At 70.2% G+C, this 114,337-nt stretch carries 108 protein-coding genes and 1 tRNA gene (1 of these 109 cut by a window edge); 61 read left to right on the forward strand and 48 right to left on the reverse strand.

Translation table 11 applies throughout. The features are described from left to right. The 4 genes from RBJ77_RS44185 to RBJ77_RS44200 all read right to left on the reverse strand — a co-directional run. A partial coding sequence (locus RBJ77_RS44185; RefSeq protein WP_372350153.1) for a hypothetical protein occupies positions 1-257 on the reverse strand: 257 nt, incomplete at its 3' end. 240 nt (positions 258-497) lie between these two features. Next, complete coding sequence (locus RBJ77_RS44190; RefSeq protein WP_255971756.1) at positions 498-1,646, reverse strand: cell wall metabolism sensor histidine kinase WalK; 1,149 nt, start codon at positions 1,644-1,646, stop codon at positions 498-500. Beyond that, a complete protein-coding gene (locus RBJ77_RS44195) occupies positions 1,643-2,380 on the reverse strand; it encodes a response regulator transcription factor (RefSeq protein WP_372350154.1) in 738 nt (245 codons plus the stop codon). The genes RBJ77_RS44190 and RBJ77_RS44195 overlap by 4 nt, the downstream gene beginning before the upstream one ends. 94 nt (positions 2,381-2,474) lie before the next feature. Continuing rightward, positions 2,475-3,167 (reverse strand): spermidine synthase, encoded by a 693-nt coding sequence (locus RBJ77_RS44200; RefSeq protein WP_372350155.1) that lies wholly within the window; start codon positions 3,165-3,167, stop codon positions 2,475-2,477. A 198-nt stretch (positions 3,168-3,365) separates the two neighbouring features. Between RBJ77_RS44200 and RBJ77_RS44205 the strand changes: the two genes are divergently transcribed. Then, entirely contained in the window at positions 3,366-4,166 is an 801-nt protein-coding gene (locus RBJ77_RS44205; protein WP_372350238.1) for a rhomboid-like protein, read from the forward strand. Here RBJ77_RS44205 and RBJ77_RS44210 read toward each other — a convergent pair. Then, a complete protein-coding gene (locus RBJ77_RS44210; RefSeq protein ID WP_372350156.1) occupies positions 4,120-5,184 on the reverse strand; it encodes a DUF3626 domain-containing protein in 1,065 nt (354 codons plus the stop codon). The two genes, RBJ77_RS44205 and RBJ77_RS44210, sit on opposite strands and share 47 nt — an antisense overlap. A gap of 57 nt (positions 5,185-5,241) precedes the next feature. Continuing rightward, positions 5,242-5,901 carry a GNAT family N-acetyltransferase gene (locus RBJ77_RS44215; protein WP_372350157.1) on the reverse strand — a complete coding sequence of 220 codons (660 nt, stop codon included), beginning with the start codon at positions 5,899-5,901 and terminating at the stop codon, positions 5,242-5,244. A 167-nt stretch (positions 5,902-6,068) separates the two neighbouring features. On the opposite strand from RBJ77_RS44215, the gene lon reads away from it, so the two are divergent. Beyond that, positions 6,069-8,477 carry an endopeptidase La gene (lon, locus tag RBJ77_RS44220; protein WP_372350158.1) on the forward strand — a complete coding sequence of 803 codons (2,409 nt, stop codon included), beginning with the start codon at positions 6,069-6,071 and terminating at the stop codon, positions 8,475-8,477. Positions 8,478-8,552: 75 nt separating this feature from the next. Here the strand turns inward: lon and RBJ77_RS44225 are convergent, their stop codons facing one another. Further along, entirely contained in the window at positions 8,553-9,563 is a 1,011-nt protein-coding gene (locus RBJ77_RS44225; RefSeq protein ID WP_372350159.1) for a LuxR C-terminal-related transcriptional regulator, read from the reverse strand. 213 nt (positions 9,564-9,776) lie between these two features. Here RBJ77_RS44225 and RBJ77_RS44230 point away from each other — a divergent pair, with 213 nt between their 5' ends. Then, positions 9,777-12,557 carry a M4 family metallopeptidase gene (locus RBJ77_RS44230; protein WP_372350160.1) on the forward strand — a complete coding sequence of 927 codons (2,781 nt, stop codon included), beginning with the start codon at positions 9,777-9,779 and terminating at the stop codon, positions 12,555-12,557. An 86-nt stretch (positions 12,558-12,643) separates the two neighbouring features. Here the strand turns inward: RBJ77_RS44230 and RBJ77_RS44235 are convergent, their stop codons facing one another. Next, a complete protein-coding gene (locus RBJ77_RS44235) occupies positions 12,644-13,468 on the reverse strand; it encodes a lysozyme (protein ID WP_372350161.1) in 825 nt (274 codons plus the stop codon). A 287-nt stretch (positions 13,469-13,755) separates the two neighbouring features. Here RBJ77_RS44235 and RBJ77_RS44240 point away from each other — a divergent pair, with 287 nt between their 5' ends. Then, positions 13,756-14,268: a MarR family winged helix-turn-helix transcriptional regulator gene (locus RBJ77_RS44240; RefSeq protein ID WP_372350162.1), complete on the forward strand. Its 513-nt coding sequence runs from the start codon at positions 13,756-13,758 to the stop codon at positions 14,266-14,268. A gap of 22 nt (positions 14,269-14,290) precedes the next feature. Here RBJ77_RS44240 and RBJ77_RS44245 read toward each other — a convergent pair whose 3' ends face one another. Further along, positions 14,291-15,079, reverse strand: coding sequence for a protein phosphatase 2C domain-containing protein (locus tag RBJ77_RS44245; RefSeq protein WP_372350163.1), 789 nt, complete (start codon positions 15,077-15,079; stop codon positions 14,291-14,293). 536 nt (positions 15,080-15,615) lie between these two features. Between RBJ77_RS44245 and RBJ77_RS44250 the strand changes: the two genes are divergently transcribed. From RBJ77_RS44250 to RBJ77_RS44270, 5 genes are read left to right on the forward strand one after another with little or no spacing between them, the layout of a single operon-like run. Next, entirely contained in the window at positions 15,616-18,441 is a 2,826-nt protein-coding gene (locus RBJ77_RS44250) for a nitrate- and nitrite sensing domain-containing protein (RefSeq protein ID WP_372350164.1), read from the forward strand. After that, positions 18,438-18,932: a roadblock/LC7 domain-containing protein gene (locus RBJ77_RS44255; RefSeq protein WP_255971782.1), complete on the forward strand. Its 495-nt coding sequence runs from the start codon at positions 18,438-18,440 to the stop codon at positions 18,930-18,932. The genes RBJ77_RS44250 and RBJ77_RS44255 overlap by 4 nt, the downstream gene beginning before the upstream one ends. Further along, complete coding sequence (locus RBJ77_RS44260) at positions 18,929-19,324, forward strand: DUF742 domain-containing protein (protein ID WP_255971784.1); 396 nt, start codon at positions 18,929-18,931, stop codon at positions 19,322-19,324. The genes RBJ77_RS44255 and RBJ77_RS44260 overlap by 4 nt, the downstream gene beginning before the upstream one ends. Beyond that, positions 19,305-19,922: an ATP/GTP-binding protein gene (locus RBJ77_RS44265; RefSeq protein WP_255971786.1), complete on the forward strand. Its 618-nt coding sequence runs from the start codon at positions 19,305-19,307 to the stop codon at positions 19,920-19,922. Before RBJ77_RS44260 ends, RBJ77_RS44265 begins: the two co-directional genes overlap by 20 nt. A 57-nt stretch (positions 19,923-19,979) precedes the next feature. After that, positions 19,980-21,236 (forward strand): styrene monooxygenase/indole monooxygenase family protein, encoded by a 1,257-nt coding sequence (locus tag RBJ77_RS44270; protein ID WP_372350165.1) that lies wholly within the window; start codon positions 19,980-19,982, stop codon positions 21,234-21,236. A 163-nt stretch (positions 21,237-21,399) separates the two neighbouring features. Here the strand turns inward: RBJ77_RS44270 and RBJ77_RS44275 are convergent, their stop codons facing one another. The 7 genes from RBJ77_RS44275 to RBJ77_RS44305 all read right to left on the reverse strand — a co-directional run bounded on the left by RBJ77_RS44275 (position 21,400) and on the right by RBJ77_RS44305 (position 31,208). Continuing rightward, positions 21,400-22,539 (reverse strand): NlpC/P60 family protein, encoded by a 1,140-nt coding sequence (locus tag RBJ77_RS44275; RefSeq protein ID WP_372350166.1) that lies wholly within the window; start codon positions 22,537-22,539, stop codon positions 21,400-21,402. A gap of 136 nt (positions 22,540-22,675) precedes the next feature. After that, positions 22,676-22,945, reverse strand: a complete 270-nt coding sequence (locus RBJ77_RS44280) for a hypothetical protein (RefSeq protein WP_372350167.1) — start codon at positions 22,943-22,945, stop codon at positions 22,676-22,678. A 10-nt stretch (positions 22,946-22,955) separates the two neighbouring features. Continuing rightward, a complete protein-coding gene (locus tag RBJ77_RS44285; RefSeq protein WP_372350168.1) occupies positions 22,956-25,175 on the reverse strand; it encodes a PQQ-binding-like beta-propeller repeat protein in 2,220 nt (739 codons plus the stop codon). Continuing rightward, positions 25,172-27,334 (reverse strand): PQQ-binding-like beta-propeller repeat protein, encoded by a 2,163-nt coding sequence (locus RBJ77_RS44290; protein ID WP_372350169.1) that lies wholly within the window; start codon positions 27,332-27,334, stop codon positions 25,172-25,174. The genes RBJ77_RS44285 and RBJ77_RS44290 overlap by 4 nt, the downstream gene beginning before the upstream one ends. Before the next feature lie 148 nt (positions 27,335-27,482). After that, complete coding sequence (locus RBJ77_RS44295) at positions 27,483-29,486, reverse strand: protein kinase (protein ID WP_372350170.1); 2,004 nt, start codon at positions 29,484-29,486, stop codon at positions 27,483-27,485. Further along, entirely contained in the window at positions 29,483-30,235 is a 753-nt protein-coding gene (locus tag RBJ77_RS44300; protein WP_372350171.1) for a TetR/AcrR family transcriptional regulator, read from the reverse strand. Before RBJ77_RS44300 ends, RBJ77_RS44295 begins: the two co-directional genes overlap by 4 nt. A 34-nt stretch (positions 30,236-30,269) precedes the next feature. Beyond that, positions 30,270-31,208: a diiron oxygenase gene (locus RBJ77_RS44305; protein WP_372350172.1), complete on the reverse strand. Its 939-nt coding sequence runs from the start codon at positions 31,206-31,208 to the stop codon at positions 30,270-30,272. A gap of 125 nt (positions 31,209-31,333) precedes the next feature. On the opposite strand from RBJ77_RS44305, the gene RBJ77_RS44310 reads away from it, so the two are divergent. Then, positions 31,334-32,443 carry a ferritin-like domain-containing protein gene (locus RBJ77_RS44310; RefSeq protein ID WP_255971805.1) on the forward strand — a complete coding sequence of 370 codons (1,110 nt, stop codon included), beginning with the start codon at positions 31,334-31,336 and terminating at the stop codon, positions 32,441-32,443. Positions 32,444-32,453: 10 nt separating this feature from the next. Beyond that, positions 32,454-33,299 carry a hypothetical protein gene (locus RBJ77_RS44315; RefSeq protein ID WP_372350173.1) on the forward strand — a complete coding sequence of 282 codons (846 nt, stop codon included), beginning with the start codon at positions 32,454-32,456 and terminating at the stop codon, positions 33,297-33,299. On the opposite strand, the gene RBJ77_RS44320 is transcribed toward RBJ77_RS44315, so the two are convergent. The 8 genes from RBJ77_RS44320 to RBJ77_RS44355 form a co-directional block, all read right to left on the reverse strand. Beyond that, complete coding sequence (locus tag RBJ77_RS44320) at positions 33,280-33,732, reverse strand: DUF3291 domain-containing protein (protein ID WP_372350174.1); 453 nt, start codon at positions 33,730-33,732, stop codon at positions 33,280-33,282. The two genes, RBJ77_RS44315 and RBJ77_RS44320, sit on opposite strands and share 20 nt — an antisense overlap. A gap of 67 nt (positions 33,733-33,799) precedes the next feature. Continuing rightward, positions 33,800-35,272, reverse strand: a complete 1,473-nt coding sequence (locus tag RBJ77_RS44325; protein WP_372350175.1) for a penicillin-binding transpeptidase domain-containing protein — start codon at positions 35,270-35,272, stop codon at positions 33,800-33,802. Next, a complete protein-coding gene (locus RBJ77_RS44330) occupies positions 35,269-36,645 on the reverse strand; it encodes an FtsW/RodA/SpoVE family cell cycle protein (RefSeq protein WP_372350176.1) in 1,377 nt (458 codons plus the stop codon). The genes RBJ77_RS44325 and RBJ77_RS44330 overlap by 4 nt, the downstream gene beginning before the upstream one ends. A gap of 40 nt (positions 36,646-36,685) precedes the next feature. After that, positions 36,686-37,078 (reverse strand): SH3 domain-containing protein, encoded by a 393-nt coding sequence (locus tag RBJ77_RS44335; RefSeq protein ID WP_372350177.1) that lies wholly within the window; start codon positions 37,076-37,078, stop codon positions 36,686-36,688. A gap of 127 nt (positions 37,079-37,205) precedes the next feature. Beyond that, positions 37,206-38,483, reverse strand: coding sequence for an ATP-binding protein (locus tag RBJ77_RS44340; RefSeq protein ID WP_372350239.1), 1,278 nt, complete (start codon positions 38,481-38,483; stop codon positions 37,206-37,208). Positions 38,484-38,491: 8 nt separating this feature from the next. Further along, complete coding sequence (locus RBJ77_RS44345; protein WP_372350178.1) at positions 38,492-39,265, reverse strand: hypothetical protein; 774 nt, start codon at positions 39,263-39,265, stop codon at positions 38,492-38,494. Positions 39,266-39,302: 37 nt separating this feature from the next. Then, positions 39,303-39,923 carry a class F sortase gene (locus tag RBJ77_RS44350; RefSeq protein WP_372350179.1) on the reverse strand — a complete coding sequence of 207 codons (621 nt, stop codon included), beginning with the start codon at positions 39,921-39,923 and terminating at the stop codon, positions 39,303-39,305. A 151-nt stretch (positions 39,924-40,074) separates the two neighbouring features. Further along, positions 40,075-40,356: a hypothetical protein gene (locus tag RBJ77_RS44355; protein ID WP_372350180.1), complete on the reverse strand. Its 282-nt coding sequence runs from the start codon at positions 40,354-40,356 to the stop codon at positions 40,075-40,077. Between the two features lie 230 nt (positions 40,357-40,586). Between RBJ77_RS44355 and RBJ77_RS44360 the strand changes: the two genes are divergently transcribed. Beyond that, positions 40,587-41,390, forward strand: a complete 804-nt coding sequence (locus RBJ77_RS44360) for a nuclease-related domain-containing protein (RefSeq protein WP_372350181.1) — start codon at positions 40,587-40,589, stop codon at positions 41,388-41,390. A gap of 117 nt (positions 41,391-41,507) precedes the next feature. Here RBJ77_RS44360 and RBJ77_RS44365 read toward each other — a convergent pair whose 3' ends face one another. After that, positions 41,508-42,419 carry an ATP-dependent DNA ligase gene (locus RBJ77_RS44365; protein WP_372350182.1) on the reverse strand — a complete coding sequence of 304 codons (912 nt, stop codon included), beginning with the start codon at positions 42,417-42,419 and terminating at the stop codon, positions 41,508-41,510. Next, the gene (gene ligD, locus RBJ77_RS44370) at positions 42,416-43,300 is read right to left on the reverse strand and encodes a non-homologous end-joining DNA ligase (RefSeq protein WP_372350183.1); all 885 of its coding nucleotides are present in this window, start codon (positions 43,298-43,300) and stop codon (positions 42,416-42,418) included. The genes RBJ77_RS44365 and ligD overlap by 4 nt, the downstream gene beginning before the upstream one ends. 63 nt (positions 43,301-43,363) lie before the next feature. Between ligD and RBJ77_RS44375 the strand changes: the two genes are divergently transcribed. Continuing rightward, on the forward strand, positions 43,364-44,377 hold the full coding sequence (locus RBJ77_RS44375) for a Ku protein (protein WP_372350184.1): 1,014 nt from the start codon (positions 43,364-43,366) through the stop codon (positions 44,375-44,377). Positions 44,378-44,886: 509 nt separating this feature from the next. Here RBJ77_RS44375 and RBJ77_RS44380 read toward each other — a convergent pair. Beyond that, entirely contained in the window at positions 44,887-46,041 is a 1,155-nt protein-coding gene (locus RBJ77_RS44380; RefSeq protein ID WP_372350185.1) for an acyltransferase family protein, read from the reverse strand. Between the two features lie 164 nt (positions 46,042-46,205). Continuing rightward, positions 46,206-46,781, reverse strand: a complete 576-nt coding sequence (locus RBJ77_RS44385) for a TerD family protein (RefSeq protein ID WP_372350186.1) — start codon at positions 46,779-46,781, stop codon at positions 46,206-46,208. 132 nt (positions 46,782-46,913) lie between these two features. Here RBJ77_RS44385 and RBJ77_RS44390 point away from each other — a divergent pair, with 132 nt between their 5' ends. Together RBJ77_RS44390 and RBJ77_RS44395 are read left to right on the forward strand one after the other, a co-directional pair. Then, a complete protein-coding gene (locus RBJ77_RS44390; RefSeq protein WP_372350187.1) occupies positions 46,914-47,369 on the forward strand; it encodes a BlaI/MecI/CopY family transcriptional regulator in 456 nt (151 codons plus the stop codon). 2 nt (positions 47,370-47,371) lie between these two features. After that, positions 47,372-48,298, forward strand: coding sequence for a M56 family metallopeptidase (locus RBJ77_RS44395; protein WP_372350188.1), 927 nt, complete (start codon positions 47,372-47,374; stop codon positions 48,296-48,298). Positions 48,299-49,750: 1,452 nt separating this feature from the next. Here RBJ77_RS44395 and RBJ77_RS44400 read toward each other — a convergent pair. The 3 genes from RBJ77_RS44400 to RBJ77_RS44410 all read right to left on the reverse strand — a co-directional run bounded on the left by RBJ77_RS44400 (position 49,751) and on the right by RBJ77_RS44410 (position 55,350). Beyond that, a complete protein-coding gene (locus RBJ77_RS44400; protein WP_372350189.1) occupies positions 49,751-51,307 on the reverse strand; it encodes an AAA family ATPase in 1,557 nt (518 codons plus the stop codon). Positions 51,308-51,393: 86 nt separating this feature from the next. Continuing rightward, entirely contained in the window at positions 51,394-54,489 is a 3,096-nt protein-coding gene (locus tag RBJ77_RS44405) for an N-6 DNA methylase (protein WP_372350190.1), read from the reverse strand. Positions 54,490-54,927: 438 nt separating this feature from the next. Next, positions 54,928-55,350 carry a hypothetical protein gene (locus RBJ77_RS44410; protein ID WP_372350191.1) on the reverse strand — a complete coding sequence of 141 codons (423 nt, stop codon included), beginning with the start codon at positions 55,348-55,350 and terminating at the stop codon, positions 54,928-54,930. Positions 55,351-56,288: 938 nt separating this feature from the next. Between RBJ77_RS44410 and RBJ77_RS44415 the strand changes: the two genes are divergently transcribed. Beyond that, positions 56,289-57,200, forward strand: a complete 912-nt coding sequence (locus tag RBJ77_RS44415) for a nuclease-related domain-containing protein (RefSeq protein ID WP_372350192.1) — start codon at positions 56,289-56,291, stop codon at positions 57,198-57,200. A 12-nt stretch (positions 57,201-57,212) separates the two neighbouring features. On the opposite strand, the gene RBJ77_RS44420 is transcribed toward RBJ77_RS44415, so the two are convergent. From RBJ77_RS44420 to RBJ77_RS44430, 3 genes are all read right to left on the reverse strand, one after another. Beyond that, complete coding sequence (locus tag RBJ77_RS44420; protein WP_372350193.1) at positions 57,213-57,698, reverse strand: NUDIX domain-containing protein; 486 nt, start codon at positions 57,696-57,698, stop codon at positions 57,213-57,215. Positions 57,699-57,717: 19 nt separating this feature from the next. Next, positions 57,718-58,935 carry a helix-turn-helix domain-containing protein gene (locus RBJ77_RS44425; RefSeq protein ID WP_372350194.1) on the reverse strand — a complete coding sequence of 406 codons (1,218 nt, stop codon included), beginning with the start codon at positions 58,933-58,935 and terminating at the stop codon, positions 57,718-57,720. Positions 58,936-59,169: 234 nt separating this feature from the next. Beyond that, positions 59,170-59,541, reverse strand: coding sequence for a winged helix-turn-helix domain-containing protein (locus tag RBJ77_RS44430; RefSeq protein WP_372350195.1), 372 nt, complete (start codon positions 59,539-59,541; stop codon positions 59,170-59,172). 151 nt (positions 59,542-59,692) lie between these two features. On the opposite strand from RBJ77_RS44430, the gene RBJ77_RS44435 reads away from it, so the two are divergent. The 13 genes from RBJ77_RS44435 to RBJ77_RS44495 all read left to right on the forward strand — a co-directional run bounded on the left by RBJ77_RS44435 (position 59,693) and on the right by RBJ77_RS44495 (position 67,115). Further along, complete coding sequence (locus tag RBJ77_RS44435; protein ID WP_372350196.1) at positions 59,693-60,040, forward strand: hypothetical protein; 348 nt, start codon at positions 59,693-59,695, stop codon at positions 60,038-60,040. Between the two features lie 6 nt (positions 60,041-60,046). Next, complete coding sequence (locus RBJ77_RS44440; RefSeq protein WP_372350197.1) at positions 60,047-61,384, forward strand: FtsK/SpoIIIE domain-containing protein; 1,338 nt, start codon at positions 60,047-60,049, stop codon at positions 61,382-61,384. Between the two features lie 82 nt (positions 61,385-61,466). Next, positions 61,467-61,661: a hypothetical protein gene (locus RBJ77_RS44445; RefSeq protein ID WP_372350198.1), complete on the forward strand. Its 195-nt coding sequence runs from the start codon at positions 61,467-61,469 to the stop codon at positions 61,659-61,661. Positions 61,662-61,663: 2 nt separating this feature from the next. After that, a complete protein-coding gene (locus tag RBJ77_RS44450; protein ID WP_372350199.1) occupies positions 61,664-61,843 on the forward strand; it encodes a hypothetical protein in 180 nt (59 codons plus the stop codon). Between the two features lie 79 nt (positions 61,844-61,922). Beyond that, entirely contained in the window at positions 61,923-62,564 is a 642-nt protein-coding gene (locus tag RBJ77_RS44455) for a DUF2637 domain-containing protein (protein WP_372350200.1), read from the forward strand. Positions 62,565-62,576: 12 nt separating this feature from the next. After that, complete coding sequence (locus tag RBJ77_RS44460) at positions 62,577-62,771, forward strand: hypothetical protein (RefSeq protein WP_372350201.1); 195 nt, start codon at positions 62,577-62,579, stop codon at positions 62,769-62,771. Positions 62,772-62,795: 24 nt separating this feature from the next. Beyond that, a complete protein-coding gene (locus RBJ77_RS44465; protein ID WP_372350202.1) occupies positions 62,796-63,137 on the forward strand; it encodes a SpdD-like protein in 342 nt (113 codons plus the stop codon). Positions 63,138-63,227: 90 nt separating this feature from the next. Then, a complete protein-coding gene (locus RBJ77_RS44470; protein WP_372350203.1) occupies positions 63,228-63,416 on the forward strand; it encodes a hypothetical protein in 189 nt (62 codons plus the stop codon). Further along, a complete protein-coding gene (locus tag RBJ77_RS44475; RefSeq protein WP_372350204.1) occupies positions 63,413-63,817 on the forward strand; it encodes an ASCH domain-containing protein in 405 nt (134 codons plus the stop codon). The genes RBJ77_RS44470 and RBJ77_RS44475 overlap by 4 nt, the downstream gene beginning before the upstream one ends. Then, entirely contained in the window at positions 63,810-65,186 is a 1,377-nt protein-coding gene (repSA, locus tag RBJ77_RS44480) for a replication initiator protein RepSA (RefSeq protein WP_372350205.1), read from the forward strand. The genes RBJ77_RS44475 and repSA overlap by 8 nt, the downstream gene beginning before the upstream one ends. 11 nt (positions 65,187-65,197) lie before the next feature. Further along, positions 65,198-65,368 (forward strand): helix-turn-helix transcriptional regulator, encoded by a 171-nt coding sequence (locus tag RBJ77_RS44485; RefSeq protein WP_372350240.1) that lies wholly within the window; start codon positions 65,198-65,200, stop codon positions 65,366-65,368. Continuing rightward, the gene (locus RBJ77_RS44490; RefSeq protein WP_372350206.1) at positions 65,365-66,738 is read left to right on the forward strand and encodes a tyrosine-type recombinase/integrase; all 1,374 of its coding nucleotides are present in this window, start codon (positions 65,365-65,367) and stop codon (positions 66,736-66,738) included. The genes RBJ77_RS44485 and RBJ77_RS44490 overlap by 4 nt, the downstream gene beginning before the upstream one ends. Positions 66,739-66,770: 32 nt before the next feature. After that, complete coding sequence (locus tag RBJ77_RS44495; RefSeq protein ID WP_372350207.1) at positions 66,771-67,115, forward strand: hypothetical protein; 345 nt, start codon at positions 66,771-66,773, stop codon at positions 67,113-67,115. 221 nt (positions 67,116-67,336) lie between these two features. Here the strand turns inward: RBJ77_RS44495 and RBJ77_RS44500 are convergent. Further along, positions 67,337-67,408, reverse strand: a tRNA-Arg gene (locus RBJ77_RS44500). 112 nt (positions 67,409-67,520) lie between these two features. On the opposite strand from RBJ77_RS44500, the gene RBJ77_RS44505 reads away from it, so the two are divergent. The 25 genes from RBJ77_RS44505 to RBJ77_RS44625 all read left to right on the forward strand — a co-directional run bounded on the left by RBJ77_RS44505 (position 67,521) and on the right by RBJ77_RS44625 (position 93,798). Then, positions 67,521-68,030, forward strand: a complete 510-nt coding sequence (locus RBJ77_RS44505) for a response regulator (protein ID WP_255983086.1) — start codon at positions 67,521-67,523, stop codon at positions 68,028-68,030. 462 nt (positions 68,031-68,492) lie between these two features. Beyond that, positions 68,493-69,551 (forward strand): ArgS-related anticodon-binding protein NrtL, encoded by a 1,059-nt coding sequence (gene nrtL, locus RBJ77_RS44510; RefSeq protein WP_372350208.1) that lies wholly within the window; start codon positions 68,493-68,495, stop codon positions 69,549-69,551. 21 nt (positions 69,552-69,572) lie between these two features. Continuing rightward, the gene (gene lysA, locus RBJ77_RS44515; protein WP_372350209.1) at positions 69,573-70,964 is read left to right on the forward strand and encodes a diaminopimelate decarboxylase; all 1,392 of its coding nucleotides are present in this window, start codon (positions 69,573-69,575) and stop codon (positions 70,962-70,964) included. Between the two features lie 137 nt (positions 70,965-71,101). Next, entirely contained in the window at positions 71,102-72,394 is a 1,293-nt protein-coding gene (locus tag RBJ77_RS44520; protein ID WP_255975795.1) for a homoserine dehydrogenase, read from the forward strand. Between the two features lie 14 nt (positions 72,395-72,408). Continuing rightward, positions 72,409-73,467, forward strand: coding sequence for a threonine synthase (thrC, locus tag RBJ77_RS44525; protein ID WP_372350241.1), 1,059 nt, complete (start codon positions 72,409-72,411; stop codon positions 73,465-73,467). A gap of 273 nt (positions 73,468-73,740) precedes the next feature. Next, positions 73,741-74,667: a homoserine kinase gene (gene thrB / locus RBJ77_RS44530; RefSeq protein ID WP_372350210.1), complete on the forward strand. Its 927-nt coding sequence runs from the start codon at positions 73,741-73,743 to the stop codon at positions 74,665-74,667. A gap of 403 nt (positions 74,668-75,070) precedes the next feature. Further along, positions 75,071-77,113, forward strand: a complete 2,043-nt coding sequence (rho, locus tag RBJ77_RS44535; protein ID WP_372350211.1) for a transcription termination factor Rho — start codon at positions 75,071-75,073, stop codon at positions 77,111-77,113. Between the two features lie 318 nt (positions 77,114-77,431). Further along, entirely contained in the window at positions 77,432-78,532 is a 1,101-nt protein-coding gene (locus tag RBJ77_RS44540; protein WP_372350212.1) for an LCP family protein, read from the forward strand. 132 nt (positions 78,533-78,664) lie between these two features. Continuing rightward, complete coding sequence (gene rpmE, locus RBJ77_RS44545) at positions 78,665-78,886, forward strand: 50S ribosomal protein L31 (protein WP_010984345.1); 222 nt, start codon at positions 78,665-78,667, stop codon at positions 78,884-78,886. 104 nt (positions 78,887-78,990) lie between these two features. After that, positions 78,991-80,067 (forward strand): peptide chain release factor 1, encoded by a 1,077-nt coding sequence (gene prfA, locus RBJ77_RS44550; RefSeq protein WP_255975787.1) that lies wholly within the window; start codon positions 78,991-78,993, stop codon positions 80,065-80,067. Positions 80,068-80,108: 41 nt separating this feature from the next. After that, the gene (prmC, locus tag RBJ77_RS44555; protein ID WP_255975785.1) at positions 80,109-80,954 is read left to right on the forward strand and encodes a peptide chain release factor N(5)-glutamine methyltransferase; all 846 of its coding nucleotides are present in this window, start codon (positions 80,109-80,111) and stop codon (positions 80,952-80,954) included. A 47-nt stretch (positions 80,955-81,001) separates the two neighbouring features. Next, the gene (locus tag RBJ77_RS44560; protein ID WP_372350213.1) at positions 81,002-81,649 is read left to right on the forward strand and encodes an L-threonylcarbamoyladenylate synthase; all 648 of its coding nucleotides are present in this window, start codon (positions 81,002-81,004) and stop codon (positions 81,647-81,649) included. Next, on the forward strand, positions 81,646-82,317 hold the full coding sequence (locus RBJ77_RS44565; RefSeq protein ID WP_372350214.1) for a protein-tyrosine-phosphatase: 672 nt from the start codon (positions 81,646-81,648) through the stop codon (positions 82,315-82,317). Before RBJ77_RS44560 ends, RBJ77_RS44565 begins: the two co-directional genes overlap by 4 nt. 87 nt (positions 82,318-82,404) lie before the next feature. Next, positions 82,405-83,649, forward strand: a complete 1,245-nt coding sequence (glyA, locus tag RBJ77_RS44570; RefSeq protein ID WP_372350215.1) for a serine hydroxymethyltransferase — start codon at positions 82,405-82,407, stop codon at positions 83,647-83,649. 146 nt (positions 83,650-83,795) lie between these two features. Next, complete coding sequence (locus RBJ77_RS44575) at positions 83,796-85,121, forward strand: MraY family glycosyltransferase (RefSeq protein WP_372350216.1); 1,326 nt, start codon at positions 83,796-83,798, stop codon at positions 85,119-85,121. A gap of 261 nt (positions 85,122-85,382) precedes the next feature. Continuing rightward, positions 85,383-85,832: a hypothetical protein gene (locus RBJ77_RS44580; protein WP_255975778.1), complete on the forward strand. Its 450-nt coding sequence runs from the start codon at positions 85,383-85,385 to the stop codon at positions 85,830-85,832. Positions 85,833-86,105: 273 nt separating this feature from the next. Continuing rightward, positions 86,106-86,876, forward strand: a complete 771-nt coding sequence (gene atpB, locus RBJ77_RS44585; RefSeq protein ID WP_255975776.1) for a F0F1 ATP synthase subunit A — start codon at positions 86,106-86,108, stop codon at positions 86,874-86,876. Positions 86,877-86,954: 78 nt separating this feature from the next. Further along, positions 86,955-87,197, forward strand: a complete 243-nt coding sequence (gene atpE / locus RBJ77_RS44590) for an ATP synthase F0 subunit C (RefSeq protein WP_255975775.1) — start codon at positions 86,955-86,957, stop codon at positions 87,195-87,197. Positions 87,198-87,235: 38 nt separating this feature from the next. Beyond that, positions 87,236-87,784, forward strand: a complete 549-nt coding sequence (locus RBJ77_RS44595; protein ID WP_255975773.1) for a F0F1 ATP synthase subunit B — start codon at positions 87,236-87,238, stop codon at positions 87,782-87,784. Beyond that, positions 87,781-88,602, forward strand: coding sequence for a F0F1 ATP synthase subunit delta (locus RBJ77_RS44600; RefSeq protein WP_255975771.1), 822 nt, complete (start codon positions 87,781-87,783; stop codon positions 88,600-88,602). The genes RBJ77_RS44595 and RBJ77_RS44600 overlap by 4 nt, the downstream gene beginning before the upstream one ends. A gap of 112 nt (positions 88,603-88,714) precedes the next feature. Further along, a complete protein-coding gene (gene atpA / locus RBJ77_RS44605; RefSeq protein ID WP_255975769.1) occupies positions 88,715-90,307 on the forward strand; it encodes a F0F1 ATP synthase subunit alpha in 1,593 nt (530 codons plus the stop codon). A 20-nt stretch (positions 90,308-90,327) separates the two neighbouring features. Continuing rightward, the gene (locus RBJ77_RS44610) at positions 90,328-91,245 is read left to right on the forward strand and encodes a F0F1 ATP synthase subunit gamma (protein ID WP_255975767.1); all 918 of its coding nucleotides are present in this window, start codon (positions 90,328-90,330) and stop codon (positions 91,243-91,245) included. After that, complete coding sequence (gene atpD, locus RBJ77_RS44615; RefSeq protein ID WP_255975766.1) at positions 91,245-92,681, forward strand: F0F1 ATP synthase subunit beta; 1,437 nt, start codon at positions 91,245-91,247, stop codon at positions 92,679-92,681. Before RBJ77_RS44610 ends, atpD begins: the two co-directional genes overlap by 1 nt. A gap of 139 nt (positions 92,682-92,820) precedes the next feature. Continuing rightward, entirely contained in the window at positions 92,821-93,195 is a 375-nt protein-coding gene (locus RBJ77_RS44620) for a F0F1 ATP synthase subunit epsilon (RefSeq protein ID WP_255975764.1), read from the forward strand. Between the two features lie 147 nt (positions 93,196-93,342). Continuing rightward, positions 93,343-93,798, forward strand: coding sequence for a DUF2550 domain-containing protein (locus tag RBJ77_RS44625; protein ID WP_372350217.1), 456 nt, complete (start codon positions 93,343-93,345; stop codon positions 93,796-93,798). A gap of 204 nt (positions 93,799-94,002) precedes the next feature. Here the strand turns inward: RBJ77_RS44625 and RBJ77_RS44630 are convergent, their stop codons facing one another. The 3 genes from RBJ77_RS44630 to RBJ77_RS44640 all read right to left on the reverse strand — a co-directional run bounded on the left by RBJ77_RS44630 (position 94,003) and on the right by RBJ77_RS44640 (position 97,881). After that, on the reverse strand, positions 94,003-95,865 hold the full coding sequence (locus tag RBJ77_RS44630; RefSeq protein WP_372350218.1) for a glycosyl hydrolase family 18 protein: 1,863 nt from the start codon (positions 95,863-95,865) through the stop codon (positions 94,003-94,005). A gap of 169 nt (positions 95,866-96,034) precedes the next feature. Beyond that, positions 96,035-96,679: a response regulator gene (locus RBJ77_RS44635; protein ID WP_372350219.1), complete on the reverse strand. Its 645-nt coding sequence runs from the start codon at positions 96,677-96,679 to the stop codon at positions 96,035-96,037. Continuing rightward, positions 96,676-97,881, reverse strand: a complete 1,206-nt coding sequence (locus RBJ77_RS44640; RefSeq protein ID WP_372350220.1) for a sensor histidine kinase — start codon at positions 97,879-97,881, stop codon at positions 96,676-96,678. The genes RBJ77_RS44635 and RBJ77_RS44640 overlap by 4 nt, the downstream gene beginning before the upstream one ends. 162 nt (positions 97,882-98,043) lie before the next feature. On the opposite strand from RBJ77_RS44640, the gene RBJ77_RS44645 reads away from it, so the two are divergent. After that, entirely contained in the window at positions 98,044-98,598 is a 555-nt protein-coding gene (locus tag RBJ77_RS44645; RefSeq protein WP_372350221.1) for a hypothetical protein, read from the forward strand. A 6-nt stretch (positions 98,599-98,604) separates the two neighbouring features. Here the strand turns inward: RBJ77_RS44645 and RBJ77_RS44650 are convergent, their stop codons facing one another. The 3 genes from RBJ77_RS44650 to RBJ77_RS44660 are packed head-to-tail and all read right to left on the reverse strand — an operon-like array spanning position 98,605 to position 100,734. Further along, a complete protein-coding gene (locus RBJ77_RS44650; RefSeq protein WP_255975753.1) occupies positions 98,605-99,177 on the reverse strand; it encodes a cob(I)yrinic acid a,c-diamide adenosyltransferase in 573 nt (190 codons plus the stop codon). Positions 99,178-99,190: 13 nt separating this feature from the next. Beyond that, positions 99,191-99,946 (reverse strand): ABC transporter permease, encoded by a 756-nt coding sequence (locus RBJ77_RS44655; RefSeq protein ID WP_372350222.1) that lies wholly within the window; start codon positions 99,944-99,946, stop codon positions 99,191-99,193. 5 nt (positions 99,947-99,951) lie between these two features. Next, positions 99,952-100,734 carry an ABC transporter ATP-binding protein gene (locus RBJ77_RS44660; RefSeq protein WP_372350223.1) on the reverse strand — a complete coding sequence of 261 codons (783 nt, stop codon included), beginning with the start codon at positions 100,732-100,734 and terminating at the stop codon, positions 99,952-99,954. A gap of 83 nt (positions 100,735-100,817) precedes the next feature. Between RBJ77_RS44660 and RBJ77_RS44665 the strand changes: the two genes are divergently transcribed. The 4 genes from RBJ77_RS44665 (at position 100,818) to RBJ77_RS44680 (ending at position 105,737) form a co-directional block, all read left to right on the forward strand. Beyond that, entirely contained in the window at positions 100,818-101,456 is a 639-nt protein-coding gene (locus RBJ77_RS44665) for a TetR/AcrR family transcriptional regulator (RefSeq protein WP_372350224.1), read from the forward strand. 134 nt (positions 101,457-101,590) lie between these two features. After that, positions 101,591-102,442 (forward strand): 3-hydroxyacyl-CoA dehydrogenase family protein, encoded by an 852-nt coding sequence (locus RBJ77_RS44670; RefSeq protein WP_372350225.1) that lies wholly within the window; start codon positions 101,591-101,593, stop codon positions 102,440-102,442. A gap of 157 nt (positions 102,443-102,599) precedes the next feature. Then, positions 102,600-102,923 carry an STAS domain-containing protein gene (locus tag RBJ77_RS44675; protein ID WP_164305133.1) on the forward strand — a complete coding sequence of 108 codons (324 nt, stop codon included), beginning with the start codon at positions 102,600-102,602 and terminating at the stop codon, positions 102,921-102,923. A 303-nt stretch (positions 102,924-103,226) separates the two neighbouring features. Further along, a complete protein-coding gene (locus RBJ77_RS44680) occupies positions 103,227-105,737 on the forward strand; it encodes an ATP-binding protein (protein ID WP_372350226.1) in 2,511 nt (836 codons plus the stop codon). Positions 105,738-105,930: 193 nt separating this feature from the next. Here the strand turns inward: RBJ77_RS44680 and nucS are convergent, their stop codons facing one another. Then, entirely contained in the window at positions 105,931-106,602 is a 672-nt protein-coding gene (gene nucS, locus RBJ77_RS44685) for an endonuclease NucS (protein WP_372350227.1), read from the reverse strand. 245 nt (positions 106,603-106,847) lie between these two features. Here nucS and RBJ77_RS44690 point away from each other — a divergent pair, with 245 nt between their 5' ends. Further along, a complete protein-coding gene (locus RBJ77_RS44690; RefSeq protein WP_255983070.1) occupies positions 106,848-107,240 on the forward strand; it encodes an SCO5389 family protein in 393 nt (130 codons plus the stop codon). A 105-nt stretch (positions 107,241-107,345) separates the two neighbouring features. On the opposite strand, the gene RBJ77_RS44695 is transcribed toward RBJ77_RS44690, so the two are convergent. After that, positions 107,346-108,380 carry an LLM class flavin-dependent oxidoreductase gene (locus RBJ77_RS44695; protein ID WP_372350228.1) on the reverse strand — a complete coding sequence of 345 codons (1,035 nt, stop codon included), beginning with the start codon at positions 108,378-108,380 and terminating at the stop codon, positions 107,346-107,348. A gap of 212 nt (positions 108,381-108,592) precedes the next feature. Here RBJ77_RS44695 and RBJ77_RS44700 point away from each other — a divergent pair, with 212 nt between their 5' ends. Next, the gene (locus RBJ77_RS44700) at positions 108,593-108,922 is read left to right on the forward strand and encodes an ATP/GTP-binding protein (RefSeq protein ID WP_255983066.1); all 330 of its coding nucleotides are present in this window, start codon (positions 108,593-108,595) and stop codon (positions 108,920-108,922) included. Between the two features lie 13 nt (positions 108,923-108,935). Here the strand turns inward: RBJ77_RS44700 and RBJ77_RS44705 are convergent, their stop codons facing one another. From RBJ77_RS44705 to RBJ77_RS44725, 5 genes are all read right to left on the reverse strand, one after another. After that, on the reverse strand, positions 108,936-109,808 hold the full coding sequence (locus RBJ77_RS44705; protein WP_372350229.1) for an ABC transporter permease: 873 nt from the start codon (positions 109,806-109,808) through the stop codon (positions 108,936-108,938). Then, positions 109,805-110,959: an ABC transporter ATP-binding protein gene (locus RBJ77_RS44710; RefSeq protein ID WP_372350230.1), complete on the reverse strand. Its 1,155-nt coding sequence runs from the start codon at positions 110,957-110,959 to the stop codon at positions 109,805-109,807. The genes RBJ77_RS44705 and RBJ77_RS44710 overlap by 4 nt, the downstream gene beginning before the upstream one ends. Before the next feature lie 142 nt (positions 110,960-111,101). Continuing rightward, positions 111,102-111,989: a hypothetical protein gene (locus tag RBJ77_RS44715; protein ID WP_372350231.1), complete on the reverse strand. Its 888-nt coding sequence runs from the start codon at positions 111,987-111,989 to the stop codon at positions 111,102-111,104. A 1,127-nt stretch (positions 111,990-113,116) separates the two neighbouring features. Further along, a complete protein-coding gene (locus tag RBJ77_RS44720) occupies positions 113,117-113,887 on the reverse strand; it encodes an ABC transporter permease subunit (RefSeq protein WP_255973627.1) in 771 nt (256 codons plus the stop codon). 1 nt (position 113,888) lies between these two features. Beyond that, positions 113,889-114,337 carry the end of an ABC transporter ATP-binding protein gene (locus RBJ77_RS44725; RefSeq protein WP_372350232.1) on the reverse strand. The gene runs 574 nt beyond the window's last position, so 449 of the gene's 1,023 nt are visible here — the last part of the coding sequence; its start codon lies beyond the right edge, outside the window — the gene reads right to left on this strand; it ends in the stop codon at positions 113,889-113,891.

Below are 114,337 nucleotides of genomic sequence, written 5' to 3' on the forward strand. Positions count from 1 at the left end.
TGGGCCGGGGCGGCCGGCTGCGGGGCCGGCTTCACGGGCTCAGTCGGCGCAGCCCCCGCGGCTGCGGCACCGGGCTTGTAGTCGGCGAAGAAGTCCCACCAGGCTCGGTCAACCGAATTCGGGTCCTGGAGGTACTGCTGATAGATCTCGTCGACGAGCCACTCGTTGGGACCGAAGGCGGCAGCAGGGTTTTTGCCCTGCCCGGCTTGGTCGGTCTCGGTGGAGATGCTCGAGTTACTGGGGGACTGTGGCGACACGGCGTGAACCGCCCTCTTCCGCTTCTCACAAGGTGATGGACAGCGGGAATAAAGGCTACGCCTCCATCGGCGGGGAGTGCAGACCGGGCCGGTGATCCGTCGCGTAAGTCACACTGGAAGCCGTGTTTCGGGCCGGGAAATGGCGGGAAACAACCGAGGTTTCGGTACGACCGGATGCACGCCCGGCGCGTTCGGGTACGCCTCGGCGCGGCTTGACCTCCGCCTGACCGAAACCCTACGTCAACTTTGCGGTCTCGGCTCTCCCGGAAGAGTGACCTTGATCCGGCAGCCGCGCGTCGATTCAGCCACTCCGATGCGGCCGCCGTGCAGGTCCACGGCCCAGCGGGCGATGGCGAGACCGAGGCCGGTGCCCCCGTCGCCCTTGCCCTTGGCCGTGTTCCCCGAGTCCCCGCGGTTGAAGCGCTCGAAGACCCGGTGCCATTCGGACTGCGGGATGCCGGGCCCCTCGTCGAGCACTTCCAGGTCGAGCGACTCCGGAAGGGGACCGCGCCGGGCACGCACGGTGACGCGGCCGTGCGGCGGGGAGTGCTTCACCGCGTTGTCGATGAGATTCGCCACTACCTGGTGGATGCGCTCCGGGTCGGCGTGCGCCGTCAGCTCGGGCGGCGAGACGTCGAGGTGGAGATGGACGTCCGTGCGCGTGTGGGTGCCCGATCCCGAGGCGATGCCCGCGCGCTGCGAGACGGCCATGTTGGCCTCCTTCAGCACGCCCGACAGGTACGGCCAGACCTCGAAACGGCGGGCCTTGAGCGGCACGACACCGTTGTCCAGACGGGAGAGGTCGAGCAGGGTCTCCACGAGTCGGCCCAGCCGCTCCGTCTGCTTGAGCGCGGTGCGCATCGTCTCGGGGTCGGCGGACATGACGCCGTCCACCACGTTCTCCAGCACCGCCCGCAGGCCCGCGATCGGGGTGCGCAGCTCGTGCGAGACGTTCGCCACGAGTTCCTTGCGCTGCTGGTCCTGCGCGGCCAGCTCGTCGGCCATGCGGTTGATCGTGACGGCCAGGTCGCCCAGCTCGTCACGGCGGTCGGCGCCGCGCACCCGCCGCGTGTAGTCGCCGTTGGAGATCGACCGGGCCACCGTGTTCATCTCGTCCAGCGGCGCGGTCAGCGAATGGGCCACGAACTGGGTGATCAACAGCGTCGCGATGATCGAGAACACCGTGATGAAGCGCAGCTCCGTCGCCGTGTACATCGCCACCATGAGCAGGCCCGTGGTGATGAAGACCGACACGACGACGAGCGTGCCGAGCTTCGCCTTGATCGAGAAGGGGCGCAGCCCGCCCGACGCCCAGTGCGGGTTGAGGGGCGGCCGCTGGGGTCGCCCGTACAAGGCCCTCTCGTGGGGGGCCCGGTCCCCGGCGCTCATGGGGTCGGCGTCTCCAGCGCGTAGCCCACACCGTGCACGGTGCGGATGCGCTCCGCGCCGATCTTCCGGCGCAGCGCCTTGATGTGGCTGTCGACCGTCCGCGTGCCCGACGCGTCCGCCCAGTCCCACACCTCGGCGAGCAGCTGCTCGCGGGAGAGGACCGCGCGCGGCGTGTTCGCCAGGCACACGAGGAGGTCGAACTCGGTGGGAGTGAGGTGCACGTCCTCGCTCCTGACCCGGACGCGGCGCTGCGCGTGGTCGATCTCCAGCTCGCCGAGCCGGAGGATGCCGCTGCGCGGCGTCGCGGCGGCCAGCGCCGCGCGCTCCACCCGCCGCAGCAGCACGTGCACCCGTGCCGCCAGTTCCCGCATGGAGAACGGCTTGGTCATGTAGTCGTCGGCACCCACGCCGAGGCCCACCAGCATGTCCGTCTCGTCGTCGCGCGCCGTGAGCATCAGCACCGGAACCGGTCGCTGAGCCTGCACGCGGCGGCATACCTCGAGTCCGTCGAACCCGGGCAGCATGATGTCGAGGATCAGCAGGTCGGGCTGCCATGCCTCGGCCGTGTCGACCGCCGCCGGACCGTCCTGTGCGGTTTGCACGAGGAATCCCTCGGCCCGCAGCCGGGCGGCGATGGCGTCCACGATCGTGGGATCGTCCTCGACGACCAGGATCCGTCGCTGGGCACCCGGGGTCGCCGTGTTGCCGTTGTGGGAGGTGTGTGTCTGCTCCATCGCCCCGCCCCTGAATGCGCGCCCTCGTGACGCGCTTGACGCTTGAATGATCTGGGTTTCGGACGTCAGCGTACGGGGAGTTACCGCCGGTCGGCTACGCGGCCCGTACTGCGACGTGCACCACGTCCGGTACGCCCCGGACAACCGGGATCTCTTCGGTGCGGACCGCCTGGAATCCGGCATTCCACAAGGTTCCTTCGAAAATTTCGGAGGGCCGTGCCGACCAGACCGCCAGCACACCGCCGGGGCTGAGGCGGGATTTGCAGGTGGCGAGACCGGAAAACGAGTAAAGGCTGTCGTTGTCCTCGGTGACCGTCCAGTCCGGTCCGTTGTCGATGTCGAGGCAGAGCGCGTCGTAGGTCTCCGCCGACGTGTGGAGGTGCTGGACGAGATCGGCCTCGACGATCTCGGTGCGCGGGTCGGCGACGGCCGCGGCGGACAGGTCGCGCAGCGGCCCGTCGACGTGCCAGTCGATGATGGCCCGCTCGCGCTCGACGACCGTGATGCGGCCCCAGTACGGGTCCGCCGCCGCGTGGGCCAGGGAGAACCCGACGCCCAGGCCGCCGATGAGCACGTGCGGTGCGGCGCGTCCCGGGCCCAGTTCGTCCCGGGCGGTGTCGACGAGCAGCCGCTCCGACCGTCCGTCGGACGTGTCCATCAGGAACGTGCCGTTGGCGATGATCTGCAGCAGCGCGCCGTGCCGCCGCAGCACCACCTCGCCGTGGGGGCCGGTGCGGCGGTCCAGAACTCGGGGCTGGTCGTGGTCGGCGTACGGGGCGGTGGTCATGCGGGCCATCCTTGCGGACCGTGGTCGGCCGGGGGGCGACTTCGGCCCCGTCTAGGGTGGTCGCACGGTTGCGGAGGCTGCCGGGCGCTGTGAGGTTGCTGTGGATCGGGTCGCGTGTGGCGTCGGTCATGGACAGCGCCGCGGGGCGGGGCGAACCGTGGGTCGGATCGGTACGGAAGGGGTGCCCGCGTGTCGTACGTGGAACAAGGCGTGACGGCCGGCGTCGAGCGGACGACCGGCACCGGGGTCCTTCTCGACGCGGTCCCGGCGCAGCCGAGGCCACCCGTCCTTGAGGGCCCGCCGCCCGCCCGGCGACGCCGTCCGCGGGTCTGGCGGCTGCTGCCCACGCCGACCGGGACGCCCTTCACCTTCGCCTACGCCTGTGTGCTGGTCGGCACCTCGCTGTTCATGGAGTTCGCCGACCCGGACACGGTCTCCACCGCCCTGCGGGCCTCCAGCACCGACGTCACCCATCTGGCCCAGAACCCGGCGCTCGTGCTCGTCGCCAGCGCGCTGTGGATCGCGGGCGGGCTCACGTCACCGTTCGTGATCGCCTTCGTGGTGGTCCTGACCGCGCTGGAGCGCCGGACGGGCGGGCTGCGCACCGCCGGGGTCTTCGTCCTCGGCCACGTCCTCGCGACCCTCGCGACCGAGGTGCCGGTCGGCCTGTCCGTGATGGCCGGCCACCTCCCGGACAGTTCGCTGCACCGCCTCGACTACGGCATCAGCTTCGGCGTCGCCGCCAGCATCGGCGCCCTCGCGGGGCTGCTCACGCCGTGGCTGCGCTGGGGGGTGCTGCTCGGGTTCGGGGCGATGCTGGTCCAGGACCTGATCGCGTTCACCGACCCGATGACCGGCTGGGGGCATCTGACGGCCCTCGCGATCGGCGTAGCGACGTGGCCGCTCGTGCGGCGCCGGCGGGCCCGCACGGACCGGGCGCCCGGCCGGCCGGTCACCGAGCCGACCCGAACCGCACGAGGCAGTGCCACAGCTGCTTGACGTACTGCAGGACGTCGTCCTGACCGCCGTACGCCGCCCAGCTCCCGGGCGACCGGACCACGGACGCGGCGGCCCGGCCGACGACGGCCGCGTCGATGCCGCCGCCGTCCCCGAACTCCGCGCGCACCCGGGCCGCGACCGCGGGCAGCGCCGGGCCGCGGAAGGCGGCCAGGTCCTCGTCCGGCACGTCGGGGCCGAGCACGAACCCGCCGTGCCACTCGACCGGGACACCGAGCCCGGCGAGCAGGTCACCGGTGCGCGTCCCGCGGAACGACGGGTCGAGGACGAGCGCCTCGGCGTCCCGGCGCAGGTCCACGTCGGCGTGCACCTGCGCCTCGACGTAGAAGTCGAGCGAGCGCCCGGGGCCGCGCGCCGGCGACCGCGGCAGGGCGCGGATCACCGCGACCGGGTCGGCGCCCGCGACGCCCAGTGACTGGCCGCTGCGCGCCGCGTCCTCGACGAGCGCGGCGAGGACCGGGTGCAGGGCGTCGGCGGTGCCGGTGTCGGCCGGGCCCAGGTGACTGTCGCCGAAGCAGAACGTGGCCCGTGCGGCCGCCGCCGCGCGCAGCCGCACGTGGCACGAGCCGAACCGGGGCGCGGCGCCGTCCGCGTGCCGCATCACGTCGAGCGCGCCGTACTTGGGCCGTTCCGTCGCGGCGGCCGTCGCGTAGGCGCCCGCGAACAGCTGCTCCTCCCAGCCGTCCCGCAGTCCGCCGGGGTGCGCGGTGCGGCTGCCGTTCGACAGGCCCGTCTCGTACTGGCCGCGGTAGCGGCCGTCCGCGGCGAGCCGGTCGGCGACGGTGGTGCGGCGGTCGCCGAGGAGCCGGTCCGGGTGGAAGTTCAGGGTGATGCGGGCGTGGGCGCGCAGCGCCGCGATCAGGGTCTCGGCCAGGTCGGGTCCGACGCCGTGGGCCGCCAGGCGGGCCAGGGCGTCGGCGCGGCCCGCGCCCGCGACCGTGCGCAGGTGCCGGAGCGCGGCCTCCTGGGCGCGGGTCGGCGTGATCGCCGGTGCGGTCATCACCGCAGTATCGGGCGGCGCGGGACCCCCCGGCAAAGGAATTCGGGGCCCGGCCGGTCAGTCGCTCGCGCCTGCGTACTTCGCGTTGGTCAGCGGTGCCACCACGCGCCAGCCGAGCGACTCGTAGAGCAGGTGTCCCTCGGGCGTGCAGGCCAGCACGGCGCGGGTCGCGCCCTGGGCGGCCGCCGCCGCGTGGAGGGTGCGCATCACCGTCGTGCCGAGGCCCTTGCGGCGGTGCAGGGCGGACGTCTCGATCTGGTCGACGACCGCGCTCGCGCCGGTCGGGGCGACCTGGCCGCGCGCCGCGAACGAGCCGTCGGCGTCGGTCAGCATGACCCGGACGACGCCGCCGCGCGACCAGGTGTGCAGGCGGTATCCGGCAGGGGCGTCGGGGGCCGGCCGCGGTGTCAGGTCCGTCGTCATCAGCCAGTCGCCCGACCCGTACGGCTCCCACTCCGGGCCCAGCCACGGCAGCACCCGCGCCGGGTCGGCGAAGACCTTCAGGTGGAAGCCGCGGCCGCGGGTCGACTCGGCGGCCTTGCGCACGTCGTCCTCGTGCACGTCGTCGTTCGTGGCGCCCAGGACGTGCCGGCCCACGTGCTGCTCAAGGCCCACGTGGATCGTGTAGCCCCAGGGCTCGACGAGCGGCGGGGCGGCTCCCCGCGAGAGGACCCAGCCGTCGACCCAGTTCCGTACGTGCTCGTCGCCGCTCACCATGGCCACCCTCAGAAGAAGTAATGGTCTCTATCGGTGACTGAACCTTACTGCCCGCCTTTTTCCTGGCGACAGAGGTGATCGCTCAGAGCGAACACCTGTCGGGGAACATCCGGAAGCTCCCGTGCATTGAGTCGACATAGCTCAACTTGACTGCCGAAGGGGAGATCATGGCTTCGACGTCCAACCCGCTCACCCTGCCCGTGCTGCCGCTCGACGACGAGGTCGTGCTGCCCGGAATGGTGGTGCCCCTGGACCTGAACGACACCGACGTACGCGCCGCGGTGGAGGCCGCACAGGCCGCCGCCCGTACCGGACCCAGCAAGCCGAAGGTGCTGCTTGTTCCACGGATCGACGGCACGTACGCGAACACGGGGGTGCTCGGCACCGTCGAGCAGGTGGGACGCCTCGCCGACGGCGACCCGGGCGCGCTGATCCGCGGCGTCGGCCGCGTCCGCATCGGCGCCGGGACCACCGGCCCGGGCGCCGCCCTGTGGGTGGAGGGCCTGACGATCGAGGAGACCGTGCCGGACCCGGTGCCCGGCGCCGTGACCGAACTGGTCAAGGAGTACAAGGCGCTCGCCACGAACTGGCTGAAGAAGCGTGGCGCCTGGCAGGTCGTGGACCGCGTCCAGGCCATCGACGACGTCTCTGCGCTCGCCGACAACTCCGGCTACTCGCCGTTCCTCACGACCGCCCAGAAGGTCGAGCTCCTGGAGACCGCCGACCCGGTCGCCCGCCTCAAGCTCGCCACCGCCCAGCTGCGTGAGCACCTCGCCGAGCAGGACGTCGCCGAGACCATCGCCAAGGACGTCCAGGAGGGCGTCGACAAGCAGCAGCGCGAGTTCCTCCTGCGCCGTCAGCTCGACGCCGTCCGCAAGGAGCTGCGCGAGCTCAACGGCGAGCAGGACGGCGAGGAGTCCGACGACTACCGCTCCCGCGTCGAGGCCGCCGACCTGCCGGAGAACGTCCGGGAGGCCGCCCTCAAGGAGGTCGACAAGCTGGAGCGGTCCAGCGACCAGTCGCCGGAGGGCTCCTGGATCAGGACCTGGCTCGACACCGTCCTCGAACTCCCCTGGAACGAGCGGACCGAGGACCGGTACGACATCCAGGGCGCCCAGGCCGTCCTCGACGCCGAGCACGCGGGCCTGCAGGACGTGAAGGAGCGCATCACCGAGTACCTGGCCGTGCGCAAGCGGCGCGCGGACCGCGGTCTGGGTGTCGTCGGCGGACGGCGCGGCGGTGCCGTGCTCGCGCTCGTCGGCCCGCCCGGCGTCGGCAAGACGTCGCTCGGCGAGTCCGTCGCGCACGCCATGGGCCGCAAGTTCGTCCGCGTCGCGCTGGGCGGCGTGCGTGACGAGGCGGAGATCCGCGGCCACCGGCGTACGTACGTCGGCGCGCTGCCCGGCCGCATCGTCCGCGCCATCAAGGAGGCCGGGTCGATGAACCCGGTCGTGCTCCTCGACGAGATCGACAAGGTCGGCTCCGACTTCCGCGGCGACCCGGCCGCGGCCCTGCTCGAAGTCCTCGACCCGGCGCAGAACCACACCTTCCGCGACCACTACCTGGAGGTCGAACTCGACCTGTCCGACGTCGTGTTCCTCGCGACGGCGAACGTGCTCGAAGCCATCCCCGAGGCCCTGCTCGACCGCATGGAGCTGGTCCGCCTCGACGGCTACACCGAGGACGAGAAGGTCGTCATCGCCCGCGACCACCTGGTGCCCCGGCAGCTGGAGCGCGCGGGCCTGGGCGAGGACGAGGTCGTCATCGGCGAGGACGCGCTGCGCAAGCTGGCCGGCGAGTACACGCGGGAGGCCGGCGTCCGCAACCTGGAGCGGGCCGTCACCCGGGTGCTCCGCAAGGTGGCCGCACAGCACGAACTCGGCGACCGGGAGCTGCCGTTCACGGTCGGCGAGGGTGATCTGCGGGCGCTGATCGGGCGGCCGCACCACGTGCCCGAGTCGGCGCAGGACCCGGCCGAGCGGCGCACGGCGGTGCCGGGCGTGGCGACCGGACTCGCGGTGACCGGTGCCGGTGGTGACGTGCTCTTCGTGGAGGCGTCCCTCGCCGACCCGGAGACCGGCGCGGCCGGACTGACCCTCACCGGTCAGTTGGGCGACGTCATGAAGGAGTCCGCGCAGATCGCGCTCTCCTTCCTGCGCTCGCACGGCGCCGAACTGGAGCTGCCCGTCGCCGACCTGAAGGAGCGCGGCGTGCACATCCACTTCCCGGCCGGCGCGGTCCCGAAGGACGGGCCGAGCGCGGGCGTCACCATGACGACCGCCCTCGCGTCGCTGCTGAGCGGACGTCTCGTCCGTACGGACGTGGCGATGACCGGCGAGGTCTCGCTGACCGGGCGGGTGCTGCCGATCGGCGGCGTCAAGCAGAAGCTGCTCGCCGCGCACCGCGCCGGGATCACGACCGTGATCATCCCGAAGCGGAACGAGGCCGACCTGGACGACGTCCCGGCGGAGGTCCTGGAGAAGCTGGACGTGCACCCGGTGACGGACGTGCGCCAGGTCCTCGAACTGGCCCTGGCGCCCGTCTCGTCGGGACTGGAGGTTCCGGTCGCTGCGTGACGGACGCGGCCGGACGACGAAGGCCCGGGCCCCGCAGGGGGTCCGGGCCTTCCGGCGTTCCGGGGCTTGTGGCGCTCAGACGGTGAGCCAGCCCCGCAGCGTCGCCTGCACCCCGGCCTGGAAGCGGGTCTGCGCGTTCAGCTCCTGCATGAGGCGGGTGATCCGGCGGCGCACGGTGTGCACGTGGATGTCCAGGCGCCGCGCGATCGCCTCGTCCTTCAGGCCGGAGGAGAGCATCGTCAGCAACTCCCGGTCCACGTCGGTGATCCGCTCCCGCTCGGCGGACCCGATCGGCACCGCCCGCTCCCACAGCGCGTCGAACAGCGGACCCAGCGCGTTGCCCAGCAGCGCGTCGCTCACCACGAGCGCCGACGCCGTCGGGTCCGCCGCGTCGGTCGGCGGCAGCAGCGTGACGCGCCGGTCGACGGTGAACATCTTGGTGGGCAGGTCCGTGCCCAGCCGGATCTGCACCCCCTGCTCGGCCAGCTCGTTCAGCCCGCGGGCCCGGCCGTGGAAGCTGAGGCCCTCCCGGTCGACGATGGCCCGCACCCGCGCCCCGCGCCGCACCGGCGCCCCCATGTCCAGCGGCGTCGGCATGCCGTCGGGCTGGCTGGAGGCGTAGGGCGGCCGGTCGATCAGGGCCACCTCCTCGCGCGCCGACATCAGCAGCGCCGCCACCCGCTCGGCGATCGCCGGGCCGCCCCGCACGGTCTCGATGCCGATCTCCCGGGGATCCTGCGCCGTGCTCAGGAGCTGCGCCGACATCCGGTCCACCGACCCGGTCAGCTCCTCCAGCTCCGCCGAGCGGTGCAGGAGTTGCGCCTGGTGCTGGTGGAGCATGTTGCGCAGGGCCGTCGCCGGGGCGACCGGCCGGGGCAGCGCCGAGCCGCCGGCGGGCCGGGTGAAGTCGTGCGCGGCGAGCTGGTCGAGGGCGGCCGCGACCCGGCGGACCGGGAGGCCGAGGGAGCGGGCGAGCGCGGCACGGGACGGCTGCCCCGGCCGGTTGAGCAGCGCTTCGTAGACCTGGAGCCCGTCGGCGCCGAGCCCGAGGGCCTCCCACTGCGCGTCCACGTCGGCCTGTCCCACGGCGCGATTCTCGCCCGGTCCGTGCAGGCCACACAAGTGTGCACGTACACAAGTAAGCACCGGCAACGCATTGTTCACGGCCGTGCCGCGGCCTTTGCATGTCCGCATCCGATTTCCGTTCACCCGCCGATGGCAGCGAAGGGATCAGACGTGCGGACTTCAGCGCGTAGAAACAGAGCAGACCGGCCGGGCGGCATAGCCGTCGGCCAGGGCGTGGCGGCGCTGCTCGCCGCCGCCGGGCTCCTCGTGACCGGCATGACGGCCGCCCACGCGGACCCCGCACCGCCGGCCGCGGCCACCACCGCGAGCCCCGACACCGACACCCCGTCGCTGGTGACCGGGCTGGACGAGGAGGTCCCGGCGACCGGCGCCGCGGCCGACGCCGCCCGCGGCCACCTCAAGGCGAAGAAGGGCCGCTACCACATCGCGGACACCTCGGCGAAGGACCTCGCGACGGTGTCCACCGACAGCGAGGGCGGCAAGGAGACGGTCCGGCTCCAGCAGAAGTACCGGGGCGTCGAGGTGCTCGGCGGCCAGTACGTGGTCCGGATGACGAAGAAGGACGGCAGACGGACCGTCACCGGCACCTCCGGCAGCTACTTCACGCAGCTGAAGCTCGACTCGGTCACCCCGAAGGTCTCCGAGAAGATGGCGGTCCAGCGTGCGATCGCCGCCGTCCGCACGCAGTTGGGCGGTGGTCCGCTGCGCGCCCCGGCCAAGGGCGAGAAGCTCGACACGACGCCCCTCACCGGCACGGCCGGCGACGTGACGATCCTGCCGCAGGGCACCGGCGTGCTCACCCGGCACATCACCGTCACGGGCACCGACCCGGCGGACGGCACCGCCGTCAAGCAGGAGGTGTACGTCGACGCGCACTCCGGCTTCCCGCTGCTCCAGTACAGCGGCATCCAGACGTTCGGGTCGACGGCCGCCGCCTCCGGCGCCACGGGCGACGCGGCCGGGCCGGCCGACTGGCCGCCCAACCCGGCGGGTGACGTCTCCGTGGTCAACGGCACCGGCGTCCGCTACAACGGCGCGAAGGCCGACCTCAATCTGTACAAGGACACCAAGGGTGTCTACCAGATGATCGACTACGGCTTCCGGGACCCGGCCAACCCCTTCGTCGGCCCCATGCTGAAGACGTGGGACGCCCGCGGGATCGACGTCTCCAGCGCCTCCGGCGTCTGGCCCAGCGGCGCCAAGGCCTTCACGTCGGACACCAAGGACCTCGGCGCGGACTTCACCGACTCCGGTGCGGTGGACGCCCATTGGGCCGCCAACAAGGTGTACGGCTATTACAAGAGCCACTTCGGCCGCAAGGGGCTCGACGACAAGGACGGGTACATGTACTCGCTCGTCGGCGTCACCGCGAACGGCCAGCCGTACAACAACGCCTTCTGGGACGGCACCAAGATGGTGTACGGCCAGGGCGGCGGCGACTACCGCACCTTCTCGGCGGACACCGACGTCGTCGGCCACGAGATGACGCACGGCGTGGTGCAGCACACCGCGAACCTCGTCTACGCGGGCCAGTCGGGCGCCATCAACGAGGCGATCGCCGACTACTTCGGCAACGCCATCGACCTGGAGGCCAACGGCCAGTCCATGGACGATCCGGACTCGGGTCTGCTCGGCGAGGACCTGTGCACCACGCTCGGCCCGCGCGAATGCGCCCTGCGCGACCTGAACAACGACCTCACCACGGCGAAGGACCTCGTCGGCACCTCGTACCGCGGTGACAGCGGCGGCGTGCACCTCAACTCGCCGATCTTCTCCGGCGCGTTGTGGGACATCCGCAAGAGCCTCGGCGCCGAACGCTCCGACCAGATCGTCTACCGCGCGCTGTCCGCGTACATGACGCCGCTGGACGGCTTCACCGAGGGCCGCGCCGCGGTGCTCGCCGCGGCGAAGGAACTGGGCGCCACCAAGGCCCAGCTCTCCACCGTCCAGGGCGCCTTCGCCCGGCACGGCATCGTGCCCGGCTGGGAGTCGAAGCTCGGCACCGACACGGACACCGTGCTGTCCGAGGTCAACGTGGCCGGCACCGGCGTCTCGGCGGGCGGCGGCACCTACGCCCTGTCCCGCTCGAACGAGGACGGCAGCGAGCCGTACTCGGTGTGGGCGGGCAGCAGCACCGGCAAGGACGCCCCGCACCAGGTCAGCCCCAACAACGGCAACTACAACGTCTACGCGAGCACCGACGGCAAGAACGTGGCCTGGGCGGAGTTCGCCTACGACTCGGTGAAGATCCACGTCCGCCCGCTGGCCGGCGGGCTCGACAAGGTCGTCGACGGGATCGGCGCCAACGTCACGTCGGTCGAGCTCGACGGCGACGTCCTCGTGTACTCCTACGTCAACCCGCGGACCGGCTACGAGCAGGCCCGTTACGTCAACATCAGGACGGGTGCCACCAAGGAGCTCGCGCCCAACCCCCTGAGCGTCACCGGTCTGACCTCGGTGCGTGACGGCAAGATCGCCTACGCGAAGATGTGGGCGGAGTCCGACGGGTACAAGCTGGGCGTCGAGGTCTACGACACCGCCACCGACACGACGCAGCTGATGCCGGTCGACAGCAGCGCGGTCGTCGGCATCGGCCAGACCGCCCTCACCGACGACGGCGTCTTCTGGGTCGAGGACGGCGACGGCACCGACCAGGGCCAGGCCGCCGTGATGCGTGCGAACGCCGACGGCACCGCCCGCACCACGATCGTCCCGGAGACGGGAGCCACGTCGCTGTACGCGTACCAGCTGACCGCTTCCGACGACGCCGTCACCGTCCTGACGCTGCCGCCGGCCACGTGGTGGACCAACGAGACGCTGCCGAAGCTGTACCAGGTGGCGCCCGACGGCAAGGGCGGCGCCCAGCGCGTCTCCTGCAACCGCGGCGACCAGGTCTACCCGGCCGCCGACACCGGCAAGCGGGTGCTGTGGCTGGACGGCACGACCGGCGAGACCAACCTCGTCAAGCGGGACCGCCCGGCGGGCAAGTGCTGAGCGCCGTCGCCGAGTTGACCCGCTGAGGTGAGCGGACGGCGGCCGGACTCCCGGAGGGGGGAGCCCGGCCGCCTTCGCGCGTGAGGTCAGCCGTTCGCGAGGGCGACCACGCGGTCGAGCGCCCCGTTGAACTTGTTGTGGTCACCGACCGTCGGGCCGGACGACGTGTACTGCCACATGGTGTAGAAGCCCCAGCCGGCCGGGAGCGTGCCCGGGTCGGAGGCGTACCGGGCGATCCACAGCGGGTTGGTGGAGGAGAAGGCGCTGGAGTTGCCGGTGCACTGCGTCCACCAGCTCGTCGCCGTGTAGATGACGGGGTCGCGGCCGGTACGGGCCTTGTACTGGTTCACGAAGTCCCGGATCCAGGTCACCATCGCGCTCTGCGTCTTGCCGTAGCAGGCGGCGCCGTAAGGGTTCCACTCGATGTCGAGCGCGCCCGGCAGCGTCTTGCCGTCCTTCGACCAGCCGCCCCCGTGGTCCACGAAGTAGTTGGCCTGGGTGGCGCCGCTCGTCGTGTCCGGCGTCGCGAAGTGGTAGGAGCCGCGGATCATGCCCACGTTGTACGAGCCGTTGTACTGCTGCGCGAAGTAGGGGTTCGTGTAGTACGTGCCCTCGGTGGCCTTGACGTAGGCCCATTTCACGCCGCTGTTCCAGAGCGTCGACCAGGCCACGTTGCCCTGGTGGCTGCTGACGTCCACGCCCTCGGTCTGCACGGCGCGGGAGACCGGCGGCTTGCCGGTGTCGCCGTCGTGCGCCGCGACGCCGATGCCCATGAAGGCCTCACCGCGCTGGGGGACGTCGGCGGCCTGGGCCGCGCTCGGGAGGGTGAACAGGAGGGAGAGTGCTGCGAGGAGGGTTCCGGCGACGCCGAGGCGGCGACGGCCGGTCGGTCTGTGCTTGTGCACGGGCATTGCATGCCTCCGAAGGCCTCGTGGGGGATCAGGAATCACTGATCGGGGACCTGTGCTGTGCGGCTGCTGTGCGACTGCTGTGCGATGTGCATGGGGGTCTGTCGACATGTCAGTACGCGTGACTGGAATGGACATGCCATGCATGACGCTACGCATGTAGACCCGTGGGAGGGAAGGGGGCCTGGATGCTGCCGTTGGTCTACTCCTGCGAAATACTGACGGAGCTGCGGCAATGGCGGCGATTGGCGAAAACTTTCAGAATCGGGAAACCCGGGGAATCTCTGGCCATGGGTGCTGACGTGCGCGAAGACGGGAACGGCGAGCGGCGGAACGCGGAACGCGACGCGAATTCTGCCGCCGGGCCGACTGGTGTGGACCACGAGTTCCTGGCCCTGGAACGAGAGTTGACCGTCTTCCTGCGGCGCGCCAGGGCCTCGTCGGGCGAGATGGCCCGCGAGGTCCACCCCGACCTGGAACCCGCCGCGTACGGACTCCTCGTACGCCTGGAGGAGTGCGGCGCCCAGCGGGCCACCGAACTCGCCGCCTACATCGGGGTCGGCAAGGCGACGATGAGCCGCCAGCTGCGCGCCCTGGAGGAACTCGGCTTCGTCGCCCGCGAACCCGACCCGGCCGACGGCCGCGCCTGGCTCGTCTCCCTCACGGACCGCGGCCGCGCCGACTTCCGCCAGGTGCGCGACGCCCGCCGGATGCGGTACGTGCGGCAGCTGGCGGGGTGGGACCGGCGCGAGGTGGCGGAACTGGCGCGGTTGCTGCACCAGTTGAACGCCGGAGACGAATAGCCGGGCCCCGGGGCGCCGGCCTTCACAACTCCACGTACACCAGCGACGCGTCGTCGTGGGTCTTGCCGCGGCGCAGGTACGTGCGGGACTCCGCGTCCGCGAGTTCCAGGGAGCGGACGCGGGCCAGTGTCGCCTCCGTGCCCTCCTTGCGGACGAGGGCGAACAGGTCGGCCCAGTCGCCCTCGTGGAACTTCTCCACCCAGCGCGTCACGCCGTCGGTCAGTGCGGCGAGGGCGCGGACCTCGGCGCGGGGGAGCGTGCCGGTCACCGCTCGGGCCGCGACCGACGGGTCCGCGGCCGCCGTGAAGAAGCCGCCCTCCTTGTTGCGCACGGTCGCGTCGGCCACCTCGTTCGAGACCAGGGACGAGCGCGGGACCCGGTCGAGACGGTCGTCGAGCAGCGGAGTGACGGTGCCGTCGGGCGCCTCCACGAGCAACGCCGAGTCGGACAGCACCAGATGCTCCACCCGGTCGGCGTCCCAGCGGGCGAGGACGACGGTTGCCTGCGGAGTGCGCGGGTGAGAAAGGTCACAGGTGGCTCGATGGGTGTCGGCGGTACGGGCGATGGCCGCCGCCAGGATGTCAAGCAACGTCACATCCCGCCGCGAAGCGGACAGTTCGGCCAGCGCGCCACCGAGCCGGGCCGTGAACCAGGGGACGGAATGCAGACAGCCGTCGTCGCCGGGCGGGGGTGTGACCCCGTCGAGGACGACGAGTGATCCGCCCTGCCCGGAGGCCGGAACCGCGACCGACGCGTAGTCCTCGTTCGGGCGGGCAGGGTCCCCGGGTTCGGTGCTCAGTTCGATGCGCATCCGGCCAGTCTGCACGAGCCCTTCACAAGGGTGTCGGAAGCGTGCGAGTTGGTCCGTACTGGCAGGTCGGGCGCCGGTTTTGGGGCGGAATGATCAACTCCGCAGAGACGTGGCGGGGCATCTTGCCAAAGCCTGTGAAGGACGTCCAACCGGCGCGCTGTGCCGAGTGGATGGCCGTATGCAGGGAACTTGCCCCTCAACTCCCGCTCGATGTTCACTCCTTCGGGTGGCGGGCCAGGTGATGTGCGCCCCCTGCTCACCGGCACTGGAATGGTCAGGAGCCATGCCAGCGGGGCGCGCGCGTTGACGGACCGTCACCCGGGCCCATGGGTAGGACGAGTCAGGAATGCGAGCACCAGGTGCGGAACACCTCCGGCGGTAGTGGGGCCAGTGGGCTGGGTGAGTCGGGTGGTGTTCAGTCGTCCGGGGGTGGCCTGAACGGCACCTCGTCCGGGGTGGCTGAGGAGGTCCCGGCCGCTGATCCTTCGTCCCGGCCGAGCGCGCCCCTGGCCGGTTCACCCGTCGCCACGCCTCCCGTGGGCAAGGGCAGGCGGACCAAGGTGCGCAAGCGGCTGATCGTGGCCGTCGCCGTGGTGGCCGCCGCCGTCGCCGGGGCCGGCGCACCCGTCGTCATCGCCGCTTCGGGGCGGGCCGCGGACTCGCAGGTGCTGGTCGACGACGCCGCACGGACCCAGCGGGCGCTCGCCCTGTCGCACTCCCTGGCCGACGAGCGCGACGAGGTCACCGCCTACATCGCCGCCGGACGGCCCAAGGGGCAGGGGCTCAGCGAGGACCGCAGCGCCCGCGTCGACCGGCAGGTCGAGGAGCTGCGCGTCGACGCCACGGGATCGCTGCGCCGCACCATCGGCGAGGTCGCCGCCGTCCGCCGCTCCGCCCTCACCGGCAAGGGCTCCGCCCTGGCCGCGCACCGGGCGTACTCCAAGGCCATCACCGAACTGCACCGCCTCGCCGAGGAACTGGCCGACCGCATCCCGGTCAGGGCCGGGGCGGGCGCCCACGCGCTGGCCGACCTGGACCGGGCCGTCGACCAGGCGTCCGCCGCGCGCGGCCTGCTGCTGGCCACGTACTCCGTGCCGCGCTCCACCGCCACCACGACCACCATCGACCCGATCACCGGGCTGCCCAAGACCGTCGTGAGCGAGTCGTCGGCCGACCGCGAGCAGCGGGACGCGCTCAGCGCCGCCGCCCAGCAGGCCCACGTGCGCGCGCAGGCCGCGCTCGACGACTTCCGCGAGTCCGCGCCGACCGGTTCCGTCGCCTCGTACGACTCCACGGTCAGCGGGCCCGACGTCGCCAAGGCCGAGAAGTACCTGGCCAGGCTCGCGGACGCGCCGACGCTCTCCGACGACGAGCTCGGCTACAGCAAGAAGAGCGTCGACGCCGCGCTGACCGCCCGCGTCGACCAGATGCGGGGCGCCGAGGCGGCCCTGGGCAGCGAGCGCCTTGAGCGGCTGGAGAAGCTGCGCGACGACGACGTCACCGCGCTGGAGATCCGGACCGCCCTCGTCGGCATCTGTCTGCTCGCCGCCGTCGGCGTGGCGATGGGCACCGCCCGTTCGCTGACCCGGCCGCTCGCCGCGCTGCGGATCGGCGCCGCCCGCGTCGCCGGTGACCCGCCGGCCGAGGAAGCGGTCAAGTTCACCGGGCGCAACGACGAGTTCGCCGAGGTCGTCCGCTCCGTCAACGCCCTGCACGCGCACGCCGCCGCCCTCCACGAGCGGCTCGGCACCCTGGAGTCCGACCGCAGGCACCTGATCGGCGAGCGGCAGCGCATGGCCGACGACCGGGACGCGCTGCGGGCCGAACTGAGCGCGGCGAGCGCCCAGTTGGAGAAGGTCAAGCACTCCATCCACGGCACCTTCGTGAACCTCGCGCTGCGCACGCTCGGCCTCGTCGAGCGGCAGCTCGGCGTCATCGAGGGCCTGGAGGAGCGGGAGCAGGACCCCGAGCGCCTCGCCACCCTCTTCAAGCTCGACCACTTCGCCACCGTCATGCGCCGGCACAGCGAGAACCTGCTGGTCCTGGCCGGTGCCGAGCACGGCCAGCAGCACGCGGGCTCCGTGCCGCTCGTCGACGTGCTGCGCGCGGCCGTCTCCGAGATCGAGCGCTACGAGCGGGTCCGGATCGCCGCGCTGCCGCCGCACGCGCACATCGCCGGGTTCGCGGCCGACGACCTCAGCCACCTCGTCGCCGAACTCCTGGAGAACGCCACGTCGTTCTCGCCGCCCGACGCCTCCGTCGAGGTCTCCGGCTGGCTCCTGGAGAACGGCGAGGTGATGCTCTCCGTGCAGGACGAGGGCATAGGGATGGCCGAGGACCGGATGCGCGAGCTGAACGCGCGGCTCGCGTCCTTCAGCGTCGAGCAGGCGCACGACCCCGAGGACACGGACGGGCTCGGCCTGGGGCTCTACGTCGTCGCTCGCCTCGCGGCGCGGCACGGGGTCCGGGTCCGGCTGCGGGAGCAGAAGCAGGGCGGCATCGCGGCCGTCGTCGTGCTGCCCACCGCGCTGCTCGCCGCCGTGCCCGCCGCGGCGGTGCCGCCGGCCGTGCCGGTGCCGGGCGGGGCGCCCGCCGTCCATCTGCCGGGGTCCGAGGCCGAGGCCAACTCCAATGTGCTGGACGGCCGTTCCGGGCCCCCTGCGGGCGATCCGCTGATCGAGGCCGCCGAGCACGCCGTACGGGAAGCGGAAGCGGAAGCGGAGGCCGAGGGGGAGGCAGGGGCGGCGCCGGCCGAGGAGCCGGCGCCCGCCACCACCGCTGAGCCGGTCTCCGAGCCGACCGCCGCTCAGCCGGTCGCCGCCGAGCCGACCGCCGCCGAGCCCGAGGCCGTCGTGCCCGACACCTCCGAGGCCGAGACCACCATGGAGCTGGTCGCGCCCGTACCGCCGCCCCTGCCGGTGCGCACGGACCCGGCCCCGGAGCCCGACACCCACGAGCGGACCCCCGACGAGAGCCCGGTCGAAAGCCCGGTCCAGAGCCTGGTCGAGAGCTCCGCGCCGAAGACGACGAGCCCCGTGGAGAGCCCTGCCGAGAGCCCCGCGCAGCCCACCCCCGCGGAGCCCACCCCCGAGGTGCCCGCGCAGCGCACCCCGCCGCTGGAGCAGCGCGAGCGCGTGACCGACAAGGGGCTGCCCAAGCGCACCCCGAAGGTGGCGGCCCCGGCCCCCGCTCCGAAGCCGCGCACCGGCTCCGTCGACGCGGACGCGCTGCGGCGCAGGCTCGGCGGATTCCACCGCGGTGCCCAGGAGGGCCGCCGCGACGTCGCCGTGGAGCTCGACGGCGAGCACGCAGAACGTAGTGGAGAAGCCAAGGGGGACACAGCCGAGGAGGCAAGCAGTTGACTGCGCCCACCCCTGCACCCGGAGCCATCGGCGCCCTCAGCACCGAAGCACGCAACCTGCACTGGCTGCTGACCAATCTGGTCGAGGAGGTGCCAGGTCTGCTCTCCGTCGCGGTCGTCTCGTCCGACGGACTGCTCCTGCTCTCCTCCGACCCGGGAAGGAACAACGAGGCCCCCGTCGACCACAGCGGTGGACCCAAGGGATCCAGCGCCGACCTGGCCACGATCGTGTCCGGCGTAGGCTCGCTCACCATCGGCGCCGCCAAACTGATGGACGGCGGATCCGTCAAGCAGACCATGGTCGCGATGGAGGAGGGCAGCGTCTTCATCATGTCCATCAGCGACGGCTCCCTGCTCGGCGTGCACGCCACCCCGGACTGCGACATGAGCGTCGTCGCGTACCACATGGCGCTCTTCGTCGGCCGTGCCGGGCACGTCCTGACACCCGAACTCCGCAGCGAACTGCGCCAGTCGATGGAGATCACCAGGTGACCAGTCCGAAACTTCCGGTACGCGGCGGCGATCGCAAGGCCGCCCGCGTACGCCCCTACTCCCTGACCGGCGGCCGCACCCGCTTCGGGCACGTGCTGCTCGTCGAGACGTTCGTCGCCGCCATCGAGGCGCCCGACGAGCGCCTCGAACTGGGGAAGGGCACCCTCTCCGGGATCATGCCGGAGATGCGGGCCATCGTGGAACTGTGCCGCCGCATGCGGACGGTCGCCGAGATCGCCGCGCTCCTCAAGATGCCCCTCGGTGTGGTCCGCGTGCTCCTGAGCGACCTCGCCGACCAGGGAAAGATCCGTGTGTACGGAACCGGTCACGGCCCGGGACAGCCGGACCGGGCGCTGCTCGAAAGGGTGCTGAGTGGACTCCGCCGTCTCTGAACTCCTCGACGACGAGGAGCAGTTGCAGTCCTGGCAGACGGACAGGACCAGGGCACCGATCGCCACGAAGATCGTCGTGGCGGGTGGGTTCGGTGTCGGCAAGACGACTCTGGTGACCGCCGTCTCGGAGATCCAGCCCCTCCAGACGGAGGCGCTGATGACCCAGGCGAGCGAGGACACCGACGACCTCACCGCGACGCCGGACAAGCTCACGACGACCGTCGCGATGGACTTCGGCCGCATCACGCTCGACGACGACCTGGTGCTGTACCTCTTCGGCACGCCGGGGCAGCAGCGGTTCTGGTTCATGTGGGACGACCTGGTGCGCGGCGCGATCGGCGCCGTCGTGCTCGCCGACACCCGCCGGCTCTCGGACTGCTTCCCGGCCCTCGACTACTTCGAGAGCTGCGGACTGCCGTACGTCGTGGCCGTCAACCACTTCGACGGGAGCGAGGAGTTCGACGCCGCCGACGTGCGCGAGGCGCTCACCGTGCCGCCGCACGTACCCGTGCTGATCATGGACGCGCGGGGCCGGATATCGGTGATCGAGACGCTGCTCGCGCTGGTCGGCCACGCACTGGACGCCACACCCGAGTAACTTCCCCGTACATTTACGCCAGTTATCAGCCATCAGTGATCAGTTAGAGGCAGCCGTATGTCGCGGAAGATACTCGTCGTGGGAGCCGGCCAGTCCGGTCTCCAGCTCGCCCTGGGCCTGCAGTCCCACGGCTACGAGGTCACCCTGATGTCCAACCGCACCGCCGACGAGATCCGCTCCGGCCGGGTCATGTCGACGCAGTGCATGTTCCACACCGCCCTGCAGCACGAGCGCGACCTCCAGCTCAACTTCTGGGAGTCGCAGGCCCCGAAGATCGAGGGCCTCGGCGTCTCCGTCGCCGCCCCCGGCTCCTTCGACCCGGGCCCCTCCCAGCGCGCCATCGACTGGGTCGGCAAGCTCGACGGCTACGCGCAGTCCGTCGACCAGCGCGTGAAGATGGCCGGCTGGATGGAGACGTTCGCGCAGCGCGGCGGCCAGCTGGTGATCCACGGCGCGGCGGTGTCGGACCTGGACTACTTCTCGCGCACCTACGACCTGGTGCTGGTCTCGGCCGGCAAGGGCGAACTGGTCTCGATGTTCGGCCGTGACGCCGAGAAGTCCATGTACACCGAGCCGCAGCGCGCGCTCGCGGTCGCCTACGTCCACGGCATGGGCGTGCGCCCCGAGCACCCGGACTTCGACGCGGTCCGCTGCAACCTGGTGCCCGGCGTCGGCGAGCTCTTCGTCATGCCGACGCTGACCACCTCCGGCCGCGCCGACATCCTCTTCTGGGAGGGCATCCCCGGCGGCCCGCTCGACGCGTTCAAGGGCGTCAAGGACCCCTCCGAGCACCTGGCGCTGACCCTGGAGCTGATGGAGAAGTTCACGCCCTGGGAGTACGCGCGCGCCACCAAGGTCGAACTGACCGACGCGAACGGCACGCTGGCGGGCCGCTACGCCCCGACGGTCCGCAACCCCATCGGCCGCCTGCCCTCCGGCGGCGCGGTGCTCGGCGTCGCCGACGTCGTCGTCGCCAACGACCCGATCACGGGCCAGGGCTCCAACTCGGCGTCCAAGTGCGCGGCCGCGTACCTCGCCGCGATCGTCGAGCACGGCGACAAGCCGTTCGACGAGGAGTGGATGCAGTCCGCGTTCGACCGGTACTGGGAGACGGCGCAGCACGTCACGAAGTGGACGAACACGATGCTGCAGGCCCCGCCGGAGCACGTGCTCAACCTGATCGGCGCGGCGGGCCAGCTCCAGCCGGCCGCCGACCGCTTCGCGAACGGCTTCAACAACCCGGCCGACTTCGAGAACTTCTTCTACGAGCCGGAGAAGACGAACGCGTACCTGGCGTCGCTGACCGGAGCGTAGCGCTCCGCGGGCGGACCGGAAGGCGTGACGCCGCGCCGGGGCGCCGTATACCCACCCACGGGGTTCGCCCCGCCTTGGGCAGTCTGCCGCCTGGGGCGGCGGGGTGGGCAAGGCGGCGCCCCGGTGCCGCGCAACGGTCGGAGGGGCGCCGACCCCGGCACGGTCAGCGCGCCGCAGGTGCCCCCGCCGTGGCGTACCCGGCGTCGCCGCCCTCCATCGCTCCCGCAGGCAGCTCCGGCGCCCGGTACCCGGACATCGCCCCGGCCCCGGGATCCGGCCGCACGGCCCCCAGCAGCGGGTTCGCGGCGATGGGCGACACCTTCACCCGGGCCCCGGGCCGCGGTGCCTGCACCACCATCCCGTCGCCGAGGTAGATCGCCACGTGCGTCGCCTTGGGGAAGTAGACGACCAGGTCACCGGGCCGCAGCTCGCCCAGCGGCACCCGCGGCAGCGTCGCCCACTGCTCCTGCGACGTCCGCGGAATCACCTGCCCGGCGTGCGCCCACGCCTGCGAGGTGAGCCCGGAGCAGTCGAACGACTCCGGCCCCTCCGCGCCCCACACGTACGGCTTCCCGATCTGCCGCACGGCGTAGGCCAGCGCCGCGTCGCCCGCCTTCGACGGCGCCCGGCCCACCGAGCTCAGCGCCCCCGACGCCATGAACTGCCGCTGCGCGTCCGCCATTCCGGCCTGCTCGGCCCGCGCCAGCTCGGCCAGCTGGTCGGTGGTGAGCGAGGCGAGGAGCTCCTCGACCTCCTTCAGCCGGGCCTGCACCGCGTTGCGCTCCTTCTTCCGGGCCGCCGCGAGCTCCAGTTGCTGATCGAGGGCGGCCCGCGCCTTCGTCGCCAGGTCGTCGGCCTTCTTCTCGCTGCCGATCAGCCGGTCGACGGTGGCCTCCTGCTCGCGCGCCGCCCGCCGCAGCACGTGCCCCTGGTCGAGCGCGTGCTGCGGATCCCGTGCAAGCAGCAGCCGCACGTACGGGGAGATCTCGCTGCGCCCCTGGTACTGCTCCCGGGCCAGCCGGCCCGCGTCGAGCCGGCTGGAGTGCAGCGCGCCACGCGCCTTCGCCAGCTTCCCGGCCAGCGACTCGGCCTCCGTACGGCGCTCCTTGAGCTGCTCCTCGGTCGCGTTGTACGTCTCGGTGGCCTCCTCGGCCTCCTGGTACAGCGTCTGAAGATCCGTCAGCAGATCGGCGACGGACTGCCCGCCACCACCGGGACCCGGTGCCGCACCCGCCGGGCCGGGCGCCAGCAGCGCCCCCGCGACGGCCGCCGTGCACACCCACCGCACAAGGCTGACGGACACCTCATCACCTCCGGTGCGGGACAACCCCTGTGCCCCGCACCGTGAACATCAACAGACAGCCACCTGGTGCGCTCGGACGGCTGCGCGGTTCGGCCCAACTCCACCACCCCTCCAGGGGGCGTGCGGCGTGCCGTCTTTACGCCGGGTCCTTCTTCGACCACGGCCACTTCACGGACCGCCCCGCCCTGCCGTCGGGCCGGTAGGCGTACTGCCACCGCACGAGCCGGACGGCCTTGCCGCCGGGCACTGGCTCACGGACGTACACCAGGACGCTGTCGGGACCGTCGGCCGGATCGGGCACCGGCACCTTGTAGACCTTGGGCGGGTTGCCGGTGGCGGTCACCAGGACGGGCAGCACGCGACCGTCGAGCGGGCCGCCGACGAACGGGATGTCTTCACTCTTCACGTCACCAGTGTCAGCCGTCGGCGGGCAGCGTGACGACCGAGGTGCCGCAGGTCAGGTGAAGACGGCCGGCCGCGAGGACGAGTGAGGTGCGGCCGTCGAGCGGGCTCAGCGCCGCGTGGCCGTCGTCGGGGATGCCGCTGCGGTACGTCCACGGCGGCCGGTGCTTCTTCAGGTCGACGGCGAGCAGGGGCTGGGCAACCGCGCCCGTGTCCTGGTAGAGGGTGCCACCCCGGACGAGGGGCGGAGGCCAGTGCTTGGCGTCGGCGCCGATCGGGTACGACCACAGCTCCCGGCCGTCGGAGGCCCGCAGCGCCAGGAGGGTGCGCAGGGCTGTCTGGCCGCGCGCGCGAGGGGCGAGCCCGTTCACGTGGACCACGCCTTCGTGCACGGCGGGGGCGCCGTAGGAGGTGAAGCCGTACCTCTTCTTCCGTTCCTCCCCGAGGCGCCACAGCGTCTTCCCGGTGGTGGTGTCCAGGGCCAGCACGTCGCCGCCGCCCAGGAACAGGCGGCCCTCGGCCAGTGACCGGGGATGCATCTTGTCGAGCGCCGGCGACGTCTCGTCGAACCGTGTGCGCCAGCGCTGCTTGCCGTCCTTCCGGCCGAGCGCGACGACCTCCCACGCCGCGTTGTAGATCAGCGTCTCGCCCTCCACGACCGCCGCGTGGGGCTGGTCGTCGGTGTCCTTGTGCCGCACCAGCCACTGCCGCTCGCCCGTCGCCGCCTCGTAGGCGACCAGCGCCCATCCGTCGCCCTGGCTGAAGGAGAGGCTGGTCAGGTACAGGGTGCCGGAGTCCATGGCGAGCAGAGCGCCGTTCGGCAGGCGGCCCAGTTCGTCGCCGTACGCCGTGAGTCCGCCCGTGCGGGCGTCGAGGGCGAGCAGTCGGCTGTCCGCCGCCGGGGCAAGCGTCCCGTGGACGACGGTGCCCCCTCCGGCCGCTTCGAAGGTGACCGGGTTCGGCTGCCGCCACAGCACCTTGCCGGTCCGTGCGTCGAGGCCCACCGAGGAGCGCTGCTCCTCCACGTCGCCGACGATCACGACGACCACCCCGTCCGCGACCCCGGCGAGCGTCGCCTCCTCCTCGGCCCGGTACGTCCACAGGGCCTCGGGTGCGGTCCCGGGCGCCCGCGACGACGCCGCGGCGCGCGGACGCCCCGAGCCGCCGTCGTCGCGCGCCGCCCACACGCCTCCGCCCGTGCCGACAGCGAGCAGGCCCGCGCCGCCCGCCACGAGCAGCCGCCTGCGCGACGGGCCGGTCTCCGTCCGAGGCGGCGGGGGCGGCGGCCCGGGCGTCCGCACCGGGCGCAGCTCCCAGACCCCGGCGGCGCGGCGTCCGATGTCGCCGAGGACGGTACCGGGAAGAGTGGACGCGAAGTCGCCGGAACTGGAGCCGGAGCCGGAGCTGAAGCCGGTGCCGCCCAACTCGGCTGCCAGGTCGGCCGGTTGAGGCCGTCGGCCGGGATCCTTGGCGAGGCAGCGGGTCAGCAGCGGCAGGAGCGACTCCGGTACGCCCGTCAGGTCCGGGTCCCCGTACCTGACCTGGTACAGGACCTCGGCCGCCGGACCGCCGGGGAACGGGCCGTGCCCGCCGGCCGCGAACACCAGCACCCCGGCCAGGGCGAAGACGTCGCCCGGCGGCTCGTGGTCGAGCCCCATGGCCTGCTCGGGCGACATGTACGCGGGGGTGCCGACGGCCTGCCCCGAACGGGTGAGGCGACGGGCGCCGAGGGCGCGGGCGATGCCGAAGTCGATGACGCGCGGCCCGGTCGCGGTGACGAGGACGTTCGAGGGCTTCAGGTCGCGGTGCACGAGGCCAGTGCCGTGGATGTCGGTGAGCGCGCGGGCCAGCCGGGCGCCGAGGGCCCGCACGGCCGTCTCCGGCAGCGGTCCGTGCCGCTCGACGGTCTCGTCGAGGGACGGGCCGAGCACGTACTCGGTGGCCAGCCAGGGCACCGCCGCCTGGGTGTCGGCGTCCACCACGGCCGTGCCGTGCAGGGCGCCGATGGTCCGCGCGGCCTCGGCCTCCAGCCGGAACCGCATCCTGAACTCGGCCTCGCGCGCCAGGTGTTCGTGCACCGTCTTCAGGGCGACGACCCGGCCGCCGGGGGAGCGGGCGAGGTAGACGGTGCCCATGCCGCCACCGCCGAGCCGCCCGAGCAGGGTGAACGGGCCGACGCGCGCGGGGTCGGCGGGCAGCAGCGGCTCGACCGGCGATCCGGGCACGGCGGTCATCCGATCGGGAGGGCGAAGTAGTGCTGGGCGAACTCGCGGGAGAACACGGCCGCCTTCGTGCCCCGGGCCATCCGCCAGATCCCGGCGCTCTCCGCCGGGTACGGGTCGCCGACGCCCTCGAAGACCCACTGGGCGGTGCCGTCCTTCGGGTCGTACGCCGTCACGTTCAGGGTGTCGAGGCGCAGCACGGAGCGGTTGCCGGGGCCGACGGCCATGGACACCTTCACCTCGTCGTTGGAGAGGATCTGCTGGTCCGCGGCGTCGGCGTCCCAACGGGTCGTCCCGTCACGGGAGTCGAAGCGGTACGTCCCCCGGGTGATGTCGGCGGCGTACAGCGCGTCGCCCGGCCCCCGCACGAGCGCACGCGGCGGCGGCAGCGTGCGCCACAGCCGCTCGCCGCTGTCCAGGTCGTACGCCGAGAACCAGTCGTCGACGGTGTACAGCACGCCCTGCGGGGTCAGCAGCGACAGGCGCTTGCCCTTCAGACCGCCGTACGACCTGCTCGGGCGCCGCTTTCCGGTGGCCCGGTCGAAGGAGAGGAAGACGGCCTCGTCCTTGTCCTTGATGAGCTCCCACTCCCCGTCCGGTGCGAGGCGCACGTGGACGGCGTCGCCGGTGGCGGTCAGGTCGGTCGGGGCGAGCCCCTTCGGCAGGGCGGTGCGCCACACCTCGTCGCTCTTGGCGAGGTCGTAGCGGACGAGCTGGTAGTTCCCGCCCTTGGAGATGCTGAACCACACCTGATGGCCGTCCCGGCCGTGGAAGCGGCTGGTGAGATGGTCGTCGTAGCGGGGATCGGTGCCGCGCCGGGTGCCGGTCCGCGCGGAGAACGTGGTGAGCGTCCTGTCGACGAAGGCGGCGAGGGTGTCGCCCCGGACCGGGACCGGGGTGGACGCGCAGCCGAACGGCTTGCTCCAGCGCTCCTTCCCGGTGCGCAGGTCCAGGCCGACGGTGTGGCTGCCCATGGGGATCACGACGATCTCGTCGTGCCAGACGAGCGCGGGCTCCGCCGAGTCCTGCGCCTTGTAGTGCCACAGCGCGGCGGGTGGCGTCCGGTCCACGGCGCGCGGGGCGGCGTCCGAAGTCGGTGCGGTGCTCCCGCGTGACGGTCCCCAGGCGCGTGCGGCGCCCCAGCCGCCCGCCGCACCCAGCGCGAGCCCGGCCCCGCCGATGAGCAGGGCGCGGCGTCCCGGCCCGCGCGGGGACGGCGCCGCGTCGTCCGGCACGGTCCGCGTCGCGACGACGGTGGGCGTACGCCCCGTCTCCGCCTCGTCCGGCGCCTCCAACCCCATGACGTACGCGGCCTGTTCGGACAGTTCCGCCATCACCGGGCCCGGCAGCCAGCCCGCCGCGAGCAGCGCGGGGACACCGTCGGGCGCGAGCTCGGCCGCGATCTGCGCGGGCGTCGGGCGGTCCGCCGGATCCTTCGCGAGACACCGGGCGAGCAGCGGACGCAGCCCTTCGGGTACGCCGCCCAACTCGGCGTCCGCCGTGGCCAGTACGTCCGGTGTGGCCGCGGGGAAGGGCCCGCTGCCGGAGGCCGCGTACACCAGGAGCAGGCCGAGGACGAAGACGTCGGACGCGGGCCCCGGGGCGTGCCGGGCGACCTGCTCGGGCGTGAGGTAGCCGAGGGTCAGCCGGGGCTCGCCGCCCGCCGTGCCGACCGAGGTGGCGGCGGCGAGCGGCCCGAACCCGGTCAACTGCGGCCCGTCCGCGGCGAGCCGGACCGTGTGCGGGGCCAGCCCCTGGTGGACCGGGACCAGGGTGTGCAGCCGGGTCAGGGCCTCGGCCAGGGCGGCGCCGAGGATCCGCAGCGCGTGCTCGGGCAGCGGGCCGTGCCGGGTGACGGTGGTGTCGAGGGGCAGGGCCGGACGGTACGGGGTGACCAGACAGTCGGCACCGGCCCGGAGCACGGGCGCGGTCCAGGGCCCGGCCGCCCGCACGGCCAGGTCGGCCTCGGCGCGCAGTCTGCGGCGCAGCGCCCCGGACGCGGTCAGCCGCTCCCGGGGTACGAGGAGGGTGACGGTCGCGCCGTCCGCGGCCCGCGCCACGTACTCCACCGCGGCCGCGCTCTCCCGCATCCGCGCCAGCACGGTGTACCCGGGGACCTGCGGCGGAGCGCCGTCCCGCGCCGGGTCGATCCCGGTGACCGGTGTCGCCACGTGTGCCCAACCCCCGTTTCACGCCTGGCCGTTCGTGCCCCTGGTGCTTGTGGTGCCCGCTGTGGAAGTCGAGCGGGCCGAGGTGATTGGTTCCCCGTCCGGGTGGAGTCGCAACCGTGTGGGACGTCTTCGACGGGACCGGCCCGCTTCAGAACCGTGGCAGGGCGTACAGGTGCCCGCCGTTCTGCATCACCACCACGCCGCCCGCCGTGGCCACGGCCCAGGGTGCGTCGCGGTCGGCCGAGGGAGCGAAGCGGTAGCGCTCGGTGTCGCCGGTGAGGGGGAGGGCGGCGATGCCGTCGGGGCCGGTCGACAGGGGGAGGTAGAGGCCGTGGGCGGCCACGACCGGCGGGGCGCCCTGGGCGTAGTCGCCGCCCGCGCCACTGGCCACGCGCAGGCCGCTGCCGTCCTTGAGCCCCAGGCAGCGGACCTGGTCCCCGTCCGCGACGTACACCTGCCTGTCGTGCACCACCGGCGCCCCGAACCCGCCGGGCACTCCGCTCGGCCGCACCACCCACCGCTGCGTCCCCGATCCCAGCGCGAGTCCGCGCAGCGTCGCCCCGCCGATGACGGCGAGCCCGTCCCCGTGGGCGGCCCGCAGCCCCCGCGCGGAACCCCGCACGTCCCAAGCCTGCTTCCCGGTGGCCGAGTCGAGGGCGACGACCTCACCGTCCCGGGTCGTGACCAGCACCGTCCCGTCCCCCACGGTGGCCACCGCCCCGCCCCGCGCGTCGAGCGCGTCACGGGAGCGCCAGCGCGGGGTGGTGTCACCGGTCCGTACGGCGACGAGACGCCCGGCGGCGTCGGTCGCGTACACGGCCTCCGCGTCGGCGGCGAGGAGCCGCACGAGCCCGCCGGGTCCGCGCCAACTCTCCTTCCCCGTACGGGACTCAAGCCCTCGCACCACCCCGTCCCGCCCGATCAGGACCGGTCCGGGCGCACGCGGCGCCGGGGCTCGCCCGCCCGCGTACGTCCACAGCCGGTCGCCGGTGCGCGGGTCGAGGGCACCGACTCGGCCCGGTCGGGCGACCAGCAGGACATCGCCCGCCACGGCGGGGCCGAACGGCATCGCGGGGTCGAGGTCCGTGGCGCTCCACAGGGGCTCGGGCCGCTCGCCGGCGGCACCGTCCCACAGCGGCACCCCGCCCCGGTCCTCCTCGCGGCCGTATACCCACCAGGCGGCGCCACCGCCCCCGAGGGCGAGCAGGGCACCGGCCGCGCCGAGGACCCGCCGCCGGGGCAGCATCCGCACTCCGGTCAACTCCCGTGCCGCGCGCTCCCGTTCGCGTACGTCGGCGACGGCGTACGCGGGCAGCCAGTCCCCGGCGGATCGGGGCCTGCGTGCGGCGGGGGACCACAGCACGGTGAGTTCGGCCGCCGTGGGGCGCTGCCGCGGGTCCTTGTCCAGGCAGTGGCGCAGCGCGGGCACGAACGGGGCCGGGACCCGGGTCAGGCTCGGCTCCTCATGGGCGATCGCGTAGTCGACGGGGGCGAACCCGGCCGCGTCGAAGGCGTGGTGCCCGGTGCTCGCGTACGTCAGCAGGGCGCCCAGCGTGAACACGTCGCTGGGCGGGCCGAGCTCCTGGCCGAGCACCTGCTCGGGCGACATGTAGCCGGGCGATCCCGGGCGCTGTCCGGTCACGGTGACGGTGGTCGCTGCCGGTATGCGGGCGATGCCGAAGTCGACGAGGCGCGGGCCGTCGGCGGCGAGCAGCACGTTCGACGGCTTGAGGTCGCGGTGCACGACCCCGGCGGAGTGCAGTGCGGCGAGCGCCGAGGCGAGCAGCGCGCCCAGGGCGCGTACGGCGGGCTCCGGCAGCGGTCCGCGGTCCTCGACGCACCGCTCCAGGGTGGGCCCCGCGACGAACTCGGTGGCGAGCCAGGGCCGGGGCCCGTCCAGATCGGCGCCGAGCAGCCGTGCCACGTAGGGGTGGCGGATCGCTTCGACGGCCTGCCACTCGCGCCGGAAACGGTCCAAGTAGTGGTCCTCCGAGAGGAGTTCGGGTCTCAGGGTCTTCACGGCGGCGGTCCGTCGTCCGCTGCGACCGAGATAGACGACGCCCATGCCGCCCTCTCCCAGCACACCGAGGAGCCGCCACGGACCCAGCGTGCCGGGATCCGTCGGGCGCAGCCGCGCCGTCAGTCCGTTCACGGCCGCCGAGGGCCCGTGCCGGGGGACAGCAGGTGCCCGGCGTCGCTCACCACGGGCAGCACCCGGCGGGCGAGTTCCCCGACCGGACCCTCCGGGGTCTCGAGGTCCAGGGCGCGCCGCACGACGTCGGCGGTCTGCGCGTCCCGGGCCGCGGCCGCCACCAGCACCGCCAGGAACTGCTCGACGAGGGCGTCCCGCAGCTCGTCCAGCGGCGGCTCCTTGCCCTCGTCGAGCCAGATCAGGGACGCCGCCTCGACCGCGGTGATCCACATGCGGACCGTCATCCGCAGCCGCGGGGCCGGCTCGGGTACGGCGAGATGGCTGAGGACGTGGTCGGCCGCGGCCCGCCGGACGCCGTCCACGATCGCGGTCGTCCGGGACGTCTCGATCACGCTGCCGCCCTGGAGCAGCGCCGCGAAGCCCATGTCGTGCTGGTCCACGAAGGCCAGGTAGCGGTCGAGGGCGCGGGTGAGGCGGGAGGTGAGGGGGCCCTCGGCGGGCTCGGCGAAGCACTGCTCGAGCTCGTCGGCGGCGGAGCGCAGCGCGGCCTCGTACAACTGCTGCTTGCCGCCCGGGAAGTAGCGGTAGACCAGCGGCCGGGAGACCCCGGCGGCCTCGGCCACGTCGTCGAGGGAGACCTCCTCCGGCGCCCGGTGCGCGAACAGCGACAGCGCCGCCTCCAGCAGCTGGGCGCGCCGCTCCTCGACGCTGAGCCGTCTGTACGCGGGCGAGCCGGTGGCCGAGGTCATGCCCGGCAGCGTATCCGGCGGTCCGCCGACGGCGTCAGGCCAGCAGTCCCGACGACCGCCACATCCGGCGGCCCACGCCGCGCAGGACGCCGATGTCGTCCAGGAAGTCCGTGAGCCGCTTCGCGCCGGTCTGCATGATCTCCGTGCGGTGGGCGCTCGCCTTGACCTGGGCCACGGCCGTCCGCCGGTCGAGGCCGACGTTCGTGTAGACCTCGGGGTTGATGAAGGCCACCGAGAACACGCGGGCGAACTCGCCGGAGGTGAGCCGGGTGAACTCCTGCGACCAGCGCGGCGCCGTCACCATCTGGCGGCGCAACTCCTCCCGGGCGTACCGGACGTGCCGCGCCTCCTCGACGACGTGGATGCGGGTGACGCCCCTGACCAGGGGCTGGACCCGCTCGTCCGGGAAGGTCAGCCGCTGCATCCAGTCGAGGATCTCCTCGCCGAGCAGCGTCGCCGTGAACGAACCCGGCGTCGTGGAGATCGTCTTGAAGAGCCGGCCGAGGTTGTGGTGGACGCGCGCCACCGGGTAGTGCGGGGTCTCGCCGCGCGTGATGAGCCGCGCGAACATCTTCGAGTGCCGGCACTCGTCCTCGATCTCCGTGAGGGCGTACCGCACGTGCGCGCTCGTCGCCGCCTTGTCGTAGACGTGCCGGACGAGCAGCTGCATCAGGATCAGCTCGAACCAGATGCCGAGCGAGGCGAGCGCGGCCGCCTCGTGCCGGGACAGGTCGATCCGCTGCTCCTCGCTCATCCGCTGCCACAGCGGAGTGCCGTACAGCGACACCAGCTCCGGCGGCCAGAACCACTTGCCGTCCTCGAACGGAGCCGCCCAGTCCAGCTCCTTGTCCGGGTCGAAGGAGTGCTTGGCGGAGGAGTCGAGCAGCCGCTCGGCCACCTGCTCCCGGTCCTTGAGGAGACCGAGCGCGTCCCGCAGCCCTTCGACCGCGTCGGCTTCCGTCATGGTCGTCATGGCACGTCCCGCTTCCGTGAGGGTTACCGGCGGTCACTTCTTATGAGACTGCGCGTCAGCAAGGCCGTCAATCCCTTGTGCGCCACTTGTTGACCCCGCGTCTACCGCCGTGTGAGCCTGCCCTCATGTCGACGCACGAGCTGTACACCAGCCCCGCGGACGGACTCAACTGGCAGGTACCGTCGGCCAGTTCGGCCCGCCTTAGCTGGGAATACGACGACGGACGCGACCGCCTGCTCGCCCTCTACCAGAAGGGCAAGGACAAGCAGTGGGACGGCGCAAAGCGCATCGACTGGGACCTGGAAGTCGATCCGTACGACCCCCTCGGCACCCCTGACGAATCGATGTCCCTGTACGGCACGCCCCACTGGGCGAAGATGACCGACAAGGACAAGGGCGAGCTGCGCAAGCACTACGCCTCCTGGCAGTTCAGCCAGTTCCTGCACGGCGAGCAGGGCGCGATGGTGTGCGCGGCCCGCATCGTCGAGTCCGTGCCCGACCTCGACGCCAAGTTCTACTCGGCCACCCAGACCATGGACGAGGCGCGGCACGCGGAGATCTACGGCCGCTTCCTCCACGAGAAGATCGGGATGCTCTACCCGATCAACGACAACCTCCAGTCGCTGCTCGGCGACACCCTGCGCGACTCCCGCTGGGACATGCCCTACCTGGGCATGCAGGTCCTCATCGAGGGACTGGCGCTGGCGGCCTTCGGCATGATCCGCGACACCACCGACAAGCCGCTGCCCAAGCAGATCCTCGCCTACGTGATGCAGGACGAGGCCCGCCACGTCGCCTTCGGGCGGATGGCGCTGCGCGACTACTACAAGCAGCTCACCGACGCCGAACTGCGCGAGCGCGAGGAGTTCGTCATCGAGGGCTGTTACCTGATGCGCGACCGGCTGCGCGGCGTCGAGGTCCTGGAGAACTTCGGCATCCCCAAGGCGCAGGCCGAGGAGTACAGCGAGCAGTCCGAGTTCCTCGCCCTGTTCCGGCAGTTGCTGTTCTCCCGGATCGTGCCCTGCGTCAAGGACATCGGCCTGTGGGGCAAGCGCCTGCAGCAGGCGTACGTCGACATGGGCGTCTTCGAGATGGGCGATTCGAACCTCGACCTGCTGATGGCCCAGGACGAGGAGATCGCCGAGAAGCTGGACGCCGAGCGGTTCGCGGCGGAGGAGCAGGAACGGGTCGCGGAGGTGGACGCGGCGATCCGGTCGGGCGGCGCCATGCAGTAGCGTTCCGGGCGTGTCCACGCCACCGCCGCCCCAGCCCCAGCAGCCGAACCCGTACGGCCAGCAGCCGCCGCAGCCGTACGGGCAGCAGCCGAGCCCCTACGGCCAGCAGCCCTACGGGCAGCAGCCGTACGGCCAGCAGCCGCCGGCCGCCTACCCGGGTTTCCCGCAGCAGCCGGGCGGCCAGTACCCCGCGCCCTGGGGCGCCCCGCCGCCGCCCAAGAAGAAGACCGGGCTGATCATCGGGATCGTCGCCGGGGTCGTGGGCGTGGTCGTCGTCGGGCTCGGCGCCCTCGCGTTCATCGGGTTCCAGGCCGAGGGCGGCTTCCCCGACGCCGAGTACAAGCTGACGCTGCCGAAGACGGTGTCCGACGGCGAGTACGAGCTGGCCGCGGACCTGTCCGACGAGAAGGGGCGGGAGCTGGAGGAGGAGGCCGACGGCTCCTGGGACGCCAAGGACACCACCGCGGTCATCGGGCAGTACGCGCAGGGCGGCGACCAGAACAAGGGCGTGCTCGTCGTCTCCGGGATGTACGGCCGCTTCAAGAACACCGACGAGGCGCGCGACAACATGATGGACGGCGCGGGCAAGGCGGACAACGCCCAGGTCGCCGTCGAGCCCAAGGACTTCCACCCCTCGGGCACCGACGCCACCATCACCTGCGAGGTCGTCACGCAGACCACCGCGGGCACGAAGATGACCATGCCCGTGTGCGCCTGGGTCGACGACAACACCGGCGCCTCCGTCGCCGAGGTCACCCCGGCCATCGCCACCAAGGACCCGCAGGACGTGGACCTGGCGGCCTTCGCCGAGAAGACGGCCGCGGTCCGCGAGGAGATCAGGAAGCCGGTGGGCTGAACGACCTCCCGAGCGTGAAGGCACGCTCGGTCGGACCGTTCTCGCGCAGCAGCGTGAGCCGCTCCTCGGCCTCCTCGATCGTCGGCCGGTGCCCGGCGGGCACCCACCACAGCGCGGTGACCGCCTCGCTGAGCCGCTCGAAGAACTCCCGCCTGCGGGCGAGGAGTTCACGGTGCGTGCCCTGGTACACGAAGGCCGTCAGCGCGTTCGTGTCGCGCCACACCGACATGTTCACCAGCAGCCACTCGTCGCCGTAGATCCGGAAGTCCGTGGCGTCACCGGTGTCGTCCTGCAGCCGCCAGACGAACCCGTCCGCCGCGTCGGCGACCGCGTTCACCGGCTCCAGGTTGTTCGTGAAGTCCTTCATCCCGGGGGCGTCGAGCGGGGCCCTGAGGCGGCCGATGTTCACTTGCGCGAGCTCGTGCGTCGTCATGATCGGGACCGTAGGGTCCCCGGCCGGCCCGGACCAGGGCCATTCCGTTCCCCGGTACGGGGACCACTCAGTGCTCCGCCGAGTTCAGCACGGCCTCCATCACCGCGCGGGCGATCGGCGCCGCGCTGCCGCCGCCGCTGACGTCGGCCCGGTCCGCCGCCGCGTCCTCCACCACCACGGCCACCGCGACCTGCGGCTGGGAGGCGTCGTCGGCCTGGGCGTAGGAGATGAACCAGGCGTACGGGACGCCCTCGTTGTTCACGCCGTTCTGCGCGGTGCCCGTCTTGCCGCCGACGGTCGCGCCGGAGATCCGGGCGTTGGTGCCCGTGCCCTTCTCCACGACGTTCACCATCATCTGCTGCAACTGGGTCGCCGTGTACGGGGACATGGCCTGCTTGTAGGTCTTGCTCCCGGTCGTCGAGACGGTGGTCCCGTCGCTGGTCGTCGTCCTGTCGACCAGGTACGGCGACATCAGCGTCCCGCCGTTGGCGACGGCCGCCGCGACCATCGCCATCTGCAGCGGCGTCGCCGCCGTGTTGAACTGGCCGATGGAGGAGAGCGCCAGCTGCGACTGGTTCATGTCGGTGTCGAAGTTGGAGCGCGCGGCGGTCATCGGGACCCTGACGCCGCTGTCGTTGAAGCCGAAGTTCTCCGACGTCTTCACCATGTCGGCGAGCCCCACCTTCACCCCGAGGTTGGCGAACACCGTGTTGCAGGAGACCTGGAGCGCGTACTCCAGGGTGGCGTCCTCGCAGGCGGCGGACGCGGACTCGTTGCGCAGCACCGTCGTCGTCCCCGGCAGGGTGTAGGGGGACGGGGTGTCCGTCGGCGTGTTGATGCCGTTGACGACGTCGTTCTCCAGCACCGCGGCCGCCGTGACCACCTTGAACGTCGAACCCGGCGGATACGTCTGGCGGATCGCCCGGTTCAGCATCGGCTGGTCCGCGGAGGCGTTGAGGCGGGCCCACGCGTCGGTGGTGGCGCTGCCGGTGCCGGCGATGTCCCCGGGGTCGTACGACGGAGTCGACACCAGCGCGAGGATCTTCCCGGTCGACGGGTCGATCGCCGCGACCGCGCCCTTCTTGCCGCCGAGTCCCGCGTACGCGGCCTGCTGCGCGGCGGCGTCGATCGTCGTCTCGACGTGCCCGCCGGGCTCCTGGGTGCGGGAGATCTCGTTCCAGAAGGGGATCGGGGAGAGCATCGGGTCGGTGCCGGCCAGCACGTCGTCCTCGGCGCTCTCCACGAACGTCGTGCCGTACGTCTGCGAGGCGTACCCGGTGACGGGGGAGTAGAGCGGGCCGTTCTTGTACGTCCGCTCGTAGCGCAGCGCCTGCCCGCTGTCCCGCGAGCCGGTGATCGGCTTGCCCTTGACCAGGATGTTCCCGCGCGGCTGGTCGTAGCGCTGGATCGTGGAGCGGCGGTTGGCCGAGTTGTCGTCGAGCGACCCGGCCTGGAAGACCTGCACACGGGCCGCGTTGACCAGCAGCGCGACCAGCAGGATCAGACAGAACGCCGAGGCGCGGCGGATGTACTTGGTCACGTGACGGCCTCCAGGGCGCCCTCGGGCGGCAGCGAACCGCGGGCCCGGTCACTGACGCGGACGAGGATGGCGACGATGATCCAGTTGGTGACGAGGGACGAGCCGCCCTGCGCGAGGAACGGCATCGCCATGCCGGTCAGCGGGATCAGCCCCATCACACCGCCCGCGATGACGAACACCTGCAGCGCGACGATCGAGGCGAGACCGATGGAGAGCAGCCGCCCGAACGGGTCGCGCAGCGCGAGCCCCGCCCGGTAGCCGCGCTCCACGAGCAGCGCGTACAGCAGGAAGATCGCGGTGAGCCCGACCAGGCCCAGCTCCTCGCCGGCCGTCGCCAGGATGAAGTCGGACTTCGCGGCGAACCCGATGAGGATCGAGTGGCCGAGCCCGAGCCCGGTGCCGAGCATCCCGCCCGCCGCGAACGCGAAGAGGGACTGGGCGAGTTGGCCGGGACCGTCGCCCGCGTCGATGGAGGCGAAGGGGTGCAGCCAGTCCTCGACGCGGCTGTGCACGTGCGGTTCGAAGGAGGCGACGACGAAGGCGCCCGCCGCGGCCAGCACCAGCCCGATCGCGATCCAGCCGCCGCGCCCCGTGGCCACGTACAGCATCACGATGAAGAGCCCGAAGAAGAGCAGCGACGTACCGAGATCGGTCTCCAGGACGAGCACGCCGACGCTGATCAGCCAGATCGCGAGGATCGGCGCGAACACCCGCATCGTGGGCAGCTGGAACTTCCAGAACTTCTTGCCCGTGTACGTGAGGGCGTTGCGGTTCGCCGCGAGGTAGCTGGCGAAGAAGATCGCGAGGAGGATCTTGGCGAACTCGCCGGGCTGGATGGAGAAGTTGCCGATCCGGATCCAGATCCGGGCGCCGTTCACGGCGGGGAAGAAGATCGGCAGGATCATCAGGATCAGCGCCGCGACGACGGAGAGGTACGCGTAGCGCTGCAGCACCCGGTGGTCGCGCAGGAACACCACGAACACGATGAACAGGCCCACGCCCAGCGTCGACCAGATCAGCTGGGTGGGCGCCGCCTCGTCACTGGGGGTCTCCAGGTCGAGGCGGTAGATCAGGACCAGGCCCAGGCCGTTGAGGAGCACGGCGATCGGCAGCAGCAGCGGATCCGCGTACGGGGCGCGGAAGCGGACCGCGAAGTGCGCGAGCAGCGCGAGCACACCGAGCCCGGCGCCGTAACCGGCGGCGCCGGGCGGAACGTTCCCGTTCTTGGCGAGCCCCACGTCGCAGTAGCCGTAGACGCTGAGCAGCACGGCCAGCACGATCAGGGCGAGTTCGGTGCCCCGGCGTCTGGGGACGCGCACGGCGGGCACCGAGGAGCGGGCCGTCGTTCCCGGTGATCCCGTTGATCCGGTCATGCCGGGAACGTAGCAAGTTCGCTGGTGATATCCAGATATGTCAGCACCAGCGGGGTGCCGCGCCGATGTTCGCGATGTACTTCGCCGAGCCCCAGGCCCAGGTGCCGTCGGTCAGCAGGTACCAGAGGTGGTTGCCGCCGACGTCGTCGCCGCCCGTCTTGCAGAAGATCGGGACCTTCGCGTTGTACGGCTCGGTGCGGATGACGCGGCTGCCGCGGGTGGGCGCGTCGCGCAGCAGCAGGCCCGACTTGGCGGTGACGCGCCCCCAGTAGACCGGCGGGTGGTTGTTCGCGTCGGTGGCGCCGGTCGTGCCGGTCGTGCCGGTCGCGCCGGTCGTGCTGTTGGCCGCGAGGGCGGGGGACGCGGTGGCGACGAGGGCGGCGACGGCGGCGACGGCTATGCCGAGGCGGGCGGTGCGGGTGCGGGCGCTCATGGAGCCTCCTGGGGCGCAGTGACGGGGCCGGCCGCGTGTGCACGGGCCGTGCCTCCCACCTAATGCGCCGGGCGGGGGATGCGCACGGCGGCGGACGCCGCCAGGGTGACCCCGGCCCGGACCGCCGCTACCCGGGCCAGGTGACGGGCTCGTCGTACGGCAGCGCCAGCGTGGCCACCGCCCCGCCGTCCGGCGCGTTCGTGAACCGCAGCCGCGCGCCCAGGACTTCGGCCTGGCCGAGCGCGATGGTCAGGCCCAGGCCGTGGCCGCGCGCCCCGCCCTCGGTGCGGAACCGCTGCGGGCCGTGCTCCACCAGATAGTCCGGGTAGCCCTCGCCGTGGTCCCTGACCGTGATCACCGGCCCGTTCACCGTGAGGGTGACCGGGGCGCCGCCGTGCCGGTGGGCGTTGGCCACGAGATTGCCGAGGACGCGCTCCAGACGGCGCCGGTCGGTCACCACGCACACGTCCCGGACGACGACGACCTCGGTGTCGGTGGCGGACGCGCGCACCACCCGCTCCGCCACCGGGCCGAGCCACGTCGCGTCCAGGTCCACGCGCTCGCTGCGCGCGTCGAGCCGGGAGATCTCCAGGAGGTCCTCGGTGAGCGTGCGCAGCGCGGCGACCCGGTCGCGGACCAGCTCCGTGGGCCGGCCCGGCGGCAGCAGCTCCGCCGCGGCGTGCAGTCCCGTCAGCGGGGTGCGCAGCTCGTGCGCGACGTCGGCCGTGAAGCGCTGCTCGGTGAGGATCCGGGCCTGCAACGAGGACGCCATGCTGTCGAGGGCCCCGGCGACCGCCGCGACCTCGTCCTGGTGGCGGCCGGTGTCCCCGTCGGCCCCGGTCCCTTTGGTCCGCGGATCGTTCACCCGTGCGTCCAGGTCGCCGGCGCTGATCTTGCGCGCCACCCGCGCCGTCGTGTGCAGCCGCCGCGTCACCCGGGTCACCGCGAACGCGCCCACCAGGAGCGTCGCCCCGATCGCCAGGACGGAGGAGCCGAGGATCGCGTTGTCCAGGCCGTCGATGGTGCGGGCGCCCTGCCCGTAGTCGATCTGCACCGCCAGCGCGGTGCCGGCCGCCGCCGGGCCCGCCGCCCACATCGTGGGGCGCGCGTCGTGGCCGCTGCCGACCATCGTGCCGCGCTGCCCGTCCACGGCGAGGGCGCGCAGCGACTCCGGCAGACCCGGCGGATCCACCCCGGCCCCCGGCCCGAGCCGCCCGCCCGCCTCGAACGCCGTGGTCGCCTCGTCGAGCCGGGACAGCGCCCGCTCCCGCGCCTCGCGCACCGTCTGGTTGGTGACCGAGACGTGCACGAGGATGCCGAGCAGCGCGGCGAGCGCACAGCACATCACCGTGATGAACGCGGCCGCCTTCCAGGTCAGCGACGCGGTCCAGGCGGGCAGCCGCAGCCGGCCCGTCACGAGGCGCTCGGGGAGGGCACGGCGGACGGCGACGCGGACGGTGCCACGGACGGCGCGGACGGGGCCGGCGAGGGCGACTCCGGAGCAGGGGTCTCGGCCGGGGGAGTCTTCGGCGGCCCGGTGCGCACGATCTCGTCGCGCGTCGGCAGCATCGCCCGCTGATGGGCGTCGTACGACCACGACGTCCGGTACTCGTAACCGGGCAGGTCCGCCACGGCGCGCACCACGATGCTGCGCCCGGCCAGCTGGACGCTGATGACGGCGTCCTCGTCGTCCATGATCTGGGTCAGCTTCTCGTCCGCATACATGTAGACGCGGACCACGAGGAGGCTCTTCGGCTCGCGGATCGCGACGACCAGGTCCTCCTTGCCGTCCCCGGTCAGATCCGCGTAGTACCCGTGCTGGACCGGGCAGTCGGCCTTCTTGGGGCCCGGGTCGCCGCAGGCGTCGAGCTTCTGCGCCGACTCCTTGGACAGGTCCGGGTCACCGGCCGCGACCTGGGCGCGCAGCACCGCGACCGGGCTGACCTCGCGCAGGTTCCCGTGCGGCACCGTGACGCCCTTGACCAGCTCGGTCTCGCCCGCGCCGTAGTCGTCGGCGGGCGCGGAGGCGGGGGACAGCGAGGGCCACAGATGGCGCGGGCCCACCGCCGTCGGGGTCGCGCCCGCGGCCTCCAGGCCGCCCGCGTCCCCGCAGCCCGACAGGAGCAGGGCGGCGGCGGGCACGGCGAGGGCCGTAGCGGCCAGCGGGCCGAGGCGCCTGGGCGTCACTGCACTCCTGCCTGCCGGGCCGCTCGCCCGGACCGGATCAGTCCCCGACGAGGTCGGCGAAGAGAACGATGTTGTCGCTGCGGTGACCGTCCACGATGGGGCCACCGCAGGTGATCAGGCGCAGGGTGGGGCGGTCGGTCGCTGCGTACACCTTATTGGTGGGGAAGTCCTTTTTATTAACCTGCTGGATCTCGCGCACCTCGAACGCCGCCGTGCTGCCGTCCGCGCGCGGCACCTCGATCCGGTCACCCGCCCGCACCTTCGCGATGTTCCGCAGCAGCGCGGGCCCGCGCGCCGTGTCGTAGTGCGCGACGAGCACCGCGGCGCCCCGCTGCCCCGGCGTCGGACTGCCCGTCCACCACCCCGGCTGCTCCGCCTTGTCGACCGGCGGCACCTCCAGCTCGTGGTCGGCGTCCAGGCCGAGCCGCAGCATGGCGTGCGCGTCGACCCCGGCCGCCGGGATCCGCAGGCCGGTGGGCGCCGACCGGTCCATGGCGGCGGGCGTGCCCTGCGGGGTGGCGGGGGCGGTGGTGCCGCGCACGGAGACGTCCGGCGCGGGGGCGGCGCCGCTCGCACCGCCCTGGCCGCAGGCCGTGACCCCGGCGGCGAGGGTGGCCGCGAGGACGGCGGTGGCGGCGATGCGGGCGGGGGTCTGCACGGGGCGGCTCCGGGAAGTGGGGTGGGGTGGCTCAGCCGTCGGTGTGGCTCGGCGGTCGGCGCGGCTCGTCCGTTGGCGTGGGTCGGTCGCAGGCGCGGCCCGTCCGTTGGCGTGGGCTCAGCCGTCGGTGTGGCTCGGCCGTCGGTGTGGCTCAACCGTCGGCGCGGCCGCGCCGGATCGTGGAGTAGGCCAGCCCCGCGACCCCGGCCGCGGCCATGCCGCCGCCCGCCAGCAGGAAGTACGGATTGGCCGACGGGTCGTCCGTGGCCTGGGCCTCGGCCGGTCGCGGCACGGACATCTCGGCGGGTGCGGTCGTCGCGGTCGACGTGGGGTGCTGCGGCGCCCGGGCCTCGGCGAACGCGCCGGCGGGCACCAGCAGGGCGCCGCCGAGGACGGCGGTGACGACGGCGCTGCGGAGGAAGGCGGGGCGCATGAAAGGTCTCTCCGTCCGGCTCTGGGGGACACGGTGGTGTCCGGTTCGACCTCATGAACGGTAAAAGTTCGCCATCACGGCAATTCGGCAGCTGTGTAACAGCAGGCCCACGCTCTCCGCCCGATGCGGTGAAGGCCGCCGGACGGGGCGGTTACGGACGTCATGTCGGGCTTGCGGGCTTCTTGCCCTGCGGCGGGCATCCTGCTCCCATGGTCATGGGGTGATGGGGCATGAGCGGACTGCGCGTCATACCGACCTGGCGACACGGCCAGGAGCGGCTCTACGTCTACGGCGACGACGGCAGGAACGTCGCCTGGTACGACCGGGATGCGGGCCGGGTCAACCTGCTCAGCGAATCGAACCGGGAGGACGTCCTCGCCGTCCTCCGCCCGTTCATCACGGGACAGGTCGCCGTCGGGCCGCCGCCGGTGCCCACCCCGGCCGAGCTCGCCCGGCTCAGCCTCCACCCGGACGACGACCTCGCGCCGAACCGGCCGGGCGAGGCGCTGGTGATCTCCCTCGACCGGGACCCGGCCCCGCAGCGCAGGCTGCGCAGCGACCCGCGGCGCCGGGCGCTCGCCGCGCAGCAGCAGACCGGGGAGGTGCTCGACGGGCTCGAAGGGGCGGGGTGGCGGGTGCTGCACTCGGTGCCGCTGCCCGGCGGGGCGCACATCCACCACCTCCTGATCGGCCCCGGCGGCCTCTTCGCCCTGCACGTGCTGCCCGCCCGCAAGCAGCGGGTCCGGATCAGCGACCCCATGGTCACGCTGGGGCGGGGCGAGCCGGACGCGCTGCTGCGGAGGGTGCGGGCGGACGCGTCCCGGGCCTCGTTCGCGCTCACCGCCGAGGTGCGGGCCGGGCTCGTGCTGGTGGAGCCGTCCGCGGTCGACGTGCTGGCGCCGCCGCGGGACGTCCGGCTGCTCACCGACACCGAGGTGTCCGGGCTGGCCCGGGTGGGCGGGCTGTTGAAGCCGGCGGACGTGGAGGCGCTCCACGCGATGGCCCGGGACCGGGGGGCGTGGGTGCGCGTGTAGCCGGGGCGCGCCGCGGAGCGGGCCCTTCGGGGCGTGCAGCCGGGGTGACCGGGATCGGGCCCTTCGGGCGGGCCTGCGCTCACCGGAGGCCGACCGGCTCACCGGAAGCGGACCGGCTCACCGGAAGCGGACCGGTTCGGCGGAGAAGGCGCCGTGGCGGGTCGTGCGCTGGCGGATCTCCAGGGTCAACTCGCCCTCCTGCGGCAGAAGTTGATAGGTGACCTCGCCCACGCCCACCGCCGTGACCACGGTCTCGTCGCCGGTCGGTGGGGGCAGCAGGCGGGCCGCTTCCGTGCGCAGGGCCGACGGCAGGGGAGTCGTCAGGATCGGGGAGCCGTCGCCCGGCAGCGTGACGACCAGCGCGCGGGGCGCCGTCGGCGGACCCGTGAAGCCGATCACCAGGGCGTCGCGGGTGTCGCTGTGGCGGAGTTTCAGCCAGGTGCGGCGGCCGCCGAGGTAGGTGCCGTCGAGCCGCTTGGCCACCAGGCCCTCGATCCCGCTCGCGGGCAGCGTCTCGTACCAGGTCAGGGCCGTCGCCCGGTCGGTCGTCGACGGGACGGGCTGGAGCGGCGGGCCCAGCGGGGCGAGGAGGCGGACCAGACCGGCGCGGCGCTCCGTGTACGGGCGGCGGCGCAGGTCCGTGCCGCCCTCGGCCAGCAGGTCGAAGGCCGCGTACGAGGCGGGCAGCTCCCGGGCCAGCACCCGGGCCCGGGCCGTCGACGCCGCGGCCGCCCGGCGCTGCACCGCCGCGAAGTCCGTGCGCGCCTCGTGCCAGACGACGACCTCGCCGTCGAGCACGGTGCCGGCGGGCAGCGCCTCGGCCGCCGCGACGAGGTCGGGGAAGGCCCGGGCGACCAGGCGCCCCGAGCGGGCCTGCAGCACGACGCCGTCGGCCGTGCGCAGGACGACCATCCGGTGCCCGTCGAACTTAGGCTCGTACGCCCACGCCCCACCCGTGTCGTCCCGCGGCAGCGCGTCCACGGACTCGGCGAGGGCGACGTCGACCGGCGGTCTCAGGACGTCGCTCATGACGGCAGCCGCCCGGCCCGGTTGGGGTTGATGAGCGGGCCGAGCAGATCCCCGTACCGCCGCAGCCGCGGGGCGATGTCGTCCGCCAGGAACACCAGATCGTCCGCGTGGGCGCAGGACTCGACCTCCTCCCAGGTCACCGGCGTCGACACGGTCGGTTCGGGGCGGGCCCGCAGGGTGTAGGGGGCGGCCGTCGTCTTCGCGGCGGAGTTCTGGCTGTGGTCCACGAACACCTTTCCCGGGCGCAGGCTGCGCGTCATGCGGTGCACGACGAGCCGGGGCAGCTCGGCCTCGGCCTCCTGGGCGAGGGCCTTCGCGTAGGCGCTGACCTGCGGGGACGGGGTCGGGGTGAGCGGGACGAGGAGGTGCAGGCCCTTCGAGCCCGAGGTCTTCGCGTAGCTGTGCAGACCGTCGGCGGCGAGCCGCTCGCGCAGCCACACGGCGACCTCGCAGCACTGCACGACGTCGGCCGGGGCCCCGGGATCCAGGTCGAACACCAGCCGGTCCGCCTGCCCGGGGGCGTCGGCCTGCCACTGCGGGGTGTGGAACTCCGTGACCAGGTTCGCCGCCCACACCAGCGTCGCCAGGTCCTGGACGAGGATCTGCCGCGAGACGCCCGCCGAACGCGGAACTTCGGCCGTCTTCACCCATGCGGGGGTTCCGGGCGGCACGTTCTTGGCGAAGAAGCGCTGTCCGGCGGGTCCGTCGGGGAAGCGCAGGAAGGAGACCGGGCGGTTGTAGAGGTGCGCGAGCAGGGAGCCGGCCGTGGTCGCGTAGTAGTGCAGCAGCTCGCCCTTGGTGAACCCGGTGGCCGGGTAGAGCACCTTCTCCAGATTGCTGAGCGGGAGCCGCCGCCCCTCCACTTCTGTGATGGGCGTCATACGGTAATAGTCTGGCAATACTGAAGATTTCCCAGCCAAGCAGGGCGAAACGGGAGGTACACCGTGCGCTCCATATGGAACGGCGCCATCTCCTTCGGTCTGGTCAGCATCCCGATCAAGCTGGTCAACGCCACTGAGAACCACTCGATCTCCTTCCGCCAGATCCACCTGGAGGACGGCGGCCGGATCCGCTACCGCAAGGTGTGCGAGCTGGAGGAGAAGGAGGTCACGGCCGCGGAGATCGGCAAGGGGTACGAGGACGCCGACGGCTCGATCATCCCGATCACCGAGGACGACCTCGCGCAGCTGCCGATCCCCACGGCCAAGACGATCGAGATCGTCGCCTTCGTCCCGGCCGACCGGATCGACCCGCTCCAGATGGACGCGGCGTACTACCTCGCCGCGAACGGCGTGCCCGCGGCCAAGCCGTACACGCTGCTGCGCGAGGCCCTGAAGCGCAGCAAGAAGGTCGCCATCGCCAAGTTCGCGCTGCGCGGCAGGGAACGGCTGGGCATGCTGCGCGTCGTCGACGACGCCATCGCGATGCACGGGCTGCTGTGGCCGGACGAGATCCGGGCGCCCGAGGACGCCGCGCCGGACACCCACGTCACGGTGCGGGACGCCGAACTCGACCTGGCGGACGCCCTGATGGACACACTGGGCGAGGTCGACATGGACTCGCTGCACGACGACTACCGGACCGCGGTCGAGGAGATGATCGCGGCGAAGACCTCCGGCGGCGAGCAGGCGGAGACCCCTGCGGCGCCGGCCGCCAAGGGCGGCAAGGTGATCGACCTCATGGCCGCGCTGGAGAGCAGCGTACGAGCGGCCAAGGAGGCGCGGGCCTCCGGCGGTTCGACGGAGGACGTGGCCGAGGTGACCCATCTGTCGTCGCGGCCCCGGAAGAAGGCGGCCCCCAAGAAGAAGAGCGCGTCCGCCGCCAAGTCGACGTCGTCGAAGAAGAGTTCCTCCGGAACGGCGTCGAAGAAGAAGTCGACGTCGACAAAGAAGTCGACGTCAACGTCAACGTCAACCACAGCCAAGAAGACCACCCCACGCAAGAGGGCATCGGCCTGAGGACCGTTGGCGCCTGCGGGCCGGTGGGGCTTCTCGCGCAGTTCCCCGCGCCCCTGGAGCATGCGGCTTCGCCGCAGCCCCATAGGCGCCCCATGAGACGGCGCACGAAGTGCGCCTCTCAGGGGCGCGGGGAACGGCGCGAGAAGTCCCCACCGTCCCGCACTCGGCGGAATTCCCTGCTGCCCACGGCGGGCACCCGTGCTTTTAGGGGCGCGGGGAACGGCGCGAGAAGTCCCCACCGTCCCGCACTCGGCGGAATTCCCTGCTGCCCACGGCGGGCACCCGTGCTCTTAGGGGCGCGGGGAACTGCGCGAGAAGCCCCACCGGGTGGTGGGCGAAGCACGGCCTGCGCGAGGACCCCGCCACCCCACCGCTGGCCACCACCCCCGCCCCGGCCGCCGAACACGCCGGATTCTGACCACGGAACTCGGAACACAGGGCCCCGAACACGGAAGGGGGAGGGCGCGGAACGCACCCTCCCCCTTCCGAGGACCACATACTGCCGACGGCTACCGCTTGCGCGCGACCTCGGCCGCGTCCCGCTTGAACGCCCACTCCATCTTCGGCTCCATCGCGAACCGGAACATGCGCTGCACGGGTGGCGTGCAGAGCACGGTGATGAGCGTCATCGCGGCCACGGTCACCACGATCTGCCCGGCCGGCGTGTGCACCCAGTCGACCTCGTACCAGTCCCAGAACCGGGAGCCCTTGGCGACGAAGCCGTGCAGCAGGTACCCGTACAGCGTCCCGGCCCCCAGCGCCGTGAACCAGAGCTTGCGCCCCGGCACCCAGGCGAAGAAGCACGCGACCAGGATCACCGAGCAGCCGAACATGGCGAGCGTCATCACGGCGCCGCTCCAGCCGGGCGCGGCCAACTCCTGGGCGCTGTCGCGCCGGTAGAACCAGGCCGCGTTCATCCGCGGCGCCGCCCAGTACGCGAAGACCAGCGCGGCCGCGAACACCGGCAGTGCCAGGATCCGCGCCTCCTTGCGGCGCACCAGCTGGAAGTGCTCCGGCTTGAGGACCAGGCCGAGCACGAAGAACGGCAGGAACTGCAGCACGCGCTGGAGGTCCAGGTCGTCACCGATGTCGGGGGAGACCGAGGCGAGCGCGGCGATGGCGAGCGCCACCGGCAGCGGCCAGCGGATCACCTTCCACAGCGGGGTGGACAGCCGCCACACGAACAGCGCGATCAGGAACCAGGTGAGGTACCAGGGATCGAGCAGACTGATCGGGTACGAAGGGTCGTCCCCGGCCGTCCGCTTGAAGAAGGTGTACGCCACCTCGAAGATCACGTACGGCACGGCCACCCCGGTGACCAGCCTCTTCAGCCGGGTGGGGCTCGCGTCGAAGGACCGCGAGAAGTAGCCGGAGATCACGATGAACGCCGGCATGTGGAACGTGTAGACCATCATGTAGAGGGCGGCCGCGGCCCGGCTGTCACCGCGCAGCGGCTCCCAGGAGTGGCCCATCGCGACCAGCACGATCGCCAGGTACTTCGCGTTGTCGAAGAACGCGTCCCGCGCTTTACCCGGCTTCTTCCCCGCGGGGGCCGGAGTCTCCGAAGGCTTCGGAGCGGCGGTGCTCGCATGCGGCGGTCCGGTGGTGGCGCGCTGCTCGGGCAGCGGACTCCGTCGGGCCGCGATCCGAACCGGTTCGCTCACGATCCCTCCCGTGTGGAACCCCGGCTCCCGAAATCACGTCTTCTCAGGTTTGTGAGGTTCAAGTGGCTGCGAGACATCCAAGGCACCGTAGTCACCGACCGAGCCGCCCGTAAACCTGTGCTGGTCATGGGTGGCGGCTGTCACAGACCGAAGTCGGGACGGGGTCAGACATTGACTCCGAAGTCGGACGCGATGCCCGCGAGGCCCGACGCGTACCCCTGGCCGACGGCACGGAACTTCCACTCCGCCCCGTGCCGGTACAGCTCGCCGAAGACCATCGCGGTCTCCGTGGAGGCGTCCTCGGTGAGGTCGTAGCGGGCGATCTCGGCGCCGCCCGCCTGGTTCACGACGCGGATGAAGGCGCCCCTGACCTGCCCGAAGCTCTGCCCGCGCGACTCGGCGTCGTGGATCGAGACGGGGAAGACGATCTTGTCGACCTCGGCGGGCACCGCCTCCAGGTCCACCTTGACGCTCTCGTCGTCGCCGTCGCCCTCGCCGGTGAGGTTGTCGCCGGTGTGCTCGACCGAGCCGTCCGGGCTGGTGAGGTTGTTGTAGAAGACGAAGTGCCGGTCGGAGACCACCTTCCCGGACGCGTCGCACAGCAGCGCGGAGGCGTCCAGGTCGTAGTCGGCGCCGGTGGTGGTGCGCACGTCCCAGCCGAGACCCACCAGGACCGCGGTCAGGCCGGGCGCCTCCTTGCTGAGCGAGACGTTGCCGCCTTTGGACAGGGAAACTCCCACGGTCTTCTCCTCCGTACGGTGGGGAACGTACCCTGAAATCTACAACACTGTAGAAGTTTGCCGGAGGGGAGGAGCGGGCCCGCCTCACTACGATGAGGCGCTGGAGCGGAGGAGGAGGGTGAGGGTGACGTGGTGAGCCACGACGAGAACGCTGCGGGCGCCGAGGGCGCCGAGGGCGCTTCGGGCGCCGAGCATGCCGAGGGCGGGCGCAGGCGCGGTCAGGGCGAGCTGGAGGGCCAGGTGCTCGCGGCGCTGTGCGAGGCGCACGGCCCGGCGACGGCGGCCTGGGTGCGCGAACGCCTCGGCGGCACCCTCGCGTACACGACGGTGATGACGATCCTCACCCGCCTCCAGGCGAAGGGCGCCGTCACCCGGGAACGGGTCGGCCGCTCCTTCACCTGGACCGCCGCGTCCGACGAGGCCGGCCTCGCCGCGCACCGGATGCGCCGGGTCCTGGACGGCGAGTCCGACCGGGCCGCGGTCCTCGCCAGCTTCGTGTCGAGCCTGTCCGCGGGCGACGAGCGGCTGCTGCGCGAGCTCCTCGCGGACGAGGAAGGCTCGGGGGCGGACGGCACCGGGGGCGGCTGACGATGGGCGTCTTCGTCTTCCTGCCCCTGGTCCTGCCGCTGACCGCCTGGCCGGTCGCGCGGCTCGCCGAACGGCACCTCCACCCGCGCGCCGCCACCCGCCTGCTGACCGGCGTCGGCTTCGTCCTGGCCCTGTGCAGCACGCTCTGCCTCGGCCTGCTCGCGATCGTCGGCACCGCCCAGCTGCCGGGCAACCCGCTGCCGGACGGCTGGGCCGACCCCGAGGTACGGGCCGCGGTGCCGCACGACGAGGTCGTCGGCAAGACCGCCATCGTGGCGCTCGCGGCGGCGCTGCTCTCCTGCGGAGCGTTCCTGACGCACCGTCGCAGGACCGCACGACAGGCGGCCCGCGCCCTCGCCGGACTCCCGGGCGGTCGCCGGATCGCGGTGCTCCCCGACGACATCCCGTACGCCCACACGCTCCCGGAGGGCCGGATCGTCGTGTCGACGGGGATGCTCGCGGGCCTCGGATCCGCCGAGCGCAGGGCCCTGTTCGCGCACGAGCGGGCCCATCTGGCCGGCCGCCACCACCGGCACCTGCTCCTGGTCGGCCTCGCGGCCCGCGCCAACCCGTTCCTGCGCCCCCTGCGCACCGCGGTCACCTACACGGTGGAGCGCTGGGCCGACGAGGACGCGGCCCGCGCCGTCGGCGACCGCCGCCTCACCGCCCGCGCGGTCGGCAAGGCGGCCCTGCTCACCCCGCGCACCCCGCTCCCCGCAACCCCCGCGTTCGCGTCCCCCGGCCCGGTCCCACGCCGAGTGGCCGCCCTCCTGGCCCCACCCCCCGCGACCCGCCCCTGGCCACCCCTGTTCACGGCGGTCGGAGCGGCGGCGTGGGCGGCACTGGTCGGCACGATGCTCTCGGCGATGGCATCGGCGAACTCGGCGTTCACCCTGATCGTGATCCTGCACGCGGCTACGCCGCTGTGAACCGAAGCCGCAGCGACGTCCCCGGCCGTGACGGCCGGGGAGCACTTCCTGAAGAACGCCGCGTACCCGGACCGGGCCGACTCCGTGCCCCTGCAGGTCATGGGCAACTGGCCCCCGAAGTAGGCCTCTTCCGGAACGCGTCTGCCACCACCAGCGAGGCACTCGGAGCCGCATCCGCCCGCACAAGCAAGAAGACCCCGCACTCAGCATCTCTGCTGGTTGCGGGGTCTTTAGGCACCCAATTCAAGGTGCCCCCGGCAGGATTCGAACCTGCGCACACGGCTCCGGAGGGGCCTTGAGTTGCGAGCAACGCAGCAGCTCACGGCCCTGCGTATGGCAAATCAGGGTGGACCAGTCCACGGATTGTCCACGGCTCGCTGAGCACTGCTGCAGGGGTGGGGAGTTGGTACATCCGACGTCGCATGTAGGCGTGATACCTGCTTTACCCGAAGGATCAAGAAACATCAGCCAGCAACCGGCACAGAAAGGCGAGACAGCTAGGGCTTGACTCCAGCTGTCCTTGCCGAGGGTGGGCAGGCCGTGGTCCACAAGAAACCGGGGGCGTTCCTTGGAAGCCTGCCGGCGCTCGGCAGGCCTGGGTGTATCAGAATTTGTTAAACCCACCCTGGGTGTACCAAGTGCTGCGAGATAGGGCCTGGTACATGACTGCACGCCAATTATTTAGTCCACCGGTGTCCCTACTGTTCGTGATACTGGCTGCCATACGTTCCAAGTAGATACGGGGATCCAGCTCAGGCAAGTTTGAAAGGAAGCTGCGTATGCCGCTAATCTCCTGACCTGCGTGGGACGCATAAAGTTCGGCTAACCCAAAGGTATTGAAGTGTAGACGCACTCGCTCTGAGAGGACTGGATTCCAATGGTTTGGAGCTTCCACGAAATATGCCAAGGATGGAGGGGCCGTGTCCGACTCGATGACATGGGCGTGAAGCCACTGCTCATTCGTCACATCATCGAAGTATGGGTGCAAGGTTTGATCGTGGGCGGTCTGAGGGAAGATCGAGCTCTTTATCCAATTGCAGCTGCTGCACGCGGGAACTAGGTTCGAGGGGGTCACGGCGAGCAGCGGAAAATGAGCTTTAGGCATCTGGTGATCTAGCGTTTCGACTGTCCGTTGCCCGCAGAGAGGGCAAATGCCGTGCTTAGGTGCCTTCTTCAGAGTGTTGTAGACGGGATTACCCGGAGAGTCGGCTGGCACCATTCTGCTCTTGTAGGTTTTGAGGAGCTCCGACCGGTCATCTTCATCCTCGGGCACTCCCTTGAGTGGAGCCAATGTGTGAAGCGCGGTGGATGCTGCTGCATTCTCGTAAAGATTGGAAGCATTGACGACGTCCATTGTGAGTGCTTCGAGGCGACGCCGCGCAGGCACACGCGCAGCACTAATGCACGTGCGGTAAAATTCAGATACCGGCATGTCGGGACGCGGGAGGGGTCTCACTCGAACCTGTCCTCCACGGCTGGTCCCAAGCCTCCGCCCAGGTCGCGCACTGCGATGAGCCCCTGCGTAATGGCGCGAGCTTCGCCTCCGAGCTGTCCTCCGAAAGCGCTCAGCACGTCGTCATAACTCAACCCCCGCCTCACCAATCTTTTCAGGTACCGGTGATATCCCGAGTCTGTAACCTCAAGGCTGAAGACTTCATGTGTGAGAATGCCTACGTTCTCGCCGAATGTCTCAATAGAGGGGCGTTCGGCGATCATCTGGTCGTCGTAGCGACGCAACTTCCACACACATGACGTCGGCACTTCCTGCAAGACTACAGGTGAGTGGGTGGCAATTATTGCCAGGCCATTTCGATCTGTCAGGAGATCGGAAAGTGCTCGGATAAAGGCAGCTAGCAGCGGAGGATGTAGGTGCGATTCCGGTTCATCGATTACAACAAGAGTACGTTCAGTGACGTGCTCAACGAGACGGGTCAGCGTCAAGAGGACTGCTTTATGACCCGAACTGAGATTTTTAAATAGGCTCTTAGCCTTTTCCTTGCGTTGCTCGGGAGCTTCGATCGCAAGGAAGTCCTCAACCCATGAGTCTTCTAAGAAGCCGCTTCCGGAATAGCGAAGCGTGCGAAGAGCGTTCGCCCAGCGCTGCGCACGTCGCCCTGTTAGGCACGCTTCCACACTTTCAGTGAAGTCGCGAGCGAGTTGCTCCGGAGCCTTTATCTCGGGATGCTGACCAAGGCGACCTGGTAGCTTTAGACCCACATATGAGTATCGATCGATCCCGATGTCTTCTTCGTCAATCTGCGGAAATTCATCAAACGCACTAAATGTGACACTCACTAGGTTGGCGAATGTATCGAGGTCTCCGCGGTCGGCCTCAATAATTCTGCCTACCTCAAACTCTTCCGAGCGCCTGTCTGCAATGCAGCGCGTGAGTTTATTGAGCAAGTATGACTTGCCGACGCCATTTCGGCCGATCAGAACGTGAATGTTTGTGGGCGGTACCGATTGAGGAATGACTGTGAAGGGTAGTAGTACCGCTTCTCCTTCTCCCCCTCGCGGACGTGGTGGCTCATAGACTACTTCGAATCCACGAATTCGCTCTCCGCCTCGAGCGATACGGCGGAACTGATCTTGAACCGCAGTTGCCTGCACGAAACGCATCAGAGATTTCTGAGTCACTGGCTCGGTTCGGACTTGCCGAAATATAGCCTCGTCGTAAACTACATCCCGTAAGGCAGCGAGAACAACGTCTCGTATTTGATGTCCCAGGCCGACGAGGTTGGTGTAGTAGCTGTCGTCCTGGCCAAGCGAAAAGAACCTCTCAGCCAGAGTGTCAAAGTCTGCAGGCAGTGAGAGAGGGAAGCGCGGACGCATACCGCGTCTGCCGATCTTCACCTCTCCGATGTCGTGCCGTACGCCGTGTTCATCGTAAATGACAAGGTAGAACAGGGTGGCGAATCCGAAATCGTCCCATCGGTCGGCAATGAGTAGTGCGCGGTAACGCAGGTCGGTTGGCTCCCTCTCGCCTTGCTGCATTACTTCGAACCGCATTTATCCCCCATTCTAGGCATCCCTAAGTGCCGCACGCCTAGCTAAATCTGGGTGAGTGCGCACTCAGCTGGCCAGCAGGTTCAGAATTATTCGAGAAGAAGGCGAACGAGTTGGTCGAGCTCCTCGGCGTCCGGTGACGTGCTGAGCTCTTGCCGGACCACTTGGCGTAGCTTGACGAAACCCTTCGACTTGTCCAGTTGGAGTTGGGAGATTCGCTCGTGTTCTGCCGCGCCGATCTCGGCAATGCGTGCGTGCGTAGCCTCCGAGGGATCGAAGGCGGGAATAGGCAACTCCCACACTGCTTTGTCGATGTCACGCTCGTCCTTTCCGTAGGACATGAGCGGACGAACCAATTCGGTAAGTGCCGGGGCATTCAGGATCGCGGTCAGGTACAGGCCCTCGATCTTGTTCGATACAGTTCCCCAGTAGAGTTTGTGCTCCAAAACCGCATTGGGATCTTCGACCAGCGCCGCAGTGACGTGCATCCCAGATGCCCCGTACACGACACGCAGTGGAGTCCCGGGCAATTGATCTGCCAGCTTCTTGCGGAAATTCAGTTGTTCCAGCAGCGAGAGTCGTTCACTGCGGCGATGAGTCTCCCACTGCTCCTCGGCATTTCTCCACCAGCGAGCAAGGTCCGGGTATCGATCCAAATGAGGATGGTCGCCATCCATCAGTGTGCCGGTCGCCTCGACGGGTAGAACGGCTTGTTTCGAATCCAAGACAAGGTATGGAAGGATACTCTCTCCGAGAAGGATAGGGCGAATGAATTCCTTTTCCACGACTCCTTCCATATCGGGGAGGTTCTTCCATGGCGCCTTTTCAAGGTTATTCCGTTCGGAACGCACGGAAATGCGCCCGCCGCCAAGGCCCAGGGAGTTAGCCTGTTGGGCTTCCACGAAGAACAGATACTTCGGGTAAATCGTGGCTCCGTTATTGAAGCGTGAACGGTAAGGCGAGGAGATTAGCGATTCTTTGGCGTACTTAAGTTGCGCCGTTTCTCTCTTGATCCAACCCCTGGCTTGTGGCCATGTTGTTGCCGTGCGGGAAATCTTCCCGGTCCATCGCTCGGTCTCTTTAGATAGCGCGGTAGGGTTGTTGCCTTGCGCCGAGGTGCCAATTCCTACTTTGATGCGGCGTCCAAAAATTACGGCACTGCCACGCGGGAAGAAATGTGGCCGCAGCCGGCGAAGGTCCCATGAGCCTGAGAAGGCAACCTTCACCGGAGTTTCAGGGTCAGGGTAGTCGCCGGCCCTGAAGCCGGACCAGTAGGGGCGGTCAAGGAGCGGGTTTGGCACGACGAAGGCAAATTTCCCGTCTTCACGCAGATACTGCTGAATCGCCCTCGCAATGAAGAGGCCTGATAGGTCCTGGTGAGTCGCTACTTCGTCCCCGCGCCATAGCTTGCGGGATTGAGACATCTCTTTGAAGAGTTCTTGCATGTCTCTCGGCATGTGGCGGTAGGACAACCAGGGTGGGTTGCCGATCAATACGTCCACTCGATTTTCAGCGCGAGAGAGCCACATCGGTCGGGCAAGGTTGCGCACATAGTACGACCAAATGTGGTTACGGCCTTCATCGACGAGCTCGCACAGCAGCCTGAAGTTGTGGGTTAGCTCCTGCCGGTCCTGCTCGGAAGTGATCGCCAATCGGTTGAATGCCGCACTGAGTGATGGGATTTTTCCGGCAGGGCGGTTCGTGGCTTTGTCCGCTAGCTCGTTGACGAGGTCATCGAAGTTGACCGCGTCTGCGAGTAGATTCTCAGAGAAGCGAAGCTCGTTTTCGTAGAACTGTCCGCCCGCGCCGGTTCGGATAACCAAATGACCGTGATCCAGTAGATCGGTGCGCTGCTGCCACTGAAAGCTATCGCCAAGGTATACAGGTACCCTTATGTGCCGACGATCGTTCGAAGTTAGACGCTCCTGCCCAATGGCGAGCAAGTAGGTGACGCGTGCCAGGGAAACTGCTACAGGATGGAGATCGATCCCGGCGACATGGTCGATCAGTTCGTCAAGCGAGCGCTTGAGTGATTGCCCAGCGGATTCTGCCGTTTCGAGATAGCGACGGACAGCATGGAAGAGGAAGGTGCCGGACCCGCATGAGGGGTCAAGTACGCGCTGATTTAGTGGGTCGGTGATGGTTTCGGAAACCATCTTCTCGGCAAGCCAGTCGGGTGTGTAGTATTCACCCTGCTTCTTGCGTGTTTCCTGGGCGATGACGGATTCGTATAGCACCTTCAGGACGTCATGTTCGACTTCGTGCCAATCGAATCGAGCCAAGCGACGGGCCAGGGTGTGTACGAAAGATTCTCCATCTTCAACTTCGATGGGCCATCCAAAGAAGTCGGACTCAACTACACCGAAGATGTTCGCCCTGGTAAACAACTGCCCCTGAACAAGGGTTGCGGCTCGTACATCCTTGACGTCGATACCAAGCACCATGTGAGCGATGATCGCCGCGTTGTTAACTAGAAGTGTGTGCTCGATGAACAGTTCGTCACTATCGTCAAACTGCGCGCCCAGTGCACTTCGGAGCAGCCGTGCCCACAACTCACGCTTGAGCTTTACGGTTGGTAGATTTTTGTGCTGCTCGTAGAGTGCAGTAAGGGTGGCCCGGTCGAGCTGGTGGGAAGGGCTGTCCGCACCCATGCGAGCCTCGATTGCGGACGGAGTTGGCTTGATGCCTTGGGCTGTGGCAAGGACCCCTTCCAGCCATAGCAAGAGATCTTCGAGAGCCACTCGGGGCTTGAGCTCAAAACGGCTCACCTGAATGAAGTCATCGCCAGCTAGACTGTATGCGCGCCAGTCAGAGCCATCGGTAAGGATGCCTGCATATCGTTGTCCGAGCTGTTCCGTCCTAGTTCGAACATACCCAGCTAGCTGTGCTTCTGCGGCATCTCGAATGGTTTTGCTGCGAAGATCCTTCTTGATCTCGATCGCAGTAAAGCCGATCTCGATATCGATGCGCCGACGATCGCCCACCTGACTCTCAAGGCGTGGCATCACCTCTTCGTGAAGGTCGTCATCGCCTAGATTCAAGCGACCGTCCAAGAGCAAGGTGCGGACGTCCGCCTGGACTTCCGCCTCTGACCTACTGGCCTTCCGCTTGAGTAGCCGTCCGAGCAATTTCTCGAGCCTGTGATCTGGGCTAGTGGTCATAGTGACAGCGGACGCACTGCTCATGGGATGACCGATGGGACGCCCAAGTGGGTGTGGACGTGGCCTCTTCGGGTCCGGGTGGCGTCCCTCTCCTTCCCTCTGCAGCGACGCGGGCGTCGACCGTGACGTGGCGGCTTGCCTAGTACCTAACATTCTGCCGCCTGGACGCGCGGATGATCACCCCTTCGACCTACTTGCGGCCTGCGTTTCGTGCATGATCGCCGGCCATGTCCGATGTCGGTCTCGCACGGCCGTAGGCAGCCGATCCCGCCATGGGCCCGGTTGTGGCGCGTCTCGTCGCTACTGGGAGGCTGAACCCTGGCGGATGGCGGAGTTGCAGTTCGACGAGGGCAGTAGCCACATCAGATCCGTCGCACCTGCGCGACTTCCCACTCTCATCGCCCGGTGTAGAGGAACTGGACCAAGGGGCCTACCTGGTTTTGAACCACTCTTGCGCATCCCTCACGCGGAGTGATTGTTGGGGGCCAGCTGCTCAAGGCCGAGCTTGGCCAGACGGGAACGTATGGCAGTGGGCTGGCGCCCGAACTCGATGGCTAGGACCTCGTAGTTCTGTTGTCCTGCCCGGTACAGCTCTAGGAGCTTCTCTTCGTCGAGGGCAGTCCAAGGCTTGCCGAAGTTTGGGTACTGGGAGCGGAGTTGGTCTGGATCCTCGCGCCGACTGCCGCCAGGCGCCTGGACTACCTCAACGGACTTGATCGTAGGTATGGGGTAGCGGGCTCGCTCCGTTCCACCGATCCACAAGATCAGGTCTGCGCCTTCGAAGGTGATGCTGTCTGCCGGGATGGTGGCGGCCCGGCGTCGGCAGTCCTCGTCGTCTGGATCGGCAATGAACTCGGTGAAGGTGAGGCGAAAAGAAACGCGCACACTAGGAACCCCCATGACTCCAGACTGCCGCACGGAATGCTGTTTGAAACAGAACGCGGTTTCTTGTGGGGATCAGAACCAGCCGCGCCCGGTCGTTGATCGCTGAGGTCGGTGGAGCGGCTTTGGGCTGGAGCTGCCATGGGGCGAGTGATCATGGCCCCTTAAGCTTCCGGCGAGTCGGGCAGTCTGTGGACCTGCCCGTTAAGGCACGACGTTGGGGCCATGATCTTCGAGGCTCGCCCCATGGTGGCTGCCTAAAGCCGTGGAGCCGACCGGCCCCGGCCAGGACGGGTTTCCCGTTCGTCGAGGGTGCTGCCCGCATCCGGGCTGGGCCTGTGGCTGGTCAGCGGGCCTTGGGGCGCTTTGTGAACCTGGCTGCGTTGGCCCGTCGATTCGCTCCGCCATGATCCGGCCTGATCGGTAACACAAAGCGTCTTTGACCTGTGGTTTTGCTCTCCACCTTGTGCCTCACGGCCCGGTTGTCTGGTTGTGGCCTCCTGGGTGGCTCCGGACGGACGACGCGCCGCAGCCACTGACGTAGGCATGGTGGCTTCGGGGTGGCGGCCGGCCGGCGCCACCCCGAAGTTGTGAGGCTCTCGGTCCGTATGGATCGATCCCCTGGGGACAGTGGGTCTGGGGTTTTAAGAGGTGGTGTTCTTGCTCCTGCACCTTGGGGTCTCACCGGTGCTTGGTTCTTCTCCTCTTCTGGGCCGGATCATGGCGGAGAGGAGCGAGGGGCCGTGAGCGGCCGTGGTTCGCTGAAGTGCCCTTTGGCGGTTGGGTTGGCAATGATCGACGCCGCGGGGCCGGCCCGAGCCGCGAGCGGAGCGAGCCTTGATGAAGTAGGGAAAGTTTGTCCGCGAGGCGGTCTTGCCGGTCGCTGCCCAGGCTGTTCCGATGATTGTGGGGACCATCGGTCTACATGTGGGGCGGGGCGCATGAGCGATCTGACGGTGAATCCATGGAAGCGGCACGGTAGGGACCGGTTGTACGTGAACCTGCCCGACGGCACCGCGGTTGCCTGGGCGGATCGGGCCACCAAGGTCATCACTATCAAGGTGCAGAAGCATCGAGTTGAAGCGGTGGCACTCCTGCGCCAGCATCTCGGCGACGCGGTGACTGTCAGTCCCCCGGCGCCGGCTACTCCTGAACCTGTTCAGAGAATGCCCGCCCCACCGCGGGAGCAGCCAGCAACTCAGAGAGCAGAACGCCCCTTACAGGTTCCGCAGTTGACGGTTGCCGACGATCTGGCTCGAAACCGGCCGGGCGCCGTACTCATTGAAGCCATCGCCGCTCGTGGACCGTCGACGGCTCAGCGCTTGTGGGCCAAAGCTTTGCGGCGCCCATCGGAGTGGGATTCCTGGTACGTGGGCCTCGAAGGAGAGCGGAGGGTAGGCAGAGAGCTGCAGCGCCTCACCGCTCAGGGCTGGCGAGCTCTTCATGGCGTACCCAAGAGCAACGGTGGCGACATCGATCACCTGCTGATCGGCCCTGGGGGAGTGTTCGCCATCAACACGAAGCATCATGCTGGCGCTTCCGTGTGGGTCGGCGACGAGATGGCCAAGGTGAATGGTGGGAAGCCGACCCCGTATGCCGCTGCGAGTAAAGCTGAGGCCAGTCACGTACAGCGGGTGTTAGAGCGCTACTGCCGTTTCACGGTGCCGGTGGAGCCGGCTCTCGTATTTGTCGGCGTGGCCTCACTGCAACGAGCTGCCACACAGTACGCCGTCCGCATCTATCAGGAGCGAGAGGTGTCGGCTCTGGGCCCATTGTCGGGACAGCTCACACCGGACCAGGTGGAACGAGTCTTTGCTGTAGCCCGGCATCGGCGTGTATGGCTCAGATCGTGATGCTGTCCAGACCTATGCGGCGACGTCCTGAGGCTGCTGACCGTGCTCCAGATATGCGGTATCGGAGCCAGCTCGTGCATCCCGAGCGGCCGTGATCCGCCGAGCAAGGCGGGGGATGCTGCGTTCGGAGATCTCGACTGACGACAGGAAGGCGTAGCTCTTCAACTCGTCTCCTTGGAGCGTGATTCGACCCAAGGTCTCAGGGGGCAGCTGACCGCCGTCGAAGAGATAGAGCACCTTGTCGCCCTCGCCGTCGCTCGGCGCCCAGTCAACTGCCAACAGTCGGCCGAGGGGAACGCTGATGCCCAGCTCTTCGCGGACTTCGCGAACGGCTGCTTGAAGGGGGGACTCGCCCGTCTCGACGTAGCCCCCAGGGATGTCCCAGTAGTCCTTATAGGTGGGCTCCACCATGAGGATCCGGCCAGTGGCGTCAAAAAAGAGCGCACCCGCGGCCATGCGCGGATGCGCCATCTTTGCTTCGTGCTCGTTCGCTGCCATGAAGCCGAGCGTACCTACCTCAGACGACGTGAAGCCTGTTGGCGAGGTCGGCCATAGCTCGGCTCGGACGACCGCGCTGGTTGCGGACCCAGGTGAGCACGAGTTCACGAGCGAGATAGTGGCTTCGAACCTGCTCGGGCGCCCATGCTTCGGCCTCAAGGACCATGCCCAGTGCATGGTCGACGCGGTTGTGGGCGCTCAGCGCGCGGGCCACTTCGATGTTGTGGCGCGTCCTCCGTTCAACCGGAAGCGCGCTCGTGTCGATCTGGGGCCCTAGGTCAACGGCGACCTGCATGTCTCCCAGTTCAGCCGCCGTGGCCACGCGGTGGATCGCTACGTTGGTCGGGCCGAATGCCGTCCATACGTAGTTGGCGTCACGTCCTAGCTGGCGCGCTGACTGGTCGGCCTCGGCGAGGAACGCCCGCGTGCTCGCGCGGTCATCCGCCCGCGCCGCGGCCATCGAGCCGGCGAGGAAGAGCGTCCCGTAGATCGACAGGAACTCAGGGGCAGCGGTGTCGTTCAGGCCTGGCCGCAGGTAGTCCGATGCGTCCCCGACGAGCTGCACGGCAGCGTCGAATCGCCCGTTGGACAGAAGGCAGTGGGCCACCGACCGGAAGAGCGAACCGGTCACTACTGCATTGCCGGACTGCTGGGCGGCAGCGAGCCCTCGGTCAGCGGCAATCCAGGCAAGATCCGTCTCTCCGACCTTGGTGAGCACCATGGCGGCGCTCTGGTAGGTCATGGCCAACAACTCGTTTGCTCGTTCGCGCTGTTGGCCTTGGTAAGCCTGGGCTGCGATGAGAGCGTCTGCGAGCAGCAATGGGAGACGGCGCGTTGCTAGCCCGTAGCGAGAGTCTTGGTAGGCGTCCCACACCTCGGCCACGCTCTCGCGCAGCTCGTCGAGGGGGGTGGGTTCCCCCTCGGTGGTCACCCCGAGCAGCGGGGTCAGTTGTCGGTAGTTCATCAGCGCCGAACGAAGGGCGGGCACGGTGCCCGTACCGCTGTCGGCTGTCCAGTCCAGGAGGGTCGGCTCGGCGAGCAGGTCGCCCAGGCTCACGTCCAGGGCGTCGGCCAGAGTCTTGATGACGGAGAGCCGGTCCAGCTCGATGCGGTTGTTCTCCGCCTTGCTCAGCCAATCGACGGTTCGACCGACCAGTCCGGCCAGAACCTCTTGGGAGATGCCTCGCCGGCGGCGGTACCACGCGACTCGCTCGCCGATCGTCAGGTTCGTCGTCATTCCTCGCATGGCAAGAGCGTCTCCCCGTCTCTTCGCGCGACCCCGGAGAGTTTTTCCGGGGTAGTGCTGCGGGCCGGTTCTAGCGTTGCTGACTGTCCGAGGGGTTGTCAGATCGAACAGTCGACGAGGGGGCCGTGATGGCACTGACCCCGGCAGAGCGGTTGGAGCTACTCAAACAGATTGAAGGGCTTGGCGACGAGGTAGTGGAGTTAACGCACCGCGCTGATGCGGTGATCACTTGTCTTTCGTCTGTTGTCGCAGGAGATCCTCAAGCTGGTCCATCCTCTCGGCGAGGCGACGAACGTCCCGACGAACCTCCGACAGGTACTCGGTGATCTGCTCGTACTCGGGGCTGCGTTTCGCGCTCGCTTCCGAGCCTGGCAAGGCCGCGAAGCTTCCCTTCCCCTGGTGGGAGAGCGCGTAGCCGTCCTCGCGAAGCCGCGAGATCGCCTGTCGTGCGACGGTGCGCGAGACGCTGTGACGAGTCATCAGCTCGGACTCTGACGGCAGCTTGTCGCCGGGCGCCAGTTCACCCTCTTGGATCTTGCGCTTGAACTCGTCGGCGATCTGCAAGTACGCGGCGCGCTCGGCGGTGAAGTCGGCCATAGCCCCTCTCAGTGCTTGTTGTACCTAGTGCAGCACATTGCTCGGACACGAGTCGAGACCAACCACTTGACACACCAAGTAAGACAGGTGCAGTCTCGAATCAATGTTGACGTACTAAGTACGTCAAGTAGATCTCATCGAGGAGCGCTTCATGCGTCAGATCCCTGTGGACACCGCCGCCATGACGGTCATGTTGATCCAGACCCCGGAGCCCAAGGTCAAGAACAAGGACACCGGCGAGATCGCGACCGACCGCACGACGGGCAAGACCCTGTTCAACGTGAACGTGGCCGTGATCGTGGACGGTCGTCCAGACGCGCTGACGATCGTGGTCGCCGAGGACGGCATTCAGCCGGATCTCGTTCCGGGCCTGCCGGTGGAGTTTCCCGGCCTGGTGGCCCGCCCGTGGGAGAACGACTTCGGGCACGGCATCAGCTACCGCGCGATCGCGGTCACGGCGAAGACCCTCACGACGGCCGGCTCCAACGGCAAGGGCTGATCAGCCATGACCGAACTGCTCTTAACCGTCACCGCGGTGGTGGTCCTCGCGCTGGTCCTGCGGGCCAAGGCTCCGACCGCGTACTGGTTGCTGTTCGGCTTCCCGGCCGCGCTGGTGCGGGTGTTCGCCTCCTACCGCGAAACCCTCGAAGCATGTGAGCTGACGGTCTCCCCGCCGTGGTGGAAGGTCTTCGCCAAGAGGGCATCCGGCTCCGACGACGTGGCCCGTCCCGGTATCCCGAAGGTGCGCCGGATCCGCCCCACCGCGACCGGCATGCGGCTGCGGATGAAGCTCCCCGCTGGCCTGGCCCCCGAACACGTGGAGAAGTCTGCGGAACGGCTCCGGCACGCCTGGGGCGTGCACTCGATGCACGTCACCGAACTGCGGCCCGGGGTCGTCGAGCTGCGGATGACGTCCTTCGACATCCTGGCCCGGGTGCGGATGCCGCGCCGGCTCGCTGCGGGGCCGCTGTCCGTCGTGGTCGCCCTGCGCGAAGACGGCCGCCCCTACGTGCGCAACTACCAGGAATCCCCGCAGGGGCTGACCCTGGGCGCCACCAAGTCCGGCAAGTCGATGTTCCAACGCTGCCTGATCAAGGCCCTCGCACCATTGGACGTCGCCCTGGTCGGCATCGACTGCAAGCGCGGCGTGGAACAGGGCCCCTTCGCCCCGCGACTGACCGCGCTGGCCACCACCCCGGATGAGGCGGACGGCCTGCTCGATGCCCTCGTCGGCGAGATGGAAGACCGCTTCGACCTGCTGTGCCTGCACCAAGGGATCGACCCGGGCACGCCGCTGGAAGACATCACCTCCGACATCTGGGGCCTGCCTCCCAAGCTCCGTCCGGTGCCGATCGTGGTCCTGATCGACGAGATCGCCGAACTGTTCCTGGTCGCCTCCAAGATCGACGCTCCCCGCCGGGACCGCATGGTCACCCAGCTGGTCCGCCTCGCCCAGCTCTCCCGCGCGGTCGGCATCCACCTGGAGATCGCCGGGCAGCGCTTCGGCTCCGAACTCGGCAAGGGCGCCACCGCCCTGCGGGCCCAGCTCACCAACCGGGTCACGCACCGCTGCAACGACAAGCAGACCGCCGAAATGGGCCTCGGCGACATCAACGACCTCGCCGTGAAAGCCGCTACCGCGATCGCCTCCGAGCGCGCCGGTATGGCCGTGGCCGGTGACTCCTCGGGCACGTGGACCCGGATCCGCACGCCGAAGACCTCGATCGGCGAAGTCGTCTCGGTGTGCCGCGAGTTCGCCCACCTGACGCCCGATCTCCCGGCCCTCGCCGCTTACCGGCCCGTGGCTGCGCTGTCGGCGCCGGCTGCGACATCGGCCCCGTAGCACCCCCTCGCAGTCCGGTCGGCGTGACCGCCTCGCGCCAGGTCCCTACCCCCGCCATGCCCGACACCGGAAAGGAACGGCAATGTGCGCCTCCTGTGAGGACCTCAACCGCACCGTGCTCATGCTCGGCTTTCTCGTCCAGTACGCCGAACACCCCCTGGCAGACCAGCACTTCGCCGATGTCGTCGGTAGCGCCTTGGCCCTGTCCCTGCCGCTGGATGAGGCCTCGTCCCTCTACCGACTCCCGCCGACCAACGGCTCCGAGGGTGGGTGGTGAACGTGCCCACCAAGAAGCGAACTGTCCGCCCCGCCCCGGCCGCGAAGAAGTGCGGCACCTGCAAGGGCTCCGGAGAGATCTTCATCCCGGTCCGGGTTGGTGGCCGTAAGCAGCGCACCACCGATGACCAGCAAACCGGCCTGTGCCTGGCCTGCCTCGGCTCGGGCGAAGCCACCGACTGAACACCGCCGGGACCGGGCGGCTGGACCTTGTGAGCCCCGCCCGGCCCCGGCCCCAACCCCCTGAAGGAGGTGAAGAGAAATGAACCGTTCGATCCGCCCCGATGCCGTACTCGTACAGGCCGTGATCGCCGGTGCCCTGTCTTTCGCCCACCTGCATGATCTCGCTGAAGCAGCCGGACAAGACGGCTGGAAGGCCTGGGCCTACCCGATCTCCGTTGATCTGCTGCTGGTCGCCGCGTGGCGCCGGCTGCGCAACGTAGGACCTTCCCGGCTGGCCTGGTGCTGGTTCCTGATCGCCCTGGTCGCCTCGCTCGGTGCGAACGTCGCCACCGCCGGATTCCTCGACCTCGCCCACGCTCCCGCGTGGCTGCGGTTCCTGGTCGCCGGCTGGCCCGCGCTCGCCTTCCTCGGCGGCACCCTCCTCGCCCACACCGCCGACCACGCCACCGCCCGCCCGGCACCGGACAACGACACCGGCGCCCTGGCACCCGTGCCCGAGCCGTCTGCCGAACCGCTCGATGCCCCAGAACCGGCCCCCGCCCTGCCCCCGGCCCCGGCCCCGGCCCCGGTGAACGTCCCGCCCGCCCTGGTAGAGCGCGCTCAGAAGATCGCCGATGCGCACCGCGCCGCGACCGGCGACCCGATTGACGCGGCCACCCTGCGCGCCCGCCTCGGTGTCCCCGCACCGATGGCCGACTCCCTCGCCGCCCAACTCGCTTGAAAGGCCCTCGTCATGGACGTCGAACTGCCCCTGGTCCTGGTCATCGCCGTACTCGGCTACTTCGGGATCCGCCTCTACCGGCCCCCGACGTGGGTGATCGTCGTCCTCCTGCTGGGCGGCTTCCTCCTCGCGGACACCTTTCTTGCCCCCGCCATCGAGTCCGGTGCCAAGACCGGAACAACGATCGTCAACCACACCACCAAGTAGCCCTGATCTGAAGGGAGTTCCATCATGCTCAGGCCCCGCGTCCCGATCAACGAACAGCCCTCCGGCGAGATCATCCCCGTCGTCACCACCCTGGGAACCATCGCCCCGCAACCCTCGACTCAGGCGCCGTGCGGCTGCCAACACCACACCCCAGCCCCGATCGCCCCCGCGCCGGCTGCGGCACGGCCCACGGTGCAGCTCACTCCCGGCTCGATCGCCCTGCTCGTCGGCGGAGGCACCGCTGTCGTGCTCGTCATCGGCGCCGTGCTGGTTTCCATGCTCCTCGCGGTTGCCATCACCGCCGGATCCCTCGCCGTCGTCGCCGTGGTGGTCCGCTCCATCCTCACCACCGACAACCGCCGCTGACCGGCCCCGGAGCGGCCTCTACCGGCAAGTTTCGTCCGCTCCGGAGCCGTGCCTCCTGCCCGAACCAGAGATCCGGAAGGAAGTTCCATCATGGCCCAGCATCCCCCTGCCCGCGCACGCATCTGCCGGGACTGCGACGGCTTCGCCTCCGTCAAGGTCACCCTCGGCGGACGCGACCGACACGGCCACCTGCGCACCATCACCGCACACTGCACCACCTGCCACGGCACCGGCACCACCCGCCCGGCCCGCGCCGCACAGATCGCCGTGACGGCATGAGCGCCCCAGTCCGCGCCTTGACCTTGTGGCAGCCCTGGGCCTCCTGCATCGCCTACGGCACTAAGCGAGTAGAGAACCGCTCCTGGGCCCCCGACTACCGCGGCTGGATCCTCATCCACGCCGGGATGACCACCGACCGCCACGCCCACGAACTCCCGCTCGCTCGCCCCTTCCTTGTCCGCCCTCAGCCCCGCGGCGTGGTGGTTGCGGTGGGCCGGCTCGTCGACTGCCACCCCAGCGACGGGTATTGCACCCTGTGGTCCACCCCCGACCAATGGCACTGGAAGCTCGCCGACGTCCGCCCCCTGCCCCGACCGCTCGCCTGTCCCGGAGCCCGGGGCCTGTGGACACCGACCCCACAGCTTGTGGACGCGGTACGGGAGGTGCTGGCCCGTGCCTGAAACCACCACCCTGGATCCGATCGTCCTGCACGATCTGCTGCGTGTCGCCTCGGCTCCGGACTTCGATCGCTGGCGCGAACAGATCCGCCGCACCGGCGGCTGCGCCAATCCGATCCACCTGACCGGCTGGTCCACCACCACAGACAAGACCACCGGTGCCGTGCTGCACCACACCACTACGGCAGACCAGCCGGGCGGCCGGCTTCGTATCGCCTGCGGCAACCGCCGGGCCTCCCGCTGCGAGCCCTGCGCCTACCTCTACGCCGGAGATGCCTACCAACTGGTGCGCGCCGGCCTGACGGGCGACGACCGCATGAACATCCCCGCCACAGTCCGTGAACGGCCCCGGGTCTTCGTCACCCTGACCGCCCCTTCGTTCGGGTCGGTCCATAACCGGCCCGACACCGGACGCTGCGGCTGCGGTACACGCCACGCGGAGGACGATCCGGCCCTGGGTACCGCGCTCGATCCGGCAACGTACGACTACGCCGGCGCTGTGCTGTTCAACAACCACGCCGGGGAGCTATGGCACCGCTTCACCAACCGGCTCCGCCGCGAACTCGCCGCCGCGGCCGGCCTGACCCAGACCAAGTTCCGCGAGACCGCCCGGCTCTCGTTCAACAAGGTCGCCGAATTCCAGAAGCGCGGCGCGATCCACTTCCACGCCGTCATCCGCCTCGACGGACCCGACGGACCTGATACCCCTCCACCGGCCTGGGCCAGCCTCGACCTCCTCGCCGACGCCATCCGGGCCGCCGCCGCGCACCCCTACGTCACCGTGCCCGTACCCGCCCGTGGTGACCAGCCGGCCCGCACCCTGCGCTGGGGTGCCCAGCTCGACGTCCGCCCCATCAAGGCCTTCGACGACGGGGGAGAAGTCACCGAACAGGCGGTTGCCTCCTACGTCGCCAAGTACGCCACCAAAGCAGCCGAGACCACCGGAGCCCTGGACCGACGCATCGGCGAGTTCGCCGAACTCGACCGCGCCGACGTCCCCGACCACGCCCGGCGACTGATCCGGGCCTGCCACGACCTCGATCCGCTCTTCCCGGACCGGAGGCTGTGGGCCTGGGCGCACATGCTTGGCTTTCGCGGTCACTTCCTCACCAAGTCCCGCCGCTACTCCTCCACTTTCGGCGCCCGCCGGCAGGTCCGCGCCGACTACCGCGCCGCACAGCAACGCGAATCCCTCGGCCTGCCCGAACCGGACACCACCTCGGTCCTCGCCCACTGGCAATACGCCGGGCACGGCCACACTCCCGGCGAATCCGCCCTCGCCGCCACCATCGCCCACGACCTCCAACTCAACCGTGAGACAGCACGGGAGGCCCTACGCGACGAACTCGCCTTGGAAGGAGCGTCGCAGTGACAGACGAACTCATGACCGTCAAGGAAATCTTGGACGAGCTGAAGAGCGTCTCTCGGCGCACGTTCTACCGTTGGCGGGAGCTCGGCCAAGCACCGGAAGCGTTCAAGCTCCCCAATGGCGAGCTCCGGGTGTGGCGGAGCGACTTTGATGCTTGGCTGCGTGGTCTGGAGAAGGCTGCGTGAAGTCACTCGACGTGAAGATCTGGGGCGTCCGAAAGCGCCCCACCAAGCGTCCCGCTTACGACGTGCGCTGGTCCGTGGCCGGCAACGTCATGTCGGAGTCGTTCCGCACGAAAGCGCTGGCTGACCACTACCGCGCCAAGCTGCTCCGAGCAACGCGTGAGGGCGAGGAATTTGACGACGCTACGGGGCTGCCGCATTCGATGGCGGACAGTCGGCCGACCGTTACGTGGTACGCCTTCGCCCTCCGCTACCTCGCGATGAAGTGGCCGCACGCCGCGCCCAACACACGCGATGGAATCAATGAGTCGCTCACTTCGGTGACACTGGCGATGCTGGAAGAGCGTCCAGGGCGCCCGGCAGATGACCTGCTCCGAAAGGCGCTGAGGAACTGGGCGTTCGTGCTGCCCGGACCCGATGACCGGCAGCTCTCGAAGGACGTTGCGAACGCACTGCACTGGGTGTCGAAGGCGTCGCAACCGCTGAACGACTTGGGCGACCCGGTGAAAGCTCGTGCGGTGCTCGATTCGTTCAAACTGCGTCTCGACGGCAAGGCCGCGGCTGCGGAGACCGTACGGCGCAAGCGACGCACCTTCGTGAACGCCCTGCACTACGCCGTGGACTTGGGGGAGTTCAAGGAGAATCCTCTGGCCGCGGTGCGCTGGCAGAAGCCCAAAGTGTCCAGTGAGGTGGATCCGCGGGTGGTGGCCAATCCTCAACAGGCTCGGGCGCTCCTCTACGCAGTGTCGTACGTCGGAGGCTACAAGCGGTCTCGCGGCCGGAGACTCGTCGGGCTTTTTGCCTGCATGTACTTCGCCGGCCTGCGTCCCGCCGAGGCGGTTGGGCTCGCAGAACCTGATCTCGTTCTTCCCGAGGTTGGTTGGGGCACGGTCACCCTGCATCGGACCCGTCCGAGCGTGGGCAAGCAGTGGACCGACTCCGGCGAGAGCCATGACGATCGGGGTCTCAAGAACCGTCCCGCCGAGGATGTACGACGTGTCCCGATCCCGCCTCAGCTGGTGGCTGTGCTGCGCGAACACCTCGACACCTTCGGCACCGCTGCGGATGGTCGTCTCTTCTACAGCGAAGGCGGGGGAGTGGTGGCCTCCTCGACGTACTCGCGGGCCTGGCAGGAGGCAAGGCAGCTCGCTCTCCCGCCGGCCGCGGTCGCCTCCCCACTGGCACGACGTCCGTACGACCTGCGGCACTCCGCTCTGTCGACGTGGCTCAACGCTGGCGTAGACCCGACCGAAGTTGCCGAGCGTGCTGGAAACAGCGTGGAGGTCCTGCTCGGTCGGTATGCCAAGTGCTTGGACGGTCGGCAGGAAGTTGCGAATCGCCGCATTGAAGATCTGCTTCGAGAATACGAGTGAATGGACTCGCTTCGATGTCGCATACTCCGCCCGTGGACATATCCGATGGCGGTCAGGGTCTCGATCCGCAGTGGACCGACGTCGACAACAACGTCAGTGGCGTTGTGCAAGGTTGCCGAGACGCGTCGCCCGTCGCCGCTGCCTTTGTCCGAGCCGGCTGGTCGTCGCGCTCGTCGTCCTGGTACGGCTATGAGGTGGAGACCAATTGGGCGCGACTTGAGCTGGATCTGATCGAGGGGCGAGAAGTCCTGCTCAACGGAGTCATCGCCCCCCAGCGCCTCGACGACCTCGCTGGCCTGCTCAGCCGCTTCGGCCTCCGGTTCACTCTGGAACTGTGCGACGACACCAATGCCCTGGTGCGAGAGATACGAGCCTGAGCCCCAACGCGTGCGCGTGGCCCCTGGATCCGTCTGGGGGCCTTCGTCGTTTGCGCTGGCTGACCTGGGACAACGCTCCAAGATCCTGTCCACGAATAGTCCACAGACTGCGACATAGGGCCGCTCAGGGCGGCCTACGGCTGCACATGCCTGCAAATGCAAGAAGACCCCGGCCTCAGCGTTTCCGCTGGTGACGGGGTCTTAGGCACACTTACACAGTGTGCCCCCGGCAGGATTCGAACCTGCGCACACGGCTCCGGAGGCCGTTGCTCTATCCCCTGAGCTACGGGGGCGTTGCCACGTGGTGCGTGGCGACGGGTAGAACCCTACCAGCTCACCCGGGGTCCTCATGAACAGGTATTTCGGGGGGCCCGGAGGGGGTCGGGTCCCCTGTACGGGGCGGAAGTGGGGAAAACCCGGACGCGGTGGCCGACGTCGACCTACTCTCGAGTTGTGTCAGGCGCGTCCGGCCGGGTCCTTGTCGTGGACGACAACAAGGTGATCCGGCAGCTGATCAGGGTCAATCTCGAGCTGGAGGGCTTCGAGGTCGTGACCGCGGCCGACGGTGCCGAATGCCTGGACGTCGTGCACCAGGTAAGGCCCGACGTCGTCACGCTGGACGTGGTCATGCCGCGCCTCGACGGCCTGCGGACCGCCGCCCGGCTGCGAGGAGACGCCCGGACCAGCGGGCTGCCGATCGTCGTGGTGAGCGCCTGTACGCAGTACGAAGTGGAGAGCGGGCTCGACGTCGGCGTCGACGCCTTTCTGGCCAAGCCCTTCGAACCGGGCGAACTGGTGCGGGTAGTACGGCAGTTGAGGGAGCGGGGGAAGTCGTCGCGGTCGCGCGGTGACGAGTCCGCCGATCCCGGGGAAGGGGACCCACAACCCCACGCAGGCCGCACGGCCGACGCTTGACCGGTGTGGGTCGGTACCGAGGGGTGGCCCAGCAACCCGTCCGCACGATTCCGGGGATGGGGACCCACAGCCGCCGCGGGCCGCACGGCCGACAACCCCACGCGGGCCCCACGCCCGATGCCTGACCCCGGTGCGGACCGGGGCACGGCTCCGTGTGGATCAGTCCGGACCGCGCCGACCGATCCCGACCGGCGTGCCGAGACGTGGCCGACCGACGCCGACACGTGGCCGACCGGCGTGCCAAGACGGGATCGACCGAGGCCAACACGTGGCCGACCGGCGTGCCAAGACATGGCCGATCGACGTCGACACGTGGCCGACCGGGATGCCGAGAAGCGGCCGACCGACGTGCCGAGACGGGACCGACCGACGCCGAGACGTGGCCGGCCCACCCGTCCGCATACCGGACCATCGGGGAAACCGACTCGCCTACCCACCCCCCTCCTCCCATACGCTTACCCCGTGACCCCCGCCGAGCTCTCCAGCACCGTCCTGCGCGCCGTGCGCCGCGCGGTCGACGACGGTCGGCTCGACGCTGCCGCGGGCGAGGCCGGGAGTGGGCGGATCGTCGTGGAGCGGGCCCGGCCGGGCGGCCGCGGCGACTACGCCACGAACGTCGCGCTGCAGCTGGCCGGGCCCGCCGGCCGGTCGCCGCGGCAGGTCGCCGAGGTCCTCAGGGCGTACCTGGGCGACACGGACGGCATCGGCGACGTCGTCGTCACCGGCCCGGGTTTCCTCAATTTCAGCCTCAGGGGTTCCGCCCCCGTACGACTCGTCGAGGAGATCCTCCGGGCCGGGCGGCGGTACGGGTTCGTCGAGGCGCCCACCGGGGAGCGCGTGCAGTTGCACGCCGCGCACGAGGTCAGGGCCGTCGTCGTGATGGACGCCGCCGCCCGTGTCCTGCGCTCCCAGGGTGTTCTCGTGCGCACGAGTTGTGCCGCTGACCCGCTGCCGGAATGGGGCGGTGTGCTCGGTGTCGGCGTCGACGCGTTCGGTACCGACGACGCCCCCGCCCCCCTCACCGTGAACGTCCGGCCCGTGCCCGCGCCCGCCGACCCCACCCCCCTAGGCCGCGACGCCGCCCGCTGGGCCCTGCTCCACCCCGCCGCCCACGACCGGCCGCGGCTCGGCGCCGAGCACCTCTCCCAGCGCGCGGGCAACCCGCTCTTCCGCGTCCGGTACGCCCACGCCCGCAGCCGCGCCCTGACCAGGAACGCGGCGGACCTCGGGTTCACCCGCACCCCCGGTGACCCGTCCGGCCACGACGACCTCGTGGCCGTTCTCGCCGATCATCCGCGCGTCCTCGCCGCGGCCGCCCGGCACCGCGCCCCCGACCGTCTCGCCCGCCACCTCGTCGACGTCGCCGACGCCCTGCTCCCGCTGGCCGGCGCCGTACTGCCGCAGGGCGAGGAGAAACCCTCGGCCGCCCACCGCGCCCGGCTCGCGCTCGCCGAAGCCGCCGGGACGGTGCTCGCAGGCGGCCTGACCCTGCTCGGCATCGACGCCCCGGAACATCTGTAAAGAAGAGAGCGCACCGCAGCCATGAGCCGTTCCGCACATCCCGCAGGCCCCCGCCACGCCGACGTCCTGCCCGAGGGTCACTACGCCGCGCCGCCGGCCGACCTGAACGTCCTCGACCCGAAGGTCTGGGCGCAGACCGTCACGCGCGCCGCCGACGGCGCCGTCAGCGTCGGCGGCATCGAGGTGGCCCGGCTCGCCGAGGAGTTCGGCACCCCCGCGTACTTCCTCGACGAGGCCGACTTCCGGGCCCGGTGCGCCGCGTGGCGCGACGCCTTCGGCCCGGACGCGGACGTCTTCTACGCGGGCAAGGCGTTCCTGTCCCGGGCCGTCGTGCGCTGGCTGCACGAGGAGGGCCTCAATCTGGACGTCTGCTCGGGCGGTGAGCTGACCACCGCGCTCTCCGCGGGAATGCCCGCCGAGCGCATCGCCTTCCACGGCAACAACAAGACGGAGGAGGAGATCGAGCGCGCCGTCGAAGCCGGTGTCGGGCGCATCGTTCTCGACTCCTTCCAGGAGATCGTGCGCGTCGCCCACGTCGCCGACCGGCTCGGCAAGCGGCAGCGCGTGCAGATCCGCGTGACGGTGGGCGTCGAGGCCCACACCCACGAGTTCATCGCCACCGCGCACGAGGACCAGAAGTTCGGCATCGCGCTCGCGGGCGGGCAGGCCGCCGAGGCCGTGCGCCGGGCGCTGAAGCTGGACGGCCTGGAGCTCATCGGCATCCACTCGCACATCGGGTCGCAGATCTTCGACATGGCAGGCTTCGAGGTCGCCGCCCGCCGCGTCGTCGGCCTGCTCGCCGAGATCCGCGACGAGCACGGCGTCGAGCTGCCCGAGATCGACCTCGGCGGTGGCCTCGGCATCGCGTACACCAGCGACGACGACCCGCGCGAGCCGCACGAGATCGCCAAGGCGCTCAACGAGATCGTGACGCGCGAGTGCGAGGCCGCTTCCTTGAGGACCCCTCGGATCTCCGTCGAGCCGGGGCGCGCCATCGTCGGCCCGACCGCCTTCACGCTGTACACCGTCGGCACCGTCAAGCCGCTCGACGGCCTGCGGACCTACGTCTCCGTCGACGGCGGCATGTCCGACAACATTCGCACCGCGCTCTACGACGCCGAGTACACCGTCGCCCTCGTCTCGCGCCGCTCCGACGCCGAGCCCGCGCTGGTCCGGGTCGTCGGCAAGCACTGTGAGAGTGGCGACATCGTGGTCAAGGACGCGTTCCTGCCGGCCGACGTCGCGCCGGGCGACCTGATCGCCGTCCCGGCCACCGGCGCGTACTGCCGCTCCATGGCCAGCAACTACAACCACGCACTTCGCCCGCCCGTCGTCGCCGTGCGCGACGGTGCGGCCCGGGTGATCGTCCGGCGTGAGACGGAGGAAGATCTCCTGCGTCTCGACGTCGGATAAATGAAATATCCGTCTCACGATCCGGACCAGGGGCGGAAACCCCGGTCCGGTGGGTGAGACTGGTTCCACCGTAGAGAACCGTCGACATCCGTCGAGACACGTCGGCGTTCGAGAAGCAGTAGAGGAAACGAGGTCGGATGATGCGTACGCGTCCGCTGAAGGTGGCGCTGCTGGGCTGTGGGGTCGTCGGCTCAGAGGTGGCGCGCATCATGACGACGCACGCCGATGACCTCGCCGCCCGGATCGGCGCTCCCGTGGAGCTCGCGGGTGTCGCCGTCCGGCGTCCCTCGAAGGTGCGCGAGGGCATCGACCCCGCGCTCGTCACCACCGACGCCACCGCGCTCGTCAAACGCGGCGACATCGACGTGGTCGTCGAAGTCATCGGAGGGATCGAGCCCGCGCGCTCCCTCATCACCACCGCCTTCGAGCACGGCGCCTCCGTCGTCTCGGCCAACAAGGCGCTGCTCGCCCAGGACGGCGAGGCCCTGCACGCCGCGGCCCTCGACCACGACGCCGACCTGTACTACGAAGCCGCCGTGGCCGGTGCCATCCCGCTGATCCGGCCGCTGCGCGAGTCGCTCGCCGGCGACAAGGTCAACCGCGTCCTCGGGATCGTGAACGGCACCACGAACTTCATCCTCGACAAGATGGACTCGACCGGCGCCGGCTACCAGGAGGCCCTCGACGAGGCCACCGCCCTGGGGTACGCGGAGGCCGACCCGACCGCCGACGTCGAGGGCTTCGACGCCGCCGCCAAGGCCGCCATCCTCGCCGGGATCGCCTTCCACACCCGGGTCCGGCTCGACGACGTGTACCGCGAGGGCATGACCGAGGTGACCGCCGCCGACTTCGCTTCCGCGAAGGAGATGGGCTGCACCATCAAGCTGCTCGCCATCTGTGAGCGGGCCGCCGACGGGGGTTCCGTCACCGCCCGCGTGCACCCCGCGATGATCCCGCTCGACCACCCGCTCGCCTCCGTGCGCGGCGCGTACAACGCCGTGTTCGTCGAGGCCGAGGCCGCGGGTCAGTTGATGTTCTACGGGCCCGGTGCCGGCGGTTCGCCGACCGCGTCCGCCGTTCTCGGCGACCTCGTCGCCGTCTGCCGCAACCGCCTCAACGGCGCGACGGGACCCGGCGACTCCGCGTACACGCAGCTGCCCGTCTCCCCGATGGGCGACGTCGTGACGCGGTACCACATCAGCCTCGACGTGGCCGACAAGCCGGGTGTCCTCGCCCAGGTCGCGACGGTCTTCGCCGAGCACGGGGTCTCCATCGACACCGTGCGGCAGTCGGGGAAGGACGGCGAGGCCTCCCTCGTCGTCGTCACCCACCGCGCGGCGGACGCGGCCCTCACCGGGACCGTGGACGCGCTGCGTCAGCTCGACACCGTGCGCGGTGTCGCCAGCATCATGCGTGTTGAAGGGGAGTAGCAGGGATGACCGGAATGACCCACCAGTGGCGCGGCATCATCGAGGAGTACCGGGACCGGCTCCCGGTGACCGACACCACGCCGGTCGTGACGCTGCGCGAGGGCGGCACGCCGCTCGTGCCCGCGCAGGTGCTCTCCGAGCGCACGGGCTGTGAGGTCCACCTGAAGGTCGAGGGCGCCAACCCCACCGGCTCCTTCAAGGACCGCGGCATGACCATGGCCATCACCAAGGCCAAGGAGGAGGGCGCGCAGGCCGTCATCTGCGCCTCCACCGGCAACACGTCGGCGTCCGCCGCGGCCTACGCGGTGCGCGCCGGAATGGTCTGCGCGGTGCTCGTGCCGCGCGGCAAGATCGCGCTCGGCAAGATGGGCCAGGCGCTGGTCTACGGCTCGAAGATCCTCCAGGTCGACGGCAACTTCGACGACTGCCTGAACCTGGCCCGCGGCCTCTCCGAGAACTACCCGGTGGCGCTGGTCAACTCCGTCAACCCGTTCCGCATCGAGGGCCAGAAGACCGGCTCGTTCGAGATCGTGGACGCGCTCGGCGACGCCCCCGACATCCACGTCCTGCCGGTCGGCAACGCCGGAAACATCACGGCCTACTGGAAGGGCTACAAGGAGTACGCGGCCGACGGAGTGTCGTCCCGTACGCCGCGCATGTGGGGCTTCCAGGCTTCCGGTTCCGCGCCGATCGTGCGCGGCGAGGTCGTCAAGGACCCGTCGACCATCGCGACCGCAATCCGCATCGGGAACCCGGCGTCGTGGAACTACGCGCTCGCCGCGCGCGACGAGTCCGGCGGCTTCATCGACGAGGTGACGGACCGTGAGATCCTGCGCGCCTACAAGCTGTTGGCGTCCCAGGAGGGCGTCTTCGTCGAGCCCGCGTCCGCCGCGTCCGTCGCCGGTCTGCTGAAGGCCGCCGAGCAGGGCAAGGTCGACCGGGGCCAGAAGATCGTCTGCACCGTCACGGGCAACGGTCTGAAGGATCCCGACTGGGCCGTCGCCGGCGCCCCGCAGCCGGTCACCGTGCCGGTCGACGCGGCCGCCGCGGCGGAGCGTCTCGGCCTCGCCTGACGGTCCGGCACAGCCGCTGATACGCCGTCAACTGGACGTATCCGCACAGGGGGTGCACAGGGGGCTTACGACACGCATCGTGCGCCTCCTGTGCGCCCTATGTCGCCACAGAACCTTCCTTCGATAGGCTGTACCGAACCCGCCCACCGCATATGCCGTGGTGCCGCCGCCATTGAGTTCTTCGCGGCCCGGGTGTCGTCCTACGCAGCACAAGACATCGGAAGTCTCGGAAGTTTTCGAAACATCCCGCAGCTCAAGGAGAGTCATCGAGCGATGGCCGGTCCCGCGTTCCGCGCCGCCGCCGTCAGGGTGCGCGTCCCCGCCACCAGCGCCAACCTCGGCCCGGGCTTCGACAGCCTCGGCCTGTCGCTGGGGCTCTACGACGACGTGGTCGTCAGGGTCGCCGACTCCGGGCTGAACATCGACATCGCAGGTGAGGGCTCCGAGACCCTGCCGCGCGACGAGTCGCACCTCCTCGTACGGTCCCTGCGCACGGCCTTCGACCTGCTCGGCGGGCAGCCGCGCGGCCTCGAGATCGTCTGCGCCAACCGGATCCCGCACGGCCGCGGCCTCGGCTCCTCCTCCGCCGCCATCGTCGCGGCGGTCGTCGCCGCGCGGGCCGTGACCATAGGCGGTGACGCCCGGCTCGACGACACCGCGCTGCTGGAGCTCGCCACCGAGATCGAGGGCCACCCCGACAACGTGGCCCCCTGCCTGCTCGGCGGTTTCACCATCGCCTGGATGGAGGCCGGCGCGGGGCGGGCGATCCGCCTCGACGCGGCCGGTTCCATCGTTCCGGTGGTTTTCGTACCGGGGAAGCCGGTCCTCACCGAAATGGCGCGAGGACTGCTGCCGCGCACCGTCCCCCATGTGGACGCCGCGGCCAACGCGGGCCGGGCGGCCCTGCTCGTCGAGGCGCTGACCAGGCGCCCCGAGCTGCTGCTGCCGGCCACCGAGGACCGTCTCCACCAGGAGTACCGGGCTCCGGCGATGCCGGAGAGTGCCGCACTGGTGGAGCGGCTGCGGGCCGACGGGGTGCCCGCGATGATCTCCGGGGCGGGGCCGACGGTCATCGCCCTGGTGGAGGACGGCGCGGCCGACAAGGTCGCCCGGCTGGCCGGCGAGGGGTGGGCGGCCAACCGTCTGGCCCTCGACGTCGACGGAGCGAGCGTGCTGCCGCTGGGCTCCTCCGGCATCTGATCAAAAGCGTCGGTTGCCGGATTTCGAGAGGGGGAATGTTTGTTGGATCCGGTAGTGTTAACCTCAAGTCTGCACCCGACCCCACCATGGCGAGGTGCTGTGTGTCCCCGTCCGGGACAACCATTCTTCCGGGAGCCTCCCCAGCAATTCTGCGCAGTGTCCTTGCACGTCGGGACGCGGCTCTGATTGCTGTCGTGCATGCTCCGGAACCGGCGTGATCGAGCCGCGTGACACAGAAATTCAGTGCACCCGCGGAATCGCGAATCGCCGTCACCAATGAATTCTCCCGCCTCATCGGCGGACAACCGCCCCGGCACGGTCCTTACAGGCAGGACCACCGCCGGACAGCACAACCGGTCGCCGAGCCAGACAGGCCGACGTCCGCTCCAGGGAAGGACCCTTCGTGAGCGACACCACCGATCTGATGGGCGTGACTGCCGACAGCTCTGCTGCCGCGCCCGCCGCGTCCTCTGCGGACGCCTCTGCCGCGCCCGCCTCCGGTGCTTCGGGCTCCCGGCGGCGCCGCGGTACCGGCCTTGACGGCATGGTGCTGGCCGAGCTGCAGCAGGTCGCATCGGGCCTCGGCATCAGGGGCACCGCGCGGATGCGCAAGAGCCAGCTGATCGAGGTCATCAAGGAGGCGCAGGCGGGCGGCGGTGCCCCCGCGAAGAGCGCCGACGCCGCCGAGGCGAAGCCGAAGCGCCGGGCCACCTCGAAGGCCCGCACCGGCGACGAGCCCGCGGCCGACGCCGCGCCCGCGAAGACCGCCGCCAAGGCGGACAAGGCCGAGGCCGCCGACGCCAAGGCGAAGAAGGCCACCGCCCAGCAGCAGATCGACATCCCGGGCCAGGGCGCCGGGGACGAGCAGCCGGCCGGCGAGCGCCGCCGGCGCCGTGCCACCGCCGAGGCGGGCAGCCCGGAGACCGTCGCCGCCGAGGCCGGCTCCGTGAAGACGGAGCAGAAGCAGGACAACCAGGCGGAGAACAAGGGCGACGGTCAGGACGGCGGCAACGAGGGCCGTCGTGAGCGCCGCGACCGCCGTGACCGTGGTGGCCGCGACCGCGACCGCCGCGGCGGCAAGGGCGACGACCAGGGCCAGGGCAACAAGGACCAGGGCGGCCGTCAGGACCGGCAGCAGCAGGGTGGCGGCGGCCGTCAGGACCGCGACCGCGACCGCAACAACGGCCCGCAGGACGACGACGACTTCGAGGGTGGCCGCCGTGGCCGCCGGGGCCGTTACCGCGACCGCCGCGGCCGTCGTGGGCGCGACGACTTCGGCAACGAGCCGCAGGTCTCCGAGGACGACGTCCTGATCCCCGTCGCGGGCATCCTCGACATCCTCGACAACTACGCCTTCATCCGTACGTCGGGCTACCTGCCGGGTCCCAACGACGTCTACGTCTCCCTCGCCCAGGTCCGCAAGAACGGCCTGCGCAAGGGTGACCACGTCACCGGTGCGGTCCGTCAGCCGAAGGAAGGCGAGCGCCGCGAGAAGTTCAACGCGCTCGTCCGCCTCGACTCGGCGAACGGCATGGCGGCCGAATCCGGCCGCGGGCGCCCGGAGTTCAACAAGCTGACGCCCCTGTACCCGCAGGACCGCCTCCGCCTGGAGACGGACCCGGGCGTGCTGACCACCCGCATCATCGACCTCGTGTCGCCGATCGGTAAGGGCCAGCGCGGTCTGATCGTGGCCCCGCCGAAGACCGGCAAGACCATGATCATGCAGGCGATCGCCAACGCGATCACGCACAACAACCCCGAGTGCCACCTGATGGTCGTCCTGGTCGACGAGCGTCCGGAAGAGGTCACCGACATGCAGCGGTCGGTCAAGGGCGAGGTCATCTCCTCGACCTTCGACCGTCCGGCCGAGGACCACACGACGGTCGCCGAGCTCGCCATCGAGCGCGCCAAGCGTCTCGTCGAGCTGGGCCACGACGTCGTCGTGCTGCTCGACTCCATCACGCGTCTGGGCCGCGCCTACAACCTGGCGGCGCCGGCCTCCGGCCGCATCCTGTCCGGTGGTGTCGACTCGACCGCCCTGTACCCGCCGAAGCGCTTCTTCGGTGCGGCCCGCAACATCGAGGACGGCGGTTCGCTGACCATCCTCGCCACCGCGCTGGTGGACACCGGGTCCCGCATGGACGAGGTGATCTTCGAGGAGTTCAAGGGCACCGGCAACATGGAGCTCAAGCTCGACCGGAAGCTCGCCGACAAGCGCATCTTCCCGGCGGTGGACGTCGACGCGTCCGGTACCCGTAAGGAAGAGATCCTGCTCGGCAGCGACGAGCTCGCGATCACCTGGAAGCTGCGTCGCGTGCTGCACGCGCTCGACCAGCAGCAGGCGATCGAGCTGCTGCTCGACAAGATGAAGCAGACGAAGTCCAACGCGGAGTTCCTGCTGCAGATCCAGAAGACGACGCCCGCTCCGGGCAACGGCAACGACTGACGCCGACCCTTCGCGGAACTGTCTCGTCCGGGCTGAGCCCCGTCGCACACGCGGCGGGGCTCAGCCCTTTCCATGGGCGCCCCCGGAGACCTTCACCACATGCATAAGAATCCGGCAGCTCTGTGAAGCATGCGGCCGGACGTGACAAACGCGCAGGTGAGAGGGGTGAGGGTCGAAGGTCCCGTTACGTTGCGTGAGTGTGGGTACCCGCTGGGGACACAGTTCGCTGTGCAACCCTTCTTCCCGGTTCGCCGTCACACGGGGTGAAGAGCAAAGCGGGCCACACCGAAGCAGGGCAGACAAACCAGCGAGGAGCACATGCCGGACCGTGACAGCACCCCCGGGCGCCGGCGCGCCAAGGGCCGCCGCCGCAAGCCACGCAGCGGGCGCGGCAAGGCGCTGCGCATCGTGGCGTGGAGCGCCGCGGGCGTGGTCGTCCTCGGCGGCACCGGGCTCGGGTACGTCTACTTCAAGCTCAACGGCAACATCAAGAGCGTGGACATCAACGCGGCGCTGGGCACGGACCGCCCCGAGAACGTCGACAACGGCTCGCAGGACATCCTCGTGCTCGGCTCCGACAGCCGCGCCGGTGACAACAAGAAGGTCGGCGGCGGCCAGGACGAGGGCTCGGCCCGCTCGGACACCGCGATGGTCGTCCACATCTACAAGGGCCACAAGAAGGCCGGCATCGTCTCGATACCCCGGGACACGCTGATAGACCGGCCGTCCTGCACGAGCAAGGACGGCACCGAGCACCCGGCCGCGCACGACGTCATGTTCAACTCGGCCTACTCCACCGGCGGCGCGGCCTGCGCGGTCAAGACCGTCGAGTCGCTCAGCGGCATCCGCATGGACCACTACGTCGAGGTCGACTTCAGCGGCTTCCAGGAGCTGATCGACGACCTCGGCGGCGTCGAGGTCACCACCAGCAAGGCGATCGACGACCCGGACAGCCATCTGAAGCTCGACGCCGGCACCCACCAGCTCGACGGCGAGCAGGCCCTCGGCCTCGTCCGCACCCGGCACGGCGTCGGCGACGGCAGCGACCTGGGCCGCATCCAGCTCCAGCAGGCGTTCATGAAGGCCCTGATGGACCAGATCAAGCACGTCGGCGTCTTCACCAACCCGAAAAAGCTGTACGACCTCGCGGACACCGCCACGAAGTCCGTGACCACGGACTCCGAGCTGGCGTCGGTGACGGACCTGACCTCGTTCGCGAACGGGCTCAAGGGCATCGGCTCCAACGACATGAACATGGTCACGCTGCCGGTCCAGTACGACCCGGCCGACGCCAACCGCGTCCTCGTCGACGAGACCAAGTCCGACCAGGTGTGGAAGGCCCTCAAGGCCGACCGGGCGGTGCCGAAGGCCGCCACCGAGGACACCGCGACCGGTACGGCCGACGGCGTGGTCAGGTAGCCGGGAATAGTTCCGGCCGTACCCCGGTTTGGGGAGATGCGGCCAGTCCTGGCAGACTGGTACGTCGGCTCCGGTTCACGCTCCCGCAATCCGCGTCTGCGACCCGGCGCCCTCCCGAACCTAGGAGACACCTTGAAGCGCGACATCCACCCCGAGTACGTCGAGACGCAGGTCAGCTGCACCTGTGGCGCGTCGTTCACCACCCGTAGCACGATCTCGTCCGGCACCGTCCGTGCCGAGGTCTGCTCCGAGTGCCACCCGTTCTACACGGGCAAGCAGAAGATCCTCGACACCGGTGGCCGCGTGGCCCGCTTCGAGGCCCGCTTCGGCAAGGCTGCCGCTGCCAAGAAGTAGCGAGGCTCCAGCGCCGGTCTCCGGTGCCCCTTTCGCGGGGGCACCGGGACCGGCGCTTTGCGGTGCAGCCCCTTTTTTGACCCCCGTACAAGCAGGAGCCGGAGATGTTCGAGGCCGTCGAGGACCTGATCGGTGAGCACGCCGACCTGGAGAAGAAGCTCGCGGACCCGTCGGTCCACGCGGACCAGGCGAACGCGCGCAAGCTGAACAAGCGCTACGCCGAGCTCACCCCGATCGTCGCGACGTACCGCTCCTGGAAGCAGACCGGCGACGACATCGAGACGGCCAAGGAACTGGCCGCCGACGACCCGGACTTCGCGGCCGAGGTCAAGGAGCTCGACAAGCAGCGCGAGGAGATCACCGAGAAGCTGCGGCTGCTGCTGGTGCCCCGCGACCCGTCCGACGACAAGGACGTCATCCTCGAGATCAAGGCCGGGGCCGGCGGCGACGAGTCGGCGCTGTTCGCCGGCGACCTGCTGCGCATGTACCTGCGGTACGCGGAGCGCGTCGGCTGGAAGACCGAGATCATCGACTCCACCGAGTCCGAGCTGGGCGGCTACAAGGACGTCCAGGTCGCGGTGAAGACCAAGGGCGGCAACGGCGCGACCGAGCCCGGCCAGGGCGTCTGGGCCCGCCTCAAGTACGAGGGCGGCGTGCACCGCGTGCAGCGCGTGCCCGCGACCGAGTCGCAGGGCCGCATCCACACCTCCGCCGCCGGCGTGCTGGTCACGCCCGAGGCCGAGGAGGTCGACGTCGAGATCAACATGAACGACCTGCGCATCGACGTCTACCGCTCGTCGGGCCCGGGCGGGCAGTCCGTCAACACGACGGACTCCGCCGTCCGCATCACGCACATCCCCACGGGCGTCGTGGCCTCCTGCCAGAACGAGAAGAGCCAGCTGCAGAACAAGGAGCAGGCGATGCGTATCCTGCGCTCCAGGCTCCTTGCCGCGGCCCAGGAGAAGGCCGAGGCCGAGGCGGCCGACGCCCGGCGCAGCCAGGTCCGCACCGTGGACCGCTCCGAGAAGATCCGCACGTACAACTTCCCGGAGAACCGCATCTCGGACCACCGAGTCGGCTTCAAGGCGTACAACTTGGATCAGGTGCTCGACGGTGAGCTCGACGCCGTGATCCAGGCGTGCGTCGACGCGGACTCGGCAGCCAAGCTCGCCGCCGCGTAACCCGCGCAAGCCCGTACAACAGATCGCCCCGGAGGACCAGCGTGAACCTGCTGCTCGCGGAAGTGGCCCAGGCCACCCAGCGGCTGGCCGACGCCGGCGTGCCCTCGCCGCGCAACGACGCGGAGGAGCTCGCCGCGTTCGTGCACGGTGTCAAGCGGGGCGAACTGCACACGGTGAAGGACACGGACTTCGACGCCCGGTACTGGGAGGCGACGGCGCGCCGCGAGGCGCGCGAGCCGCTCCAGCACATCACCGGGCTCGCGTACTTCCGTTATCTGGAGCTCCAGGTGGGCCCCGGCGTCTTCGTGCCGCGCCCGGAGACCGAGTCGGTCGTCGGCTGGGCCATAGACGCCGTGCGCGCGATGGACGTCGTCGAGCCGCTGATCGTCGATCTCTGTACGGGCTCGGGGGCCATCGCCCTCGCGCTCGCCCAGGAGGTCCCGCGCTCGCGCGTCCACGCCGTGGAGCTGTCCGAGGACGCCCTCAAATGGACGCGGAAGAACGTCGAGGGGTCCAGGGTTGACCTGCGCCAGGGAGACGCTCTGACGGCCTTCCCCGACCTCGACGGACAGGTCGACCTCGTCGTCTCGAACCCGCCGTACATCCCGCTCACCGAGTGGGAGTACGTCGCCCCCGAGGCCCGCGACTACGACCCGGACCTCGCGCTGTTCTCCGGTGAGGACGGCCTCGACCTGATCCGCGGCATCGAGCGCACCGCCCACCGTCTGCTCCGCCCCGGCGGCGTCGTCGTCATCGAGCACGCGGACACCCAGGGCGGCCAGGTGCCGTGGATCTTCACCGAGGAGCGGGGCTGGGCGGACGCCGCCGACCACCCCGACCTGAACAACCGGCCGCGGTTCGCGACCGCCCGCAAGGCGATGCCGTGACCGATCACCGTTACGTATACGAGCAGTTCGAGCAGGAGGCCCGCTAAATGGCACGGCGTTACGACACCAACGACGCGACCGACCGCTCCACCGGTCTGCGCGAAGCCGCGTCCGCCGTCCGCCGCGGCGAGCTGGTCGTGCTGCCCACCGACACCGTCTACGGGATCGGCGCCGACGCGTTCACGCCCGAGGCCGTCGGTGACCTCCTGGAGGCCAAGGGCCGCGGCCGCAACATGCCGAGCCCCGTGCTGATCGGCTCCCCGAACACGCTGCACGGCCTCGTCACGGACTTCTCCGAGATGGCCTGGGAGCTCGTCGACGCGTTCTGGCCCGGCGCCCTCACGCTCGTCGCCAAGCACCAGCCGTCCCTCCAGTGGGACCTGGGGGAGACCCGCGGCACCGTCGCCGTCCGCATGCCGCTGCACCCGGTCGCCATCGAGCTGCTCACCGAGGTCGGCCCGATGGCCGTCTCCTCCGCCAACCTGACGGGACACCCGGCTCCCGAGGACTGCGACGCCGCGCAGGAGATGCTCGGCGACTCCGTCTCCGTCTACCTCGACGGCGGTCCGACCCCGGGCATCGTCCCGTCGTCGATCGTCGACGTGACCGGGAAGGTCCCGGTGCTGCTCCGCGAGGGCTCGCTCACCGCGGACGAGCTGCGCAAGGTCGTACCCGACCTCGAGGTGGCGAATTGACAGCCCCTGAGACGGGGCGTGGCATAGGCACCGAGGCCGTCGAGTACGGGGAGTCCCTGGTGCTCCCCGGCGATTCCTTCCGCATCCTCCACGTCAGCACCGGCAACGTGTGCCGCTCGCCGATCACCGAGCGGCTGACCCGGCACGCCCTCGCCGAGCGGCTCGGCGACCGGCTGGCCGGCGGGCTCGTCGTGGAGAGCGCGGGCACCTGGGGCCACGAGGGCGCCCCCATGGAGGCCAACGCCGAGACGGTCCTCGCCGACTTCGGCGCGGACCCGTCCGGCTTCGTCGGCCGCGAGCTCCTGGACGACCACGTCATAAGGGCCGACCTGGTCCTGACGGCGACCCGCGACCACCGTGCGCAGGTCATCTCGATGGGCCACAGCGCGGGCCTGCGCACGTTCACGCTGAAGGAGTTCACGCGGCTCGTGCAGGCCATAGACCCGGCCACGCTGCCCGACGCCCTGGAGGCCGGCGTGGTGGAGCGCGCACGCGCCCTGGTGCGGGCCGCGGCCGCTCTACGCGGGTGGCTCCTGGCCCCGTCCGTCGAGGCGGACGAGGTGTACGACCCGTACGGGGCCCCGCTGCCGTTCTTCCGGTCGGTGGGCGGCGAGATCAGCGAGGCGCTCGACCCGGTGGTCAGCGCGCTGACGGGCGTCAAGCGCTAGAGCTCCGTGACGTGAGGCCGGGCGGCCGCACCCCTTCGGATCTACATTGGTAGGCACCCCCTCCCACCGCGAGGCCCGGAGCCGAAGATGCCGGTGATCACCGAACCAGCCGCCCTGGACGCGCTGCGCCGCCAGGATCCCGAGATGGCTGAGGTCCTCCTCGGGGAGGCGGCCCGTCAGGCCGACTCCCTCCAGCTCGTCGCGGCCGAGAACTTCACGTCGCCCGCGGTCCTCACCGCCCTCGGCTCCCCGCTGGCCAACAAGTACGCGGAGGGCTACCCCGGCGCCCGCCACCACGGCGGCTGCGAGCTCGTCGACGTGGCCGAGCGGATCGCGGTCGAGCGGGCCAAGGCCCTGTTCGGCGCCGAGCACGTCAACGTGCAGGCGCACAGCGGCTCCTCGGCCGTCCTGGCCGCGTACGCGGTCCTGCTGCGCCCGGGCGACACCGTCCTCGCCATGGGCCTGCCGTCCGGCGGTCACCTCACGCACGGCTCCCCGGCGAACTTCTCGGGCCGCTGGTTCGACTTCGTGCCGTACGGCGTCGACCCGGAGAGCGGGCTCATCGACTACGACCAGGTCCGCTCGGTCGCCCGCGCCCACCGCCCCAAGGCCATCGTGTGCGGCTCGATCTCGTATCCGCGGCACATCGACTACGCGGCCTTCCGCGCGATCGCCGACGACGTGGGCGCCCATCTCATCGCGGACGCGGCGCACCCCATCGGGCTCGTCGCCGGGGGAGCGGCCCCGAACCCCGTCCCGTACGCCGACATCGTCTGCGCGACCACGCACAAGGTGCTGCGGGGCCCGCGCGGCGGCATGCTGATGTGCTCGGCGGAGCTGGCGGACCGGGTGGACCGGGCGGTGTTCCCGTTCACGCAGGGCGGCGCCCAGATGCACACGATCGCCGCCAAGGCGGTCGCGTTCGGCGAGGCGTCGACGCCGGCCTTCACCGCGTACGCCCACCAGGTCGTCGCCAATGCCCGGGTGCTGGCCGGCGCCCTGGAGGCGGAGGGCTTCGCCGTCACCACCGGCGGCACCGACACCCATCTGGTCACGGTCGACCCGGCACCGCTCGGCGCGGACGGCCAGGCGGCCCGCGGCCGGCTGGCCTCCGCCGGCATGGTCCTGGACACCTGCGCGCTGCCCCACGGCGAGGGCCGCGGCCTGCGCCTGGGCACCGCCGCCGTCACCACGCAGGGCATGGGGGAGGCGGAGACGGCCCGGATCGCGGTGCTCCTGTCGAGTGTCGTACGTGACGTAGTCGACGTCCGCACGGTGCGCGAGGAGGTCCGCGAGCTGGCCGGAAGATTCCCCCCGTATCCGGCCGGATAACGGGTAGACGGCCCCGCGAGACACCCGCTGCGCGTATCAGGACCGTCACTCGTGCAACCATCGTCGCTACCCGGAAGTCCCCAACCCTAAGCACGCAAAGCTAGGGTGTGGGGCTGAGATGGCCAGCGATACCTGTGGGGAAGCCCGTGCGTGAATACCTGCTGACGCTCTGCATCACGGCCGCGGTGACCTATCTGCTCACTGGCCCGGTGCGGAAGTTCGCGATCGTGGCCGGTGCCATGCCGGAGATCCGTGCGCGTGACGTGCACCGAGAACCCACGCCGCGGCTCGGCGGTATCGCCATGTTCTTCGGACTGTGCGCGGGCCTGCTGATCGCCGACCACCTGACCAACCTGAACCGGGTCTTCGAGTCGTCGAACGAGCCGCGGGCGCTGCTCTCCGGCGCGGCCCTGATCTGGCTGATCGGCGTCCTGGACGACAAGTTCGAGATCGACGCGCTGATCAAGCTGGGCGGCCAGATGATCGCCGCAGGCGTGATGGTGATGCAGGGTCTGACGATCCTGTGGCTGCCGATCCCGGGCGTCGGCCAGGTCTCCCTGACCCAGTGGCAGGGCACGCTCCTCACCGTCGCGCTCGTCGTGATCACCATCAACGCGGTGAACTTCGTGGACGGCCTGGACGGGCTCGCGGCGGGCATGGTGTGCATCGCCGCCGCCGCGTTCTTCCTGTACGCGTACCGGATCTGGTACGGCTACGGCATCGAGGAGGCGGCCCCGGCCACGCTCTTCGCGGCGATCCTGATGGGCATGTGCCTGGGCTTCCTGCCGCACAACATGCATCCCGCCCGGATCTTCATGGGCGACTCCGGCTCGATGCTCATCGGCCTCGTCCTGGCGGCCGCCGCGATCTCCATCACGGGGCAGGTCGACCCCGACGCCCTCAAGCTCAACCTCGGCGGGTCCACCCGTGACGCCACCCACGCGATGCTCCCGGTCTTCATCCCGCTGGTGATGCCGCTGACCATCATCGCGATCCCGTTCGCCGACCTGGTGCTCGCGATCGTGCGCCGCACCTGGAACGGCCAGTCGCCGTTCGCCGCCGACCGTGGCCACCTCCACCACCGGCTCCTGGAGATCGGCCACTCGCACTCCCGCGCGGTGCTGATCATGTACTTCTGGTCGGCGCTCATCGCCTTCGGCGCGGTCGCGTACTCCGTGCACTCAGCGTCCGGCATGTGGGTCGTGCTGACGATCGTCGCGCTCAGCTTCGTCGGTCTCGTGCTGCTCCTGCTGCCGCGCTTCACGCCGCACACACCGCGCTGGGCCGAGCACCTGGTGCCGCCCCGCTACCGGCGCCGGTCGAAGGCCGTGACGGAGGCCACGGAGGCCCAGGAGGACCCCGACGGCGAGGAACCCGAGCGCACGCCCATCCCCGCAGGAGTCAACGGAGCGACGGCAATTGGCGCCCGTTCGCGCTTCTCGGATCGGCGTAAAGCCGGTTCGTCACGCTGACGCGGCTGTCTAAAGTGCCCCAATAGCAGACAAGTTGACTCCCGTGGTGCACAGACGCGCAGGTTCCCCCTCACGTGTGACGGTTGGCACACCATCTAGGTAAAGACCGCATCAAATAGTTTGTGATACCGTTCACGAAACCCGGGGATAGAGCCGAAGGACCGTAGTGCGACGGTCTCTTGGCCCGAAACTCACTCTCGGCCCCGGACTACGCTCGTCCATGACGACACCCTGCCCCCATCAATAAGCGGAGCTGCCGCCATGCCGTCCACCGACGCACGGACTCTTTTGCAAGCCCTCGTCCCCACCGCCATCGCCGGCGTGATTGCCGCGGTGATCAGTGGTGTGGTTGCGGGCGGCAAGGGTGCCGTCGGTGCGATCGTCGGCACGCTGCTGGTCATCGCTTTCATGGGCATCGGGCAGGTCGTGCTCTTCCGGACGGCAAAATCGCTTCCGCAGCTGTTCCAGGCGATGGGCATGATGCTCTACGTCGCCCAGCTGCTGCTGCTCCTGATCTTCGTGGCGATCTTCAAGGACACCACGCTGTTCAACCCCCGGGCCTTCGCCGCCACCCTGGTGGCCACCACCGTCGTGTGGATGGGCTTCCAGGCCCGCGCGCACCTCAAGGCGAAGGTCCTCTACGTCGATCCCGAAGCGGCGAACGGCTCTGACAAGAGCGAGAACCCTGAGAAGACCGGGTCTTCGTCGTGAGGGGTAGGGGCGGGATAAAGGGGCTTTCGAGATGCTGCTATCGTCCGGTGCCAACTGCGGCATCGCTGGCGCGGGCATCTGAGCTGACGCCTGCACGATCGCGAGGCTCATTGCCTGCCCGCCGCCCCCACACCCGAAACACCAGACCGGTGCCGATCCGCGGCTGCGCGCCGCACCGACACAACGAGGTTGCCGTACTTATGCGTCACGCCGAAGGAGCCCGCGGTGAGTGCTGACACGACCCAGCTCGCGTTTGACTGGAGCTGTCGGATCATGTCCGACAACGGGTGTGGCTTCCCGGCGCCGGGCCTGCACTCCTTCCTGTTCCAGCCGATCTTCACCGTCGGTGGGTTCGAGTTCAACAAGGTGATGCTGCTCGCCCTGCTGACCTCCCTCGTGGTCGTGAGCTTCTTCTACGCCGCGTTCGGTCGCGCCAAGGTCGTCCCGGGCAAGGCCCAGATGATCGGCGAAGCGGGCTACGACTTCGTGCGCCGCAGCATCGTGTACGAGACGCTCGGCAAGCGTGAGGGCGAGAAGTACGTCCCCCTCATGGTCTCGCTGTTCTTCTTCGTGTGGATCATGAACGTGTGGTCCGTGATCCCGCTGGCGCAGTTCCCGGTCGCCTCGGTCATCGCGTACCCGGCCGTCCTGGCGATCATCGTCTACGTCCTGTGGGTCTCGCTGACCTTCAAGCGCCACGGCTTCGTGGGCGGTTGGAAGAACATCGTCGGCTACGACCCGTCGCTCGGCCCGATCAAGTGGCTCGTCTCGTTCATCGAGTTCTTCTCGAACCTGCTGGTCCGCCCGTTCACGCACGCGGTGCGACTCTTCGCCAACATGTTCGCCGGCCACCTCATGCTCGTGATGTTCACGGTCGCCTCCTGGTACCTGCTGAACGGCTGGATGGTCCCGGCCGCGGGCGTCTCCTTCGTCATGACGATCGTCATGATCCTCTTCGAGCTTTTCGTGCAGGCCGTTCAGGCGTACGTCTTCGTGCTCCTTGCCTGCTCGTACATTCAGGGCGCTCTCGCCGAGCACCACTGAGCCAACCCGCCAGCAGTACCCCCCGATTCGTCCGGTGGCCAACCCCCACCGGCCCTTGAAAGAGAAGGAAGAACCGGCATGTCCGCTCTCCAGACCCTCGCCGCCGAAGGCCTCCACGGCTCCACTGGTTCGATCGGTTACGGCCTTGCCGCCATCGGCCCCGGCATCGGCGTCGGCATCGTGTTCGGTAAGGGCACCGAGGCGCTCGCCCGTCAGCCCGAAGCCGCTGGTCTGATCCGCGCCAACCAGATTCTTGGTTTCGCCTTCTGTGAGGCGCTCGCCCTCATCGGCATCGTTATGCCGTTCGTGTTCGGTAAGTAATCACCTCTTACTGACACGATTCGACGAAAGGCACTGATGTGATCGCCAACCTGGTTGCTCTCGCGGCCGAGGAGGAGCAGAACCCGCTCATCCCGCCCGGTCCCGAGCTGCTCGTCGGCACCCTTGCCTTCGCCATCGTCTTCTTCTTCTTCGCCAAGAAGCTCCTCCCGCGTATCAACAAGACGCTGGAAGAGCGCCGCGAGCTGATCGAAGGCGGTATCGAGAAGGCCGAGGCCGCCCAGACCGAGGCCCAGAGCGTTCTTGAGCAGTACAAGGCTCAGCTCGCCGAGGCTCGGCACGAGGCCGCGCGGCTGCGCCAGGAGGCGCAGGAGCAGGGCGCCGCTCTCATCGCCGAGATGCGCGCGGAAGGCCAGCGGCAGCGTGAGGAGATCATCGCCGCCGGTCACTCGCAGATCGAGGCCGACCGCAAGGCCGCCGCTCAGGCGCTGCGTCAGGACGTGGGCCAGCTGGCCACCGACCTGGCCGGCAAGCTCGTCGGCGAGTCCCTCGAGGACCACGCCCGGCAGTCGCGCACGATCGACCGTTTCCTCGATGACCTCGAGGAGAAGGCAGAGGCTGCTCGATGACCGCCCACGGAGCGAGCCGCGAGGCCCTCGCCGCCGCGCGTGAGCGCCTGGACGCGCTGACCGACAACACGTCGGTCGACGCCAAGGCCCTCGCCGGCGACCTGGCCGCGGTGACCGCGCTGCTCGACCGCGAGGTGTCGCTGCGTCGGGTCCTGACCGACCCGGCGCAGGCCGGCGACGCCAAGGCCGAGCTTGCGGGCCGTCTGCTGGGCGGCCAGATCGGCGGCGAGTCCGCCGACCTGGTGGCCGGCCTGGTCCGCTCCCGGTGGTCGGCCTCGCGCGACCTGGTCGACTCCCTGGAGGAGCTGGCCAACACCGCGGACCTGACCGCGGCGCAGAAGTCCGGTGAACTCGACGACGTCGAGGACGAGCTGTTCCGGTTCGACCGGATCGTCGGCTCCAACACCGAGCTGCGCGCCGCTCTGACCGACAAGGGAGCCTCGGCCTCGGCCAAGGGCGCCCTGGTGAAGCAGCTCCTCGGCGGCCGGGCCAAGCCCACCACCGAGCGGCTCGTCGGGCGCCTTGTGACCGCGCCCCGGGGACGTAGCCTGGAAGCGGGACTCGAGTCCCTCTCCAAGCTCGCCGCCGAGCGCCGGGAGCGCATGGTGGCGGTCGTCACCACGGCGGTCCCGCTGAGCGACCAGCAGAAGCAGCGCCTGGGCCAGTCCCTGGCGAAGCTCTACGGCCGCCAGATGCACCTGAACCTGGACGTGGACCCCGAGGTCCTCGGCGGGATCAAGGTGCAGGTGGGTGACGAGGTCATCAACGGCTCCATCGCGGACCGCATCGAGGACGCCAGCCGCCGCATGGCCGGCTGACGCCTCACCACGTACGAAATACGGCCCTAGTTGGGCCGTGCAGAGGATTCCTGGGGGCTGACCCCAGACCCCAAGAACACTTCGGGCCCAACAAGGAGAGCAGGGAACCCAGATGGCGGAGCTCACGATCCGGCCGGAGGAGATCCGGGACGCGCTGGAGAACTTTGTCCAGGCGTACAAGCCGGACGCGGCCTCGCGCGAGGAGGTCGGTACGGTCACCGTGGCCGGCGACGGCATTGCCAAGGTGGAGGGTCTTCCCTCGGCCATGGCGAACGAGCTGCTGAAGTTCGAGGACGGCACCCTGGGTCTCGCCCTCAACCTCGAGGAGCGCGAGATCGGTGCGGTCGTCCTCGGCGAGTTCAGCGGCATCGAGGAGGGCCAGCCGGTCACGCGTACCGGTGAGGTCCTCTCCGTCGGCGTCGGCGAGGGCTACCTCGGCCGCGTTGTCGACCCGCTCGGCAACCCGATCGACGGCCTCGGCGAGATCGAGACCAGCGGCCGACGCGCGCTTGAGCTGCAGGCCCCGGGCGTCATGGCCCGTAAGTCGGTGCACGAGCCGATGGAGACGGGCTACAAGGCCGTCGACGCGATGACCCCGATCGGCCGTGGCCAGCGTCAGCTGATCATCGGTGACCGTCAGACCGGCAAGACCGCCCTGGCCGTCGACACGATCATCAACCAGCGTGACAACTGGCGCACCGGCGACCCGTCGAAGCAGGTCCGCTGCGTCTACGTCGCCATCGGTCAGAAGGGCTCCACCATCGCCTCCGTGCGTGGTGCGCTCGAAGAGGCCGGTGCCCTGGAGTACACGACCATCGTCGCCGCCCCGGCGTCCGACCCGGCCGGCTTCAAGTACCTGGCGCCGTACACCGGCTCGGCCATCGGCCAGCAGTGGATGTACGAGGGCAAGCACGTCCTCATCATCTTCGACGACCTCTCGAAGCAGGCCGACGCCTACCGCGCCGTGTCCCTGCTGCTCCGCCGCCCGCCGGGGCGCGAGGCCTACCCGGGTGACGTCTTCTACCTGCACTCGCGTCTCCTCGAGCGCTGCGCGAAGCTCTCGGACGAGCTGGGCGCCGGTTCGATGACGGGTCTGCCGATCGTCGAGACGAAGGCCAACGACGTCTCCGCGTTCATCCCGACCAACGTCATCTCCATCACCGACGGTCAGTGCTTCCTGGAGTCCGACCTCTTCAACGCCGGTCAGCGCCCCGCGCTGAACGTCGGTATCTCGGTCTCCCGAGTCGGTGGCTCCGCCCAGCACAAGGCGATGCGTCAGGTCTCCGGCCGACTCCGTCTCGACCTGGCCCAGTACCGCGAGCTGGAGGCGTTCGCCGCCTTCGGTTCCGACCTGGACGCCGCGTCGAAGTCCCAGCTGGAGCGCGGTCAGCGCCTGGTCGAGCTGCTCAAGCAGGCTCAGTACCAGCCGATGGCCACCGAGGACCAGGTCGTCTCCATCTGGGCCGGTACCAACGGCAAGATGGACGAGGTTCCGGTCGTCGACATCCGTCGCTTCGAGCGTGAGCTGCTCGACTACCTGCACCGCAAGGAGCAGGGCCTGATGACCTCCATCAAGGAGGGCGCCAAGATGTCGAACGACACGATCCAGGCCATCGACGACGCGGTCGCGGAGTTCAAGAAGCAGTTCGAGACCTCGGACGGGAAGCTTCTCGGCGAGGACGCTCCGGCCGCCGCCGGTAAGTGACGACGGAAGGGACCTGACTCATGGGAGCCCAGCTCCGGGTCTACAAGCGTCGCATCCGGTCCGTCACCGCGACCAAGAAGATCACCAAGGCGATGGAGATGATCGCCGCCTCGCGCGTCGTCAAGGCGCAGCGCAAGGTGGCGGCCTCCACGCCGTACGCGACCGAGCTGACGCGCGCGGTCACGGCGGTGGGGACCGGGTCGAACACCAAGCACCCGCTGACGACCGAGGCGGAGACGGCGACCCGTTCCGCGGTTCTGCTGCTCACCAGCGACCGCGGTCTGGCCGGCGCCTTCAACTCGAACGCGATCAAGGCCGCGGAGCAGCTCACCGAGCGGCTCCGGGCCGAGGGCAAGGAGGTCGACACGTACATCGTCGGCCGCCGTGGTCTGGCCCACTACAACTTCCGCGAGCGCAAGGTCGCGGAGTCGTGGTCGGGTTTCACCGACGAGCCCACGTACGCGGACGCCAAGACGGTCGCGGGCCCGCTGATCGAGGCCATCGAGAAGGAGACGGCGGACGGCGGCGTGGATGAACTCCACATCGTCTACACCGAGTTCGTCTCGATGATGACGCAGACGGCGGTCGACGGCCGTCTGCTGCCGCTCAGCCTCGAAGAGGTCGCGGAGGAGTCCTCGTCCAAGGACGAGATCCTTCCGCTGTACGACTTCGAGCCGTCGGCGGAGGACGTCCTCGACGCCCTGCTGCCGCGCTACGTCGAGAGCCGTATCTACAACGCGATGCTCCAGTCGGCTGCCTCCAAGCACGCCGCCACGCGCCGCGCGATGAAGTCGGCGACCGACAACGCGGGAGAGCTGATCAACACGCTCTCCCGACTTGCCAACGCGGCCCGCCAGGCCGAAATCACCCAGGAAATCAGCGAGATCGTCGGTGGCGCCAGCGCCCTGGCCGACGCGACCGCGGGGAGTGACAAGTAATGACGACCACTGTTGAGACGGCCGTTGCCACGGGCCGCGTCGCCCGGGTGATCGGCCCGGTCGTCGACGTGGAGTTCCCCGTCGACGCGATGCCGGACATCTACAACGCCCTGCACGTCGAGGTCAACGACCCGGCGGAGGACGGCAAGAAGAAGACCCTGACGCTCGAGGTCGCCCAGCACCTCGGTGACGGCCTGGTCCGCGCGATCTCCATGCAGCCCACCGACGGTCTGGTCCGCCAGGCCCCGGTCACCGACACGGGTGCCTCCATCACCGTGCCGGTCGGCGACTTCACCAAGGGCAAGGTGTTCAACACCCTCGGCGACGTGCTGAACGTCGACGAGCAGTACACCGGTGAGCGCTGGGGCATCCACCGCAAGGCGCCGAACTTCGACGAGCTCGAGTCGAAGACCGAGATGTTCGAGACCGGCGTCAAGGTCATCGACCTTCTCACCCCGTACGTCAAGGGTGGAAAGATCGGCCTGTTCGGTGGTGCCGGCGTCGGCAAGACGGTGCTCATCCAGGAGATGATCTACCGCGTCGCCAACAACCACGACGGTGTCTCCGTGTTCGCCGGTGTCGGCGAGCGCACCCGTGAGGGCAACGACCTCATCGAGGAAATGGCCGACTCGGGCGTCATCGACAAGACCGCGCTGGTCTTCGGTCAGATGGACGAGCCGCCGGGCACCCGTCTGCGCGTGGCCCTCGCGGGTCTGACCATGGCGGAGTACTTCCGCGATGTGCAGAAGCAGGACGTGCTGTTCTTCATCGACAACATCTTCCGCTTCACGCAGGCCGGTTCCGAGGTCTCGACCCTGCTGGGTCGCATGCCCTCGGCCGTGGGTTACCAGCCGAACCTGGCCGACGAGATGGGTCTCCTCCAGGAGCGCATCACGTCGACCCGTGGTCACTCGATCACGTCGATGCAGGCCATTTACGTGCCCGCGGACGACCTGACCGACCCGGCCCCGGCGACGACCTTCGCCCACCTCGACGCGACGACGGTTCTCTCCCGTCCGATCTCCGAGAAGGGCATCTACCCGGCCGTGGACCCGCTGGACTCCACGTCCCGCATCCTGGACCCCCGCTACATCGCGGCGGACCACTACAACACGGCCATGCGTGTCAAGACGGTCCTGCAGAAGTACAAGGACCTTCAGGACATCATCGCGATCCTCGGTATCGACGAGCTCGGCGAGGAGGACAAGCTCACCGTCCACCGCGCCCGTCGCGTGGAGCGCTTCCTCTCGCAGAACACCCACGTCGCCAAGCAGTTCACCGGCGTCGACGGGTCGGACGTCCCGCTGGACGAGTCGATCGCGGCCTTCAACGCGATCATCGACGGCGAGTACGACCACTTCCCGGAGCAGGCGTTCTTCCTGTGCGGTGGCATCGAGGACCTCAAGGCCAACGCCAAGGAGCTCGGCGTCTCCTGAAGCCGGTGACGCAAGTCGCTGACTTGCGGCTGACTTCTTGACGGGGGGCGGGTGTCCCGCCCCCCGTCGTACGCCCACTAGACTTTGACCCAACACCCGGCAGCGGAGTGCCGCCGGGTGGTGACCCGAGGAGCCCACCTTGGCTGCTGAGCTGCACGTCGAGCTCGTCGCCGCGGACCGCAGTGTCTGGTCCGGCGAGGCCACCCTGGTCGTCGCGCGCACCACGTCCGGCGACATCGGCGTCATGCCCGGTCACCAGCCGCTGCTCGGTGTGCTGGAGTCGGGCCCGGTGACGATCCGTACGACCGACGGCGAGACGGTCGTGGCTGCTGTCCACGGCGGTTTCATCTCGTTCGCGGACAACAAGCTGTCGCTGCTGGCCGAGATCGCCGAGCTGTCGGACGAGATCGACGTCCAGCGTGCGGAGCGGGCACTGGACCGCGCCAAGTCGGACGCGGACGCGTCCGCCGAGCGGCGCGCCGATGTCCGTCTGCGTGCGGTGGCGGCCCGCTGACCCCAGCGAGCCCTATGACGTACCTCAGCCGCGGCCCAGGCCGGAGATGACCTCCGGACCGGGTCGCGGCTGAGGCGATCCATCACTGTTTTTGCTGTTCCGTTATCAGGCGTTTGAATCCGTCGCGAAGCGAGGAGGTCGGTGCAGATGGTCCTCGTTCTCGTGCTGTGCGTAGTCGCGGTCGTCGTACTCGTATTGCTGGGGCTCTTCGTCTTCGGCCTGCGGCGGCGGCTGATCCAGCGGTCCGGCGGGACGTTCGACTGCTCCCTGCGGTGGGACGCGCCCGGGCCGGACGCGGAGGACACCTCCGGCAAGGGCTGGGGGTACGGGATCGCCCGCTACAACGGTGACCGCATCGAGTGGTTCCGCGTCTTCTCCTACGCGCCCCGGCCGCGGCGGATCCTCGAACGGGCCGCCATCGAGGTCACCGGGCGGCGGGCTCCCGAGGGCGAGGAGGAGCTGGCGCTGCTGTCCGACGCGATCGTCCTCGCCTGTACGCATCGTGGCTCCCGGCTCGAACTCGCGATGAGCGAGGATGCGCTGACCGGTTTCCTGGCGTGGCTGGAGGCGGCTCCGCCGGGGCAGCGGGTCAATGTGGCGTGAGCTTCGGGTGCGGGCCGGTGGGGGCTTCTCGCGCAGTTCCCCGCGCCCCTGAAAGGCATGCGCTTCGCGCAGCCTGCATCTCAGGGGCGCGGGGAACTGCGCGACCAGCCCCCACCGGACCCGCAGATCCCCTTGAGACATGAAGAAGCCGGGCTGGTGGGGGGCGTTCCCACCAGCCCGGCTTCGGCTTTGACGGGGTGAGCGTTACTTCAGGCCGGAGTCGATCGCCGAAACCAGCTCACCGTTGGCCGTGTCGCCGGAGAACTCCCAGAAGAACGCGCCGCCCAGGTTCTGCGACTTCGCCCAGCTCATCTTCGAGCCGATCGTCGCGGGGGTGTCGTACGACCACCAGTCGGAGCCGCAGTACGCGTACGCCGTGCCGGCCACCGTGCCGTTCGACGGGCACTTGGTCTTGAGGACCTTGTAGTCCTCGATGCCCTGCTCGTACGTGCCGGCGGCGGGACCCGTCGCCGTACCGCCCGGCTCCTTCTGCGTGACGCCCGTCCAGCCGCGGCCGTAGAAGCCGATGCCGAGCAGGAGCTTCGCGGCCGGGACCCCCTGGGCCTTCAGCTTGGCGATCGCGTCGGCCGAGTCGAAGCCGGCCTGCGGGATGCCGGAGTACGAGGTGAGCGGGGAGTGCGGGGCCGTCGGACCCTTGGCGTCCCAGGCGCCGAAGAAGTCGTAGGTCATGACGTTGTACCAGTCCAGGGACTGCGCGGCGCCCGCGTAGTCGGTCTTCTCGATCTTGCCGCCCGCCGAGCCGTCGGCGGTGATGGCGGCGGTGACCAGGTTGTTGGCGCCGAACTTGGTGCGCAGCGCGGAGGTGAGCCCCTTCAGCGCGGCGGGACCGGAGGTGTCGCAGGTCAGGCCGCAGGCGTTCGGGTACTCCCAGTCGATGTCGATGCCGTCGAAGACGTCGGCCCAGCGCGGGTCCTCGACCAGGTTGTAGCAGGACTCGGCGAACGCGGCCGGGTTCTTCGCCGCCTCACCGAAGCCGCCGGACCAGGTCCAGCCGCCGAACGACCACAGGATCTTGAGGTTGGGGTGCTTGGCCTTCAGCTGGCGGAGCTGGTTGAACGCGCCGCGCAGCGGCTGGTCCCAGGTGTCGGCGACGCCGGAGACGGAGTTGGCCGCGGTGTAGGCCATGTCCGTGTCGGCGTAGGTGTCGCCCATGGTGCACTTGCCGCCCTGGACGTTGCCGAAGGCGTAGTTGATGTGGGTGACCTTGGCCGCCGAGCCCGACGTCTCCAGGTTCTTCGGGAAGTACTGGCGGCCGTAGACGCCCCAGTCGGTGAAGTAGCCCAGCTTGACCTTGTCACCGGTGCCCGGGTTGCCGGGGTCGGTGCCGCCGCCAGTGGTGTGGACCTTGACCGCGCCGGAGGCCGGACCCGTCTGGTCGGCCGTGTCGCGGGCCTGGACCGTGTACGAGTAGTCGGTGCCCGCGGTCAGCCCGGTGTCGGTGTACGTGGTGCCGGTGACCGTGGCGACCTTGGCGCCGTCGCGCAGCACGTCGTAGTTCTTGATGCCCTTGTCGTCGGTGGCGGCCGACCAGGAGAGCTTCGCCGAGGTGTCGGTGATGGCGGACGCGGTCGGGGTGCCGGGCGCGGTGGGGGCCGCGTCGCCGGGCACGTCGCCGCCGTCGCAGGAGGCGCCGTTGAGCTTGCAACCGCTGGGGGCGCCGGCGCCGGAGCCGTTGAAGCCGAAGGAGACCGAGGCGCCGGGGGCGAGCGTCCCGTTCCAGGAGAGGTTCTTCGCGGTCCAGTGGTCGGCGGAGTTGGTGACGGTCGCGTCCCAGGCCGACGTCACCTTCGTGCCGGACGGGAAGTCCCACTCGACGGTCCACGAACTGACCGCCGTGGTACCGGAGTTCTTGATCGTCCACTTGCCCTCGAAGCCGCTGCCCCAGTCCTGGGTCTTGGCGTACGTGGCGGTGACGGCGGTGGCCTCGGCGGCCGCGTGGGAGGGGGTGGCGAGGCCGACCAGTGCGGCGGCGGGCAGCAGGAGGGTGGTCAGAGCGGCGGTGGTTCTGTGCCGAAGTCGCTGTCTGGGTACGTCGGTTGAGCGCATCGAGTGCTCCTCGGGGGTTCCGGGGTCCGTGATGGGGGTGGATCCCTGCGACGCCCATGAGCACCGGAGTGGGGGAATGTGCTCACCGCAGTGCGGCGAGAATAGAAAGGTCTGGACCATCGGTCAAGGTCTAAACCAATTACGGGTTTCGGCCAACCTTCGGGAACGCCTAGAGCCCCAACTCCTGGGCCAGCACCGCGGCTTGCACTCGGCTGCGCAGATCGAGCTTGCCGAGGAGGCGGCTGACGTGGGTCTTCACCGTCGCCTCCGCCATGTCGAGGCGCCCGGCGATCTCGGCGTTGGACAACCCCTTGCCCAGGCACGACAGGACCTCGCGCTCGCGGCGCGTGAGCGTCTCCAACTCCGGCGGAGCGGACGGTGGTTCGGGCTGCTGCGGGGACGCGGCGAACTCCGCGATCAGCCGGCGGGTCACGGCCGGCGCGATCAGGCCCTCGCCGCGCGCCACCGTCCGTACGCCCGCGATCAGGTCCTTCGCGTCGGTGTTCTTGAGCAGGAACCCGGACGCCCCCGCCCGCAGCGCCCCGAAGACGTACTCGTCGAGGTCGAAGGTGGTGAGCACCAGGACGTCCGCGAGACCCTCGCCGACCACCACGCGGGTGGCCGAAACGCCGTCCAGACGCGGCATCTGCACATCCATCAGGACCACGTCGGGCCGGAGCTCGCGAGCCAGCGCCACCGCGCGCTCGCCGTCCTCCGCCTCACCGACCACCTCGATGTCGGGCGCGCTGTTCAGGATGAGCACCAGGCCGGAGCGGACGGCGGCCTGGTCCTCGGCGACGAGCACACGGATCACGTGGACTCCCTTTCCGGTACGGGGTTCTCCAGCGGCAGGACGGCACGCACCCGCCACACCTTCTCCCCGGCCGCACCGCCGGGTTCCGCGCCCAGCGGGCCCGCCTCGAAGGTGCCGCCGAGCAGCGCCGTGCGCTCGCGCATGCCGACGAGCCCGGCGCCCGAGCCGGGTGCCCGCGGCCCGTCCCGGTCACCGTACGGGCTGGTGACCCGGACCTCGATCCGGTCGTCCGAGCAGGCGACGACGACCGGGACCCGGCCCGCCGAGGCGTGCTTGAGGGCGTTCGTGAGCGACTCCTGCACGATGCGGTAGGCGGCGAGCTCGACCGGCGCGGGCAGGCCGGTGGCGGTCCCGGTCAGGGTGAGGGCGGCGTCGAGCCCGTTCGTGCGGGCGTGCTCGACCAGCGCGGCGAGACCGTCCAGGGTGGGCGCGGCGACCGGCTCCGTGTCGCCGCTCGAATCGCGCAGGATGCCGATGAGCCGGCGCATCTCGGCCAGCCCGTCGACGCTGTTCTCGCGGATCGTCTCCAGCGCGGTACGGGTCGTCGCCGCGTCGTCGATGGACAGCGCGGCGGTGGAGTGGATCGCGATCGCCGAGAGGTGGTTCGCGACCATGTCGTGCAGCTCGCGCGCCATCCGGGCCCGCTCCGCCGTCACCGCCTGGGTGCGGTCCATCTCGGCCAGCAGCGCGGTCTGCTCGGCCCGTAGCCGCTCCGCCGCGGCCGCCTCCCGGTGGTTGCGCACCAGGACGCCGGTGGTCGCGGGCGCGAACGTGATCAGTCCGACGGCGACCCCGATCAGCAGCGCCTCGGGCTGCCGCCACACGGCGAGGGTGCCCAGCGTCGAGCCGACGGTCAGCAGCCCGCTGCCGACGGGGATGCGGCGGGCCGCGGCCGGGGACCCGTACAGGACGGCCGCGTACACCAGGTCCGTGTACATCAGGACCGTCGCCAGACTGCCCTGGGTGCACTGGTCGGCGGCGAGCACGACGGTGCCGGCGCACAGCGCGAACCACGGCCGGGTGCGCCGCAGCAGCTCCAGGCCCGCCATGGCGGCCAGCGGCACCAGCAGCCACGAGCCGTTGAACAGCCGCCCCGGGTTCATGCCGAGCCCGAAGGCCCACAGGACCAGGCCGCCCAGCAGTCCGACCGCGGCGATCCGGACGTCGTCGCGGTGCGGTGGGCGGGCGGGGGCGAGCTGCATGACTCCATCCAACACGTCCGCGGTGCGCCGGGCACGGTGCCGCGGGACGAAGCCGCACGGGTCCCGCTACATCGAAGGATGCAGTCCGGGTTCGTCTCCTGCGACGACGATCACGCGGCGTTCGGCGGGGACGCTGGAAGCGGAGAACGAGAGGAGCCCACCGTGATCGTCACGCTGATCGTCATCTGCGAGGTCGCCTTCTGGGTGCTGCTGGCCGGGGGACTCGCGCTGCGCTACTGGGCGAAGATGCCGCGGGCGGGCGTCGCGGTGCTGCTGTGCGAGCCCCTCCTGGAGGTGCTGCTCTTCGTCGTCACCGCCATCGACCTCAAGAACGGCGCCGAACCCGACTGGAAGCACGGCCTGGCCGCCGTCTACATCGGCTACTCCATCGCGCTCGGCCACTACACGATCAAGTGGGTCGACGTCCGCGTCGCCCACCGCTGGGCGGGCGGCCCGCCCCCGACGACGCCCCGGTACGGAGTCCCGCGCGCGATCCACGAGTGGAAGCTGGCCGCGCGCTGGATCGTCGCGTCGGCCATCGCCCTCGGGCTGCTGCAGGGCGCCATCTGGTACGTCGGCGGGGACGGCTCGACCAGCTCCCTCGTGGCGTGGCAGCAGAAGATGCTGTTCGTGATCGCCATCAACCTGGTCATCGCGCTGAGCTACACGCTGTTCCCGAAGAAGGAGCCGGCCGGGTTGCCGTCCGGACGCGGGTGAAGGTGCCTAGCGCTCCCCGCCCGGCACCCACAGCACGTCCCCGACCTCCTTGTTGGCCGTACGGGCCAGGATGAACAGGAGGTCGGAGAGGCGGTTGAGGTACGTCGCCGTGAGGGGGTTCATCGTGTCGCCGTGGACCTCGAGCGCCGCCCACGTGGAGCGCTCGGCCCGCCGGACCACCGTGCACGCCTGGTGCAGCAGGGCCGCGCCGGCGGTGCCGCCCGGCAGGATGAAGGAGCGCAGCTTCTCCAGCTCGGCGTTGAAGCGGTCGCAGTCCGCCTCCAGCTTGTCGACGTAGAACTGCTCCACGCGCAGCGGCGGGTACTCGGGCTCGGCGACGACCGGGGTGGAGAGGTCGGCGCCGACGTCGAACAGGTCGTTCTGGACGCGCGTCAGCACCGTCACGACCTCCTCCGCCAGGCCGCCGAGGGCGATCGCCGTGCCGAGGACCGCGTTGGCCTCGTTGGCGTCCGCGTACGCCGAGATCCGCAGATCCGTCTTGGCGGTGCGGCTCATGTCGCCCAGGGCGGTGGTGCCCTTGTCTCCGGTACGGGTGTAGATGCGCGTCAGGTTGACCATGCGGCCAGCCTAGTTACGCGCCCGCCTTGCGGAAGACACGTGTGCCCACCGTCACGGCGAGCGCCGCGAAGGCGAGCGCGACCACGGACCCGTAGAGCATGTGTGCCGTCGCGTACTCGCCCACGTACGCGTCCCGCATCGCGTCGACGAGATAGCGGACCGGCATGACGTGCGAGAGGACGTCCAGCCAGCCGGGCGCGAGCGCCATCGGCAGCATCAGGCCCGACAGCAGCATCGACGGCATCGCGATCGCGTTGATGACGGGACCGAACTCCTGCGGCGTGGCGACCCGGAGCGCCAGCGCGTACGACAGCGAGGCGAGCGAGACCGTCAGCAGGGCGACGAAGCCGAAGCCGATCAGGATCCCGGCGAGCGGCGCCCGCAGCCCCATCGCCAGCGCGGCCAGCACCAGCAGCACGGCCTGGAAGAGGAAGAGCGCGGTGTCGCGCAGCACGCGGCCGAGCAGCAGCGCGAGCCGGCTGACCGGCGTGACGCGCATCCGCTCCACGACGCCGTTGTTCTTCTCCAGGATCACCGAGAACCCGGCGAACGAGGCCCCGAACAGGCCGAGTTGGAGCAGCAGCCCGGGCACCAGGACCTGCCAGGAGCTGCCCGCGGCGCTCAGCGGCAGATCGGTCAGCAGCGGCCCGAAGAAGAGCAGGTACAGCAGCGGCATCAGGATGCCGAAGAGGATCTGGAACTTGGAGGAGAGGGTCTGCCGGGCGTACCGCCCGAAGATCAGCAGGGTGTCCGTGGTCAGGGTCCTCATGCCGCTCACACCGCCACCGGGGTCGTGTCCACCGGTGCGGGTCCGCGGCCGGTGATCGCCAGGAAGGTCTCCTGCAGCGTCGCGTCGATCGACCCGCCGTGCGCGAGCTTGAGGGCGCTCGGGGTGCCGTCGGCGGCGACGACCCCCTGGTCCACGACGACGATCCGGTCCGCGAGGGCGTCCGCCTCGTCCAGGTAGTGCGTGGTCAGGAAGACCGTCGTGCCGTGCTCGTCGCGCAGCCGGCGCACCAGGTCCCACAGGGCGGCGCGGCTGCCGGGGTCGAGCCCGGTCGTCGGCTCGTCCAGGAAGAGGACCCGGGGGCGGTGGGTGAGCCCGAGGGCGATGTCGAGGCGGCGCCGCTGGCCGCCGGAGAGCGCGGCCGTCCTGCGGTCCAGGAGGTCGGTGAGGCCGAGGTCGGCCGCCAGCTCCTCGGTGCGGTCGGCCGACTGAGTCCGTGTCAGGCGGTAGAGGCGGCCCTGGGTGACCAGCTCCTCGCGCACCGAGACGTTCGGGTCGACGCCGCCGGACTGGGCGACGTACCCGACCGCGCGGCGCACCCCCACCGGGTCGGTCGCGAGGTCGTGGCCCGCGACGGTGGCCGCGCCGCCGGTGGGCGCCAGCAGGGTCGTGAGCATCCGCAGGGTCGTGGTCTTGCCCGCGCCGTTCGGGCCGAGGAAGCCGAGGATCTCGCCGGCCCCGACGCGCAGGTCGATGCCGCGGACCGCCTCGACGGGGCCGCGCCTGGTGGTGAAGGTCCGGGCGAGCCCGGACGTGCTGATGACTGCCATGCGGACCAGAAAAACAGAGTCACTTAAATTTTGCAACGTCCCCAAAAATTAAGTGAAGCCAGCGAACGGCTAGGATCGACCCCATGGCAGAAGGGCTCAGGGAGCGGAAGAAGCGGCAGACCAGGCAGTACATCTCGGACGTGGCGACCGGGCTCTTCCTGGAGCGCGGCTTCGACGCGGTGACCGTCGCGGAGGTCGCGGACGCCGCCGACGTCTCCGTGAACACCGTCTACAACTACTTCCCGGCCAAGGAGGACCTGTTCCTCGACCGCAGCTCCGGCGTCGTCGACCGGATGTCGCGCTGGGTCCGCGGCCGCGACGCGGGGGAGTCCGCGGCGGCCGCGGTCCTGCGCGAACTGCGCGGCGAGGTCGAGGCGGTGTCCCCGCGCGTCGGCCTGATGGACGGCTACCAGCAGTTCATGCGGGTGCTGCACGACGCGCCCACGCTCAGGTCCCGGATGTGGCGGCTGTCCCAGGAGGTCCTGGAGAACATCGAGGCGACCCTGCGCGAGGAGGTCGGCGCCGACCCGGCCGACACCCTGCCGGCCCTGGTCGCCGGCCAGATCAACTGGGTGCACCAGACCGTCATGGGAGAGATCGGCCGCCGCATGATGGCGGGCGGCAGGCCCGCCGAGGTCTCCCGCGAGATGCTCGGCCTGCTCGACGAGATCGAGGAACTCCTGAGTGACAAGGTGCTCAACTACGCCGTACGCGGCGCCTGATGACCCAACCCGGTGTGATGTCCGTCATTCGAGACGTGACGCGCATCTCTAAGCGGTCACACGGCCCCTCACGGACGCTAGGGTCCGCAAAAGAGCAACGTAAAAAGCGGGTAAGCGGTTAAGGGGAGTCGCACGTGGCAGGGAAGCTCGCCGTCATCGGAGCCGGTCTCATGGGATCCGGTATCGCCCAGGTCTCCGCCCAGGCGGGCTGGGACGTCGTCCTGCGCGACGTCACCGACGAAGCCCTCCGGCGCGGTACCGACGGCATCCAGGCGTCGTACGACAAGTTCGTGAGCAAGGGGAAGCTCGCCGCCGAGGACGCCGAGGCAGCACTCGCCCGCATCACCACGACCACCGATCTGGACGCCGTCGCCGACGCCGACATCGTCGTCGAGGCCGTCTTCGAGAAGCTCGAGGTCAAGCACGAGATCTTCCGCACGCTCGACAAGATCGTGCGGGACGACACGGTGCTCGCGTCGAACACCTCCGCCATCCCGATCACCAAGATCGCGGCCGTCACCGAGCGGCCCGAGCGGGTCGTCGGCGCGCACTTCTTCTCGCCCGTGCCGATGATGCAGCTGTGCGAGCTGGTCCGCGGCTACAAGACGAGCGACGAAACCCTCGCCACCGCACGGGAGTTCGCCGAGTCCGTCGGCAAGACCTGCATCGTCGTCAACCGCGACGTGGCCGGCTTCGTCACCACCCGTCTCATCTCCGCCCTCGTCGTCGAGGCCGCGAAGCTGTACGAGTCGGGCGTCGCCACCGCCGAGGACATCGACATCGCCTGCAAGCTCGGCTTCGGACACGCGATGGGCCCGCTGGCCACCGCCGACCTGACCGGCGTCGACATCCTGCTCCACGCGACCGGGAACATCTACACGGAGTCGCAGGACGAGAAGTTCGCGCCGCCGGAGCTGATGCGCCGGATGGTTGACGCCGGTGACATCGGGCGCAAGAGCGGGCAAGGGTTCTACAAGCACGGCTGAATCGTGCACGCCTGACGCCATGTCACCCCTCGGGGTGAATTCGGTATCGGTTCGCTTACAGACGGCAACTTCTGGCCCCTCCGGCCAGTCAGTTGCAGTGACATACCCAGATCACATGGATACCTCTCGTCACTATTTGATTGCACGGGGAGCGCATATGCACATCAGGGGCGACCACGTCGAGCTGGTCGTCGGGGGCCGCCTCGACGTCCGCAGCGCGGCGGACGCCCGTACGGTCCTGCACACCGCCGTCGACGACGGCATCGGTGACCTGGTGCTCGACCTGTCCGAACTCGACTCGTGGGACGCGACGGGGCTCGGCGTCATCATGGGCGCCCACCGGCGTGCCGGGCGCTGCGGACGCCGGCTCGTGCTGCGCGGGGTGCCGCCCCAGATGCAGCGCCTCCTCGTGGCGACCCGGCTGCACCGGATCCTGGCCATCGAGGGCGGCATCGGCGTCGAGTCGCTGCCACGCGTCTGACCCGAGCCGCCGCGCGTCCGACCCAAAGGGTTCGCAACGGCCCGGAAGGGCCCCCAAGCGGACCACAACGGCCCACAGGGAATGAACCGTTCATTCCTGTGGGAAGCGCTCACAATCCTCACGAGACTGTGACGTCCCGGGCGGGGCGGTACCCCGGGTGTTCGTAGATACTTGGTGAAGGTCTAGGGTTCGGTCGCCCGCGGTACGACACCCGATGCGCGGGCACCGGACCAGAAGCGACAGCGCAGTGTGCACAGGCCGGGAGGGGCAAGCGGCACACCACGCTTTTGGGGGGCTTTGACCATGGACCCGATGAACCGGGGACCGGAAGATTTCAGCCAGGACCGGCACGACGACACGTCTGCCGCCGGTGGCCGCCAGCGTCCGCCGCGCGATCCGCTCACACCCGACTTCGGCCAGCCCGCGCCCGCGCTCGCACGCACCGTGCAGCTCGTGTCCGGCGACTACCTCCTGACCGTCAACCCTGTCGACGGCAGCGAGATCGAACCCTGCCCGCCGGGCGAGCGCCCCGGCCGGCCCGTCAAGTACGACGCCACCGAGCGCATCGAGCTCGCCCGCGCCGCCCGCCCGCCGATGCCGCCCGGGCCCGCTCTGCCCCGACTCCCGCTCCTGGAGCGGCAGGAGGACCGCGAGCGGCTCGTCCGGCTCCTCGCGCGCGGCCGTTCCGTCCGGCTCACCGGCCCGTCCGGCTCCGGACGCACCGCGCTGCTCGACCAGATAGCAGAGGACTGCCTCGACATCGCGCCCGACGGCGTGGTCCGGCTCTCCGGCCACCGCCGCTCCGCGAGCGACGTCCTGTACGACCTCTTCGGCGCGGTCTACAACGCACCACTGCACCGCCCCGACCGCACCCTGCTGCTCGAACTCGTCCACGAGATCGGCGCCGTCGTCGTCCTGGACGACCTGGAGTTCGGCGGCGCCGCGCTCGACGAACTCCTCGAAGCGACGCCCGAGTGCGCCTTCCTGCTGTCCGCGACGCCCGACGTCGCCGCGCCGTCCGCCGACTCCCACGTGGAGGAGGTCTTCCTCGGCGGGCTCGGCCGCGGCAGCAGCCTCGAACTCCTGGAGCGGGCCGTCGGCCGCGTCCTCACCGACGAGGAGGCGCAGTGGGCCGGTGACCTCTGGTTCGAGTCCGAGGGGCTGCCGCTGCGCTTCGCCCAGGCCGGTGCCCTGCTGCGCCAGCGCGACCTGCTGCGCGCCGACCCGAACGCCTTCGACGAGTACGGCTACTACGAGGGCCCCGAGGCCGCACCGGTCGACGCGCCCTTCGACGCCGCCGACGGGCACGACGTGCCGCTGCCCTCGCTCGCCGACGGGGCCGCGCCCGCCGCGCTGCTCGCGTCCCGGCTGAGCGAGTCGGCCCGCGCCACCCTGCGGTTCGCCGTCGCGCTGGGCGGCGAGATCCCGCACCAGGCGCACCTGCCCGCGCTCGTCGGCGACACGCACGCCGACGCGGCCCTCTCCGAGCTCGTCGCCGGCGCACTGGTCACCGCGGTCGGCGGCCGCTACCGGCTCGCCTCCGGAGTGCAGACCCAACTGGAGGCCGTGGGCTACGCCGACGACACGGTCGGGTACGCGGACGCCGCCGCCCGGCACTACGCCTGGTGGGCCGGTCACCCGTCGGTCGGGCCCGAGCGGGTCGCCGCCGAGTCCGATGCCGTACTGGCCGCGCTCCTGGCCCTCGTGCCGTCCACGACGCCGCCCGTCGACGGCGGGACCAGCGCGTCCGTGGAGCTGGCCAGGGCGGCCGCGCCCGCCTTCGCCGCCGGGCTCGCCTGGAGCGCCTGGGAGCGGGCGCTGCGGGCCGGGCAGGAGGCCACCCGGCTGGCCGGTGAGGTCCCCGAAGAGGCCTATTTCCACCACGAGTTGGGCATCCTCGCGCTGCTCGGCGGGCAGCTCGACCGGGCCCGCGCCGAGCTGGAGGCCTCCATCGGCCTGCGCGGCGCCCTCGCCGACAAGCGCGGCACGATCGCCGGACGCCGCGCGCTCGCCCTGGTCGCGGACCGCTCGGGCGGCGCGCTGCCCGGCGGGCGCACGGCCGCGGGCGAGGAAGTCCCGGACGCGATGTACGAGGAGTCGCAGTCGCCGCCCGGTGGCGTGCCCGCCGCGTACGCCCTGCCCGAACCGCCGCGCGAGCCGGACACGCTGGTGACCCGGCAGGCCCCGCCCGGGCCCCCGCCGACCGTCGTCGGCGGCCGGGCGCCCTCGCGCAAGTCGGTCGTCACCGGCACCCGGCGCAATCTCGTCGCGGCCGGCGCCGGAGCGCTGCTCGCCGCGGTGCTCGGCACGGTCGTCACGCTCGGCGCCACGTCGAACAACGACGAGCCGCCGTCCGACAAGGTCGGCACGAACCCGTCGGCGTCGGCGGGGGAGAACGGCGGGGAGCTCGGCGCGGACAAGGCCGACCAGGGCGGTGGCGGCGGTTCGTCGTCGTCGAAGCCGACCGACCCCGGCCAGGACGGCATCCCCGGCACGGCGGACGATCCGACGCCGTCGACCGGCTCCAGCGGTGAGCCGTCGGACGACCCGAGCGGCTCGAAGTCGCCGGACAAGCCGACGAAGTCGCCCGACAAGCCGACGACCAAGCCGCCCACCACGAAGCCGCCCACCACGAAGCCGCCGACGACCAAGCCGCCGACGACGAAGCCGCCGACGTCCGAGCCGCCGACGACCCCGCCGACGTCCGAGCCGCCGACGACGCCGCCGGAGACGACCCCGGACACGTCCGACTCGGCGAGCGCGCCGGTCTCTCCGACGGGGACCAGCGCCACCAGCACCGCCACCGTCATGTAGGAGGGCCCCGTCAGGGGCGCGGGGCTGTGTCGATCAGCGGCTCCGCCGCGGGGCGCGAGCAACCCACGAAATGCCGCAGACGCATCTGCTCATGGACCGAGCAGATGCGTCTGCGGCATTTCTGTGGCTGAGCGCGCAGTTCCCCGCGCCCCTGACGGGGGCGCGGCCGGCCGGATGGCCGGGAAACGACGGGTCAGAACAAGCGGAGCTTGTCGTCCTCGATGCCGCGCATCGCGTCGTAGTCGAGGACGGCGCAGCCGATGCCCCGGTCGGTGGCGAGGACGCGTGCCTGCGGCTTGATCTCCTGGGCGGCGAAGATGCCGCGGACCGGCGCGAGGTGCGGATCGCGGTTCAACAGCTCCAGGTAGCGCGTGAGTTGCTCGACGCCGTCGATCTCGCCCCGGCGCTTGATCTCGACGGCGACGGTCTGCCCGTCGGCGTCGCGGCAGAGGATGTCGACCGGACCGATCGCCGTCATGTACTCGCGGCGGATCAGCGAGTAGCCCTCGCCGAGCGTCTCGATGCGGTCGGCGAGCAGCTCCTGGAGGTGCGCTTCCACGCCGTCCTTGATGAGACCCGGATCGACGCCGAGTTCGTGCGAGGAATCGTGGAGGATTTCCTCCATCGTGATGATGAGTTTCTCGCCCGCTTTGTTGATGACGGTCCACGTGCCCTCGTCGTCGCCGGCGCCCTCCTTCAAGGTGCACGGCGGGGACATCCAGTTGAGGGGCTTGTAGGCCCGGTCGTCCGCGTGGATGGAGACGCTGCCGTCCGCCTTCACGAGGATCAGGCGCGGGGCCGACGGCAGATGGGCGGTGAGGCGGCCCGCGTAGTCCACGGAGCAACGGGCGATGACAAGACGCATGGTCGGCAACGCTACTCGACACCCCTCGGTCCACGCACTTCGCCCCAGTAGGCCCCCGTTCGTTATTGGCCGGTTGTGTGCGAACCATGCGCTCCACGCCCTGTTGCCGCCCGGACGCGTTGCATACCGTAGAAGCAGGAGGTCGCGACGCGTGCACGCTGCGTGTTCGATGGGCGGTGCGTTCCGCGGTCTCCCGGCCTGTCCGTCAACCCCCGCTTCCTGGCGGGGGTGCGAGAGGAGTACCCATGTCGCTCGACGTCTCACCGGCACTGTTGGAACAGGCCGAGCGAGGCGAGGTCGACGAAGGTGACTTCGTCGACTGCGTCCGGACCTCCCTGCCTTACGCCTGGGAGATGATCAGCTCCCTGGTGGCCCAGCTGAAGGTCGACGGCGGAGAGTTCGCCGACAACCAGACGCCGCCGCCGGACGAGCAGGCACGCGGGCAGTTGCTGCGTGCGCTCGCGAGTGACGCGATACGCGGCGCGCTGCAGCGGCACTTCGGTGTTCGGCTGGCGTTCCAGAACTGCCACCGGGTAGCGGTCTTCCCGCTCGACCCGGCGGTGGACGACACGCTGGCCCGCTTCACCTCGGTCCGCAACCAGCTGCTCAATCAGTCGCCCGAGCTGCGCGACTGCTGACGGCTGATGCCGTAGTTCGGCTTGCCGGCCGCCCGTACGCGGGAGGTGCATCTGTACGGGCGGCAGGCACCGAATGGCGGCGCCGGGCAGCAACTCAGCGGGGGATCAGCGGAGTTGGGGCAGGACCTCGGCTCCCAGGCGGCGCACGTTCTCCTCCGTCGCCGCGAGATCGCCGGAGCCTTCGACGAGCAGCGCGAACCGCGTGATGCCGGTCCGCTCCGCCGTGGTGGCGAGCCGGTCCGCGCACAACTGGGGCGTCCCGACCGGGTGGAGGCCGCACAGCAGCTCCGTGTACGCGAGGGGGTCCCGCATCGCCCGGGCGCGTCCGTCGACCGTGACGTGGGCGTCCAGGCCCTGCTTCAGCCAGCCCGGCATCGCCTTCAGGAGCGCCTCGGCCGCCTCCGCCTTGCGGTCACCGATCTGGGCGACACCGGCGGACACGTGCGGCGCGGCGATGATCTCGTCCGGCGTGCGCCCGGCCTCGCGCGCGCAGCGCCGCCACAGGGCGACCATCTCCGCCTTCTCCGCGTCCCCGACGTGCATGCCGAGCAGCATCGGCAGACCCCGCTCGGCGGCGAGCCTGACGCTCTTCGGCGACGTGCAGGCGACGACGACCTCGGGACCCTCGGTGTCGGTGCCGCCGATCGCCTCGGCGGGGCGCGGCACGACCGGGACCGTACGGAAGGCGAACCGCTCGCCCTCGCTCGCCACGTGGGGGTCGCGCAGCCAGCGCAGCAGCAGGTCGAGCGATTCGGGGAACCCCTGCTCGTACGCCTCCACGCCCGCGCCGAAGACCTCCAGGTCCACCCAGGGGCCGCCGCGCCCCACGCCCAGCGAGAAGCGCCCGCCGGACGTCAGGTGCAGCAGCGCCGCCTGCTCGCCCAGGGCCACCGGGTGCGCGGTCGGCAGCACGCTCACCGCCGTGCCGACCCGCACCGTGCGGGTGCGGCCGAGCAGTAACGCGGCCAGTGTGATCGCCGACGGGCACGTCCCGTACGGCACGAAGTGATGCTCGGCGAGCCACACCGAGTCCAGGCCGGCCTCCTCGGCGACCTCCGCCGACCGCACCGCACGGTGCAGTGCCTCCCCCTGGCCCTGACCCGGGAACTGGGCGGCCAGTACAAACGTCCCTACGCGCATCGCACTCCTGCCTTCCTTGAGGCGCCGACGCGGGCACTCCCCTGAAGGCATTAACGGCTGGCAAGTGCCAAGGACACGGCTGGGCATGCAGATTGGCAGATTTTACGGAGAACCATGCCGGGTGCGCGGGGGTGACGAGCGTCGGGTACCCCGTCGGCCTCGGCGTACGCTGGTGGTGACCCCTACCCCGTAGAGACACCGTGAGGTGAGCCGTGTCCCCGCGTCGCAACCGCCCCCAGGGCGGCGGATCGTCCAGCAGTGGCAGCGACGACGAGGGGCGGCGCTACGGCGGGTTCCAGTCCGCCGAGAGCTGGCAGGGCGAGCAGTGGAGCGTGCGGCACGTGGCGGGCGCCAGCGCGGCCGGCAAGACCTATCGCTGCCCGGGCTGCGACCAGGAGATCGGCTCCGGGGTCGCCCACGTCGTCGCCTGGCCCGAGTACGGCGGGGTGGACGACCGGCGGCACTGGCACAAGGCGTGCTGGAACGCGAAGGACCGCCGCACCACGAAGGTGCAGCGGTCCAGGAACGCGCCCCGGTACTGACCGGGCAACCGCCCTACACGTCGCGGTTGTTGAGCGTGAGGAAGGCGCCGCCGAGCGCCACGCCCGTCACGGCGATCATGATCCACAGCGGGTCCCAGCCGGTCGGGCCCGAACCGGCGGTCACCGAGTTGTCGTAGAGCACGGCGAGCTGGCTGGGCACCGAGTACTCCAGCAGGGCCTGCTGGAGGTCCTTGAGCGACTCCGAGAACATGAAGATCGCGAGGACGAGCGGCAGCAGCACCACGCCGATCATGATGGTGATCGCGCCCGCCGAGTGCCGCACCAGCGTGCCGACGGCCAGCCCGAGCAGGCCGAGCAGCGCCACGAACAGGCCGACGCCGACGGTCGCCTTGAACCACTGGGAGCCGGCCGGCGAGTCCACGCCCAGGATGCCCACCTGGAGCGCGCCGACGAGCGCCGCGAACACGGTGGTCAGGACGAAGACCAGCGCGAAGAAGACGATCGCCTTCGCCGCGAGCACCCGGCTGCGGCTGGAGCAGGCCGTCAGCGTCGTGCGGATCATGCCGGTGCCGTACTCCGACGCGATGGTCAGGACGCCGAGCGTGATCACGCAGATGGTGCCGAGGAGGACGCCGAAGAAGCCGAAGCTGAGCACCTCGTCGCTGCTCGGCGTCACGGTGTCGGCGGCGGAGACGACCGCGGCCGAGGCCAGGCCGATGCCGACCATGAGCACGATCATCACGCCGAGCGTCCACATCGTGGAGCGCACGGAACGGATCTTCGTCCACTCGGAGGCGAGCGCGTCCCCGAGGTGGGCGCGGCGCACCGGGATCGGCGAGGCGTACCCGGGGCCGGTGCCGGGGCCGGGGCCGGGCGCCGCCAGGGGCTGCTGCGGGGCGGCGTAGGGCGGGGGCGGCGTACTCATCGGGCGTCCTTGTCCATGGTCGTGGGGGCCGGGGCCGGGGCGGCGGCGGGCGGCGTCGCGTACGGGTTCTGGTCCGCGGCCTGCGGCATCTGCGCCGGCTGAGGCATCGGCTGCGGCTGCACCTGGGGCGGCGGCGGGGCGTACCAGCCCGGCTGGCCCTGACCCGGCACCGGCATCTGCTGCGGCGGCATCATGCCCGGCGGCACCTGCTCGTGCAGACCCGCGCGCTGGTCGATGGTGGAGCGGTAGTCGACCGCGCCCTGCGTCATCCGCATGTACGCCTCCTCCAGCGAGGCCTGGTGCGGGGAGAGCTCCCACAGGCGGACGTCCGACTCGTGCGCGAGGTCGCTGATCCGCGGCAGCGGCAGCCCGGTCACCCGCAGTGCGCCGTCCTGCTCGGGCAGCACCTGGCCGCCGGCCTCGGTCAGCGCGACGCTCAGCTTCTCGCGCTGCTGCGGCTCGGAGTCCGGGGTGCGGACCCGGGCGAAGCCCGCCGAGTTGTGCGCGATGAAGTCCTCGACGCTCATGTCGGCGAGCAGCTGGCCGCGCCCGATGACGATCAGGTGCTCGGCGGTGAGGGCCATCTCGCTCATCAGGTGCGAGGAGACGAAGACCGTCCGGCCCTCGGCCGCGAGCGACTTCATCAGGTTCCTGACCCAGAGGATGCCCTCGGGGTCGAGCCCGTTGACCGGCTCGTCGAAGAGCAGCACCTGCGGGTCGCCGAGGAGCGCGGCGGCGATGCCGAGCCGCTGCCCCATGCCCAGCGAGAACCCCTTCGAGCGGCGTCTCGCGACCTCCTGCAGACCGACCACACCGAGCACCTCGTCGACCCGGCGGGCCGGGATGCCGGCGAGCTGGGCCAGGCTCAGCAGATGGCTGCGTGCGGTCCGCCCGCCGTGCACGGCCTTCGCGTCGAGCAGCGCGCCGACCTGGCGCGGCGCGTTCGGGAGCTTGCTGTACGGGTAGCCACCGATGGTCACGTGACCGGAGGTCGGCTGGTCGAGGCCGAGGATCATGCGCATCGTCGTCGACTTGCCCGAACCGTTGGGTCCGAGGAAGCCGGTGACGGTCCCCGGCCGCACCTGGAAGGAAAGGTTGTACACGGCCGTCTTCGCGCCGTAGCGCTTCGTCAGGCCGACTGCCTCGATCATTCTCCGCACCCATCGGAAGTTCTGAACGGTTTCGAAAGGTTCGACAAGGTTCAGGACGTCGGGGCACACGCCCCCGTAAGGGTTAGGAGGGTATCCGAGCGCTGACGGTTCCGGCCAAGAGTGAGTAAAGGGTTCCGGGTGCCTACCGGGGCGGCGGCAGCGAGTCGTCCAGCGGCGGCAGGTCGTCGTACGGACGCGGCTGCGCGGAGTCGTCGGCGTACGGCAGGAACTCGGTCTGCGGCAGCACCCAGCCCTCCTCGCCGAAGATCAGAGTGCCCTGCTCGCGCAGCCGGCGGTCGGCGCCCGCGGCGGCGACCCAGCTCGTCGCGTCGGGGCCGAGCAGGTCCATCAGCCGCGGCGAGTCCTTCAGGAGGGAGTCGAGCAGCTCGGACTGGTCGCCCCCGCCGGGCCGCGGCCGCTCGGTCACCGGGTCGGCGAGGACGCCGTGCGCGCTGAAGTAGATGTACGCGCCGCTCAGCCGCTCCCCGGACGGCATGGTCATCTCGAAGTCGCCGCCGGGCAGTATCGCCCGCCGGTAGTCCGGGAACTCCGTGTCGTCGACCGCCTTGAGCTGCGTGGCGTCCAGCCACGTCACCACCAGCTGCGTCTCCGCCTCGCGGTCCACGTACGGGGTGCCCGCGACGTAGCCGGCCGGGCTGATGTGCCCCGAGCAGCCGACCGCGATCCCGCGCACCCGCACCGGCACCATCGGCACCGCGGCCGGGATGCCGAGCCGGGTCAGCTTGTACGTGACCTGGCCCGGGGACGCGTTCGAGCCGACCGCGATCACCGGGTGGCGGCGGCCGGTGGCGGCCTGCCCGCGGTCCACGAGGGCCTCGTCGAGGCGGCGCTGGGCGGCCTCCTCGACGTACCACTCGCCGAGCCGCTGGGGGCGCACGTCCAGTTCGAGGAGCTCGTCGTCGACGAGCAGGGACGGTACGGGTGCGGGACGTCCGGGATAGGTCAGGGGCTGCCTGGCCGGTACGTCGTCAAGGCCCAGCGCCGCCAGGCTTCGGTCCTCAGTCCTCACGATGGTGCCCTCCGGGGATGGTCACGCGGTGCGGGGACAGCCTTCCACGGGAACAGGTACCCGCGCGGCGCGTTCGTTGCCCTTCTCCTGGCGGGTTGATCGGTGCGGATCGGGGGAAAGTAGCCATTCCACCCGTGGGGAGGCCGGGCAAGTCCGGTACGGGGGAGGGGAGTTGGGGCCGATGGTGAGGTGGCGACGGAGGGCGGGCGGGCACCCCAGGTACCGGACGTCCGTTCGCGGGTGGATCGCGGGCCGCACCGTCCACGCGCTGCTGCTGATGACGCTGACCGCCCTCGCGGCGCTGTCCGCCGTCATCGCGGTGGTCTGGACGCTGACCGAGCACTCGCCGCGCTCGGTCGGCGAGCGGTTCGGGGACCAGGAGGCGCTGCTCGACCTGGGACTGTCGGTGCTGCGCGCCTGCGTCGGCACGGACAGCCTCAGCCCCGAACCGGACAGCACCGCCCACCAGGTCCTGGCCACGGTCGCCTCGGTGACCGGCGCGCTCGCGCCCGCCGTGCTCCTCGGCTTCGTGCTGATCAAGATGTTCGCGCTGCGCCCGTTCGTCTGGCGGCGGCGCGCCTCCATCTCGCACGCCTGGTCCGCCGACTTCCCCGGGTACTCGCGCGCCCACGCGACCAGCAGCGACGCGATCATCGCGATCCGCTTCTACAACCGCTTCGACAACCTCTCCGTCGTCGACCTGCACGCCCGCGCCCATCTGCGCTACCTCGAACGCTCGCCGCACGACGGCAGCCTCGTCATCTACAAGAAGTGGCTCAAGGTCCTCGACGAGAAGGGCGAGGCGGCCGACGAGCGCTGCTGGCTCGCCGTCGAGCGCGGCGCGCCCTTCACCGTGTGGATCCCGGTCGAGGCGCCGGTGACCGAGCTGCCCTTCGACCGCATCCAGGGCAAGGACCTGACGCGGTCGACCGGAGTGGAGCTGATGGTGCGGCTGACGGCGCGCACGGTCGGGCTCGGCACGGAGGTCGCCGACGAGCGCTGGTTCACGGTCGGGCCCGAGGACTTCGAACTGGGCCGTTTCGTGCCCCTGGAGCCCGACCTGGACCGGGACGTGTGGGAGTGGGACGGCTGGCGACGCTTCGACGAGCTGCTGCCCGACCCGGGCGTCAGGCGTCCCGCTTCTTCAGCAGCACGTACCCGACCAGCAGTGCCGCCGCCACCCACACCAGCAGGATCGCGAGGCCGCCCCACGGGCCGTACGGGGCGTCGTCGTTGGGTGGGGAGACCACCTGCATGACCTTGAGGCCCGCCTGGTCGGGGAAGTACTGGGCCACCTTCTTCGTCGCCGAGACGCTGCCGAGGATCGGTGAGACGAGGAAGAAGAACGGCATGAGGATGCCGAGCGAGAGCATCGGGGAGCGGAGCATCGCCGCGACGCCCATGGAGAACATCGCGATCAGCGTCATGTAGACGGCGGCGCCGAGGACCGCGCGCAGCACGTTCGGGGCGCCGAGGTCGGTCCGGTGGTCGCCGAGCATCAGCTGGCCGAGGAAGAACGCCGCGAAGCTCGTGACCAGGGCCACGACGAGCGCGAGCAGCGCGGCGACCGCGACCTTCGAGAAGAGGAACGTGGCGCGCTGCGGCACCGCGGCGAGCGAGGTGCGGATCATGCCCGTGCTGTACTCGCTCGCGACCACCAGGACCCCGAAGACGATCATCGCCAGCTGGCCGAGGGTGAGGCCGGAGAAGGAGATGAACGTCGGGTCGAAGGTCAGCTTGTCCGCGGTGGAGAGGTTCTTGAACTCGTTCTTCGACAGGGCGCTGATCAGCATGCCGAGCCCGACGGAGACGATCACGGCGAGGCTGAGCGTGAGGGCCGTCGAGTTCACCGACTTGATCTTGGTCCACTCGGACCGGAGGACCTGGGCCGCGGCCATCTCAGACGCCCCTCTTGTTGCCGTTGCTGCCGTTGTCGCCCTTGCCCTGCTGCCAGGAGGCTCCCCAGCCCTGCTGCGGCTGCTGTTGCGGTGGCGCCGCCGTCGGCGGAGAGCTGGCGTCCGAGTGTGCGTGGTACTCGACCGACTCCGCCGTCAGCTGCATGAACGCCTCCTCCAGGGACGCCTGCTGAGGACTCAGCTCGTGCAGGACGAGCTGATGCCCCGCGGCCAGCTCGCCCAGTTCCTCGGGGGAGTGGCCGTCGATCTCCAGCGTGCCGTTCCCGGCCTCGACGACCGTGATCCCGGCCGTGTGCAGGACGTCGAGCAGCCGCTCGCGCTGCGGCGAGCGCAGCCGTACGTAGCTCCGGGAGTTCTGCCGGATGAAGTCCGCCATCGAGGTGTCGGCGAGCAGCCGGCCCTGGCCGATGACGACCAGGTGGTCCGCGGTGA

The organism is Streptomyces sp. KL116D, assembly GCF_030766975.1.
In the GTDB taxonomy this organism is placed as follows: Bacteria; Actinomycetota; Actinomycetes; order Streptomycetales; family Streptomycetaceae; genus Streptomyces; species Streptomyces longispororuber_A.

Excerpts from the sequence above, each read along its gene's own strand:
- RBJ77_RS44190 (WP_255971756.1), bottom strand. The coding sequence starts at position 1,646 with ATGAGCGCCGGGGACCGGGCCCCCCACGAGAGGGCCTTGTACGGGCGA.
- RBJ77_RS44195 (WP_372350154.1), bottom strand. The coding sequence starts at position 2,380 with ATGGAGCAGACACACACCTCCCACAACGGCAACACGGCGACCCCGGGT.
- RBJ77_RS44200 (WP_372350155.1), bottom strand. The coding sequence starts at position 3,167 with ATGACCACCGCCCCGTACGCCGACCACGACCAGCCCCGAGTTCTGGAC.
- RBJ77_RS44210 (WP_372350156.1), bottom strand. The coding sequence starts at position 5,184 with ATGACCGCACCGGCGATCACGCCGACCCGCGCCCAGGAGGCCGCGCTC.
- RBJ77_RS44215 (WP_372350157.1), bottom strand. The coding sequence starts at position 5,901 with ATGGTGAGCGGCGACGAGCACGTACGGAACTGGGTCGACGGCTGGGTC.
- lon (WP_372350158.1), top strand. The coding sequence starts at position 6,069 with ATGGCTTCGACGTCCAACCCGCTCACCCTGCCCGTGCTGCCGCTCGAC.
- RBJ77_RS44235 (WP_372350161.1), bottom strand. The coding sequence starts at position 13,468 with ATGCCCGTGCACAAGCACAGACCGACCGGCCGTCGCCGCCTCGGCGTC.
- RBJ77_RS44240 (WP_372350162.1), top strand. The coding sequence starts at position 13,756 with ATGGGTGCTGACGTGCGCGAAGACGGGAACGGCGAGCGGCGGAACGCG.
- RBJ77_RS44245 (WP_372350163.1), bottom strand. The coding sequence starts at position 15,079 with ATGCGCATCGAACTGAGCACCGAACCCGGGGACCCTGCCCGCCCGAAC.
- RBJ77_RS44270 (WP_372350165.1), top strand. The coding sequence starts at position 19,980 with ATGTCGCGGAAGATACTCGTCGTGGGAGCCGGCCAGTCCGGTCTCCAG.
- RBJ77_RS44285 (WP_372350168.1), bottom strand. The coding sequence starts at position 25,175 with ATGACCGCCGTGCCCGGATCGCCGGTCGAGCCGCTGCTGCCCGCCGAC.
- RBJ77_RS44300 (WP_372350171.1), bottom strand. The coding sequence starts at position 30,235 with ATGACCTCGGCCACCGGCTCGCCCGCGTACAGACGGCTCAGCGTCGAG.
- RBJ77_RS44305 (WP_372350172.1), bottom strand. The coding sequence starts at position 31,208 with ATGACGACCATGACGGAAGCCGACGCGGTCGAAGGGCTGCGGGACGCG.
- RBJ77_RS44310 (WP_255971805.1), top strand. The coding sequence starts at position 31,334 with ATGTCGACGCACGAGCTGTACACCAGCCCCGCGGACGGACTCAACTGG.
- RBJ77_RS44320 (WP_372350174.1), bottom strand. The coding sequence starts at position 33,732 with ATGACGACGCACGAGCTCGCGCAAGTGAACATCGGCCGCCTCAGGGCC.
- RBJ77_RS44330 (WP_372350176.1), bottom strand. The coding sequence starts at position 36,645 with ATGACCGGATCAACGGGATCACCGGGAACGACGGCCCGCTCCTCGGTG.
- RBJ77_RS44335 (WP_372350177.1), bottom strand. The coding sequence starts at position 37,078 with ATGAGCGCCCGCACCCGCACCGCCCGCCTCGGCATAGCCGTCGCCGCC.
- RBJ77_RS44355 (WP_372350180.1), bottom strand. The coding sequence starts at position 40,356 with ATGCGCCCCGCCTTCCTCCGCAGCGCCGTCGTCACCGCCGTCCTCGGC.
- RBJ77_RS44360 (WP_372350181.1), top strand. The coding sequence starts at position 40,587 with ATGAGCGGACTGCGCGTCATACCGACCTGGCGACACGGCCAGGAGCGG.
- RBJ77_RS44365 (WP_372350182.1), bottom strand. The coding sequence starts at position 42,419 with ATGAGCGACGTCCTGAGACCGCCGGTCGACGTCGCCCTCGCCGAGTCC.
- ligD (WP_372350183.1), bottom strand. The coding sequence starts at position 43,300 with ATGACGCCCATCACAGAAGTGGAGGGGCGGCGGCTCCCGCTCAGCAAT.
- RBJ77_RS44395 (WP_372350188.1), top strand. The coding sequence starts at position 47,372 with ATGGGCGTCTTCGTCTTCCTGCCCCTGGTCCTGCCGCTGACCGCCTGG.
- RBJ77_RS44400 (WP_372350189.1), bottom strand. The coding sequence starts at position 51,307 with ATGCGGTTCGAAGTAATGCAGCAAGGCGAGAGGGAGCCAACCGACCTG.
- RBJ77_RS44405 (WP_372350190.1), bottom strand. The coding sequence starts at position 54,489 with ATGAGCAGTGCGTCCGCTGTCACTATGACCACTAGCCCAGATCACAGG.
- RBJ77_RS44415 (WP_372350192.1), top strand. The coding sequence starts at position 56,289 with ATGAGCGATCTGACGGTGAATCCATGGAAGCGGCACGGTAGGGACCGG.
- RBJ77_RS44420 (WP_372350193.1), bottom strand. The coding sequence starts at position 57,698 with ATGGCAGCGAACGAGCACGAAGCAAAGATGGCGCATCCGCGCATGGCC.
- RBJ77_RS44425 (WP_372350194.1), bottom strand. The coding sequence starts at position 58,935 with ATGACGACGAACCTGACGATCGGCGAGCGAGTCGCGTGGTACCGCCGC.
- RBJ77_RS44430 (WP_372350195.1), bottom strand. The coding sequence starts at position 59,541 with ATGGCCGACTTCACCGCCGAGCGCGCCGCGTACTTGCAGATCGCCGAC.
- RBJ77_RS44435 (WP_372350196.1), top strand. The coding sequence starts at position 59,693 with ATGCGTCAGATCCCTGTGGACACCGCCGCCATGACGGTCATGTTGATC.
- RBJ77_RS44440 (WP_372350197.1), top strand. The coding sequence starts at position 60,047 with ATGACCGAACTGCTCTTAACCGTCACCGCGGTGGTGGTCCTCGCGCTG.
- RBJ77_RS44445 (WP_372350198.1), top strand. The coding sequence starts at position 61,467 with ATGTGCGCCTCCTGTGAGGACCTCAACCGCACCGTGCTCATGCTCGGC.
- RBJ77_RS44455 (WP_372350200.1), top strand. The coding sequence starts at position 61,923 with ATGAACCGTTCGATCCGCCCCGATGCCGTACTCGTACAGGCCGTGATC.
- RBJ77_RS44460 (WP_372350201.1), top strand. The coding sequence starts at position 62,577 with ATGGACGTCGAACTGCCCCTGGTCCTGGTCATCGCCGTACTCGGCTAC.
- RBJ77_RS44465 (WP_372350202.1), top strand. The coding sequence starts at position 62,796 with ATGCTCAGGCCCCGCGTCCCGATCAACGAACAGCCCTCCGGCGAGATC.
- RBJ77_RS44470 (WP_372350203.1), top strand. The coding sequence starts at position 63,228 with ATGGCCCAGCATCCCCCTGCCCGCGCACGCATCTGCCGGGACTGCGAC.
- RBJ77_RS44475 (WP_372350204.1), top strand. The coding sequence starts at position 63,413 with ATGAGCGCCCCAGTCCGCGCCTTGACCTTGTGGCAGCCCTGGGCCTCC.
- RBJ77_RS44485 (WP_372350240.1), top strand. The coding sequence starts at position 65,198 with ATGACCGTCAAGGAAATCTTGGACGAGCTGAAGAGCGTCTCTCGGCGC.
- lysA (WP_372350209.1), top strand. The coding sequence starts at position 69,573 with ATGAGCCGTTCCGCACATCCCGCAGGCCCCCGCCACGCCGACGTCCTG.
- RBJ77_RS44520 (WP_255975795.1), top strand. The coding sequence starts at position 71,102 with ATGATGCGTACGCGTCCGCTGAAGGTGGCGCTGCTGGGCTGTGGGGTC.
- thrC (WP_372350241.1), top strand. The coding sequence starts at position 72,409 with ATGACCCACCAGTGGCGCGGCATCATCGAGGAGTACCGGGACCGGCTC.
- thrB (WP_372350210.1), top strand. The coding sequence starts at position 73,741 with ATGGCCGGTCCCGCGTTCCGCGCCGCCGCCGTCAGGGTGCGCGTCCCC.
- RBJ77_RS44540 (WP_372350212.1), top strand. The coding sequence starts at position 77,432 with ATGCCGGACCGTGACAGCACCCCCGGGCGCCGGCGCGCCAAGGGCCGC.
- prfA (WP_255975787.1), top strand. The coding sequence starts at position 78,991 with ATGTTCGAGGCCGTCGAGGACCTGATCGGTGAGCACGCCGACCTGGAG.
- RBJ77_RS44560 (WP_372350213.1), top strand. The coding sequence starts at position 81,002 with ATGGCACGGCGTTACGACACCAACGACGCGACCGACCGCTCCACCGGT.
- glyA (WP_372350215.1), top strand. The coding sequence starts at position 82,405 with ATGCCGGTGATCACCGAACCAGCCGCCCTGGACGCGCTGCGCCGCCAG.
- RBJ77_RS44580 (WP_255975778.1), top strand. The coding sequence starts at position 85,383 with ATGCCGTCCACCGACGCACGGACTCTTTTGCAAGCCCTCGTCCCCACC.
- atpB (WP_255975776.1), top strand. The coding sequence starts at position 86,106 with ATGTCCGACAACGGGTGTGGCTTCCCGGCGCCGGGCCTGCACTCCTTC.
- atpE (WP_255975775.1), top strand. The coding sequence starts at position 86,955 with ATGTCCGCTCTCCAGACCCTCGCCGCCGAAGGCCTCCACGGCTCCACT.
- RBJ77_RS44600 (WP_255975771.1), top strand. The coding sequence starts at position 87,781 with ATGACCGCCCACGGAGCGAGCCGCGAGGCCCTCGCCGCCGCGCGTGAG.
- atpA (WP_255975769.1), top strand. The coding sequence starts at position 88,715 with ATGGCGGAGCTCACGATCCGGCCGGAGGAGATCCGGGACGCGCTGGAG.
- RBJ77_RS44610 (WP_255975767.1), top strand. The coding sequence starts at position 90,328 with ATGGGAGCCCAGCTCCGGGTCTACAAGCGTCGCATCCGGTCCGTCACC.
- atpD (WP_255975766.1), top strand. The coding sequence starts at position 91,245 with ATGACGACCACTGTTGAGACGGCCGTTGCCACGGGCCGCGTCGCCCGG.
- RBJ77_RS44625 (WP_372350217.1), top strand. The coding sequence starts at position 93,343 with ATGGTCCTCGTTCTCGTGCTGTGCGTAGTCGCGGTCGTCGTACTCGTA.
- RBJ77_RS44630 (WP_372350218.1), bottom strand. The coding sequence starts at position 95,865 with ATGCGCTCAACCGACGTACCCAGACAGCGACTTCGGCACAGAACCACC.
- RBJ77_RS44640 (WP_372350220.1), bottom strand. The coding sequence starts at position 97,881 with ATGCAGCTCGCCCCCGCCCGCCCACCGCACCGCGACGACGTCCGGATC.
- RBJ77_RS44650 (WP_255975753.1), bottom strand. The coding sequence starts at position 99,177 with ATGGTCAACCTGACGCGCATCTACACCCGTACCGGAGACAAGGGCACC.
- RBJ77_RS44655 (WP_372350222.1), bottom strand. The coding sequence starts at position 99,946 with ATGAGGACCCTGACCACGGACACCCTGCTGATCTTCGGGCGGTACGCC.
- RBJ77_RS44660 (WP_372350223.1), bottom strand. The coding sequence starts at position 100,734 with ATGGCAGTCATCAGCACGTCCGGGCTCGCCCGGACCTTCACCACCAGG.
- RBJ77_RS44665 (WP_372350224.1), top strand. The coding sequence starts at position 100,818 with ATGGCAGAAGGGCTCAGGGAGCGGAAGAAGCGGCAGACCAGGCAGTAC.
- RBJ77_RS44675 (WP_164305133.1), top strand. The coding sequence starts at position 102,600 with ATGCACATCAGGGGCGACCACGTCGAGCTGGTCGTCGGGGGCCGCCTC.
- RBJ77_RS44680 (WP_372350226.1), top strand. The coding sequence starts at position 103,227 with ATGGACCCGATGAACCGGGGACCGGAAGATTTCAGCCAGGACCGGCAC.
- nucS (WP_372350227.1), bottom strand. The coding sequence starts at position 106,602 with ATGCGTCTTGTCATCGCCCGTTGCTCCGTGGACTACGCGGGCCGCCTC.
- RBJ77_RS44690 (WP_255983070.1), top strand. The coding sequence starts at position 106,848 with ATGTCGCTCGACGTCTCACCGGCACTGTTGGAACAGGCCGAGCGAGGC.
- RBJ77_RS44695 (WP_372350228.1), bottom strand. The coding sequence starts at position 108,380 with ATGCGCGTAGGGACGTTTGTACTGGCCGCCCAGTTCCCGGGTCAGGGC.
- RBJ77_RS44705 (WP_372350229.1), bottom strand. The coding sequence starts at position 109,808 with ATGAGTACGCCGCCCCCGCCCTACGCCGCCCCGCAGCAGCCCCTGGCG.
- RBJ77_RS44710 (WP_372350230.1), bottom strand. The coding sequence starts at position 110,959 with ATGATCGAGGCAGTCGGCCTGACGAAGCGCTACGGCGCGAAGACGGCC.
- RBJ77_RS44720 (WP_255973627.1), bottom strand. The coding sequence starts at position 113,887 with ATGGCCGCGGCCCAGGTCCTCCGGTCCGAGTGGACCAAGATCAAGTCG.